The organism is Agarivorans sp. Z349TD_8 (assembly GCF_050870825.2).
GTDB lineage: Bacteria > Pseudomonadota > Gammaproteobacteria > Enterobacterales > Celerinatantimonadaceae > Agarivorans.
Window position 1 is genome coordinate 346,029 of sequence record NZ_CP194037.2, and the last position, 115,343, is coordinate 461,371.

Sequence of the window (115,343 nt, forward strand, 5' to 3'; positions counted from 1 at the left end):
CGGTTAAAACAGTCTTAGAGTATGAAGGATTGTATGAACCAAGCGAAATTCATAATTTACCTACCAGTAGTTTGGCTGAAATGTTCGGCGCCGATACCATTCTCTATGTCACAATAGAAAAATGGGATACGACCTTTGTTCTACTCTCTAGTACCACTGTTGTTGATTTTTCTTATCAATTTAAAAATCCAACTGGAGATATTATTTGGGAGGCTCATAAGCACATAGAGTATACACCTCAAAGTTCTTCTACAGGGAATTTGCTGGGCGATTTAATTGGGGCTGTTGTGACCGCGGCTATTAATAGAGCTGCGCCAGATTATATGCCTTTGACTCGAGTCGCTAATTATCAGGTGTTTTATACAGACCCTTCAACTTTCTTGCCGAATGGTCCGTATGCGCCACTTGCAGTTAAATAACTCTTTACTGGTGCTTGTGGGATAAGCGTAGAATGACATTCAAGGCGCAGATTTGCGCCTTGAATGTGTTTGGGTAAATCTTTAGCGGGGTCTCACTGCCCATAGATGCAATAGCTCTAGGCCGATAGTGGCTGCAGCAAGTGCGGTTACATCACTTTGATCGTAGGCGGGCGCAACTTCCACCACATCCATTCCAACCAGATTGATGCCTTGCAAGCCCCTTAGTATTTGCAAGATCCGATTACTGCTTAAACCGCCGCAGACTGGGGTACCAGTGCCGGGGGCGTAAGCCGGGTCAAGACAGTCGATGTCGAAACTGATGTAGACGGGGTGGTCGGCCACTCGTTGGCGAATTTGTTGAATCATTAGCTCAAGACTTAAGTTATTAGCTTGATCGGCATCAATCACCATGAAGGGATGGTTATCCCGTTCGTAATCGGTACGAATACCTAATTGTAAGGAATGCTCTGGGTCAATGAGCCCTTCCTTCGGTGCATGATAGAACATAGTGCCATGGTCGTAGTGACTGCCCTGGCTATAGGTATCGGTGTGTGCGTCAAAATGCAGTAAGGCGAGTTTACCGTGGTGTTTGGCGTGGGCTCGTAATAGCGGTAGGGTCACAAAGTGATCGCCGCCCAGACTTAACATGGTTTTTCCTGCTTCGAGTAGCTGCTTGGCATAACTTTCTAAGCGCTGGGTAAACTGTTGCTGTTCACCGCAATCAAATACGAGGTCACCAGCATCGATCATTGTTAATTGTTCGAATAATTTAAAATGCCACGGCCAACGGGTTTCTTCCCAAGCCAAGTTGACCGAGGCGCGACGCACTGCATCGGGACCAAGCCTGGCGCCGGGGCGACCCGTGGTGGCTAAATCGAAGGGCAGACCAGTGACCACCACATCGGCATTACTCTGAGCTGGTTTATGATCCAAAGCTTGGCGCAGAAACGTGCTGGCATTGGAATATAAGGAATAGTCGGGGTGGTCTGCGAGGGTACTCATGGCTTTCCTTAAAGGAATATATTATTCGCTGGTAATTTTCTATGAGCGCTAGGTGAACTACAAGTGTTTATATTGGATTGTTCCAAGGCGGGGTGCCCTTTGGCTATGTTACTTACAGCTTTGTTATGATTTATCACTTATTATAGCGAGCGATTACTCGGTAGAGGAGCGGTTTGCCGCTAGAATCAACAAACCGACTCTAGACAGTGAACCACAGTCTTTCTACACTGAGTAATGTATTTATCACTTTAGTCACACGGAACGTTACTATGCTTAGGTCGTTATTTTCATTAAATTTTTCAATTCTACCTTGGCTAGCCTTGTTGGCTGTGACAAGTGCCGTGACCTTGCCTGCATATGCGCAGGGTAGTGAATCCCTCCCCCAAGATGAACAACATGTCGCACCGGTGAAGTCGTTTCCCCCGCAGCGAGTTGAGCATTATGCGATTGAGCGGCGCTTTGTGGGGCAGGTGATCGCCAAGCAGCGTGCAGACCTCGGGTTTGAGCTCGCGGGTAAAATTTCGAAAATCTTTGTCGATGAAGGGGATCGGGTTGAGCAAGGTGCTATCTTGATGCAGCTCGATACTGAATTATTAGAGATTGAGTTCATCGATTTACAGGCTCAATTACAACAAGTCGCCGCCGATGCCGCCTTAGTCAAAGCCAATTTAAAACGAGTGAAGTCGCTCAAAAGTGATGGTTACGCCTCCGCTCAGAGTGTTGATGAATTGGTTGCACAACAAAAATCGCTCAAAGCCAATAAGGCAAGAATTGATGCTTCAATTAAAGCCAACCGAACTCGCATTGAAAAATCTACTTTAATCGCCCCCTATACTGGCATCGTTGATAGTCGAACCGTGTCCGAGGGCGCGGTGGTGGGCGCTTCTCAGCCAGTTTTAACGGTGTTACAGCTGGGCGGCAATGAAGTGATCGTTGGTGTACCGGTGCGCTTATTAGCGCAAGTAGATTTGGCTAAACCTAGTTCTGTCACTGTGGCTAAACATGATTATTCAGTGGAGTTAGTGGCTTCTGGTGGACAAGTTGATCCAGTTTCCCGCACCGTTCAATTGCGTTTTGCGCTCCCTGAAGATGATCGCTTGGTGAGTGGGCAATTAGCTTATTTGCATGTGGTTGAAAGCGTTGAACAGCCGGGCTATTGGGTGCCGGTCAGTGCGATTGTTGATGGTATCCGTGGCTTATGGAATGTGTATGCGATTGTTGAGCAAAGTAATGGTGAATTTGTATTAGAGCGGCGCGATGTAAGCGTTCACTATGCGACCCAAGAGCAAGCTTTTGTGACTGGCGCCTTACAACCCGGAGAGTCGATTGTAGCGACCGGGATGCATCGCTATGTCCCGGGGCAACGAGTTCTACCCAGCTCATTTGTTGATGAGGCTAAATAATCATGATTGCCGCCATTTATAACAACGGACGTTTAATTGCGCTGCTGATTGCGTTGATTGTGGTTTCGGGGATTGGTGCGATTAGCACTTTACCGCGCAGCGAAGATCCTAAAATTACTAGTCGTTTTGCTAGTATTATTACCCAGTACCCGGGGGCTTCGGCAGAGCGAGTGGAAGCCTTAGTGACCGAACTCATCGAAAATAAAATTAGAAAATTGCCAGAAATAAAACTAGTGCAATCTTCTTCTCGACCTGGTTTCTCGGTGCTACAGGTGGAATTGAAAGACCAAGTGATGGAAGTTGTACCTGTATGGGCGCGGGTTCGTGATTTGGTTAGTGAATTGGCACCACAGTTACCGCTTGGTAGTTCGACTCCGCTGGTGGATGAAGACCGAGGCTATGCTTTTACCACTTTAATTGCACTGCGCTGGCAGGGGAAAAGTGAATCTGATTTAGCAATATTGGGGCGTTATGCGAAAGAATTACAGAACCGTTTGCGTAATATTGCGGGGACCGATTTTGTCGATGTGCAGGGGAATGGTGAAGAAGAAATTCTGGTCGAAATAGACCCCTATCAAGCTAGCGCTATCGGACTGAGTACCGAGCAAGTGTCGCAAATGATTGCTGCCGCTGATGCGAAAGTGTCGGCTGGTGAATTGACCAATAACAATACCCTGATGCAACTTGAGCTGGAAGGTGAGCTCGATTCTTTAGAGCGGATCCGCAGCATCCCTGTCGGCGCGAGCGCGAATGGCTTTGTTTATCACTTAGGCGATTTGGCGGAGGTGAGTCGACAGCTGAAATCCCCGCCGGAGCAAATTGCTGTGGTGGAACGCCAAGATGCGGTGGTGATCGGTGTTCGGATGTTGTCTGAATATCGGGTGGATCGGTGGAGCTCTCGAGTCAATCTGGCCTTGGAGGAATTTCAGCAGATACTACCAAGCAATGTAAGCGCCGAGGTTATTTTTGAGCAAGATGGCTATACCTCGACTCGTTTAGGGGAGTTGGTGATTAATGTATTGATCGGTTTTGCTATTATTGTGGTGGTTCTTTTACTTACCCTCGGTTGGCGTTCGGCCCTTATTGTTGGTTTATCTTTACCGCTCACGGTGATGTTTACCCTTGCGTGCATGAAATTCTACGGCTTGCCAATTCATCAAATGTCAGTAACCGGTTTGGTGGTTGCTCTGGGGATCATGGTTGATAATGCCATTGTTATGGCCGATACCGTTGCGCAAAAGCGCCAGCAAGGTAAATCGGGTTTACAGGCGGTAAAAGAATCGCTTAACCATCTTTGGCTGCCTTTACTTGGTTCCACCTTAACCACCATTTTGGCCTTTTTGCCCATCGTATTAATGCCGGGACCCGCCGGAGAATTTGTGAGTGGCATTGCCTTAAGCGTGATCTTCTCACTAATTGGCTCTTATTTTATTTCTCACACTTTAGTGGCCAGCTTTTCCGGACATTTTCTACCTTCTCATCAAAGTGCTGACCATTGGTATAATAAAGGGGTTCAGTTTGCTTGGTTAAGTAGAGCCTTTCAGGCCCTTTTACATGGCTGTTTGCGTTTTCCTAAATTGACTTTATTACTGGTTTCAGCCTTGCCTATTTATGGCTTTTACAGCGCTGGCGGTTTGACTGAGCAATTCTTCCCACCGTCTGATCGCGATATGTTTCAGATAGAGGTGTACATGGCACCACAGTCCAGCATTTATGCCACCGAGCATTTAACCGAGCAGTTAACTGAACATATGTATGCCAAGGACGGGATCAAATCTGTGAGTTGGTTTGTGGGGAATAATGCACCGTCGTTTTACTACAACTTAATGCCGCGTCAATTAGGGGCAAAAAACTATGCCCAAGCAATGATTAAAACCGATGATTTTCGTGCGGCCAATCGTTTGATCCCGCTCTTACAGGAAGAGTTTGATGCACAGTACCCACAAGCGCAAATTTTGGTACGCAAGTTAGAACAGGGGCCTCCTTTTAATGCTCCGATTGAATTGCGTGTATTTGGTCCCAATTTAGACCAACTTAAAGAATTGGGTGATCACTATCGGCGGATCCTCTCCGAGGTGCCAAACGTGACTCATACGCGTGCAACGTTGCTGGCCGGAACACCTAAGGTATGGCTTAAAGTCGATGAAGAAGCCTCGCGTTTAAGTGGCATGACCTTAACCCAAATAGCCAGTCAGCTACAAGCTAGCTTGCAAGGACTAATTAATGGCAGTGTTTTGGAGGGCAGTGAGTCCTTACCGGTAAGAATTCGTTTAGCCGATGAGCAGCGTAAAGAATTAGAAAATCTAGGCGATATTACTTTAACTAGTGAGATGGCTGGCAATATCCCTTTAGCTTCCCTAGCTGAGCTGGAAATTCGCCCAACTCGGGGTGAAGTGCCTCGACGCGACGGACGGCGGGTGAATGTGGTAGAAGGTTATTTACGCACCGATGTACTGCCCGAGGAAGTATTAGAAGCATTTAAGGCGAGGTTAGCGCAGGAGCAGGTCTTATTGCCCGTTGGTTATAGCTTAGAGTTTGGTGGGGAAGGTGCTGAGCGTAACGAAGCGGTTAATAACTTGCTCGCAAGTGTAGGTATTATCGCGGTGTTGTTGGTGACGGTGGTGGTTTTGTCATTTAACTCTTTCAGGTTGAGTTTTTTGATTATGGTGACAGCGATTCAAGCCGCAGGTTTGGGGCTGTTAAGTGTGTTCTTGGGCGGTTATCCTTTTGGCTTTACGGTTATTATTGGTTTATTAGGACTGATCGGTTTGGCGATTAATGCTGCTATTGTGATTGTGGCGGAACTGAAATCGGATGCTAAGGCCTGTGATGGCGATGCTGAAGCAATTTGTTTCGGGGTTCTCAGTTGTACTCGACATATTAGCTCGACCACCATTACAACGGTTGGTGGCTTTCTTCCTTTGATTTTAGAAGGGGGAGGCTTTTGGCCACCCTTCGCGGTTGCGATTGCTGGCGGCACGGTACTGACTACCATGTTGTCATTCTTTTTTGTACCCGTGGTATTTTCTATGATCGCCAAGGGAAAACGTAAGATCCCTTCCGTGGGTGAACCAACTATTGCCCATTAGTCTTGATTTGGATTAGGCTGTGATTGCTTCGATTTAGCCCGCATGAGAAGGGCTTTTCACAAATAACAAAGCCGCTATATAGCGGCTTTGTTATGAGAGGGCTTCGGGTTAAAAAGTGGGTGGGGTGGCGGCACTAATCAGTTCACACACCTCTTTGCTTTTATTGCGAAAACGATGTGGTTTGCGGGTTTCAAAATAGTAGGAGTCACCAGCTTTGAGAACCTTAGATTTGCTACCCACGGTGATTTCGATTTCACCACGGATAATAATGCCACCTTCTTCCCCTTCGTGTTGAATAAACTCGGTGCCAGTATCTGCACCTGCTGGATAGATCTCGCGTAAAATCGCTAGTTGTCGGCCAGTGTGTTTGCTCCCGACCAGTAGCATTTTAACTTTCCCATCCCCCAGATCCGTGAGTTCTTCAGCACTATAAAAAATCTTATCTTCGCTTTCCATTTCTAAGGTAAAGAATTCACCCATTGAAATCGGAATAGCGTCGAGGATTTTTTTTAGCGAACCCACTGAAGGATTCACTTGGTTTTGCTCAATTTGTGAAATCATGCTGTTGGTGACACCGCTTAATTTGGCTAATTCCCGCTGGGAAATCCCACGCATTAAGCGGATGCTTTTCAATCGTTTTCCAACATCCATTATAGCTTGTTCCTTGGTTGGTACCGATTAAGCACTGTTGCTCGCTCTCAAGTCGAGCAAACGACGTTTCTCGGCTCTGGCCATAATCCACCAGGCAATAAGAGTAGCGACAGATACTACACCAATAATCAGGGTAGCAAGTGCATTAATTTTGGGACTTACCCCTAATCTTACACTAGAAAACACCACCATCGGTAAGGTGGTTGCACTCGGGCCCGACACAAAGCTGGCAATAACTAAGTCGTCGAGCGACAAGGTGAAGGCGAGTAACCAACCAGCCACAATCGCTGGAAAAATCGTTGGCAGAGTAATCAAAAAGAATACTTTCAACGGCGTTGCGCCTAAATCCATGGCAGCTTCTTCGATGCTTTGATCGAGCTCCCGTAGCCGAGAGCTTACCACCACCGACACATAGGCAGTACAGAAGGTGACGTGAGCAATCCAAATGGTGAGCATGCCACGGTGACTAAATAGGTCGAATACCTGACTCAAAGCAATGAACAGCAATAACAAACTTAAACCAGTAATCACCTCGGGCATTACTAAGGGGGCGGTAATCATAAATGCGAAGCTGGTTTCACCTTTAAAGTTACCGAAACGGGTCATCGCAAAAGCGGCCATGGTACCAAGCACCACTGCTGCGCTCGCGGATAACACGCCAATGGTTAAACTTAGACTGATGCCATGCATTAGCAAGTCATCTTGGAAGAGTGCGCCGTACCACTTGGTGGAAAAGCCACTCCAGACCGTAACCAAGCGGTTGGCGTTAAATGAGTAAATGATTAGGCTAAGAATTGGCAGGTAGAGAAAGGCTAAACCAACACTTAAAATGGCCCATTTCCACTTGCTTTTGTAAACCGGAATCGCGTTCATTAGCCGGCCTCCATTTCACGTTTCTGATAACGATAAAAGAATAATATTGGCACCATTAGCAACAGTAGCATCACCGATGCAACTGCCGAAGCGACTGGCCAATCTCGATTGTTAAAGAACTCTTGCCATAAAATTTTGCCGATCAAGATCGAATCTGGCCCACCGAGTAATTCTGGGATCACAAATTCACCAACTGCAGGGATGAACACTAACATTGAGCCGGCAACAATGCCCGACTTGGTCAATGGTAATAGGACTTTAAATAATACCGTGGCGGTCGAGGCACCTAAGTCTCTGGCGGCTTCGATGAGCGAGTAGTCGACTCGCATTAATGCGGTATAAAGTGGCAAAATCATAAACGGAAGATAGGTATAGACAATACCGATGTAGACCGCGGTATCGGTGTGCAATATGCGTAAGGGTTCATCGATTATACCGGTGTACAGCAGAATATTATTCAGGAAACCATTGTTTTTTAAAATCCCGATCCAAGCATAAACTCGGATCAGAAAGCTGGTCCATGAAGGTAAAATAATCAACATTAACAAGATATTGCGATTCGCTGGATTGGAGTGAACAATCGCCCACGCCATCGGAAAACCAATGATCAAACACAGCAGGGTGGAAATGCCTGCAATTTTTACAGATTGCAGATAGGAGCTTAAATAAAGGCCATCATTGACTAAATAGAAATAGTTACCGACATTGAGCAATATTTGGACCTGCTCATCGACCATCGTCACCAGTTGGCTATAAGGTGGGATCGCGATCATCGCCTCGGAAAAACTAATTTTAAAGACGATGAAAAATGGCAGTAAGAAAAATAGGAATAACCAAAAATAAGGCACGGCCAAGACCATGCAGCGACCTTTGGGAATCAATCGAGCGATACGTTGTCTGGTTTTGGAGGTGGCTAAAGTACTCATATTTTCAGTACCACGCAGCTGTCTGCCTGCCAACATAGATACACTGGGTCATTCCAAGTGGGCATATTGTTACGATGGCGACTGCTATTTGGCATCGCGGCGGTCACTCGTTTACCGCTAGCAAGACGCACATAATATATGGATTGGTTGCCGAGATAGGCGATGTCTTCGACCTTACCCTGACAAAGATTGTTGCTGCGCCCTTTGAGAGTCTTAAAAATACTTATTTTCTCGGGACGAACGGCAATCATGAAAGGCACGCCGGGCGCTGCCGATACCCCATGGTTGAGATGAATTGGGAAACCTAAGTCGGGACAATCGATCACCGCACTATCATTTTCGTTATTGCTGACCACGCCTTCAAAGATGTTTACCGAACCAATAAATTCGGCGCTGAAACGAGAATTTGGATACTCGTAAATTTCTTCCGGTTCACCGACCTGAATAAATTGTCCGCGGTTCATAATGGCGACGCGACTGGCCATGGTCATGGCTTCTTCTTGGTCGTGAGTCACCATCACACAGGTTGCGCCTACTTTTTCAAGAATATCAACTACTTCAAGTTGCATTTGGCCACGTAGTTTTTTATCTAGCGCACCCATCGGTTCGTCGAGTAATAACAGCTTGGGGCGTTTCGCCAGACTGCGGGCGAGCGCCACCCGTTGTCGCTGACCGCCGGAAAGTTGATGGGGTTTACGTTTGGCGTAAGCCGTCATATGCACCAGTTCTAGCATGTTGACGACAGTGTCTCTGATTTCAGTTTTCGAGAGCTTGTCTTGTTTGAGACCAAAGGCAATATTCTGTTCTACGCTCATGTGCGGAAATAAGGCATAGGACTGAAACATCATGTTGACAGGGCGTTGATGCGGCGGCACGTTAATTAATTCCTGGCCATCAAGAATAATCTTGCCTGCATTCGGCTGTTCAAAGCCGGCTAACATCCGAAGTAGCGTTGATTTACCACAGCCTGAAGCACCGAGTAGCGCGAAAATTTCACCTTTATTAATGGTTAGACTTACGTTATCGACGGCAATCGCGCCATCATAGTTTCTACTGATGTTTTCAATATGTAATAAGGGTTGTGGCGCCGGTGCATCTTTCACCGGCTCTACAGAAATATCTGGTACCGCCGCCATTGCGGATCCTCCATTAAGATATAAAAGCGCGCTTGCCACCCAACAGTGGCAAGCGTATTACTTAGTTTTGTAGAAATTTAGTCCAAGAGCGGGTCAGAGTTCGAGACACTTTCGCTGGCATAACTTTCGAGCCATAGAGCTTAGCTAAAGTCTCATCGCTTGGATAGATTCCTGGATGTGAAGTTATTTCTGGATCAACAAATTCTTTCGATGCAGGGGTTGGATTAGCGTACCAAACAAAGTTAGAGACCTCTGCAATCACCTTAGGCCGTAATAGATAGTTAATGAAGGCGTAGGCGTTCTCTTTGTGCGGTGCATCGGCTGGAATCGCCATTAGGTCAAACCAAGCCAAGGTACCTTCTTTGGGGATCTCATATTTTACATTGATGCCGTTGTCCGCTTCTGCTGCGCGATCCGAGGCTTGCAAGATATCACCCGACCAACCGATGGCCACACAAATATCACCATTGGCTAAATCGTTGATGAATTGCGAAGAGTGGAAATAAGTCACATAAGGACGTATTGATTTCAGTAGCTTATAGGCTTCCGAATTCTCTTTGTACTCTTTAATGTCGGTCGAATTTGGATCTTTACCGAGATAATGCAAGGCTGCACCATAAATTTCGGTGGGCGCATTGAGGAAAGCCACGCCACATTGTGACAGCTTCTCCATATACTCTGGTTTAAAGACTAAGTCCCAGCTGTTCACTGGGGCGTCATCACCTAATACCTGTTTTACTTTATCGACGTTATAACCAATACCAGTGGTTCCCCAAAGGTAAGGGACGGCATAGAGGTTTCCTGGGTCAGAAGTGTCACTCAACATGCTCATAATCTTCGGATCGAGGTTGCTGTAGTTACTGAGCTTGCTTTTATCCAATTTCATAAACGCACCAGCCTGTGCTTGGCGGGCGAGAAAGTCTGAAGAGGGAACCACAATATCAAAGCCGGTTGAACCAGATAGTATTTTTGCCTCTAATACTTCGTTTGAGTCAAATACATCGTAGACTACTTTAATGCCAGTTTCGGCCTCAAAATTAGCGATGGTATCTTCGGCAATATAGTCAGACCAGTTGTACACATTCAGGACTTTATCTTCTGCGGCCTGCACGTTTATGGCGGTGGCAGCTAAAATCGAAGCAAGCGTTAGCTTCACTGTTGCTTTGTTCATCATTGTTCTCCAATTCCTTGAGGTGATTCTCGTACTGCTTCCCGGATTAACTCAATGCTCGTAGAGTGTCATCCAAACTTTGTTTCGCCAGTGTGATTAACTGATCTATTTGTGATTTTGTTATTATGAGTGGCGGCGAAATGATCATCGTTTCGCCGCAAGCACGCATGATTAAACCATTGTTTATACAAAAGTCTCTACATACTGTGCCTGCATTTAAGTGTTTAGCAAAGCGTTGCTTGGTGGTTTTGTCGGCGACTAATTCTAAGGCGCCTACTAGGCCCTTACTGCGGGCTTCTCCAACAATTGGGTGCTCAGCTAATTCCTGCCAACGTTTGGCTAGATAGGGCGCGGTTTCTTCACGTACCGTCTGAATAATGTTCTCCTGTTGCAGGATGCGAATATTTTCCAGTGCGACCGCACAGGCGGCGGGATGGCCGGAGTAGGTGAAACCATGGGCAAACTCTTGGTCAGCTTCGGTTAGTATCTGGGCAACGTCATCAGACACCATCACCGCACCTAGCGGTAGATAGCCGGAGGTAATCCCTTTCGCCATACACATCAAATCCGGTTTAATATTAAAGGTTTGACTGGCAAACCATTCACCGGTGCGACCAAAGCCACATATCACTTCGTCAACGATCAATAAGATATCGTATTGATCGCAGATCCGTTGAATCTCGGGCCAATAGCTGTCGGGAGGAATAATCACCCCCCCCGCACCTTGGATTGGTTCGGCAATAAAGGCGGCGACTTTGTCTTCACCTAGTTCGAGAATCTTTTGCTCTAACTGACGCGCTCGCTCTAGGCCAAACTGCTCTGGGTCTTGGCCTTGGCCTTCGGTAAACCAATAAGGTTGGTCGATGTGGCAAATATTCGGTAGCGGCAGACCGCCTTGCGCATGCATAAAGTTCATCCCACCAAGGCTGGCACCAGCCATGGTACTACCGTGGTAAGCATTATTACGGCTAATAATTTCTAGCTTTTCGGGTTGACCTTTACTCGCCCAGTAATGACGAACCATTCGCACTACCGTGTCGTTACACTCAGAGCCAGAGCCTGTGAAAAAAGCGTGATTTAGCCCTTCCGGGGTGAGTTCGGCCAATACCGTTGCTAATTCGACCGCTGGTTTATGAGTGGTTTGAAAAAATAGATTGTAATAAGGAAGTTGCTGCATTTGTTTGGCGGCGGCATCGACCAGTTCTTGGCGACCGTAGCCCAAATTCACACACCACAAGCCAGCCATCGCATCGAGCAGTTTATTCCCTTCACTGTCGTATACATAAATTCCGTCACCACGCTCAATCACCTTTGCGCCTTTGGCATTTAGCTCTTTAAAATTAGTAAAAGGGTGCAAGCAATGCGCGCTGTCTTGTTGCTGGATTGTCAAAGTTGCTGTGTTCATTTGGCCTCCTGTGGCTGATTGAATGAATGGCTTAGACGTTGAGTAATAAAAACTCTCGTTCCCAAGAACTAATAACTTTGAAAAATGTTTGATATTCTTTGCGTTTTACCGCGACATAACAGCCAATAAAACGCTCACCCAAAATTTCTTTCAGTTCATCACATTGTTCCAGTTCGACCAAGGCAGCTTCTAAATTCCCTGGCAGAGTGTAGCGATCTTCACTGACGTCACCGACTTCTTGCGCCGAAGGTTTGAGTTTTTTCTTCATGCCGATATAACCACAAGCCAAAGTTAAGGCCATGGCTAAATAAGGGTTGGCATCGGCCCCTGCAAAGCGGTTTTCGACTCGGCGATTACGCGCTCCGGAGAGTGGCACTCGCAAGCCCACGGTGCGGTTGTCAATTCCCCACTGCAGGTTGATCGGTGCTGAATCGCCAAACATGAGTCGGCGATAACTGTTTACGTTGGGCGCATAGAAGGCAATGCTGGCAGGGGTGAACTGTTGTAAACCTGCGATATAACTTAAAAATAAATCGCTGTTGCTACCATCGCTGTTGGCAAATAAGTTATTGCCATCCATATCTTCCAAACTTTGGTGGATATGCATCGCACTGCCAGGTTCTTCTTCCATTGGCTTCGCCATGAAGGTGGCATAGGTATCGTGTTGCAATGCGGCTTCGCGCATGGTGCGTTTAAATAAAAATACTTGGTCACAGGCCAAAACGGGTTCGCCGTGATCGAAATTGATTTCCATTTGTGCGGCACCAGACTCGTGTACCAAGGTGTCCACTTCGATCCCTTGTGCTTCGCAATAGTCATACATATCTTCGAATAAGGGGTCAAATTCGTTTACGGCATCGATGCTAAAGGATTGGCGAGCTGTTTCAGGACGGCCATTACGACCGATTGGTGGTTCGAGAGGATAATCCCAATCGAGATTCTTTTTGACTAAGAAAAATTCTAGTTCGGGCGCTACAATTGGCTTCCAACCTTCTTTTTCATAGAGGGCTAGCACTTTTTTGAGAACCGAACGAGGTGCCATATCAACTAATTCGCCGTTGCTTTTGTAGCAATCATGAATTAACTGAGCGGTTGGCTCTTTAGCCCAAGGAACAAAACGCAGGCTATCGCAGTCCGGCTCTAAGCTCATGTCTTTTTCGGTCCAATCAAACAATTCTACATCGTCGTCAGGCCAGTCCCCGGTAACCGTTTGGTAAAAGATCGACTCTGGTAGTCGCATCCCTCCTTCTTTCAGGTATTTATTTGCGGGGATAATTTTCCCTCTCGCATTCCCCGTAATATCGGGAATTAGACACTCAACCTCGGTTATCCGGTTTTCTGCAAACCACTTCCTGACCTTATCCATAATCACCTGTCATCGTCTGTTTAGTAAAACGTGGCAAAAACACTTGCTGTTGGATTTTTGCTCCGTGCTAATAAGATTTGTCATGAAATGGGATGAATGTCAACCTAGTGTTAAATAAAAACTAAATTTATCGGTTTTTATTGCCGATCCAGCAAAAAAGTTTGCATTATAATTAACACTGTGGTGTAAATTTAAAAGATATAAGGGATGCTTTTATCAGGGGACTGTTAATTATGTTGAAACACCAACCGCAAACGCAGCGAATTACGCGGGTTGAACAAGTACAAAAATTTCTTGACGCTCACCCTCGTTTAGAAAGTATCGATTTGATGCTTTCAGATATGAATGGGGTGATCCGTGGTAAGCGTATTGAACCTGCTTCATTGCTGAAGATTGCCAACGAAGGTATGTGTTTACCCGCTTCGGTTTTTGCCTTGGATATTTGTGGGGAAACGGTTGAAGAAACTGGTTTGGGGTTTATGCAGGGAGATGGTGATCGAATATGCCAGTTGTTGCCGCATAGTTTAAGTTTGGTCCCCTGGAAGGAAAGTTCAGCACAGGCCTTATTGACGATGTATGAGGTGGATGGTCGTCCATTTTTTGCAGATCCTCGTCAGCTATTAAGTAAAACCTTAGCAGGATTACATCAGCAACAATGCTATCCCTGTGTTGCTATCGAATGGGAATTCTATCTACTCGACGCGCAAGCCGATACCGAACAGCCGCTACCCCCTCTGTTACCGTTGTCTCAACAACGGATGGAGCAAACTCAAGTATACTCATTGGATGAATTAGACGAATTCGCTGCGTTTATCAAAGATATTCAAGCCTACTGTCATACCCAAAATATCCCGAGTGATAACGTCATCGCCGAATATGCTCCCGGTCAATTTGAAGTCACTTTACAGCATCAGACTGATCCTTTGCTGGCTTGTGATCAAGCGATCCTCTTAAAGCGTGCCATTAAGGCGGTGGCCAAAGAGCATGGTTATGTGGCAACCTTCATGGCAAAACCCTACGCTGAGCATTCGGGCAATGGTTGCCATGTGCATATCAGTATGTTGGACGACGCAGGGAATAACCGCTTTGCAGAAGACCAAGTTTTGCTGGAGCAGGCTTTGGCCGGGCTATTAGAAACCATGCCACAGGCGATTGCCTTGCTGGCCCCTAATGCAAACTCTTATCGTCGCTTTCAACCCGACATGTTTGTTCCATTAAAGGCGACTTGGGGCTGGGATAACCGAACCGTGGCGCTACGCATCCCCTCGGGAACCAAAGCCAATACTCGGATTGAACATCGGGTTTCTGGCGCAGATTGTAATCCGTACATTGTGGTGGCCGCATTATTTGCGGGTATTCAGCACGGCATTGAACAGCAATTGGTTTGTCCTGCGGCAGTTACCGGTGATGCGACCTATGTAGACGCCTGCGAATTACCCACGTCTTGGGAGCAGGCCTTACAAGTATTTTATCAGTCGACTCTCTGGGACTTGCTGGGAGAAGATTTTAGCCACGTTTACCACGCCAATAAACTCAATGAATGGCAACGTTTTGAGGCACAGGTGACGCCGTTGGAGCAGCAATGGTATCAGCAAATGGTATAAATTCCAGATTCAAGCTGAGGCAAGGATAGCAACGCTTTCGTAATGACATCAAAGGTGAGTAAATGAAACAGCAACATGCTAATTCGTATTATGCGGCGAGTGCAAATTTGCAACTCGATTATCCGCAATTAGCGGGTGATCATCAGGCCGATATTTGCGTTGTCGGTGCCGGTATCACCGGCGCGACTACGGCCCTAGAGTTAGCCGAGAAAGGTTATAAGGTGATCTTACTTGAGGGCGAGCGCGTCGCTTGGGGCGCCTCTGGACGCAGTGGAGGGCAGGCGATTTTTGGATGGGCCGCCGAGCAATCCACCTTGGAAAAAATGATGGGTAAAGACGATGCCAAGAAGATGTGGGATCTGTCGGTCGAATCGCTTGCCGTGACTAAACAAAACATTGTCAAGTATAACATTGATTGTGACTGGCAAGATGGGCAAAGCCATGTCGCGATTAAGCCTCGCCATGTGAAAGAGCTGAAAGCTTGGCAGGCCCAGCTCAGTGATGATTATGGTTACCAGGGCTTGCAATATTGGGAGCAGGATCAGCTTAAAGAGCAACTGGCGAGTCCGCGCTACTTGGGGGCTTTATTCGATCCTAATAGTGGTCACTTACATCCGCTCAATTATACTCTTGGTTTGGTCAAAGCTGCCGAATTAGCGGGTGTATCAGTTTACGAGGCAAGTAAAGTCACTAAGATTGAACACGGGACTAAAGTGACTTTAAGTACCGCTCAGGGGAAAGTGACTTGTTCTCATGTGGTGCTTGCCTGCAACGCTTACATGGAAGGTCTGAATAGCAAGCTGGAAAGTAGAGTGATGCCAGTGGGTACTTATATTTGTGCCACTAAACCGCTTGGCGAGGAACGCATTCGTAGCTTGATTAAAAATAATATGGCGGTGTGTGATATTAATTTCGTGCTCGACTATTATCGCTGTTCGGCTGACCACCGGATGTTATTTGGTGGCCGAGTGAGTTATTCCGGAGTGCAGCCACGAGATTTAGCGAAAACCATGAAACAACGCATGGACTGGGTATTTCCGCAGTTGGCTAATGAGCCAGTGGAATTTGCCTGGGGCGGTAATGTCGGCATTACCATCAACCGTGCACCGCACTTTGGCAAGCTTGCGCCAAATGTGTATTTTGCTCAGGGTTTCTCTGGACATGGTATTGCGGCCACTGGCTTGGCTGGCAAACTGATGGCGGAGTCGATTATGGCAACTTCGGAACGTTTTGATATCTTCGATAAGATCCCGCATATGCCTTTCCCTGGTGGTCGTTTACTGCGCACTCCTGCACTGGTCATGGCGATGACCTACTATCGCTTACGCGATTTATTATAGTGAGCGCTTGAGCGCTGCAGCTTAGCCGCTTGCAGCGCTGACTTTCTCGGCACTCGCCGCGAATTCATGGCTGACACAAAAATCAAATCTTAGTCTTCAAATACAACAACTATCGCTATAATGAGGCCAATTATTACCCATTAGGATTTGGTTATGGCAGCATTAGCAATTCATCAATTCTTCCCTCAGGCGAGTCAATTAGTTTACGGTTGTATGGGTCTTGGCGGCGGCTGGGATGCTACGCCTTATGGCCCTGAACATCTGGCGCAGGCGCATGCGGCCGTTGATGCCGCCTTAGAAATTGGCATTAACTATTTCGATCATGCCGACATTTACACGCTGGGTAAGGCCGAGCAAGTATTTGGTCAGGTTCTGGCTGAGCGTCCGCAGTTGCGCCAGCAGATTATTTTGCAAACCAAATGTGCGATCCGTTTTGCCGATGAGCAATGGTGTGGGCGTTACGATTGGTCAGTGGATTATATTAGACAGAGCGTCGAAGCATCGCTCAAGCGCCTACAAACTGAATATATCGACGTGTTGATGCTACACCGCCCCGACCCTCTAGCGGAAATGGATGAAGTGGCCGCGACTCTGCAGCAGCTTAAAGAGAGCGGTAAGGTGCAGCAGTTTGCGGTATCGAATATGAGTGGTGCACAAATCGCTTACCTGCAAGCCGCGCTAGGCTTTCCTCTGGTGGCAAATCAGCTGGAGCTCAGTTTAACGAAGTTAGATTGGCTGAATCATAGTGTGGCAGTGAATGATGAGCAGGTCAGAGGCCATAGTTTTACTGCTGGCACCATAGAATACTGCGCTATCAACAAGCTGCAAGTGCAGGCCTGGGGCAGTTTATGTCGCGGTTTATTTAGTGGCGCCGATCTTTCGCAAGCCAGCCAGGCGCAGCGCGATACGGCAGCCTTAGTGCGCCAGTATGCCGAACAATATGGTTGCTCGCCCGAGGCCATGGTTCTTGCTTGGTTAATGCGTCATCCGGCAGCGATTCAGCCTGTGATTGGCAGTACCCATGTGGGTCGGATCCGCGCTTGTGCCGATGCGACTAAGGTTCAGCTGAGTCGTGAACAATGGTATCAACTGTTTGTAACTTCGCGAGGCCAAGCTCTGCCTTAGCCGATTTGCTTGGCTGATATCATTGAAGCAAGGCTGATGAGGCTGCCTGCTTGAGCCGGACTAATAATTGGTATAAGCCATAAGCGATCGGTAGGCTCAATAGCGCCGTGGAAAGCGGCATGATTAACCAAATCCCCGTCACCCCAAAGCTTGTGGGAAGCAATAGCATGAAGGGGAGTTGGATCACCATGTTGGCTAATGAGATCAGGTTGGCGCGATTTGCTTTATTGATGGCTTGATAAACCATGGCGGAGGTGAAAATTAGGCCGTCGAGAGGCATGGCCCACAAATGTAGGCGGATCCCAGCCACGGTGGCTTGGCGTAGCGCGGGGTCATCCTGGTTGAAAATCCCGACACTCAATTCGCTAAATAGATTCATCAACAACACCGCGAGTAAACCAGAACCAATGATAATGCTAAAGCCGAGCTGCATGATTTTGAGCATGTTGTGATAGCGTTGTGCACCATAGTTGTAGGAGAGCAGCGGCTGCATGCCATTGGCAAAACCTTCAGCGATAAAGTAATAGATGACACTGAGGTAAAGCACAATGGCATAGGCACCAGTCTCGGTGACTGTGCCATAACGTAGAAATAGCCAATTATGAACTACGGTAATAAAGGCAGTATATAGCGCGGTTAAGAAACTACTGAAGCCAAGGTTGGTAATACGTACCAGTTCACGAGGCTGTAATACAAATCCGCGCCATTGGAAGTGCAGTTCACTAAGATCCGACAGAAAATAGGCGAGAGCCAATGTGATTACCAACGCCTGTGCGCCAAGCGTGGCATAGGCGGCTCCCGCGAGCCCCCAATCAAAGCAAACAATCAACAGATAATCCAACAGGATGTTCGTCAAGGCGCCAAGTATCATCAGTAAGGTAGCCAAATTTGGCGAATGATCGTTGCGTATCAAAATGGGTAAGGCTGTACTGCCTAGTACAATTAACGAGCCTTGGCCCATAATGCTAAGGTAGTGCTCGCCCATCCGTGCAATTTCTGCCTCCGCCCCTTGCAGGGTAATAGGGCTGATCCCCAGCACCGCTAATACGCTGCATATGACAGCGGCAAGCAATAGCAGCATCAGCAGGGCATGGCTGAGTAACTGTTGAGCGCGTCGTTGTTCGCCTTGACCGCAGGCGATCGATATTAAACTCCCTGCTCCTACGCCCACCATTAAGCCAAATCCACTAACCACAAAAATGAGCGGCCAAACGAGATTAATAGCGGCTAAACCAGAGGCCCCCAGTACCTGACCAATAAACATGCCGTCTACGATTAGATAAATCCCGTTGACGACCATGGCGACGACCGAGGGGATCGAGTAGCGCCAGAACTGCTGGTGGATATTGGACTGAAGCATCAGTTGTTATACCGTGTAATCGTGACCGCCGGTGTGGACTTGGTGGTGTCCTCTTGGATGTTTATGCGACGTTCAAAGGTTTTAAAAGCGTACTCATTATCGGTGTTCAATTTGCGCAGGTATATGCTATTGCTTTTTAAGCTGATTTAGCTTGATTCTGCAACTAATTGTTGCTCCAGTTGCTGCGAATAAGCGTTGGCTTTTAAACCGTAAATAATTTGTAGGTTATTTTGATCGAGGATTACCACGCCGATGGCGCCTTGCATCTTTAATTTGTTTGAGTCCACTAAGCTCATATCTTTGATGCATAGGCGCAAGCGGGTGGTGCAAGCCATGGTCGAGATGATGTTGTTTAAGCCTCCAACGGCTTGAACTATTAATGCAAGTTCTTCATCCAGATTGGGATTGATACTGGTGAGGGTGGAAAGTAATGAACGTATTTTTTGCAACCGTGTTTTCATTCGCTAATCACTCGCTCCGAATTGATGCCTACCCATACAGCAGTTGGTGTGAAAGAAAGTGATCGTATCTTAGCCTATTTGATCATCAGGTCATATGTCTCGAGCTATAAAATCAAAGCTTATTCTCTGTCGTTTAGTGAGCATTTCTGCGGTGGTTACTGGTACGCATCGTCAGGTTTTTTAAAGGATTGGCTAAAAACTCTTCGATTGGCAGTTTTTTTATAAAATGTCTGGACAGAGGGCAGCGAACACCCTAACATACGCCTCCGCCAGCATTGAGCACCCGTAGCTCAGCTGGATAGAGCGTCGCCCTCCGGAGGCGAAGGTCACAGGTTCGACTCCTGTCGGGTGCGCCATTTCGAAGGAAGATGCTCTGGTACTCAGTGGTGGGTATAGCTCAGTTGGTAGAGCCCCGGATTGTGATTCCGGTTGTCGTGGGTTCAAACCCCATTACTCACCCCATTATTTAGGTGTAGCGAATTTCGTTGCGACCGAAACAGGCAAAGTTAAGCCTTGGGATAATTTTCTGAAATTAGCTAAAATAAATGATAGAAAAAGCGCAGCTTGGTAGCGCATCATCGCGAAGCTCATTAAGAGTGGGACCAGAGCTTTGGTTTCTGGTTAAATATCAAGCACAAAATTATCGGTGATTAGCGCAGCTTGGTAGCGCATCTGGTTTGGGACCAGAGGGTCGGGAGTTCGAATCTCTCATCACCGACCACCTTCATAAAAGCCCCGTCAGCAATGACGGGGCTTTTTTGCTAATTACGACAATGTATTCGCATACGGAGGCGAAATCCCTGAACTGTTAACTGAAAGCATGCGAGCTCGATGCTCATCTTATACCAATCTAACTCATTATCTGGTCATTCTTGCTCGCCTAAATCACCGCTAACTGATTGATGTATATTGTAATTAGATCCACTGGTTACTGCACTTTGCACTTCTTGCCTGATTATCGGCAGATTTATTCTGCGCAATAAGCTGCACATATAATTAATCAGATTGGTATTGCTCATTAGAATAGAGAATTATGTAGTTTGTTCCATTATCTATAAATATTTATGGCATCATTAGGTGACAAAAAAGTTATTAAGGTGCTTTGATAAGGCGATATGGCTCACAAAATGATGGCTAAATGATTGATGTTTTTAGAACTATGCTAGCTTTGTTGGTCAAATCCACTATCGTGTCATGATTAGGCGCCTCGGCTCTATTTGCTTCTACAAATAGCGCATCGTAAGTTTCGGGCTGCGTTCACGATTCATTTATTTTAAAAATCATTGAGGAGTTGTATATGTCTTCTAGTCAGAATTCTTTGGGGAAAACGTTTACCCTTAAGAATGCTCAAGGCAGTGTGGCTATCATACTGACATGGGGGGCAACCCTTGCCAGTTTAAAAATCAGGCTCAGTAGCGGTGAGTTAAGGGAGGTGGTGTTAGGTTGTGACAGCCTACAAAATTATCAGCAGCAAGGCGCTTATTTAGGCGCAACTGTGGGGCGCTATGCAAATCGAATTAAGCTGGCAAAAATCAATCATCAGGGGCAATCATATGCGTTAACGGCGAATCAAGGGCCGCATCAGTTACATGGGGCCAACGATTTGAGTCATCGTGATTGGCAGGGTGAGCAGTTGGCTGACAATAAGGCTCGTTTTAGTATTTTCTCGGCCGATGGAGAACAAGGCTACCCGGGTAACATGACCGCACAAGTGACCTACACCCTTGACGAAGAAAATCAGTTGCAACTAGATTACAGCGCTGAAGTCGACCAAGCCTGCCCTGTAAACCTTACTGATCATAGCTATTTTAATCTTAACGCTGAGCAAAGTAATATTTTGCAACATCATTTATTTATTGCCGCTGATTACTATCTTCCAGTGGATGCCGAAGGTATTCCTGTCGATGGCTTAAAAGAGGTGGCTGGTAGTGGTTTTGATTTTCGGCAAGCAAAGTCGATTGCCGCCGACTTGAATAAAGATCCAGATCAGCTGCTGGTTGGCGGCTATGACCATAGCTATTTATTGCAGTCTTCGGTGCTAAAAGAGGGAGGGGCTGTGGCTCGTTTAATTGCTGATGATGGCTCTTTGGCTTTGGAAGTCTATACTAATAAACCAGCAATCCAGTTATATACAGGAAATTTTTTAAGCGGTAACCCGGCACGTGATGGCAAGAGTTATGTTGCACATAGCGGGGTAGCTTTGGAAACTCAGTTTCTTCCTGATTCGCCTAACCGTTCCGATTGGCCGCATCAAAGCTGTTGGTTAAATGCAGGCGAAAAATATGCTTACCAAACTTGTTATCGACTATATCAACCCAGCTGAATAGCTGTGTGTTGAATAAAAATAAACAGGATGTCGATATACTAGAACATGGTGTATGCTGCTGATTGGTTCATTAGCTTAAAGGTGTTTCAACATGAAGAAGTGGTGGGTAATGTGTATCGGTATATTCGCGCTGAGTTTTCCAGCGATGGCGGATGATTACCAAGCAACTATTCAGGATTTTAAAAAATCCGATAGAACAACTTCATTTTTTAACAATGCCTATGGCTATGCGGTATTTCCAACCATTGGCAAGGGAGGCATTGGCATTGGTGGTGCTTATGGTGAAGGAAAAGTCTATCGCGGTGGTCAAACAACAGGCACCGTAAAAATGGGCCAAGTTACCATTGGATTTCAGCTCGGTGGTCAAGCGTTTAGCCAAATTGTGTTTTTGCAAGACAAGCGGGCGTACGACGAATTTACCAGCGGTAGTTTTGAGTTTGGCGCGCAAGCCAGTGCCGTCGCGCTAACCCTTGGCGCATCGGCGCAAGCAGGTACTTCTGGTACTGGCGCAGCAGCAGGTAGTGAACAAGCCAAGGCCAATTATGTGAGTGGCTATGCGGTGTTTACCTTGGCAAAAGGTGGCTTAATGTATGAAGCGGCTATCGGCGGACAGAAGTTTAGTTTTACGGCAAACTAAGCGCAGCTTATTTATTTGAACTAGCGGGCCCAAGGGCCCGTTTTTTATGGGTGTTGTCGGACGTTTTTGCTCAAATTTGAGTGACTTTTCGGCTTTCAGTGCTCAGAGCACGAAACCAAAACGATTATTCTCATGATGCTGTCTACGCAAATACAAACTTAAGCAGGTAGAAAGCCAATCCAAACATCATTAGGCCGATCAGGCAATTAATCAGCTGCTGGGCACGCGGTTTTGCAAGTATTGGTGCCAGCTTTGCCCCGAGTAAGGCGAGGCTGAAGAACCAAGCGAAAGAGGCACTGACCCCGCCAGCAACAAACATCGGGCGTTGCTCTGCGCTGATATTAGCGGCAAATCCACCCAAGATCACAATAGTATCGATGTAGACGTGGGGGTTTAAAAAGGTGAAGGCGCAGCAGGCGAGAATGATTGCCTTTAACTCATGTTTTGCTTCGCCCTGATTTAAGCTATCTTCGGCTTGGTAGGCGCTGCGTAAACACTGGTAGCCGTAGACTAGCATGAATACCGCGCCCAAAATGCTAATGCTATAAAGCAGCCAAGGGTAAGCGTTAAAGAGTTGAGCACCGCCCCAAACCCCAAGGCTCATAAAAAAAATGTCGGCAAACGAGCACATAGTGGCCACCAAGATATGATGGCGTCGGCGGATCCCTTGATTTAATACGAAGGCATTTTGCATGCCGATAGGCATGATCAGGCTGGCCATGAGGGTGAGTCCGGTAAAGTAAGTGCTGAACATGTATTGCCTTGCGTTATTAAAATATTACAGGACTATAACCAGCGCATCTGCTTTAATATAGCTAATAATTTTAATGGATAATTAAAATATCTAATGAGAGTAAATGGCTTCTACTGATTTTGATTACAAGCTGCTAAAAGCTTTGGATGCGGTCGTCCTGGAGCAGAGTTTTGAGCGGGCTGCGCAGCGTCTACACCTCACTCAGTCGGCGGTTTCGCAGCGGATTAAGTTATTGGAAAGTCAGCTGGGGCAACCGTTGTTGATCCGTGCTCAACCCTTACAACCCACGGCTTTAGGTCAACAACTATTAGGCCACTATCAACGAGTATTACAGCTTGAAACCGAATTAAGCCAACAGCTCAAGGTGGACGAGCAGGTTTTTCAGGCTATGCCTTTAGCGGTGAATGCCGATAGCCTGGCCAGTTGGTTAATTCCCGCCTTAAGACCTTTGTTGCAACGTACCCAAATCGAGCTAAATTTATATGTAGAAGATGAATCGCGCACTTGGCAAAGGATGCGTAGTGGCGAAGCGCTCGCCTGTATTACCAGCAAGGCGCAAGCAATCGCTGGAAGTGAAAGCCACTTTTTAGGGTATATGGAATATCTATGTGTGGCGACCCCCGATTTTATTCAACGTTATTTTTCCGATGGGGTTGATCAGCGTAGTCTTAGTCAGGCTCCAGCCATGTCTTTTGATCAACATGACGATATGCATATTCAGTTTTTGTTAGAGCTCTTTGCTTTGCATCCAGGACAATATCCTTGCCATACGGTGCGTTCGTCGGAAGCGTTTATCGAGCTAGCACTGGCTGGTGGAGCCTATAGTTTGAATCCGCGCTTGCAGATGGAGCAACACCTTGCGGCCGGGCGTTTAGTCAACATTTTGCCCGACTTTCAGCTTAGGGTGCCGCTATACTGGCATCATTGGCAATTAGCGGGTAAGTTAATGAGACAGCTAAGTGAACAGATCCGTGCCTACACTCAGACTTGTTTACCACAATAGGGTTAGAGACTGGGTTTGAGCATTAATTTGTAACTGAACAAGGAAAGCCGATGAAGATAGTAATTGCGCCTGATTCGTTTAAAGAAAGCCTGAGTGCCATGGAAGCGGCAGAGCTGATTGAGCAAGGTTTTAAAGAGATTTTCCCTAATGCCGACTATCTGAAAGTGCCGCTTGCCGATGGTGGCGAAGGCACCGTGCAGGCGATGGTTGATGCCACAGGCGGACAAATCATGCCTGTTTTGGTGTCGGGTCCGCGTGGCAATCCGGTTGAGGCTTTCTTTGGCGTATTGGGTGATAAGCAGACCGCGGTGATTGAGATGGCTGCAGCCTCGGGTCTGCATCTGGTGGATCATGCGCTGCGTGACCCACGTAAGACTTCCAGCTATGGTACTGGAGAGCTGATTAGCGCCGCCCTCGATGCTGGTGCTACCAAGTTGATTATTGGTTTGGGTGGTAGTGCCACAAACGACGCTGGGGTGGGCATGCTACAAGCTTTGGGCGCTAATTTTCGCGACCGTTTTAACAAACCCTTAAAGCGTGGTGGTGGTGAGCTGATTGATCTCGCCAGCATCGACATTTCTGGTCTCGATCCCCGTTTGGCTAAGGTTGAAATAGAGGTGGCCTGTGATGTCGATAATCCACTCTGTGGTGAACATGGCGCCAGTGCTATTTTTGGCCCGCAGAAAGGTGCAACGCCAGAGGTTGTCAAGCAGCTTGATGCCGCCTTAGGTCGTTTTGCGGCAGTGGTGTTTAGTGAGTTTGGCATCGATATTATGCACACCGCTGGTAGTGGCGCTGCAGGCGGTATGGGGGCGGGATTGTTGGCCTTTATGCAAGCTCAGCTGCGTCCAGGGGTACAAATCGTGACCGAAGCTGTGGACTTAGCCAGTGCCATGGAAGGTGCTGATTTATTGATTACCGGTGAGGGGCGGATCGACAGTCAAACCATCGCGGGTAAAACCCCCTATGGTGCGGCGCAAATTGCGATGCAGTACCAGGTGCCGGTGATCGCCTTGGCTGGCGCGATGCTGCCCGGCTACGAAGTGGTGCATGAACATGGTATTAATGCGGTATTTTCCATCGTTCCGGGTACTTGTAGTTTGCCGCAAGCACTTGCCGAGGCGGAATCCAACCTCTATGTATCTGCTCGTAACGTGGCTGCGACGCTGAGGCTGAGTCAACAAATGTTTGGCTAAGTGGCTGGTATTGGCTACAATAACTGTATAAACAAACAGGTGTTGTAGCCCTTGCGTCTCTATATTGCAGAAAAACCCAGCCTCGCCCGCGCGATTGCTGCGGTATTACCCAAGCCTCAGCAAAAGCTAAATGGTTATATTCAGCTCGCCAACGGCGATTGTGTGACTTGGTGTATTGGCCATTTGTTGGAACAGGCAGAACCGGAGCACTACGATGCTCGTTTTAAGCAATGGCGTTTGGAGCATTTACCAATCTTTCCCGAGCAGTGGCACTGGCAAGCGAAATCGAAAACGGCGGCGCAACTGCGAGTGATTAAGGGCTTGATTAAACAGGCTGGTGAGTTGGTGCATGCTGGTGACCCCGATCGCGAAGGTCAGTTGTTGGTGGATTTAGTCATTGAGCACTGTAAGGCGAAGGTGGCTCTGAAGAAGTCCTGCCAGCGTTTACTGTTAAGCGACTTAAACCCTGCTGCGGTGAGTCGTGCCTTGAAACAACTAAAATTAAATCAAGAATTTGCCGCGCTCTCGACCTCGGCCTTAGCCCGTTCACGCGCCGATTGGTTGTATGGCATTAACTTAACTCGTGCCTATACCTTAAAAGGGCAACAGCAGGGCTACGGCGGGGTGCTGTCGGTGGGTCGAGTGCAAACTCCAATTTTAGGTTTGGTGGTGAGGCGTGATCAGGACATTGCAAATTTTGTGAGTCGTCCTTTTTATCAAGTGGAGGCGAAGCTGCGCACCGAAAGCGGTGAGTTATTCAGCGCCTTTTGGCAGCCCAGCGAAGCCTGTAAACCCTATCAAGACGAAGAAGGACGTGTGCTTAGTCGTCCCCTTGCCGAGCACGTGGCGAAGCGGATCAGCGCTCAGGCTGCCTTCTTGCAAAGTTTAAAGCAGCAAGATAAACAACAAGCGCCGCCCTTGCCTTACAATCTTTCAAGCTTACAGATCGATGCCGCGAAGCGTTACGGCTATAGCGCTAAACAAGTTCTCGATATCTGTCAAAACTTATATGAACGGCATACGCTGATTACCTATCCTCGCTCCGATAGCCGCTATTTACCCAAGCAACATCATGCTGACGCACCCAAGGTACTGGCGGCGATTAAAAATAATAGCAGTGACTTGGCCGATGCGGTTGACGATGCGGTGCCTCGTCGTCAAAGTAAAGCCTGGAATGACGCCAAGGTGGATGCGCATCACGCCATCATTCCCACCGAAAAGCGCTATCTGGCGCAAAATCTTGGCGAGGCAGAGCGACGGGTATATCAATTGATTGCGCGTCAATATATTGCTCAGTTTTACCCTCACTATCGTTATGCCCATAGCGAAGCGCTGATTCAGATTGCTGATGGGATGTTTAAAGCCAGCGCCAATCAGCTGCTAGAGCTTGGTTGGAAGAGTCTCTTTCCCAAGAAAAAAAATACTGAAGATGAGCCGTTATTACCGCCCTTAACTCAGGGGCAAGCGTTGCACTGTATCGAGGGTGTGGTGCTCGATAAACAAACGCAGCCGCCTAAGGTTTACACTGATGCTAGCCTACTGGCGGCGATGACTGGAATTGCGCGGTATGTGCAAGACCCGGCCTTAAAAGCAGTGCTCAAAGAAACCGATGGTTTAGGTACTGAAGCGACTCGGGCGGGAATTATTGAACTGTTATTTAAGCGCGGTTTTTTACAGCGTCAGGCTAAACAAATTCATGCCAGCGACAGTGGCAAGGCTCTGGTTATGGCTTTGCCTGAGTTATGTACCTGGCCGGATATGACTGCTCATTGGGAAATGCAGCTCAATGGTATTAGCCAACGTAGTCAAAGTTATCAGGGCTTTATGCAAGGTATGCAAGCGCAGTTAAGTGATTTGGTTAAGCACAGTGCCAACATTAATGCGCAAGCCTTTGTCGGCTTAGTCAAACCCGCAGCTAAAGGAGCGGCTAGAAGGGGAAAGCGAAGCCATTACCGGAAGAAGGTGGCGGCAAAATGAGTTTACAATTGAGCTCTTGTTACACTGATGGTGATGTGAAAACTAGCTCTTTCGTGGAGGACGTTAGCTTGTGGGAGCTTTGTTTGGCAAATAAAATGGCCAATACTGATGGTTGGCCATTTTATTCTCTTACACCATAAATTAAGACTTGAGTTTAAATTGCTGAATTAGATTATTCAGTTCTCGAGATTCGCTAGAGAGTTCGTTGGATGCATTGGCACAACTCTCCGAATTATTGCTATTTTGATGGGTTACCTCGTCGATTTGATTAATCCCCAGACTGACTTGCTCGGCGCCTGAGGCCTGCTCGTTGGCCGCTTGGGCAATTTCATTCACCAATACCGCCACTTCGCCAGCATCTTTTACAATTGCATCTAAGGCGCTGCCAGTTTGATGAGACAGTTCAATCCCGCGCTGGGTGTGTTTGGCTGAAGTATCGATTAATATCGCGGTTTGCTGTACCGCTTCGGCACTACGTGCGGCCAGCTTACGCACTTCGTCTGCGACCACCGCAAATCCTCGTCCCTGCTCGCCCGCTCGCGCAGCTTCAATGGCCGCATTTAAGGCCAGCAAATTGGTTTGTTCTGCAATTGACTCGATGGTGTCGATGATGTTGTTGATCTCATTGCCTGAGTTTTCGATGTCTTTCATGGCACCTTGTAGCTCGGTCATCAGTTGGTTGCCAGAGCTGGCTGAGTTAACCGATTGCACTGACAGTTGATTGGCTCGGTCCGCGTTGCCTGAACTTTGACGGATTTGAGCAGCAATTTCGGTGATTGTGGCGCTAATTTCGGTGACCGCAGAGGCGGATTGTGTAGCGCCACTGGCTAAATCATGACTCAGATCTGAAACTTTACCGGCATTGTCGCCAATGACTTCAGAACGTTGTCGGATCTGACCTACCAGTTGGTTCAGGTCACCGACCATTTGCACTAAAGCCTTACCTAATTGGTCTTGCTCAGAAGCGAGTGTGACCTCGAGATCTAAGTCACCTTTGGCAATTCGCTCAGCGATTACCACCTGGTGTTGCAAACTATCGGCCATGTTATCGAGGGCCATCGACAGCTGGCCAGTTTCATCGGCACTGTTAAAATTTAAGCGCTGCTTAAAGTTACCTTTGGCAATCGACTGAGCCATTTCAACGGCTTTTAAGATCGGTTGAGTCAATTTTTTCGCCATAGCAATCAGGACGAAGATGGCAAGTAGTGAAATGATTAAACCCGCGCCGACTTGCCAATTTATATCGCTGAGGTTGTTATCGGAAAGCGTTTTGGATAGCGCATGAACCTCGGCCAACACCAAGTCTTTGTCGATGGTGATTACGATAGCCCATTGAACGCCAGTTTGGCCTAAGGTAATCGGCGCATAGACTTGTAAGCTATTATCCGCTTCGATTGTATTAATGGTTAACTTACCGGATTGGATGGTTGAGATAACTTGTTGGCTATTCAGGCCTGAAACATTGGAGATCGATTGACCAACGTACTTTGGCTGACGACTGTTGGCAATAAATAAGCCCTGTGCGGAAATAATCGAAACCTTGGAATTTCCTTGATAAATCTGTTTGGAGACTTGTTCGCTAAGCTGTTGCACAAAGCTCAAGTCGTAGTCTGCGCCAACTACGCCAAGAAATTGGCCATTAGCGCTGATTGGTACCGACAGCGTCGCGAGCCAGATATTTTTGCCCTGTACGATGTAAGGTAATGGTGCGGTGACCGTTTCATGGCGTTGATTTTTGGGCACCTGATACCAAGCGCCTTTGACGACGCCATTAGGATGTTGGGCTAGCGAATCGTATTCAACCAAGGATTGAATCTCAGTTTTGCCAGAATGATCACGGGTCCAATAAGGGGTGAAGCGTCCAGTTTGAGCGTTGTTACCGTCTTTCCCATTTTTAAATAACTGATCGTTTCCATCAAATGCATTGGGCTCCCAGCAACTATAAGTACCATTTAAGTCGGGGTTACTTTTTAAGACTTCCAATAATATGTCGTTAAATACGGGGCGATCTATGGTGGTGGTGTGATGAGACATATCATCGGATTTAGCGGCAGAGGCGGCGTTCGCTAAAGCCCTAGCTGCGCTTAATCCTTCTTCTAAGCGGCGGCTGACTGATTCCGCATAGTTTGATGCCGTTGCGCCGAGCTGCTTTAGGGCGGCATCTTCCACTAAGGCTGAGACTTTTTTTGATACCAATTGCTGAGATGAAGATGCTGAATAGACACTCAGTGCGACTAAGATCCCTGCCGAGATTAATAAGCAGGAACCAGCAACGAGTGCAATTTTTGATTGAATCGATTGTAATTTCATAAAAAAATAGCCTATATCCATGATCAATAATAAACCGAATATGCGTGCGGTTTAATCCATTTAATTAAAGCTGTGGGCTTTAAGCCTATTGGTCTTTCGTGATCCATTTTTGTTCGAGATAAGAGCGATTTCATCACTCAGATGAGTATGCCTAGAGTTCAGTCAGTATTGCTCAAGCCTTTCTTTATAAGAAAGGTGTAACGCAACTTCTTGTCGAACTTTAGCTAGTGTTTATCGTTACTTTAGAAGGCTTTACAGAGCTTACTGGATGGCCTAACTATGCCTTTAACAACGCAACAATTTACAAAGATAAATAGACCTAGTCATAAGCTTCGTTTGGTGTACTTTGCTTAGCCGAATGAGTAAATTAACGTCAGGTTTACTTCAGGTAGTCGAACTCCTGTTCGCTTATTTATTGAGCCCAGAATATCTATGATTGATAGGCCCTCCTTATTTTTGATTAATGTCCATATTTATTTAAGTAAATATACTTTTAGTCGGCGGCTACAAAATAAATTAAATTTTTTATATCTTTTTGTGGATGAATTTATTGTATTTATCTCGCCTTGTAATCAAATCACCTAATATTTCGAATATTCCCTATGAACGATGATAATAATTTTTGGCTTATATATTTGGGTGAATCGGTTCATCATTTGGTAATGAACGTTTTATAGCTTGATAAATGTAGAAGCTAAGTATCTTAACAAAAACCAAAATATTAATGATTTTAACTATATCTATATTTTTTTAACTCGCCAACCCCCCTCTTCGTTTCTAAGTACGCCTATCTTTGCTTTTCATCAGCGGCCTTAACTTATTTGTATAGAAAACACATAATTAATGACGATTTTGTTTTTATAATGAAGTGGATAATAGGCATCAAGCAAGTTAAATCAGGCTTGATTTATAATTATTGAGTCAAGTTAATTTTAATCTAATTCATTGTTTTTGTTTGATTTTTTATTTATTTGTAATTGATTTTTTTAATCGTTACATTAATTTATTCGCGTGGAAGTATTCTTTCACTTGTATGCTGCACTTAGTTTATATAAATATATAATGTAAACTTATCGATACAGGTGAGTTGCTAGTTAATTGTTTTTACTAGTTCTTGTGAGTGCTCGAATGATTTTTTATTTGCTGTTTGTTTTATTTTTAGTTCGGTTTATAGGTTTTTAATTTCTTACTGGTTGGTATTTAATTGTTGGATCTAATTTCGCTATTGAATCTAAATTGACTGCGTTGTTTCCTAAAATAATTTATCACTATCAGATGCATCTAAATGACGCTGAATCCTCACTCTCATTGGCCACTTCAGTGGCGTTGTTGGTCAACTCCCAGCTTAAGGCGCAGCCATCCTAGGCTGTTCCGCTATTTAGCCAGTTACCTGACGAACAGGCATATCTAGACTCGTCATTCTGTTTACCGCCCCTACACTTGCCATCATTTCTCCCACTTGCGTATTGTAATGACACAAGCTCTGTTTTCCACTTAGCAGCCGTGTGTAACGGTGCATCGCCGTCTCGGATAATGAGCGCTCATAGTAGCCCGATTGGTTTTTCCACTCTTCAGCATTTCATTCTTTAGCGCTTTAAGCTCTTGACTACAAGGGGGGGCTTTCTTCCCTGCAACTGGCGTTTTTGCTTGCGGGATGGCAGGAATAACGCCTTTGCGTTTCAATCGCGTATAACAGTGCTTGGTCGCATCGACACCATCTGCTGAGACTTGGATTATTTTACGACGAAGCGGATTTGAGAGTGTCGATAAACGTTGCCATCATGCTCTGAATTGAGCGAAGCCACCATGCTCACCACTTCATGTGTATCTGCATCGACAGCAAGATGAACTTTACGCCATATTCGGCGCTTTTCCTTTCCATGCTTGCGAACCCTCGATTCGCCTTCAGCAAACACTTTTAGGTCCATTGAATCAATCACGAGGAGGTTAATTGGGCCTCTATTGCGTCAGCGATAGCTCACATTCACGGTTTTCGTTGGTTTACGAATACAGCTGTAGTCAGGTGATTGAAGGTCGACATTCATCAGTAGGAATAGAGAGTTGATAAGGCCTACCAAGGTGCCAAGCGGAAGCTTAAACATAGTTTCTATCATCAGTGCAGTGCATGCCATGCCGTGCCGATGGCGGTATTACTATCGGTGTCGCCGCGATCTCGACGACCAGTTGCGTGTTGACTCATTCAGCCAACAGTAATTAAACCTCACTAGGTTAAGGCCATGTTGTATTGCTTCCCGTTAATGATGTTGCTTTTTACTTTGTCTATGGCACGACCTAAATGTAGCGGTTTAACGATCAGATCGCGGAAAGCCCGAAAGGTTCATTCTAATTTAGGCAACAACGCCGTTTGTCATCTCTGGCTAGGATTTGACTGGTCGATCGATATTAGGCTGGTTGATTTTGAAGAATTATCAGTTGAGACCGTCTTTGATGTAGGGAGCATAAACCGTCACAGGCGTGATATGAAACCTGCTGAACGGCAGTGTATGCGTCGTCTGGTTTTGGCCTCCGTTTACGTTATCCATCAGTTAAAAGTGATGGGCATTTCTCTTCGGCTACCGATAAAAATACCCGGTAAACCGGGTATTGATGAGTCGTGGACGACAGCTTGGTTCACTAATCCATGGTTGGCATTACAAACGTGCTGCTATGTTGCTCTAAACGGACGCTAGTTGGCCAACGACTGGTAACTGTTTTCATACGGGTATAAAAGCGCACTCCGTCGTTGCCGTGGACATTGAGCGGCCCAAAAATAGAGCGCTTCCAGCCCCCGAAACTGTGGAAGGCCATCGGTACTGGAATGGGCACATTCACGCCGATCATCCCGACTTGAACATCTTCACTAAACTGACGGGCGGTCTCACCATCACGGGTAAAGATAGCGGTGCCATTGCCGTACTCATGACGATTGATTAGGGCCAGAGCAGTGTCGTAATCGCTGACACGCACAATTGCCAGTACCGGACCAAAAATTTCTTCTTGATAGAGGGTCATCTCCGGGGTGACCTGATCGATCAGAGTTGGGCCCACAAAATAACCAGCCTCGTGACCAGCTACGCTGAAGTTTCGACCGTCTACCACAATGCTTGCCCCTTGGCTTTCCCCTGAGCTGATATATTGATAGATCTTCTGCTTATGTGGTTCGGAAATCACCGGCCCCATGTCGTTTTCTGGTCCATCGACAATGCCCGGACCAACTCGCATCTGGGCGATTTTATGTTGCAGGTTTTCAAGCAAGGCATCCCCAATTTCATCGCCAACTACAACCGCCACTGACAGGGCCATGCAGCGCTCACCTGCGGCGCCAAAAGCGGCTCCCATGATGGCACTCGCTGCCATTTCCAGATCGGCATCGGGCATCAAGATACAGTGATTTTTGGCGCCGCCTAAGGCCTGACAACGTTTACCATGGGCAGATGCGGTAGCGTAAATATATTCGGCTATCGGGGTGGAACCAACAAAGCTGACCGCTTGCACGCGAGGGTCGCTTAATAGCACATCGACCGCTTGTTTATCGCCGTTGACTACATTAAACACGCCATCGGGGAGTCCCGCCTCTTTGAGCAGTTCTGCCATGATCAGGCTGAGTGAGGGATCTTTTTCCGAAGGCTTTAGTACAAAGCTATTACCGGTTGCCAGTGCGATCGGGAACATCCACATCGGCACCATTGCGGGGAAGTTGAATGGTGTAATCCCGACGCAAACTCCCAGCGGCTGCATTAAGGAATGACTATCCACACCCGTTCCGACATTGGCAGAGTGTTCGCCTTTTTGTAAATGTGGAATACCACAAGCAAATTCAACCACCTCTAAACCCCGAGTGACTTCGCCGACGGCATCGGAGTATATTTTACCGTGTTCATTGGAGATCACGCGAGCTAGGCGATCGATGTTTTGTTCCAGTAAGCCTTTAAATTTGAACATCACTCGAGAGCGTTTTAAAGGCGAAGTTTTGGCCCACGCAGGAAAGGCATTTTCGGCAGCGGCAATCGCTTCTCTAGTTTCTTCCGCACTGCTTAAGGCGACTTGTTTAGTCTGCTCGCCAGTCGCGGGATTGTAGATAGCAGCCAAGCGCTGACTGCGAGTTTCACGGATTTGACCGTGGATAAAATTCTGAACGGTTTCCATTATTAATCCTTAGTTGGCCCTAGTGATTGAATAAGCCAGCATCAGCGGCCATTTGATTGAGATTTTTGTAACCCAACTTGGCGTAGGTGAGGGGATGCGCAATGGCAGGATCTTGTTCTGCTTCGACCACCAGCCAGCCTTGATATTGATGTGCAGCCAAGACTTGCAGAATCGGCGGATAGTCCACACCACCGTCTCCGGGAACGGTAAAAACACCATCTAGGACCGCGTCAAGAAAGCTGGTTTTACGGTTTTTAACATCAGCGAGGATATCCAGACGAATGTCTTTGGTATGGACATGATTGATCCGATGGGCCCATTTTTTAGCGACTTTCAGCGGGTCGTCACCAGCAAACACAAGATGACCAGTATCCAGTAATAAGCCGACTTCATCCCCGGTGTGTTGCATTAGTTGGTCGATATCTGCGGCTGATTCAATCACCGTTCCCATATGATGGTGATAGGCAACCTGAACCCCCTGGCTTCGGGTGTAGCGTGCAAATTCGGTGAGCTTCTTACCATAGTCCTGCCATTGCTCGGCTGGGAATTGCGGACGAAGGTGGACTGGGGTGTCCTGTTTACCGTGGATACAGTGGGTGACCTCGGCAAATACCATCACCTTGGCCCCGAGTTCGCGAAGTAAGGTGAGATGGTCTTGAACTGCCTCAATTTCTTGCTCCACGCTACGGCTTAGCAGCTCTCCCGAATACCACCCCGAGACTAATTGAAGCTGGTGTTGAGCAAGAATGGGGCCTAACACACTAGCTTCACGAGGGAATTTATTTCCCAACTCAAATCCACTGAAACCAGCTAATACACCTTCTGAGAGGCAAGTTTCTAAGGGGGTTTCGGCACCTAAAGACGGTAGATCATCATTGGTCCAGGTGAGTGGGTTAATTCCAATTTGTACGGTCATTATTGCTGCCCTCCTATTAAATTATTTGACGTTGTTTTGCTGCTTCATAGCGTTGACGTGCGGCGCGAACGGGTTCGCGAACCGAGACTTCCGGTATCGCCACTTCCCACCAGGAACCGCCCGATTCCGTGGTGCTAAGTGGATCGGTGTCCAAGCTAATCACATAGCTGATGGGAGAAGCCTTCGCGCGCAGTAAAGCTTGTTCAAGCGCTGAAATGTTGGTCACTTGCTCAGCCTGTGCACCTAACGAACGGGCATGCGCCGCAAAATCGGTTTTTGGGGCACCCTGTTCGACGCTATTACAATCTTGCAGTAGATTATTAAACCCGGCGCCGCCACAAGCTTGTTGTAAACGGTTGATACAGCCATAACCGCGATTATCAAGAACCACAATAATCAGCTTCAGCCCCAGCATCACCGAAGTGGCAATTTCAGAATTAAGCATTAGGTAAGAGCCGTCGCCGACCATCACAAAGATTTCCGATTCTGGTTTTGCCATTTTAACCCCAAGACCCCCGGCAATTTCGTAGCCCATACAAGAGAAGCCATATTCGAGGTGATAACCTTTGTCGTAGCGGGTACGCCATAGCTTATGCAGTTCACCGGGTAAGCCACCGGCGGCACATACCACGATATCTTGCTCGCCAGCGCTGCGGTTCACCGCCCCAATCACTTCTGCATCGGTAGGCAGAGAGCTGTGGCGATCGGTCATGGCAATCGATACGGTTTGATTCCATTGCTGACGGTACTGTTCGGCTTGGTCGCGCCAGTCGGCAGTGCTGCTCCAACCGTCTAATGCCGTTTGTAGCAGCGGTAGAACCCGTTTAGCATCTGCAACCAAGGCTTGGCTGTAATGTTTGCTGGCGTCGAAGCCGTTGATATTAATGGATATGATGCGAGCATCGGCCTTGAACAAGGCCCGCGAACTAGAGGTAAAGTCTTGCAAACGGGTGCCAACAGCAATCACCACGTCGGCTTCTTTGGCCAGGTGGTTGACGGCTTCGGAACCAGTGACGCCAATCGCCCCCAGATTGCAGACGTGATCCCAAGGTAAAGCACCCTTACCTGCCTGGGTTTCACCAACTGGCAGCTGATAAGCTTCGACAAAGGCTTTAAATTCGGCGGTGGCTTCGGAGTAGTGAATCCCTCCTCCTGCGATCACCAGTGGTTGCTTGGCCTGTTGTAGCAACGCCACTGCTTGGGCTAGTTCAAATTCGTCGGCTCCCATGCGGCGAACATGATGAATTTTCTCGGCAAAGAAATGGTCGGGGTAGTCAAAGGCCATGGTTTGCACATCTTGTGGTAGCGCCAAGGTGACTGGTCCACATTCGACCGGATCGGTGAGTACTCGCATCGCTTGCGGTAAGCTGTTGAGCAATTGTTCTGGCCGGGTGATGCGATCGAAAAAACGACTGACCGGTTTGAAGCAATCGTTGGGCGTGATGGTGGCATCGCTCCAGTTTTCGATTTGCTGTAATACCGGATCGGGTTCGCGAGTGGCAAAGGTATCACCCGGTAACAGTAAAATCGGCAGCCGATTTACATGGGCGAGAGCGGCTGCGGTGACCATATTCAGAGCCCCTGGACCGACCGAACTGGTTGCGGCCATCATGCGTCGGCGATTATTCGCTTTAGCAAAAGCGATGGCACTGTGGGCCATCGCTTGTTCATTATGGGCTCGATAAGTTGGTAAGCTGTCGTTGACGTGATACAGGGCTTCGCCTAGTCCGGCGACATTACCGTGGCCAAAAATGGCAAATACCCCGTGGAAAATCGCTTGAATTTCACCGTCAATCTCAACTTTCTGTGCCTGCATAAACTTCACCAAGGCTTGAGCCATGGTTAAACGCACGGTTTTTGCTGTTGTCATCTGAATTTCCTCTTAGCCGCGTTCACGCCACATGCGTATTAGGCTATGGTAATTGCGTTTGATCTGTTGGTTCAGTTGTTGGGCGCCAATTTCCCCCGCCAGCCAAGCTTGTGCAGGCTTGCCAAAAATGGTGCGCCCCACCGCAAAGCCTTTAACTAGTTTGCTGGGTGCGGCTTGATTAAAGCCTGCTCGTAATTCTTCTTCGGGTGCATCTAGACCAAGTAGGACCACCCCGTGACAGTGGGGATCGCGTTCTGCGACGAGCGTTTCAATTTGTTGCCAGCTGTCGCTTTGCATGGGTGGAAGTTTCCACCAATCTGGTTTCACCCCCAAGTTATAGAAGCGCTGCATGGCGCGCAGGTACAGCGAGTCATTACGAGCCATATCGGCGGGTAGAATGACTTCTAACAGCATTTCATGGCCCGATTGACAACAGGCGGCGTACACCTCTTGGATCTGCTTCTCCTGTGCGAGGCGCAGTGGGTGGGCATCTTCTGGATGAAAGAACACTAAACATTTTACGATGTGCTCCAGCGGCCATTCGATGAGTTGTGAACCAATATTGCCGTGTTCCATCGCCAGTGGTCGTGAACCTGGAAGCTCTACCGGTCTGGCAATCCACCAGTCGCTTCCGGTGACTTCATTTAATACCCTTTGACCAAAGCGGCTATCACATAGAATGCCCGCTTTTCCTTGTAGCTCTGCTTCTGCGGTAACTTCTTGGCAAGCTTTAAAAATCAATTGCTTTAGGGGAGCAATAAGGCTGAGGTCGGCACCTGCTTCACGCGCCATTTCGACAAACTGGATCCGGTGATCAAAGGCCAATATGCATAACTCTCCCCAGCTTCTATCGCGGGTAGTGACGCGGTGGAGATGGTTTAAGTGTGGATCTAAATCTGGACGTGGCACTGCTGCGGCACGCGACAGATAATCATCGAGCTCTTCTTTACTAGGCATCGCTGGCGCGCAACCGTGGCGTGACACCACTAAGGCGCCGCAGGCATTGGCGTAAGCGCCCGCTTGTTGCCAGCTTTCATCATTTAGGTAACCGCGTAATAAGCCGGACATAAAGGCATCGCCAGCGCCAAGTACGTTTAATACATCCACTTGTACGCCTAAGGCGTTAATACCTGCATCTAGATTGTTGGGGATAGCTTCGGTAAATATTGAGCACCCCAAGGTTCCGCGTTTGCAAACAAGCGTTGCATTGGATACTTCACGGACGCTTGTTAACGCGCTAAGGGTGTCGGTTGACCCTCCGGCAATATGGATCTCTTCCTCTGTCCCGACAATCAGGTCGAATAAACCTAATACCTCTTGTAATTGGCGGGTAACTTCCGTTGATTCGATAAAGCGTGTCTCTCCATCACCCAGTGATGTAAGGCCCCAAAGCACCGGTCGATAATCAATATCCAGTGCGGTTTTTACGCCGTGTTTACGCGCATATTTGAGAGCGGTTATTACGGCTTCGCGTGTGTTTGGGTGAGACAGGTGAGTCCCGGTAATTGCTAAGCATCGGGCGGAGGCAATATAGCCTTCGTCGACATCATCTGCACGAATCGCCATATCAGCGCAGTTGTCACGATAGAAAATGAGCGGGAAGGTGTCTTCATCTTTAATACCCAAAATAACTAGTGCTGTGAGGCGTTCTTTATCGGTGATAAGGTGACTGGTATCAACGCCCACACGCTGTAGTTCTTCACGTAAGAAACGTCCCATGTGTTCATCACCAACCCGTGCGAACATTGAAGACTTCAGTCCTTGGCGGGCGGTCCCATAGGCGACATTCCCGGAAGATCCGCCTAAGTATTTGGAAAAAGAGCCCATATCTTCCAAACGTGCGCCTATTTGTTGACCATAGAAGTCAACCGCCACTCGCCCCATACAAATCAGATCAAGCTTCTTATCAAGAGCCTTCATTGTTTCGTCACTCCTTAAAAACGTGTTGGTTTCTCACCTAGGATACTTAGCTAGCATCCGCTTTATCTTACACCCTATATGAAATATATGTTTCGAATCAAAATTAACTCGAAATATTTAATCTGAAGTGTGATCGGTGATCTGTTTTTCGTTCATTAGCATAAAATCGAAGGGCAAATGATTTCATTTTTGACTCGCAATTATCGCCTAAAACGAGACTTTAATAAGTGGAATGAAAATTCCACAAAGATTTGTTGGTAACAATAATAAATCCCCGTAATTACTATTTACCACTTTAAAAGAATGAAAATCAATTGGTTAGATGTTATTTCCAAAATGGAATATAAATTTCAATGAGACCAGCTTAACACTTTTAACAATTAAGAAACATTGGGGCTGGTTATATTTACGACATCATTTTATAGTTCAATACCAAGGGCAAATAATTACTATTCAAGACTTTCGGCAAGGCTTTTACTAGGTTATACGCCATAAGAATTGAAATTTTTGTATGAAATACAGGACGTTCTATCGTTCAATCTGAAATGAAAATTTCATTTTGAGTCCTGATGGTTGATCAATAACAAAGGAGATATTCATGCCATCATTTAAACAATACCTCACCCGGGGGCTTAGTCCCGTGAGACAACTCATGACAATGAGCTTCTCTATGCTTAAAGGTGTTTTGGTTGTCGCAGGCTTTTTGCTGCTGACGGCTTGTGGTCAAGAAGAGGCGAAAAGTGATGTCACCCGGATCGGTGTGGCGATCCCTAATTTTGACGATACCTTCATGGTGTATATGAAAGATGCCATGGACAAATATGCAAAGCAGCAAAATGGAAAAGTTGAACTGTTGTTTGTTGATGCGAAGGAAGACACCGCCAAACAATTGGGTCAGGTTGAAAACTTTATTGTTCAGAAAATGGATGCGATTGTCTTAGTGCCAGTGAACACCGAAGCAACGCAGCCGATGACTGACAGCATCGTGAAGGCGGGTATTAAACTGGTTTATTTGAATCGTCGTCCTTCTTACCTCCCGCAAGGCGTGTCTTATGTGGGATCCGAAGAGTTGAAGTTTGGTGAAACTCAAGCAGCCTATGCCGCGAAAGCTAAAGAAGGTGGCAATGTTGGGATCTTAATGGGGATGTTGACTCAAGAAGCGGCGATTATGCGAACCAAGGGTGTCGAAGATTATTTCGCCGATAAACCTAAGTTTAAGGTGGTACGTAAACAAACCGGTTTATGGCAGCGTACCCAAGGGATGTCGGTCATGGAAAACTGGCTGAATTCTGGCGATAAGCTCGACATCATTTTAGCCAACAATGATGACATGGCTTTGGGTGCCATTCAGGCCTTGCAAGCCGCCGGTAAACTTGATGACACACTAGTGGTTGGTGTTGATGCAACACCCGATGGTTTGACGGCGGTTAAAAGTGGTGCGTTGAATGCCACGGTATTCCAAGACGGTTCGGGTCAAGCCCGTGCGGCGATTGATACTGCGGTTGATGCTGTAAAAGGGAAACCGCATGAGCAGATTACTTGGATCCCAGCAGAACTCGTCACCAAAGATAATTTGGCTGCCTTTGAAGCCAAACATAAAAGCTAAATTGTGCGTCGCAAACGCTCACGTGATACCAATCTAGACAAGCCAATGTTTAAAGCGCGCAGCGGCTTGTTTAGCTTGGTCACACGCTAGTCATTTATGTTGTGGCTCTATCCCATGTTTCTATAGTTGCTGTGGTGGAGCCCTTTGGGGAGTATTCAATATGAGTCAAGTTTTACTCGAAATGCGTGGTATCACCAAGAGTTTTCCGGGTGTCAAAGCATTAGACAATGTTCGGTTAACCTTAAGAGAAGGTCGCGTTATGGCCTTGATGGGAGAAAATGGCGCTGGTAAATCCACACTGATGAAGGTGATGTTTGGTATTTATCAACGCGATAGTGGCAACATTTTTTATCGAGGAAAAGCGGTTGAATTTTCTGGGGCTAAAGATGCCTTAGAAGCTGGGGTTTCGATGATTCATCAGGAGTTATCGCCGATCCTCCACCGTAGTATTGCTGAAAACATATGGTTAGGACGGGAGCCGTTAAAAGGCCCGTTAAAACTGATTGACCATCCAAAAATGTATCGTGATACAGAAGCCTTGTTGGAAAAACTCGATCTTCATTTAGATCCAAGAACGCCGATGGTCGATCTGACGGTGGCCACCATACAAATGGTGGAGATTGCCAAGGCCATTTCCTACAACTCAGAGATTATCATTATGGATGAACCGACTTCGGCGCTGACCGATAAAGAAGTCGCTCACCTATTTAAGATCATCGATATGCTGAAGTCTCGAGGTTGTGCGGTGGTTTATATTAGCCACAAAATGGATGAGATTTTTCGTATTTGCGATGATATCACGGTGTTTCGTGACGGGTGCTTTATCGGTGAACGCGAGGCCAAAGACACGAATAATGACGAATTGGTGCAAATGATGGTGGGGCGAGATCTGGGGGATGTTTTTCCACCACCAACCGCTAAACCGGGCAAAACTCGCTTAGAAGTGCGTGATCTGACGGTTAAAGGTTCATTTGAGAATGTTAGCTTTGATCTTCGTGAGGGAGAGATCCTCGGGATCGCAGGATTAGTTGGCGCGGGACGAACCGAGCTAATTGAAACCTTGTTTGGGGTGCGTCAAAAAGATGCGGGCTTGATTCGTATCAATGGCAACGAGGTGGATATTAAAACACCGCAAGATGCGATTCGCCATAAAATGGCATTTTTGACCGAAGATCGACGCCAATCGGGCTTGTACCTGATGCTGGATATCTTTGCCAATACCTCGATTGCCCACCTCGATGCCTACCGTAACAAAGTAGTGAATGTCTTAGATGTTCGGAAAATGCGTACCGATAGTGCCGAGCACTGTAAGAAGCTCAAGGTTAAAACCCCTGATATGCATGAAACCATCGATAACCTCAGTGGTGGAAATCAACAAAAAGTATTGCTGGCGCGTTGGATGCTGACCAAGCCGGACATTTTGTTTCTTGATGAACCGACTCGCGGTATCGATGTTGGTGCGAAATCAGAAATTTACAAATTAATGCGCTTACTAACGGGAATGGGGAAGAGTCTGGTGATGATCTCATCCGAACTGCCAGAAGTGATGGGGATGAGTGATCATATTCTGGTGATGCATGAAGGTCAGCTTAAAGGTGCCGTCGCAGGATCTGATGCCTCCCAACAAAAAATTATGACGATGGCGCTGAGCTAGCTTTCAGAGTGTGAAAAGAAAGCTAAGTAGCTAGAAAAACTATTTAAGGAATAGAGTGATGATTGCGAAACTGCTTAAGGCGAGCCCCAGTGTTGAGGCGTCGAACAACAATATGAAACGTTTTGTTTCTAAGTACGCGATTTATGTCGTCTTTGTCGCCATGTGTATCGTGATGTCGATTTTATCACCGGTGTTTCTTTCGGTTGCTAATTTATTGAACGTTGCGACTCAGATGGCCAGTGTTGGTCTGTTGGCCTTGGGTGTGACAATTATTATTATCACCCGCGGCATCGACCTTTCTTCGGGATCTGTTTTGGCGGTGGCTGCGGTGGTGTCTGCCAGTATGGCGCAAACTATCGATTGGGGGATGCGGATGTATCCTAATATGCCGGAACTGCCGATTATTGTTCCAATTCTAGCGGCATTAGCGGTCGGCGCAGTGTGTGGTTACATTAATGGTGCCTTGATTGCCTATACCAGGCTCCCGCCCTTTATTGCGACTTTGGGGATGATGATCGTTGCTCGTGGCGCTGCGCTGTTGTATTCCGATGGCCGCCCGATTAGCAGCCTGACAAGTTCCTACCAATGGATTGGCCAGGGGAATATTCTAGGGATCCCGGTACCGATCCTGATTTTCATTGCACTTGCAGTGTTATCCTACATTTTGTTGAACTATACCCGATTTGGTAAGTACGCTTACGCGATTGGTGGCAACGAGACTGCCGCTTATGTATCGGGTATTAATGTCACAAAGTACAAGATTTTGGTGTATACCTATGCCGGCACGCTGGCAGGGATTGCGGCTTTGATCCTCTCTGCTCGCATTAACTCGGGTCAACCGGGTTTAGGGGTGATGTACGAGCTAGACGCGATTGCGGCTGCGACGGTTGGTGGTGTTTCTCATGCCGGTGGTATTGGTACTATTCAGGGAACTATTATCGGAACCATGATAATGGGGGTTTTACAAAACGGTCTCGACTTGCTGAATATCTCCGCATATTGGCAGCAAATTGTTAAAGGCTTGGTGATCATTGGTGCCGTTATGTTTGATATGAAACGTCACCGTAAGGGACACTAAGTTCTGTCGGTATCTAAGTGAGATGATGTAGGATCAGTTTGATGGCAATGATCCTACATTCGTTCCGATAATCGATAATTGAGCTGCTATTCTATTCCGTCTCATCGCTCTCTTTGTTGTTTCAATCCATTCCTTATATCAAACACATTTCGAAACAAAAATTTCATTTACTTTTGGTATACGGTATATTTACGGAAAATGTATTTCAATTTTTAGTTCAGGAGAGTCTAATGAAAGCTGCCGATTCGCTGAGTGAACTGCAGGAACATATTCGTCATAATTACGCGGATCTGAGTAAACGTCTCCAGCAAGTTGCTAAGTATATCCTTGATAATTCGAATAGTGTTGCCTTTGATACGGTGGCTGTCATTGCGCAGCAAGCGGAAGTGCCGCCATCTACACTGATTCGGTTTGCCAATGCCTTTGGTTTTAGTGGTTTTAACGATATGAAACAGTTGTTTCGTCGTAATTTAGTTGAAGAGACAACCAGTTATACCGATCGGGCGCGTTTATATAAACAGCTGGAAAGTGACCCGTTACCACCGGAAACGCCGAAGGGGATTTTGGAAGAATTCGTCCGGGCAAACTGTCAGGCGATGAATCACTTAGTGTCGCAAATTTCCGAAGAAAACCTGCAGCAGGCGGTTGATATCTTACAGCGTGCGGAAAATATCTATCTGATTGGTCTACGTCGTTCGTTTAACGTGGCTTCTTATTTGACTTATGCTTTCCGGCATCTCAATAAACGGGCATTTTTAATCGATGGCTTGGGGGGGATGTTTAAAGAACAATTGAGTATGATTGGCCCAAAAGACGCCGTGGTGGCGATTAGTTTTAGTCCTTACGCTCAAGAAACGGTGATGCTGAGTGAAGTTGCATCTAAAGCGGGGGCACAGCAAATTGTGATTACCGATAGTCAGATCAGCCCTTTGGCCTCATTTAGTGATGTCTGTTTTGTGGTGAAAGAAGCTAAAGTTGACGCGTTTCGTTCTCAATCTGCATCGCTTTGTTTGGCGCAAACGCTGGCGGTTTCAATGGCCTTTGAAGAGCGAGAGTAAAGTGATTGAGAGAACAAGCAAAGCCGTGTACGCGGCTTTGCTTGTTTTTATCGACAGAAAAAATTGTTTGAATCTCAAGCCTTGTCTGGTAGGAGGCGCTTATAGGGCCACAGTCATACCTGACTTGAGCGATAGTAAAGCGGCATCTGCCATTTTTAGTGCCAATTCCCCATCATCGCCTGAACATTCTGGGCTTGCGCCATTCAGCACATCCACAAAGTGTTGCCACTCTGCAATGTAAGCGTCCTTATAGCGTTCAAGAAAGAAAAGCATCGGTTTTGCTGCATGTTGCCCGGTATGTGTCCACTGGCTCACCAGACTTTCTCGTTGGTTTTCGGCTTGAAGCATCCCGAGTTCGCCATGTAACTCGAGTCGCTGATCGTAGCCATAGCCTGAGCGACGGCTATTTTGGATGACCGCCATGGCTCCCGAGGGGAAGTTGAGGATCAGTACCGCAGTATCGATATCACCCGCTTCACCAATCGCAGGATCGACTTTACAACTGCCATGCGCTGAAATTGACAGCGGGTCTTCCCCGAGAATAAAACGGGCCATATCCAAATCATGAATCGTCATGTCTCGGAAGATGCCGCCAGACACTTGACTATATTCGGCTGGTGGTGGCTCAGGATCCCGCGAGGTAATCGTGAGGGTGGCTGGTGCGCCAATCGCGCCTTGGTCCAACTGCTGTTTTAATGCCCGAAATTGAGGATCGTAGCGGCGGTTAAAGCCTACTAGGATCGGTACTTGATGGGTTTTCACTACGGCCAGGCAATCGCGGACACGGCTGATATCTAAGTCAATCGGTTTCTCACAGAAGATCGCTTTCCCTGCTTTGGCGGCAAGTTCTATTAAATCGGCGTGGGTGTCTGTTGCTGAACAAATACATACGCCATGGATCTGCTCATCTTGCATGGCTAGTTCAAGAGTCTGACGTTGCGCGCCATACTGCTGGCAGAGTTGCTCGGCATTCACATCATAGGGGTCGATCACCGAATACAAGCGTGTTTGTGGATGATTGGCAATATTGACAGCATGGACTTGTCCAATCCGTCCTGCACCGAACAGTGCGATATTAAACATGTTGTGCTCCTTACGGGTGTGACAGAAGAAAACCCACCGTTGAACATAATTGAGCGGGTTTACGTTTGGGTAATGGGGGCCTTACATAAATTAATTGAAGCTTCATTGTTACCTCGAGTTATGCGCTGACATAGCTTGCAGAGTTAATCCAAGCGTGATCTTTTTCCCATGCAAATAACCATTTTCGAGTGGGTCCTGCCATTACATTTAAGTAGTAACTGTTATAGCCAGCAATTGTCGCTACCGGATGATAACCCTTGGGCACCATCACCACGTCTTTGTCATAGACTGCCATAGATTCATCGAGCTCACGATCATCGGTGTAAACTCGTTGCATGCAAAAGCCTTGCGGTGGATTGAGGCGGTGATAGTAGGTTTCTTCCAAATAGGTTTCGTTAGGCTCGGCATCTTGATCGTGCTTATGGCTGGGATACGAACTGGTACAACCTTCTTCGGTGTAAACTTCTACCACTAGCAGGCTATCGGCTTCTTTGCTATCGGGGAGAATATTGTGAACATAACGTTGATTTCTGCCTTGGCCTCGATGCTCTGCATCAATATGCGCTGGTGTGATCAGTCGTGTTGGATAATTTCCTTTTCCGGGTGCTTCGCAGACAGCCAACTCAAGCTTGCTATTCGCAACAATGGTCACCGCTTCGTTGATAGCGACATAGACAGCATAGGGTTTTTTCTTTTCAAAGGGACTCATACGGTCGCCAATATTAGCGAAGGTTTGTTGTGGGGTTTTGATGGTTGCCCGCCCAGAGACCAACACCAAACATTTTTCATTGTCGCTTGCGTCTAGGGTAAACGATTCACCCCGTTGCCGTTCATAGACTTTAAAACCAACATATTGCCAACCTGCCGATTGGGGGGTGATCTCTTGGACTAATCCTTGATTGTTGTGGGGTTGATATTTAGATAACAAGCGAGGCATAAGTGAATACTCCATCGATTAAGATAAAATGTATTTTTCATTACTCTAGCTATATGGAATTAAAATTTCATTGTTAATTTTGTATTTGATGATTTTTTGTGGGCTATTTAACAAGTTTTAAACAAAACCACCACATTTGTTAGCGCCGATTTGATTGGCGATTGCTTGAAGCGCATCTATCGATGGTTGGTGTAAACAACGAAGGATGGGCTAGCGGCATAGTGCTGTTTAAGGTGCGGTATAAATTGGCGGCTTTGACCATCGATTAAATTCAGGGGATTGACAGGAGAATATTAAACCATGGACAGGAAGTTACATTGAGGCTGAGCAAGCCACCTTGTATAACAGCTGGCTTGTTGCGTATTCGTTTCGTTGTTTAGCGCTTTAATTTAAATTGGCGAAGCAGATTATTTAGCTCTTGAGATTCCTTTGAAAGCTCAGTGGCTTTAAACAGCTTGCAGTTGATGTCTCGGGCGAAGAGCTGAGTTGCTTCAATCTTTATAGCTACATCGGTGAAGTGATAGGACTACAAGGAAAAATCCGTTGTAGCCCTATCCTAGGAAAGGAGCCTCATTTAAGATTATGTTTCCGCTGAAGGCGCTGCCTTAATGCCTTAGTCGGGATATAGATTTCGTATCGACACAAATTCATCAATGTTCTCTAGAAAAAGATCAATCAAGTTTGGGTCAAATTGTGCACCTTTACTTTGTTCGAAATACTCGATGACTTGTTCGAGAGGCCAGGCATCTTTATAGCAACGTTGGCTTTTTAATGCGTCGAATACATCAGCAATCGCCGTAATTCTGGAGTAAATATGGATCTTTTCTCCTGACTTTTTATGTGGATAACCGTTGCCATTCCAATGTTCGTGATGTTCTAGCGCGACAATGGCCGCCAACGCAATGATATCGCCATCGTCATTATGTAGCAGTTGGTAGCCAATTTGGGTATGGGTCTCCATTAATGATCTTTCTTCAGCGCTGAGCCGCCCAGGTTTATTTAAAATCGCTTCTGGAATACCAATTTTTCCTACATCGTGCATCGGGCTAATAATTTCTAATACTTCGCAATCTCTGGCCGAAAGCCCTATCAGTTTACCGAGGTGAGCCGAAAGTTTGGCCACTCGCTTCACATGGTTGCCTGTTTCCCCCGAGCGGGTTTCAATCGAGTTACCTAGCACATGAATTAATTTCTTTTGGATCTGCAGTGTTTGGCTTTGTAGGTTAACGATCTGCTTATCTTTTTTACTCATTTCTTGGCGACGTTTAAGCAGATAACTGAGTAGCACAATCACTAAAACGAGAGCAAAGATAATGCTACCCGCGATAAAAAACAGCAGGTGATTGCGTTCCCAAAATGAAATCGGTCGACCGATTACCTTTGAGTTTGTTGGCAATAATGATTCGTCGATTTGGTATTTTTTTAAGGCGTGGTATTGAAATACTGGCGCTTGATCGGAGTTTACTTCGATGGGGGTCTTAACTGGTTTTGGCAATTGTCGCCCCAAAATATCCAGCATTTGCACGCCTTGCTTGTAGGAGCCGTTGACGTAGCCTCCTAATACATCTCCTTTGAGGTAAAAGTTCCAAAGTACAAATATAGGGGCTTTGCTAGCTGCGGATAGTTCTAGTGCGGTCTTGGTATAGCCATGATAAATGTTGTTGCTCACTTCGGTATTAAAGTGAGTTAATAACACTGCATCATCAGGGGATATCTGAGCGAGAATATTGCTGGTTTGTTGCAGCGTTTTATCCCTTATTTCGACTAATTTTAAGTTGGGTAAGCCTTTTAAGGCAGTCATAATGCGCGTTCTTAATAGCTCAGAGGAAACCCCGGAATCAGCCAGATAATAAAGTTGTTTCAACTTAGGCCTGAGTCTAATAATGAGTGCTAAATTTTCTTGAATATTGTCGAGTTCAAAAAGGACGGTACCTTTGTTTGTGGTCGGGTTGAGAGTGGCTTCGAAATCACCAATGCCTGCCGCAACGGTGGGTAGATTTTTCAGATTGGGAATATCTAAACGCTTGAAAAAGCGAAGGGCGTTATCGTCGGTAAGCAGTACTCCGTCAAAATGATAATTTTGGTACTTTATTGCCAGATATTCTTTTAGTTTCTGATAGTAGGCTTGGGAGTATAAACGTTTACTATCGATATACTCGACGGATAGCTTAAGTGGGTGGGTTGCAGCATCGGCTGCGTCTCTAATGCCTCGTTGAAATTCTCGGGTCCATTCATAATCTGAGTCATAAGAATGTAATACCAGAATGTGCTGCTTTCCTTCTGCGGCGTAGCTGGTTGGGCAGGCAAGACAGAGAGTCAGTAGCAAACAATAGCGCAGAAGCTCCTTCACTTAAGTTGTCTCCTTATAACTTAGTGTGGTCAATGAAAGGCACATAGGTGCTGATTCAGCAGTGCATATGACTAATGCCTCACTCAGCGAATCAATATCCCTGAAAATGGGAGCTTTGTCTCTAGTTAACGGTTTACTGATTAAAATCGACGGTTTTCATGCGTGAACAAGACTGACGATTTGTATTATCAATTTAATATCTCAGTATAAATCGACTTGAGCAAGCTATTTTTAACTGAAGAATAAAAGCTATATCAAAGTCTTACAATTTTTGCAGTCATTTGTTATTTATGACTGAAAATTAGTTCTCTTCTCAGCGTGAAGGTTACAATTTTATTCAAATGGATGATACATTCGGGGTAATCGTTTTCCTTTTTGTTGGCTTTATGCCGGATTGAAACGTCTATTTAGACTTATTACTTTTGTTTTTCAAAAAACTATCACGCCAAATAAATTGAAAACCGACGATCACTGATTTACTCACGCACCGCCCTTCGAACCGTTCAAGCAGCAGTGATACTGCCGTTTCTCCCATATCGTGGGGGTAGAGTCGTAAGGTGGATAAACTGGGATGTAGATGTTCTGCACTTGGGATGTCATTAATGCTAATCACTTGAATATCTTCAGGAATCCTTATTCCATGTTGATGAATCGCCTTAATCGCGCCCATTGCGACAATATCGGTTGCAGCAAATAGTATATCGGGCGCCGTACAATTTCTTAACATTTTGTTCATACCATCAAAACCAGAGTCGATACAAAAGCGTTCACTGACGATGCAGCGTGCGGCATCGTAGAGCCCTTGTTGTTGGGTTAAAGCTCTAAAAACTTGGAGTCGCTCATCTTGATTACCAATAAAGGCTGGCCGTTGCGTGCCATTTTTCAGCATGGTGTTGACCACGAATTCAGCAGCTTTGGTTCGATCACATAAGACCGTATCGACATTTAATGCGTTGGGGGAATAATCAACGCAGACCAACTGGGCATTAAGCGACAATATATAGTCGATCTCTGCATCGGTGAAATTACCGACACAAATCACGCCATTTGACTGGCTCAATTCCCGTTCATGCTTCGATAAGTCTTTTTTAAATACTCGTTTAAGCGTGATGTCATGCATTTGGCATTTGTGTTCTAGACCAAGGCGAATATAGGTGAAATAGGGGTCATCTAACTCTTGCTCGGCGGAATGATGATAAACCACGCACAGTTGAATTGGGCTTTGGTGGCCGCGTTGGTAATTGGCCCGAGCAATAATACGTTGCTGCTCGGGTTGGTTTTGTCTACGCTGCCTAGGTGAAAGGTAAGCTAGGCTGGCGGCTACCTCTAATATTTTTTCACGTTTGTCATGACTAATCGATAAGGTTGGATCTTGATTAATGACGCGCGACACCGTTGACGGTGAAACTCCGGTCATTTTCGAGATATCGCTGAGTTTTGCCATATTTTAATCTCTTAGAATACTTCAGATATCTAGCGGATTGCTCTAGAGGTAGCAGTATACGATTAAACTAGTGGTGGGTTCCAAGTTGATTCCCCCTCGCCAAATAAATTATCTTATTTCGAGTGATAGAACAGCATGTTTGTTGGTTATTTGTTGGCATTTTGTTGTATTTCTCAGCTGGAGGTAAAATTTAGTAAATTTTTACCTGTGAATTGCTGTCCTTGTTTTATATTTCGCATAAAAACTACAAAAGATGTGATGCCACGCGCTTTTAGGCCGAAATGAAATTTGCTAGATGTTGTAAGCACTCATCGTAAGCTTAATAATGTAAACGTTACCACCATTGTCATTCAGTATGGAGATTGGAGAGATGAATCGTTTGCAACTATTAAGTATTGCAGCTTTAGCTAGCTGTAGTGTTCAAGCCACTGAAATTACGGCATGGGCTTGGGATCCTAATTTTAACGTTGCAGCATTGAAGGAAGCGGCAAGCGTTTATCAAAAAGATCATCCTGATTTTACCTTAAATGTGATTGCTTCAGGTAAAGAAGATGTGGAGCAAAAATTACACACCATGCTAGCCTCGGGCGTGACGTCTGCCCTACCTGATATTGTATTGATCGAAGATTACAACGCTCAAAAATATTTGAATGCCTACCCCGGTTCGTTTCAAGCTATGCAGTCGGTGGTTGACTATCGTCAATTTGCACCTTACAAAGTCGAAGTGATGACTGTTGGTAAAGACGTGTATGGCTTGCCTTTTGATTCAGGGGTTGCGGGGTTGTTTTATCGCCGTGACTTGTTGAAGCAGGCGGGAATCAGTGCCGATGATTTGCAAAGTATCAGTTGGGATGAGTACATCGATATCGGTAAGAAAGTGAAGCAAACCACAGGCAAATATATGATGGGGTTTGATATTCAAGACACCGTGTTTATCCATATTTTGATGCAGTCGGGTGGCGAGTGGTTCTTTAATCATGATGGTAGTTTGAACATTTTGCATAACAAGGCTTTAAAAGAAGCATTGAAAACAGTGAAAGCGATCCATGATGCAAAAATTGTTCGTCCGGTATCGGGCTGGTCTGATTTTGTGGGTAGCTTCAACAGCGGCAAGGTTGCTTCGGTGACTTCTGGCGTGTGGATGATTGGCTCAGTGAAAAGTGAAGCCAGCCAATCTGGTCAATGGGGGGTCGCACCGATCCCTAAATTGAATCTGGCCAATTCCGTTCATGCTTCTAACCAAGGTGGTTCTAGCTGGTACGTATTGAGTGCGGGTAAACAGCCTCAATTAGCCATCGACTTTTTGGATAAAACCTTTGGTGGCGATGTTGATATGTACCAGAAATTGTTAGTTGAGCGGGGGGCTTTAAGTACTTATCTGCCAGCTAAAACGGGTAAAGCCTACCAAGTCGATGATGCCTTCTTTGGCGGACAAAAAGTCTATGGCGACTTTTCCAAGTGGGTCGCTCAGATCCCGAAAGTACCTTACGGTATGTATACCCAAGAAGTGGACAATGCTTTGTCGGCTCTGATCCCATCATTACTTTCTGGTACGCCAGTAGATGAGATATTGGAAAGCTTAAATAATAATCTCAAGTACCAAATTCAATAAGTAAGGCGGTTAAAAGGTCACTTTCGTGGCCTTCGCATTCAACTTTTAAGTCGCTTTTTTCTGGAAGGTGTTTCGATGTCTAGAACACAAGCCAAGCTCCATCGTATGTACGATATTAATGGCTGGCTATTTGTAAGTATTGCCGTGGGTTTAGTGGCATTGATGACTTTGTACCCCATCGTAAGCTCGTTATGGTTATCTCTCCATTCGGGTAAGGGGGTGGTGACTAAGTTTGTCGGGTTCGGTAATGTTATTCGATTATTTTATGACCCAGTATTTAAGCAAGCTTTATGTAATACCTTAATCTTCTTAGTGGTGCAGGTGCCGATCATGATCCTGTTATCGCTAGCTTTATCATCTTGTTTAAACGCTCCTCAATTGAAATTTCGTAGTTGGTTTCGACTCGCGATATTTTTACCCTGTGTGACATCATTAGTAGCCTATTCCATTTTGTTTAAGAGCATGTTTGGTTTTGATGGTGTACTGAATGTCGCTCTGTTATGGACTGGGATTATTGCCGACCCAATTCCGTGGTTATCGGATCCGTTTTGGGCAAAAGTGACCATTATTATCGCGATTACTTGGCGCTGGACGGGTTACAACATGATCTTCTATTTGGCGGCGATGCAAAATATCGATAAGTCCATTTATGAAGCGGCAAGAATTGACGGGGTTAACCCTATTAAACAGTTTTTCTTTATTACTATCCCCTTATTAAAACCTGTGATTTTGTTTACCAGTATTACCTCGACCATAGGGACTCTGCAACTCTTTGATGAGGTGGTTAACATCACCAGTGGCGGGCCTGCAAATTCGACGATGACCTTGTCGATGTACATCTATAACTTATCGTTTAAGTTTGTACCTAACTTTGGTTATGCAGCAACCGTATCTTACGTGATTGTTACTTTTGCTGCTGTGCTTGCATTGATCCAATTTAAAGTCGCTAAGGATAAATAATTTGATTAAATTTCGATTTGGTCGTATCGCAATGTATGGCTTTTTAATTGTGATGACCTTTGTTTCTTTGTTTCCTTTCTATTGGATGCTGGTGTCTAGTACTAACAGTAGCTCACAGATCAATAGTGGTAAATTGAGCTTTGGCGACCAGCTGATGGTCAATTTCAACAACTTAACGGATCAGATTGATGTTGCTCGGGTTTTTTGGAACACCAGCAAAATCGCCATTCTTAGCACTATCTTTACTTTACTGATTTGTTCGTTGGCGGGTTATGCCTTCGAAGTTTTTAAAAGTAAGGCTCGAGATCGCGTTTATGTCGCGTTGTTGGCAACCATGATGATCCCTTTTGCCGCATTAATGATCCCCTTGTTCACTATGTTTGCTAAGGCTGGGTTATTGAATACCCATTTTGCGGTAATTTTACCAACGGTATCCGGTGCTTTTATCATCTTCTACTTTCGTCAGTGCACTAAAGTTTTCCCCCGAGAATTGATTGATGCGGCTAGGGTCGATGGTGTGAAGGAATGGAAGATCTTTACCTTTGTGTATATGCCAATCATGAAGTCTAGTTATGCCGCAGCCTTCATTATTGTGTTTATGGCTTCGTGGAATGCCTTTTTGTGGCCGCTGATTGTGTTGCAATCGAGCGAGTTGAAAACAATTAATTTGGTGTTGTCTGGTTTTATTTCTGCTTATACCCCAGATTTCGGTTTGATCATGATAGCAACGGTTATCTCTACCTTACCGAGTTTATTTATTTTCTTTGCCATGCAGAAACAGTTTGTGGCGAGTATGACTGGGGCTGTTAAGTAGGCTGTGTACTCCAAGCATTTAGGATTAAAAGATAGGATTTATTATGGCTGATATACAGTTAAAAAAAGTCATCAAACGTTTTGGTAAGCTTGAAACTATTCATGGCATAGATTTACAGGTTGAGGATGGTGAGTTTGTGGTCTTTGTTGGACCATCGGGCTGTGGTAAATCGACGCTGCTGCGATTGATTGCCGGCTTGGAATCGATCAGCGATGGAGATATCTATATTGGTCAGGACTTGGTCAACCAAAAGGATCCCTCTGAGCGCGGTGTGGCAATGGTGTTTCAGTCTTATGCTCTTTACCCTCATCTCAGCGTTGAGCAAAACATGGGATTTGGCCTACGGATGAATGGGCATCCTAAAGATAAGGTCAATAAATTGGTTGCTGAGGCTGCTGAAGTTTTGCAAATCAGTCATTTACTGGAACGTAAGCCGAAAGAATTATCTGGAGGGCAGCGTCAGCGAGTCGCGATTGGCCGGGCTATAGTGCGCGACCCTAAGGTATTTTTATTTGATGAGCCGCTTTCTAACCTTGATGCAGAATTGCGAGTGGATATGCGGATCGAAATATCCAAGCTACATAAAAAACTAAAAACCACCATGATCTACGTGACTCATGATCAGGTGGAAGCGATGACATTGGCCGACAAAATTGTGGTTTTAAAAGATGGCAATATCGAACAAGTTGGAACACCAATGGATTTATACCATCGTCCGTCGAATCAATTTGTTGCAGGGTTTATCGGTTCACCTAAGATGAATTTTATTCCGGCTCGTGTTGAACAAGTGAATGGTCATCATGTCACTTTAAGTACTTTGGATAAGCAGCAATTACTTATCGACACAAATGTTGCGAATGTTCATCCGGGTCAAGGTGTTAAATTAGGGATCCGTCCAGAGCATTTAGAAGTCGAAGGAGAAGGGGATGTTCGTTTTCGTTTTCAGTGTGATTTAGTTGAGAGGTTGGGTAATAGTACTTATATGTTTGGTCAAGCTTGTGGTGTTGAACATTTTAAAGTGCACTTACCTCGTGACCGAGAATTATCTGAAGAGAATGATAATTTCAATTTGACATTTAGTAGTAATGAATGTCATTTGTTTGATAAAGATGGTGTTCGAATATAAATAGCCCCTTTGCTAATATGCCTTAAGTCTCGTATTTTATATTCTATTGGCTTAATTATTTTTGTCTTTGGCCCTTCACTTATAATGTAGGGTCTTTTTTTATTTCAAGTTCATGGAGCGTCTAATCCTCTAATATTAAAAAAGACGTTTCGAAAGTCATCTGATTGATTTTAAATGCTAATTTGTAAAGCGTACGCTTCGTTCCTTCTACAGTTTCTTGTTTGTTCTTGAAACAGTGTTTCTTAAAATATGAATTTTAAAGTAGAGCGCTACTTAATAATATCGGTAAATTTTTACCATCTATTTTATATAACTTTGCTAGAGCTTGTGTTTTGAGTTTTTATATTTTTAATGGTGTTATGTTTTGTTTTTATTGAGGTAATATTTAATCGATTCTTTAATTGGGTGTACATGACTAATAGTGTCTAATTTTATTCATTAGATGCGATTTTATTTAGATGGTGTACGTGTATTTAAATTTAAATGGACAGCTATAGTTATCTGAATCTTAGATGTTGGATTCAACCGAGACTGTATGCTGATGCTTGGGATGAAGTATGCAAATAGGAAAACAGTTTTATTGGCTTGTCGTAGTGCTAGCCAGCTTATTTTTGGTTGCTTGTGGGTCGAGTTCGACTGAGGAGGCCGCAAGGTGTGAGGTGGACTTTGGGGAACTCTCTATTCCGGTGCCTAGTCTGCACTCCGGATTTATCAAAGGGGCTGATGTTTCTTATGTTCCTTCGGTGGAAGCGCATGGAGGCAAATACTTTGACAATTGTGTGCAAACCGATCCTTTAGCGATTATGCAACAACATGGATTAAACGCGATTCGAATGCGTGTTTGGGTCGATCCTTTCAATCAAGATGGAGAAGCATACGGTGGCGGTACCAGCACTTTGGCCCAGGCTATCGACATGGGAAAAAGAGCCCATGCTTTAGGGATGCAATATCTGTTGGATATTCACTACAGCGACTTTTGGGCGGATCCTGGTCATCAGACGATGCCAAAAGCTTGGAAAGATCTCGATTATTCTCAGCTGGTTGCCAAAGTGGGTTCTTATACGACGGAAGTGATGGCTGCTCACCGTGCTGCTGGCGTGATGCCGGATATGGTGCAGGTCGGTAACGAAACCAATAGCGGTATGTTATGGCCTTATGGTTATATTTGGAAAGCTGGCTGGGATCAAACCTTATCATTATTTGATGCCGGCGCTAACGCTGTGCGGGCCGCTTATCAGCAAGACGAAACTGTGAAGATCATCTTGCATATTGCCAATCCTCAAAATCAGATCGATTGGTGGTTTAAAGAGGCTGTCGCTTATGGCATCGACTTTGACATTATGGGGGTGTCTTATTATCCCTATTGGCATGGTTCGCTCAGTAACTTAAAGTCAGTTTTAGAAGCGGGGATTTCGGAAACGGGTAAGCCAGTGATGGTGGTTGAAACGGCTTACGCATTTACTTTAGATAATGGTGATGACTTAGAGAATACCTTTACTGCAAGTAATTTGGTAGACGGTTATGAGGCTTCCATTGAAGGCCAAGCTAAGTTTTTAGCCGATCTAATGAATATGCTTGACACTTTGGACAAGCAACAAGGTTTGGGTATGTTCTATTGGGAACCTGCGGTGTTGCCAGTGAAGGGCGTAACTTGGGCTACTGCTGCCGGCATGGAATATAATAATGATGTTTGGTATGAAGGAAATAACTGGGACAACCAAAATATGTTCGACTTTGAAGGTAACGTATTGCCTTCCATAGACGTATTTAGTGGTCAATAAAATCTAGTTACGCGAGTTACATGCCTCTGAATATAAAAGGCGGCCCAATGCATAGGGTCGCCTTTGTTATATCTAAAGTTTGAGAGCTACAGGCCGTAGCTGTAGCTTGCTTGTAAGCCCAGTGGTAAACCCAGTCCCCAGTAGATGAGTAAAAATGCTGTCCATACCACCAGCATCACCAGACTGTAAGGCAGCATCAGTGACATCAGCGTTCCGATGCCGGTGCCTTTCACATAACGCTGGCAGTACACGACCACTAGTGGGAAGTAAGGCATTAAGGGAGTAATGATATTGGATGACGAGTCTCCGACCCGGTAAGCCGCCTGGGCTAAGTCGGGCGAGATATTCAGTTGCATTAACATCGGAACCAGAATTGGCCCAATCAGCGCCCATTTCGCCGAAGAAGAACCCACAAACAAGTTCACAAAAGCGACTAAGAGGATCATTCCCACCACGGTCACAGCGCTAGGCAAGGCCAGCTGTTTGAGCGTATCGGCACCCTTCAGAGCCATCAGAGCACCAATGTTAGATTGACTGAAGGCGGCGATAAAGAGCGCGCAGAAGAAGGCCATCACAATGTAGTAAGACATGCCATTCATCGATTTACTCATGGCCTGGATCACGTCTCGTGAGTCTTTAAAGCTCCCCACGATAAAACCGAATACGGTGCCGGGAATAATGAACAGTAAGAAAATCAGCGGTACGATTGACTGCATTAATGGCGCCGAGAATTCGGCCAGCGAGCCGCTGGCTGAGCGTAGAGGGGAGCTTTCAGGAGCCGAGACTGCCCATAAGCCTGCTAGGCCTGCGAACATCACCGCCGAAGAAACTTTAAAGGCAAAGCGTTCTTTTTGGGTGATTTCATCGAAACGAGGAATATCTTCCGGGTTGCCATCCACGGGGGTATCTTTGAGGCGTGGCTCGATAACTTTATCGGTCAAATACCAGCCAATTAAAATGATCAGCAGACTGGAGGCCGAGGAGAAAAACCAGTTGTTGAGCGGGTTGATTTGAATCGCTGGATCCAAAACCTGCGCCGCACTTTGAGTAAAGCTTTGCAGTAACGGGTCGATCGCCGATGGAATAAAGTTTGCGGAGAAGCCACCACTCACGCCTGCAAATGCGGCGGCGATGCCGGCCAGCGGATGCCGTCCAGCGGCATAGAAGATCACCCCGGCCAGCGGGATCACCAGTACATAACCGGCATCGGTTGCGGTATGGCTGATGATTGCGACTAATACGATGGAAGGCGTCAGCAGTTGTTTCGGCGTGACCTTGAGCATCATTTTTAAACCGGCACTAATATAGCCAGAATGCTCGGCAACCCCCACGCCTAACATGGCAACGAGTACCACCCCCAGTGGAGCAAAACTGGTAAAGGTGGTTACCATGCCAGACAAGAAGCCGGCAAGCGCCTCTCCGGTTAATAAGTTATTGACAAAAATGGCTTCGCCAGTGCGTGGATCAATTTCAGCAAATTGGACATTGGCGAGCAGTGCAGACACCACCCACACCAAAAATAGGGCGCCTAAAAATAATACCGCGGGATCCGGTAGTTTATTGCCAACGCGTTCTACAGTGTCAAGCATGCGGGCGACGCCACCCTTGGCAGTGGGTGTGGCAGTTGTTGAACTCATATTTACCTCTAGGTTATATTCTAAACTCTTTGGTTCAGTTGATTTTGTTGTGATTGAACCCTATTGACTGGGCATAAAGAAAACTATCGCCGGTAAATTAGTTTAATTCACTGTATTCTTCTTTGATTTGAGTTAATAAAACCACGCGTGGTTTGGTTGGTGGTTTAATATGTTTTGTTTGGTTGTTTTTATAATATGCTAAGGCGGTAATACCAATGCAACATTGGATGTTTGCTCTTTCGACCACCGGTCCGATTATTTTAATGCTGTGTTTGGGGTGGTTTTTGCGCCGTCGTGAAGTGTTGAATGAGAATTTCATCAAACAAGGCAATAGTCTGGTGTTTAACATCAGCTTGCCGAGTTTGCTATTTTTGAGCACCGCCTCTAATCCCCTGAGCCACTCTTTAGATTTCTCTCTGGTGATATTGGGGGTGCTATTTACCCTGACTAGTGTGCTGCTGCTGTTTGTTGTCAGTCGACCCTGGCTGCGCGGTGGACGCCAAGGTGTGTTTATTCAGGGGGCTTTTCGCGGCAATATGGGGATTATTGGCATTGCCATGGTGCTCAATGCCTATGGCATGGATGTATTACCCAAAGCAGCGTTATTCCTGGCTTTCATGACGATGACCTTTAATGTGGTGTCGGTTGCACTATTGGGTGCCAAGCGTAGCCGTATCATCAGTAGCTTGCTTAAGAATCCACTGATCATTGCTATTTTGGCGGGTCTGCTATGCTCGGCGTTGGGGCTGCAACTGCCAGATGTTGTAGCAAAAACGTGTCAGTATCTTGCCAACATGACCTTACCTTTGGCTTTGATCTGCATCGGTGCCAGTCTGCAATGGCAGAGTTTTAAAAGTAATTTGTCGCCAGTGCTCTGGGCCAGTGCCTGTAAGCTGATTATTATTCCATTGTTGGCGGTGACCCTTGCACTGTATATGCAGTTTAGTGGCAGTGATATTGGCCTGCTGTTCTTAATGATGGGCACCCCTACTGCGGCGGCTAGTTATGTGATGGCCAGCAAGATGACTGAACATGGCCAAATGGCCGGCGAAATTGTGGCCTTTACCACGATGTTTAGTGCACTCAGTGTGAGCGTAGGTTTGGTGACTCTGGCCTCTTTACAGTTGATTTAAGCGTTCTCTCGGGTGGGCGGGTTCCACTCACCCGAGACCATGGCATGCGGTTTCTCATGTTGCTGTTTTGCACAGCCAAGGTGCCGCTGCCGGGCTTCAGATCTGGCGCTGTGTTATTGCTCAGTCGCAGCAATAAATTGTTGAATGCTGCCGAGCATTTGCTGGAAATAAGGGTTGTAACTCAGCCGTTGCAATTTGGGGTTATGGCTTAAGTTCTGTTCGCTTATTTCGCCCTTCACCACGTCATTGTCTTGCTTGCACTGCGCGTAGCGCTTTAGGTTTTTGAGGTAGTGGCTACAGTTTCGATAGTCGCCGTTTTCCCCATAATGGGCATTGCTCGGCGCATTAATGGTTGCGGTATGGGCAATCCCTTGAATTGCTTCGCAAGAGGCGGTGGCACAACGCGGCGTGCTGATGCTTAAGTCCTTGGCCAGAGTGGCTGGAATGCTTGCCGGATCGCCATAATAAATCAGCATGTCCTGAGCGGTGGCACTGCGTTTGGCGGGCTGATGCCATTGCTCTAGAATGGCCAGGGTCGCGCGGGTATCGATGGTTTGATCCTGCTCGCTGGCAACCACTAAAAGCGGCACATTGGGTAAGTGTTTACTGTTACGAAACTGCTTGTTTAGATGGTTCATCAAGTCGTTCACCTGCGCCCCGGCGTTATAGGCAAAGGATTCGTATTTGGCGAAGTCTACATCGCCTTCTTTATCCAGCCAGCGACTAAACCAACTCACATATTTTGCCAGCCAGGCAAGGCCGCTGTGTGCTTTGGATGCAGGAGACCATAACATGACCCCCTGAACCTGTGCCGCGTGTTGTGGGTTGGCCAATAGGTGGCTAAGAATTAAGGCTCCACCGGTAGAGAAACCGCCGAGGTAGACCTGGGAGTAGTCTTTGAGACTGCGCTCGATGGCGTAGTCTGCCGCTTGTTGCCACTGTTGATAAGTGACCTTTAGCAAATCGGACGGAGCGGTCGCGTGACCGGGCAATAGCAGCGTTCTTACATCAAAACCCTGCTGGTAAAACTGCCAGGCTAAGTCATGAAAATGAAAGGGCGAGTCGGTTAAGCCGTGGATCAATAACACCAGCTTTTGCTTATTGGGGTGAGTCAGCTGAAATGGTGCCAATAACTGCTGTACGTTGGCTTTACCTTGCCACTGTTGTTGTTTGGCCAACCAACGATAGGTCGTGGTGCTAAGGGGGCATTGCATGTTGGCGCGTGGATTTCTCTCGGCGATAACCTGACGCGCATAATCCAGGTATTGTGGATAGCTTTGTTGCAGCTGGTAGCTAAAGTGAGCGCTGCCACCTTCTCGTGCCTGACGATAGGGTGCCTGCTCAATGTATTGCTCAATCAGCGCTTGCCGTTGATTAATATTAACGCAGTTTTCTGGCTCACTTTGAGCCAGACTAAGGCCTGAGAGCAACAGTGTGCTACTTAAAAAAAGTTTGCCGAGCCAAATTTGAACATGCTTCATGCTGATCCTTCGCGAATGGGAGCGCTGATAGATAGTTAATAGCGCTCTATTGTAATGATAAAAAATTCAGTAGCCTAGTCGCAGTTGATTTTTTTGTAATCGGTGAGTTTGCAACTAAAGTCATTGAATCGCTAAGAGTTATGAAGCGCCCATCCCCCTTAGCTTTTGTCGTCGCAACTTATTGGTGGTGGCAGGACAGGGAGTCGATGACTTGTTGGCTGCTTGCCGCTGGCAGTCCGGCGACCCGGTCTCTAATCAGCGCCATTGTGGAAACAATTTCACTTTGATCCGGCGTACATTGCGCAACCAGCGCGACGATTTTTCGTTCAAGCCGCTGCTGTTCTAATGAATTCAGCTGATATCTTGATTCATTGTGGTTAGCCAGATCAAGCGAGAACCAGAGATTAAGAAAGCTGGCCAGTGCTGCATTATTACTATCAAGGGTATTGTCAGCAGAGCTTAATATTTCTAATTCACTGATAATTTGCTCTGATGTTCGAAGCTCAGATACGCCCTGAACTAAATTGCTCAGCAATGTCTCTGGTAAATCAGTACGGTAAAGTTCGGCCGAAGTGCTCGCCAGATTGCTGACTAAATCCTTATAAACCATTTGCTGAGTATCATTCTTGAGAGAGGAGCTTGCTTTATTAACTTCTATAACAATATAGGTGTTGTCAGTATAAAAACATTCAGCAGGCGATTCTTTGCTTGGGTCATTACAATCGATGCTGATGATTTTATTGTCGGCGTCTTTTTTCTCTATGGTTTTATAGACGATTCGGCCATTTTTGGGGTTGATGCTTAGCTCTGCCCAATTTGTAATATTGTGCCGATCATCTTCTCTTATGAAGGCATAATTTCCGGTTAACAAGATACCGGTTTCTAAGTTTGGATCTCCGCCGACTGGTTTCAGCTCGTAAGTGTAATGAAAAACGCGATCTTCTTGTTGGTCGGTCACCAAACTTCCAGCTAACTGAGATAGTGCTCCAGATAAGGGGGATGCTGGTGGATAGAAAGTCGAACCTAACTCACTTAAGTTTTTAATGAGTTGCTTTAATTGTTCGCCAGGCTTATCAAATTCGACGATGTAAAGATCAATGACAAAATTATTACCGTTATATTTCAGTGGCCCGTAGATGGTGCTTAGGTTTGAAAAGTTAAGCGTTTGCCCCTCTCTTACATCATCGGAAAAGAAAACGACTCGCGCATTCTCCAATCCCTTGGAGCCAAAGTTTAAGCTTTCAGTGCCTTGTTCAAAGGCATTCACTACGATCGCTATCTCGCCATTCGTAGGTTCTCCACGGAGCACACTGAGTGGCGAACGCCATTCGGTAAACTCTTGAATATACATTTGTTTGATTGAAACAACTAAGCCATCCCCGATGGCGAGCTGCGAGTTCTTGACATCTTTGGGTTTGATGTATTTTCCGGCAGTATTGTCGGTGGGGTTATAATACCGGTAGTCGGTGGCACCTTCATTAGAGATTGCACAACCAGACATTAGTGCCGCAAGCAAACATAGTTTGATTAGCTTCAGAATACTCATTATTTTCCGTCCTTGTGTATGACTTATTGAGCTCAGCTCAAAACCGTTGGCTAGATGTGTTTCACATCGCTTTGTCAGCTTCGATTGACAAACTTGGCGGCCAAGTTTGTGGTGAAGCTCGACAGCTCTTAAGCGAGCATGCCTTCCTTCCATCCATGGAATTGCTTGCGGATAGCACTCATGGGCTTGACCGCTCAATTGATGAGCCTAGCCAGCATATATAAATAAACCTATCAAATAAAATGAAGGCTTGGCTAGCCATTGTTATATGCTTTGTGAAGCGGCGCTTGCTTGTGTTGCCTGGTTCCCCCTTTGGTTAATATGCCAGCTAAAACTGTTGCTGAGAAAGGGCATTTTGGCAGGCATCGCGCGAGCGTCGGTGAGGCCGATTCGACCGGATCTTTGGTTCGGGACCAAATCGCAGCCATGAGGGCACTCGACACAAGCATCGTTGTTGTGGAGCGATTATTTATGACTTCCTCTCCAGTTGATCAAATATCGAGATTTCCCAAGGGCGCATCGCCAGTAGCAGTCCGGTATGGCGTCGTTTATCTAAAGGCAGGCTGGCATCCTGTTGATTGAGCGCCGCCGCTTCCTTGGTGAGTTGATTGAGTTTACGGCGAATGATTTCTATTGAGCTTGGTGAATAGTGACCGCGCAGGTAGAAACGAAAGCTATCATCATCTTCAAACCGAGAATTCATAAATTCGTTCAGCACTTGCTGTTCCATGAAACGCTCCAACGGACCGTTACTGATCCATCTAAAGTCCTGAGCGATTAGCAGTTTATAGGCATTGTTCGGCAGCAGTTGGATCATCTTTAACTTGTCGAGTCGGGCCATCAGGCGAATACATTGGTGTTGGTCGATCTGATAGCGGCTGATGATTTCGTCAAAGCTCCAACCATCGCGGACACACACCGCCACCAGCAATAATTTGTGGTCATCCATCAACTCTTGTTCTTGCTCTCTGGTGAGCTGACTTAGCTTATCTTTTTCTTGATCGGCCAATAGAAACAAATCGATCAGGTTGAGATCAACGATATGACACATCGCTTCCAGGCGCTCCAGAGAAAAACTATTGGTAGAAAACATGCGTTTAATATTGGCTTCGCTCATATGCAAACGCTGGGCGACATCTTTATAGGTGAACCCTTGCTGCTTAAATACTTGCTTGAGGGTATCGCGGATCTGCTGTAATTGGCTCATGGTATATAAATACTATACTAAATGGTCACTCATACTAAACATATTACGCCGAGGTTTACAGTAAATAGACTAATCCCTATTGTTAATTCGAACTTAACCAAGAGGGAAACATCATGAAATTATGGAAATCACTGCTCATCACCGGTATCGCTTTAAGTAGTTTCAATCTTGCCGCTGCCGACTCAGGACAGCACTTCACTCAATCGGCGAAACACTCCGCCCTTGCCGCTTCAAATGGTTTACAGGGCAGCGGGCAAGTGGTTGCCAGCGTAGTGGCAACCCCGATTGTAGTGGTGGGGGCTTCAACAGTGGTGGCTGGTAGCGCGGTACTGGCATCCGGTATGGCTTTAGCCGAGTCGGCGGATAGCTCGGTGCCTTTGGAGATTGGTGACGCCATCGTCGTGGGTTGTAACTAGTCTGCCGCTCTCAATAACAAGGATGCTCAAAATGAAAGTATTAAAACAGTTCGTCATCGTCTCAATGTTGTTCTTTACCGGTTATTGTTTGGCCGGCAGTGCGCCGGCCGATGAAGCGAAGTTTGAACCGGCAGCTATTGCTCAATTCTCCAAGCAGGTCGAGAAATACGCTGCCGCCCATCATGCCAATGTGTTCATCATTGGTCGGGTTGGGCGGCCGCAAAAAGATTTGCCCAAGGGGATCCAGTTTACTCATACCGCTTTGGCCGTTTATTCACAGTTGAAGCTCACTTCGGGAGAAACCACCAAGGGTTATGCTATCTATAATCTCTACCAGAATCAGGGAGACTTGGGTCATAGCAGTTTAGTGACCGACTATCCGGTGGATTTTTTCTGGGGAGTGGATAGTTTAAAAGCTGGCATTGTGATCCCAAAGCCTGAAGTACAAGCGGGCTTGCTGGCCTTAATTGCCAATAATCGCTATCAAACTTTGCATAATCCCAACTACTCGGTACTGGCTAACCCTTATAATGCTCAGTTTCAAAATTGTACTGAATATACTTTGGATATGCTCAACGCGGCAATTTTTGATACCACCAACCGCCAGCAACTGAAAGCACACGCTCAAGCCGAATTTAAACCGCAGGTGCTTAAAATCAATCGCTTTAAGTTGTTGATGGGCGGTTTGTTTCTCGATGAGGTCACGACTAAAGATCATACTGGTAAGTTAAAGACCGCAACCTTTACTTCGATCGCTCGCTACTTACAGCAGAAAGATTTAATTCAGGATGCGGTGGTGCTCTACCCGCACGATGCTTATCAGCCTTTACTTTAGATATATTGATTAAATCTACAATTCGTATAATTTAGGGGACGTTATGACTCAATTCATCAACAGTGAACCGCAAATTCATCAGCCAGAGAGCAACCATGTTCCGGGCCCATTTAATTTCAGGAAGAAAAGCGACATGAAACATCATTACTTGCCAAAACCCAGCGCTGCTTTTATTGCAGCCTCTTGGGCCGCCTTATTACTTGGTGCTGCGGCTTACCTACTTGGCCTATGGAATGCCGAGATGCAGCTCAACGAAAAGGGTTATTACTTTACCCTCTTGTTATTCGGATTATTTTCTTCGGTATCTTTGCAAAAGTCGGTGCGTGATAAGTTAGAGGGTATCAAGGTCACTGCAATTTATTTCTCGCTCAGCTGGTTTTCCTTGGCTGCGGCTATCGCTCTATTGGCCATAGGCTTGTTTAATGCGTCTTTAGCGCTGAGTGAGAAAGGTTTTTATGGCATGGCCTTTTGTTTGAGTTTATTTGCTGCGGTATCGGTGCAAAAAAACACCCGCGACTTAGCTTATTTTAATCAAGAGGATGAGGGCAGCAGCTCAGAGTCGCAGCCTGATGAAGTTGCGTAGTGTGGAGAATTAAACTAGCCAAAGCGGGTGATGTCTGGTTAGCTTAGCAGCTAAGCTCAGATCCGAAGGGGAAGTTTCGGCTTGCCCCTTTGCTTTAAATGAAGGAATGAACATGGCAGTGCAAGTGATCATGGCAGATTTGGCGCAGCTTGAAGCGGTTGCCGAATTGTTTGACCAGTATCGAGTTTTCTATAAACAAAACAGTGATTTAAACTTGGCTCGCGATTTTATCGCCGAACGGATGCGGCTGCAGCAATCGGTGATTTTTGTAGCTTTATCCGCTGAGGGGCGAGCCTTGGGGTTTACTCAGCTCTATCCTAGCTTTTCGTCGACTAACGCGGCGCGGATCTGGATCCTCAATGATTTGTTTGTCACCCCTGCGGCGCGTGGTCAGGGGATTGCGCCACAATTGATGAATGCGGCAAAACAGCATGCTTTAGCCACCCAGGCGGTGGCACTTGAATTAGCCACTGCCACCGATAACCATCGAGCACAGGCGCTGTATCAATCTTTAGCTTATCAGGTCGATCGTGAGTTTATTCACTACCACTTACCTCTGGAGCCAGTTCAGTGAAGGGCGAATTGTGATGCAGCAGGCCTTTGTTTTAATGGCGAACTACAATCGGCAGCTGAATCGGCAGTGTTATGCTTGCGCTGCTCAATTGAGCCAACACGACGTAAAGCAAGAGCGTGGTGCCTACTTTGGTTCGATCTTTGCCACGCTCAATCATATTTTGGTCGGGGACATCCTGTGGTTGCAGCGCTTTGCCCGACATCCTAGTGCTTTTCGTGCCTTGCAGCCAGTGTTGAGTCTGCCTGTGCCGACCGGTTTGCAGCAAATTCTGTATTCGAATTTGGGGGAATTGCAGCAGGCCCGAGAGTTGATGGATGAACTGATTATTGATTTTATCGGGCAAATTCGCCAGTCGAATTTGCAGCATCATCTGCTTTATCACAATAGCAAAGGACTGCCTTACAAAAAGAATTTTGCCAGTTTGCTCCTGCATTTTTTTAATCATCAAACCCATCATCGTGGTCAAATTAGCACCCTCTTGTCGCAATTTGGTATTGATGTGGGAGTGACCGATCTGCTGAGCTTGATTGTCAATGAAGACTAATGTTGGGAGCGCTGCAGCTCGCTTTCATCGAGTCTTAATATATCTTGCTGCCATTGTTCGGCAACAAAATCGATAAATTGTCGAACCAGTGGAGATTGATAGCTGCGCGACAAATACACCGCCCATAAGGCGTGCTGTGGCAGGTGGTACTCATTGAGTATCGGCTGCAACTTTCCAGCCCTGATCAAGGGATTCGCCTGATCGCAGGGCAGTAAAATTATCCCTCGACCTTTTAGCGCTGCATTCAGGAGCAGGCCCATTTCGTTGGCTTGCAGGGTACCGGAAACCTCCACTTTATAGCTTTGCTGGTGGCGAATAAACTCCCATTGCTTATGTCCGAGGTGGAGCAAACAATTATGCTGTTTCAAGGCATTTAAGTCGCTGGGGCGACCAAACTGTTTCAGATAGGCGGGGGCGGCACAAATGACCGAGTCCACTCGCATCAGGCGGCGCGCGATCAACTGTTCATCGGGGGCTTGGGTATAACGAAAAGCTATGTCTACCCGCTCATCCACCAGTTGGGTGAAGCGATCCGAAGCGACGATGTCGATATTGACTTCAGGGTGGCGCTGGCAGAACTGGGTGACTACATCCAGCAATATATTTTGTGAGAAGGCCACTGGGGCGGTGAGCCGAATGCTGCCCATCAAGCGGCCAATTTGTTGCTGAGCTTGTAGTTGCATCGCCACCGTTTGAGCGATGATCTGCTCACAGTGGCGCAGCGCTGTTTCACCAGCCGAGCTCAGGCTGACCTTGCGGGTGGTGCGGTGTAATAGCCGTTGTTTTAACCAGGCCTCTATCTCCTGCACGTGTCGTGAGACTTGTAAGCGGCTTAAGTTAAGCTGCTCTGCGGCCTTAGTGAAGCTTTGGGTATTGGCCACTTCAATGAAGCTGCGCATGGCATCGAGTTTGTCCATTAGCTTATTAGTGCTCTATTTGGATACAATATGCATCATTATTGGCTATTTATCACGAAAAACCTAGATATTAAACTGCAGCAGTTGTTAATCATTTAGAACAAAACAGAATAGGATTGATTGATATGAAAGTAGCAGTATTAGGTGCAAGTGGTTGGATCGGGAGTCATATTGCAGCAGAAGCCAAGCAGCGTGGTCATCAAGTGCTCGCCTTAGTGCGTGAGCCAGGTAAAATTACTGACCCGGCTTATGAAGTGCGTCAGTTTGACATTCAGCAGTCAGCAGATCAATTGAGCGAGCAGCTTGAAGGGGTGGATGTATTGCTGGCCTCAATTAGTGGCCGAGCCGCTGGCAACCATGAAATTGTTGCCGCTACCGCAGAGCAATTGTTGGCACAGTTACTAAACAGCAGCGTTGAGCGCTTGCTGTGGGTTGGCGGTGCTGGCAGTTTAGAAGTGGCTCCCGGCGTCACTCTCGCTTCGGTCCCTGAGTTTCCCGCCGAATATAAAGCAGAATCCACTGCGCAGGCCGAAGCGCTGCAAGTATTTAAACAAACCACCAGCTCCGTTAACTGGACCTACATCAGCCCTGCGGCTGAAATTTTTCCCGGCGATAAACAAGCGGACTATCGTATCGGTGGCGAGCAGCTGCTTAGTGATGAACAGGGCAATAGCCGGATTTCGGTGAGTGATTATGCGGTTGCAGTGATCGACGAGTTAGAAAGTGGCCGTCATCCCAAACAACGGATTGGTGTGGCTTACTAGACTAGAACTAAGTCTGAGCGCCAGCCAATGCTGGGCGCTCAGGATTGGCTTCAAGAATTAGTCAATGGCCAGTTGGTAAACCGTGGTGGTGCCGGAAACTTCGTTCCCTACCGCGATATAGTGCTGGCCGATCCGTGAGAAGTAAGTGATAGACTCCGGCCCTAAATCTCCCGCCTTCGGATTATAAGTGGCGTTGGCACAATCACCATCCTGATCAACTTGGCTACAAACTGGCTGGTTAAAGTCGCGATTATTCACAAAATCCAACAGCACTGGTGCCGCAGGTTTGGAAATGTCGTAAGCGGCGACGCCCCCTTGACGCTCTAGACCGATAAAGGCAATGGTTGCGCCGTTGATCTTGGCAACGGTGATGGCTTCGGGCTCAACGCCCTTGTCATCCGAGCGGTCATCGTTGCTTTGATTGTCATTGCTGGCGTTCCAGTGCTGTGGACTGTTGGCTAAGTCTGATAATTGGTTGCCACTATCGAAGATCCGGTTTGCGGCTAAGTCAAAAATCGAAAAAGAGCGGGCACCAAAGGTATAGATCAAGTCGTTCGGTCCGATGTTTTTATTGTCGGCGACCACCTTGATTCGACCAATGGATTTTTTGTTGGCGATGGTGCCTTTTTTGCCATATCTTGCCTGATCCATTAGCGGGTGCTTGGGATCGACGTTCAGTTTGTAGCCACGAGTTTCGTCGCTATAGGAAATACAATCATCGATATGATGCTGGTATTGCTCGGCATTCTGATGTTTGCCACCCTCTTTATAGTCATCGCCATCCCATTGGTGTCCCGCTTGTTCACATTGTTGCTGGGTGGTGGGGTAAATATACTCTCGGCCATCGCCTTCGTTGGCGGTAATCAGGTAATCCTGACCATCGATGTTAAAGCTGGCAATGGAGTCTGGCATATAATAGCCCACCAACTGCGGGTAGCTGGCTTGGCTAAATTGTTGGTCTTTGTTGCTGAGATCGAGTTTTGCGCCATCGCCCCCCGCTGCAACACTGGCCCAGCTTTTTACCCCTAGCCCCTTAATCGACTCGATCTGCGCACTGGCGATATCGATGATGGCAATGGCATTGTTCTCCTGCAAGGCCACAAGCGCTTTCCCATGTTCTGTTAAAGCGATGTATTCCGGCTCAAGATCTTGCGCGACACTGGCACCAAAGGGACTCGGCAAGCGGACATCTTTGAGTTCGCCATGCCGTGCCTGACCTTGGTTAAATGCGCTAAAGCGTACTTGATGGATTTGCGCTTGTTGGTCGCCAAACCCGTTCGCCAGATCAACGATGGTTACCGAACCTTCAGGATCTTGAGAATAATCTCCATTGGGCTCGCCTTCGTTGGCGCTAAGCAGATAACGGCTATCGGCTGTCATGGTGACCATGTCTGGCAGAGCGCCAGCGGGGTAAGTGTTTATCAGGCTTAAATCATCGGAGCGATAGAGCGCGATAATGCCGTTTTGCTGCTTGTTTTGGTTTTGAATGGCGACCGCCACAATGCCGTTTTTTGCCACCACGCTATTGGCATCGCCGATGGCGATCCCGGCTTTTTGGGCGGCGGCTTGTAAGTTAATTTTACCGTCTTTACTGGGCGCACTTTGTTCCGCAGATAAGCGCAATACATCAATACTCTGATCTTTGGCATTCACTACATAGAGCTTATCGCGACAGCTGTCATAGGAGACGATTTCTGCCGACGAGCTGGCAAACTCACTGCCGGAAAAGTGACTGCCGACGCGCTTCATTTTTAAGCTGTTTAGACCTTGTTTTTGGCTCAGAGCTGCTTCTGTGAGGCAGTTTATGTTTAGGTCTTGGATGCTTTGAATGGCACTTGCCTGAGCGGTTTGAATAGAAAAACTTGCACCGACCAGCAAGGCTAAGCTGCTGTAAATCCGTATCGTGTGGTTTGCTTCCATGTTGATCTCGAGTATTTATGAAAACCCTTAGCATAGGACAGCAATGTGGCAGTTTTGTGTCTCTGGCTCAGTGATGATACGGATACCGCTTTAAGCGGAACTCTGGGATCATCAATTTGACGGGCGTCGTGCGGGCTGGCCAGCCAAGGCAGACTCGTTGGCGATGAACTTAGCCACCGAGCGTCCCAGAGTTTGCGGATAGTAAGGCGATGGCATGGGCGTTAACTGGCCTTGAAGGTCGCTGCTATACCCGCGTTAACTTACTGAGATGGTGTTGTGATGCATCCTTCCTTGCTTGAATTACTTGACGCGGGTAATGCTGATTGAATGCTGTTGACAAAACACTTGCAGTATCGCGCCCGGCCTTAGTTGTTCGATTTGAGATTGATGCACAGCATCAAAACCGCGCTGTTGCCAGCTACGTTGCTTCAGTTCGGCTTCGCCCAGTGGATAAATATCTTGCTGGCTGAGGCTATCATGTCGCGAAATGATCCAGACACGTTGTTGCTCCACCATGACACTGGTGAAGGCTTGTTTGAGTTTCCAGCCAAGGCGTTTGAGCATTTGAGGCTCCTTAAAAATGAACGTCAGTTATACCATAGCCGGATCTTGAAAAACCAATGCCTTCTTTGAGTGCGGGTGCGAGCTCTTAGATCGAACACTCACTCGAGGATTGCCTCCACACCTCCGACCAGATACAATTGTTTTTAACAAAATATTAACAAGGCGTATGGTATGCATATTGATAGACTCTTGGCCGAAATTGCCGAGCGAGTCCCGCAGGGCAAGACACTGACGATATCGAGTTGCTGGACTCAAGGGCGAACCGTATTTGGTGGGCTTTCCGCCGCACTATTGTCTGATGCGATGCAAACTCTCGTGAGTGATTCGCAACGACTATTACGCTCTCTCAGCACCAGTTTTGTTGGCCCCTTATTGGCTGATATGCCTTTTTCGATAGAACTTGAATTACTTCGTACAGGAAACAACGCTAGCCACATCAATGCCAGAATCGTTCAAGCAGGGCAGGTGGCGGTGACTCAACAAGCTAGTTTCGCTCTGCCTCGCAACTCTCGACTGGTGGTAAACTCTCAAATGGGTCACCAGTTGTCGTTGCCTGAGCGTTTAGCGATTTTACCAGATGTAGAGGGGCTGAGCCCTCGTTATATGCAGCATATTGATTTGGCGCTTGCCGCGGGTGGCTTACCTTATAGCGCCAGTCAGGATTCCCATTTACATGGTTGGATGCGCTTTAAACAGCCGCCTCGAGCCTTCAGTGACGCCCATCTGATTTGTTTAGTGGATGCCTGGCCACCAGCCGTGATTCAGATGATGAAACAACGCGCTCCCGCCAGTTCCATGACTTGGAATCTGGAGTTTGTTCATCCACAGCGCACGGTTGCCGCAAGTGATTGGTTAGCTTATCAGGCCCAGACTCGCCAAGCTGCCGATGGGTATGCGCATTGTGAAGCCAATATTTGGGATCGAGATGGCGAACTGCTCGCCATTAGCCGCCAAATGGTGACGGTATTTGATTAGTCGACAGGGGCTGCAGGCTACCTCCGGCTACCCAACTATATTTATGCATGAAGGGCGTAAATGGCATGATCAACGATTCGCCCATTTAGATTTTCTGCATTAGAAATAACCCCTTCTAGTTTCAGACCTAAACGTTCACAGACGGCTCTACTCGCCAAATTCTCTGTAGCGGCGGATATTTCAACTTTATGCATTTGTAATTCATCAAATGCAATGTCTATCAGTTTTTTACAAACACGAGTCATAATTCCATTGCCTTGAGCGGATTCTATAAGCCAATAACCAATGTCGACTTTTTTTAATTCGTGATTAATCGTGTTGAAGGAGACATTACCAACGAGTATTTCATTGTAAAATACGCCACAGACCATTGATTTCCCATCGGCGTAATCATGAAGAGATTTTTGGATAAACGAAGCAAAGTCCTGCTCCGTTTTACAGTGTGGAGGCCACACTAACCACTGCTCAAGATAGGGTAAATTTTCTTGGGCCAATTGAGCGTATATTGGAGCAAAAGACTTTTGAACCAATGACAACTTAATATCATTATCTACTTTTAAACTGAACAAGAGTCACTCCTTAAATATCAGAGACGGCCTTTTTGATGCGCTAGTGTATGTCCCGCAGCGGCATGAATGCAGTGAAAAACCTTTGCAGGAGGCTCACCGTGTAATGATTAAACGCGAAGGACTCGCGAATGGCAAGGGCATTACCGTGAGGGAATGCCTGAAGAAAGCCAAAGGTTTTTTTATCTAAAGAGAGGGCGAGCTAATGAAAAACATCATATGCGGCATAGGCTGGAGGCGAGTTGGCACAAGACAACGAAGCCAAGCTATCTAACGGTCACCGTAAATGATGCAGCAGTGTGCGAGAAAAGAGAAAGTGCATGTTCTACTTCTTATAAACAAAGAGTGGGGAGGTCTGCTTAACCAGCGAACGTTTAACTCACTCGTTCTATATCCGACCGGACTTAGGAACGGTGGCGCCAAAACAGAAGCCATCACTGGGGTACAAAGGGGCTAATCGACCGTTGTATCTTAAACACTTTCAGGAAACGCCCTGTGCGGGGCCGCATACGGGGGCTTGAGGTTACCGGCTACCCGATGAGGCCTTTTTAAAACATTGACCATGCATCTAGGCCAAGACTCTCGATACAGGGAACAAGTACATCAGCTAAGAACTCTTTCTCTTCAGTATCTAAGTCATCCCAAGGTAAATCATCTACCAGATCGTTTACATCCGAAAACCTTTGCTCTGCATCTTCAACTAAAATGCCAACTGATTTCAACTTATCAAGGAAACAGATAGTAGTTTCATTTAATAGCTTAACGACTTCAGGAACTGAAATGTTTAACCCTCGTGATTCCCATGCTTCAAGGGAATAATTGTCAGTCGCTTTAGCTTTAGTAATAATTTGTTCAAAATTGCTCATTAAACACTCCCTTTAGAGCGCCTATACTTGTTAGCACTAAACTCTTTTCAGAGGCAAGTGCGGTGGTTCTGGGAGTTCAACAGTAATTTGGTCTTCAAGTTTGACTATCCCACCTTTTATCACTGTAGCCATAATGCCGGCTTTCCTTATCAAGTTTCCCTCAGCATCTTTATCCAAAACTGCTTTAGTTAATCCTTTTTGATAGTTATCGAGTTGTGCACAAGGGTTTCTTAAACCAGTGACTCGAAGAACAACATTTTCACCTAGCTTGAGTACTGTGTTTGTTGGGAGAGAAAGGAGTTCTAGGCCTTCGGTTAGAACATTTTCACCAATGGTACCAGCTTCAATTTCAAAACCTTTATCTCTTAGTTCTACAAAAAGTTCAGAATGGAGCAAGTGAACTTGACGAAGGTTTGGTTGTGATGGGTCAGCTTTGACACGCGACCTATGTTTAACAGTCTTGCCGCAATGAGCATCCCCTTCTATTCCCATCCCTTTAAGAAAGCATAATGATTCATATGTTTTCTTGGAGAAATTATGTCCTTCATCTTTTGATAGTGATACGACTTTCATAACATCATCCTTTTGCTGGCACGTATTGTTAGAATTTTGATTACACAAATTTGCACATTCCCAAACCAAGTCGGTTACCATTCTTTACTGAATAAGCATATTTTGCATAGAACTCTTCTTTACCTTTTGCTGACAGCAAACCTATTGTTGCCCCGACTCACATGCTAAATTCAAGTATTTTTCTATGAGGCACATTATTTCAGATCCAAGGCCTTGTCTCCGGTATTCTGGTTGTACGGTAACATCCTAAATATAAAAGTACATTTCTCCATCATCAACAACACGACCTGTAGTTATGAGTTCACCTGAACTATAAATGATTGCCCAAAATAATGAGTTATTAATACTATTGAAAATGACTTTTTCTGAAGGAGTCGCCCACCCAATTTATTCCCGTATTTTCAGAAATTCTTGAGCTGTAGGAGCACTTTTTTTCTTCATATAAATTCCAATATGCCACCAAAATAGGTCTGTGAATTTCAATGGATTATTAATTTTTGAGATTTTTTATTGATAAGCTTTATTTTTTCTAGTTTAATGGATTTTATTTTTAATAAGGTGGAATTTATGAGCATAGACTCTCTAATCTCAACCAAACTCAAAAGGTTACGTAAGAGACAAAACTTAACGCTAGACTCCTTAGCGGAGCGAAGTGGCATTAGTCGATCAATGATTTCGTTGATTGAACGTGGTCAATCAAGTCCAACCGCAACGGTACTAAACAAATTGGCTGATGCCTTGGGGATCTCTCTTCCAGAACTGTTTTCTGATGACTCAGAAAAGGCCAGCAATGACTCTCTATCGGTGTCTAATTTGGAGACGCAAAAAACCTGGCGAGATCCAGAGTCTGGTTACATTCGCCGTCAACTTACGCCGAAAAATTCCTCTTCACCAGTTGAATTAACCGAAATTATTTTTCCTCCAAAGCAAAGCGTTACTTTCGAAAACATGCTCAGACATATCGAAATACATCAGCAGGTATGGGTGATCTCGGGCGAGATTGAAATATATGATGATGATTCAACATGGCATCTCAAAGAAGGCGATTGTTTAGCATTTCAACAAAAGGAACACACCACATACTTTAACCCTAATAACACAGAAGCCAGGTATTTAATTACACTTACCAGCCTCCCGCTTTCAAGGAGAACAAATGATGGAATATAAGGTTATAACCTGTACATATGAAAAGCATGCACGAAGCATCCTAGATATATTTAATGATGCTATTGAAACATCTACAGCTTTGTACGAGTACGAAAAACTCTCAATGGAAAGTATGATTGGATGGTTTGAAACCAAAATAAACGGTGCATATCCAGTCTTTGGATTGGAATCTCTAAATGGTGAATTGATGGCATTTGCTAGCTACGGTTCTTTTAGAATGCGGCCTGCTTATAAATACTCGATTGAACATTCTATTTATGTTCATAAGGATTTCCGCGGCAATGGCCTAGGCCGAATTCTACTTGAATTGCTCATCAAATCAGCAAAAGAAAATAATTATCACGCCATCATTGGCGGTATAGATGCTGATAACCTCGGCAGTATCGCTTTACATAAAAAACATGGGTTTCAGCATGTAGGAACTCTACCTGAAGTCGGATTCAAGTTTGGCCGTTGGCTGAATTTAGTTTTTTATCAACTCGTATTAGATACCCCAACATCACCAACTGAAAAATAGAGAGTAACTATTACATAGGAGATGCTCCATGCAATCTTATACCACTTTATTTATCTTGATCGCAGCAGGTATCTCTTTGGTGATTCAAAATATCATTATGGTTAGAATTACTGATAAGGTATCTACAGTAACCATTACGTTATTACTGAATTCAATCAGTGGTCTATTTATATTGCTGATTATTCTGTGTATAAAAAATGGAATGGCAGGTATTTATGAAGCAGTACGGCATATCAGCCCAATGTCTTTACTTCCTGGGGTTTTAGGCTCATTTTTCGTATTTTCAAGCATCTTTGGCTACAAACATGTCGGTGTGGCAACAACAATAGCAGTATTAGTTGGCAGTCAATTAATATTCGGCATCATCGCCGATAGCTTCTATACTTCTTTGCCATCAAAGCACAATATAAGCACTATTGTTGGTGCGCTGTTACTTATAGCTGGCGTAGTTTTGATTGTTCAATCCAAAAAATAATCCGCATATAAATTTAGATATATGCGCAATGAATAAAGCCAGCCACCGTAAAACCTTACTAACGGTTAGGCGGCTATTTTGATGCGCTGTGTACGCCCTGCATGGGCGTCAACGAGCTGAAAGTTACCTATAGGAAGTTTAGCGTTTTGTTATTAAACGCTAAGGGCTCGCGAATGACAGGCGCATTATCGAATGCTTACCTAGCATCTCAATGTGCTTCGAGATGGATGGATTAAGTTTTGCTACTCGAAGTGAAGTGCATACAAACGGACGCGGATTCTGTATTTCAGCTAAGCGGACCTTAAGCTGACTATCAAAATCCAGAAGTTTCATAATTTCTCCTTGCTCCTGAGGCATATCAACGCCCAATTAAGGTGTGACCACGCTATAACATCAAACTAAACCATTGTACTGTAGAAAATTCAAATTGGAGTGAAATCGCCACGCGTTGCGAGTCACTCTCAAATCTTTACAAATATGAATGGCTTCGACATGTGCTGGCTTGTCAGCGAGCACATATTGCGGCGTTTATTAGCCTGAAAGGCAAGCCTTCGAGCTTGCTTGTCTTTATAATGCTGAGCTTGATACATAGATAAGGCCGATTTGCTTGATGCGAGATAACAAGAAAGCTCATCCAAGGGTGAAAAGCCTGCTTCATCCGCGCAATCAACACCGCCAGCGTTATGATTTTGTCGCATTAATTAAAACTTGCCCAGAGCTCAAGGCCTTTGTTGCGCGAAATGCCTACCAAGATCTGTCCATCGATTTCTTTAATCCTCAAGCGGTACGCTGTTTAAACAAGGCCTTGTTAAAGCATTTCTACCATATTGAGGGCTGGCAAATTCCCAAGCACAACCTTTGTCCGCCAATTCCCGGACGCGTTGATTATATCCATTATCTTGCTGATCTGCTCGGGCAGAGTCAGGGGGGAGATATTCCGCGAGGTGCCGGTGTGCGCTGTTTAGATGTTGGCGTGGGGGCGAATTGTGTTTACCCCTTGGTAGGTAGTGCGGAATATGGCTGGTCGTTTGTGGGGAGTGATATCGAAGCCGCCTCATTGCAATCGGCGCGGTTGATTGTGGATGCAAACCCGCATTTAGTGGCGCAAATAGAATTACGTTTGCAGCGCCAACCTGCTGCTATTTTTAAGGGGATGATTCAAGCCGATGAGCGTTTTGCTTTGACCTTATGTAACCCGCCTTTTCATCGTTCGGCGGCAGAGGCTCGCAGTGGTAGCCAGCGTAAGCAAAGCAACCTGAAAGCGCGTGGTAAATATCAACAAAGTTTGAATTTTGGTGGTCAAAGTAACGAGCTTTGGTGTGATGGCGGGGAGCTGAAATTTATCCAAAACATGCTGGTAGAGAGCCAACTTTTTGCAGAGCAATGCTTGTGGTTTACCAGCCTAGTCTCTAAAGAGTCCAACCTAAAAGGCATTTATCAAACGTTAGAACGATTAAAGCCGGCGCAAGTGAAGACCATCAAGATGGGTCAAGGTAATAAAATTAGTCGTTTTGTGGCTTGGAGCTTTATTTCACCCGCACAACACCGTCACTGGTTGAGTAACCCGCGCTGAGTCGATTATTTACTAGCGTAAAATGGTATGGATATTCCATCCTTCGACGAACTAAGGTATAAGGGCGCTATGAAAATACCCAAACGAATACAGCCTTTAGTTGATGATGGTCTGGTCGACGAAGTGCAAAGTCAGTTAATGAGCGGCAAAGAGGCCTCGGTGTACGTAGTACGCTGTGGGAATGAGATCCGCTGTGCCAAAGTTTATAAAGAAGCCAGCCAACGCAGCTTTAAGCAAGCGGTCGCTTATCGTGAAGGGCGTAAGGTGCGCAATAGTCGACGTGCCCGGGCGATGGAAAAAGGCTCAGGATTTGGTCGTGAGCAGCAAGAAAAAGTCTGGCAAAGCGCCGAAGTGGATGCGCTTTACAAGCTTGCTGCGGCGGACGTTCGGGTGCCTGAACCCTATGGCTGCTTTGACGGGGTATTGCTGATGGAGTTGGTGACCGATGACGAGGGCTATGTTGCGCCGCGTTTGAATGATGTGATGATGTCGGCGGAGCAAGCCGTAGAAGATCACGAAATGATGATGCGCTATGTGGTGCGCATGTTATGTGTGGGTTTGATCCATGGTGATTTGTCGGAGTTTAATGTGCTGGTGGATCAGTATGGTCCGGTGATTATCGATCTCCCTCAAGCGGTGGATGCCGCCGCCAATAATAATGCAGAGTGGATGCTGGCGCGGGATATCAACAATATGCGTGATTATTATGGTCAATATGCGCCAGAGCTATTAAAGACCGAGTACGCGAAAGAAATCTGGGCACTTTTTGAAAAAGGTGAATTAGCTGCTGAAACCGAGTTGACTGGTCAGTTTACCCAAGAGGATACGGTGGCCGACCTTGCCGCAATTATGCAAGAAATTGACTCGGCTCGAGAAGAAGAGCTGCGTCGCCGCGAACGGATTAACGAAGCCAAAAATGGTGTAGACGAGAGTAAATATAACTGGGCCGACGACGATTAAAGAAGTGGTAGAGCGTCATTTTTTTAATTGCTTAGGTACTTTTGTGTTAGCTGAGAATGACGCGTCTCGATTCAAGGTTAATCGGTGCGAAGCTAAATGCTCGTAGTGGTGGAGGCCAGAGGCTAAATACCTCAGGTTACCTGATTACACGGCATTAGATATGTGGTTATGATGTTGGCTGGTTTTGTTGTTGCCGTTGCCATTCCAATGCGACTTCACCCATTGTTTTAGGTGCTCCACGCTAAAAGCGTTGCCTTTACTTTCGGTTTATACAGCGAGTAAAGCGGCGATAAATGCCTTTACTGAGTCCTTAGCTATTGAATTAGAGCCCTTTAATATTCGAATGAATTTGGTGATACCGGGCCAGGCTCCCGCTACACGGTTTGGCGCGAATGCAAAAGCTCGCATGGAAAATGCTTTCCCAGAACCCTAGCTGGATTTAGCCAATAAAATGTTTCTGAAGAGGCCAAAACAAGCAAAAGTGACCCATTCACAAGATGTTGCTGAAGCAATCTGGCAAGCTGCCACCGTGTTGCTGGTGACGATGCGAAAGCAATGCTATTTAGCGACTAATACGTATTTTTCTACATGGGTTTGCAAGGCATTTAGCTTAGTCACGTTATTCCTTTTAAATACGAATGGCTGAAGTGAGCATTGGCGCGGCTACTCGGGTGGGTGCTTATATCTTTGATGCTATTGGGCTTGGCTGGCGGTCTAGTTCTCTTAAACGTTTTCGCACATTTATCGATTAGGCGACTTAAGTCAGCTAAAAAGCAGACTTAAGTTTTGTCATCGCGACCTAGCAATGTGAACACTGCGTTTTATTTATATAGCCCCAACTTTGATTATGAATTGGGGATATTTTTCATCTATAAACCATCGGGTTTATTAATCATCACTGAAACATAAATTTATAAGGCTGGTAATTTTTGATGCGTAGTTGATTCTTCAAACGCAGCCGCCATACCTAAAAGTTTCCCATCCTTGAAACGCTTACCAAGGAAGCTTAAGCCAACAGGGAAATTATTTGAAAATCCGGCTGGTATACTTATCACGGGTCTTCCGGTAAAGTTCGCCCAACCACAATGAGTACCTAGCTGATTAGGGTCAATTAAAGTTTCTGGATCTTCAACTTCAGCAGGTGGCAAAGAGACGGTAGGGTAAATAAGCGCATCTAGACCATATTCTTTGTAAATTTTATCAACACCTTTCGAAAATTTCACTCGACTCTCGACAGCTTCATTAAAGGTTTTAGGATCAAGCGGTTTGTTATCACTGTAGCTTAACCAGTCTTTAGTAATCGCATTCATTTTCGGGCTTTTCGCAATAAGGTCACCGTAGTTCAATACGTCAAAAGGTTCTGTTTGCTCTTTAAGTCCTTTTGGTATTTTAGCTTCGGTTCTTACGAAATAATCTTCTTTGCCGGTGGCATCCCAGTAAGAACCGGAACCGTATTCTGTCCACCAATCAGATGAAATATGAATTGGTTGTATAATAGCGCCTCGAGCACGAAGTTCATCAAGTGCTTTCTGCATTGTCGCAGAGATCTCGGGTGTGATAGCTATCTCTGCTGTCCATCCACCGAAAGGAGCAACAACATAGCCGAGTACTTTCCCTTTCAAAGATTTATTATCGTTTAGACTATGTACCAAAGTCTCTGTCAACGCATGACCGTGAGTTAGGGCATCTTTTTGATCTTCACCAGCCATAACATCAACAACAGTTGCAGCATCAATTACGTTTTTCGCTAGCGGGCCTATGGTATCGCCAAGAGTGTTATAGTCCATTCCTGTGGTAGGAACTATACCGGGAGATGGGCGATATCCAACGAGCGAAGTGAATGATGCTACATCTGTAATCGACCCACACGACTCAGTACCAAGAGCCACTGGTGCATAACCGGCAACAACCGAAGCAGCAGAACCACCGCTTGAACCATTAATATTTTTTGTACGATCTTGAGGATTATATGTTCTTCCGCCCGCACTCGATAAGGTATCCCAAAACATAGCAAATTCAGCCATATTTGTTTTACCCATTATCAATGCACCTGCTTTGATAAGCCTATCAACCGCCACCGCGTTATGGGCAGGCTGATACTCTTTTAATGCTTCATTACCATGACTGGTTGGCATGTTAGATGTATTAATATTGTCTTTAACAAAAATTGGGACTCCAGCAAGTGAAAGACTCGATTTATCGTTTAGTTTATCTAGCGCCTTTGCTTCTGCAATCACATCGGGGTTTTGTGTGAGAATAGCATTGAAGCCTTTCTTGGAGCTTTCAATGTTGTCGATCCGAGCCATGTATGCTTGTACTAATTCAACAGCAGTAACTTTTTTATGTTTGATGTCATTAATGATTTCTGTCACTGTGTAGTTTTCTACATTTTCGACGGCATAAACATTTCCTCCAAATAGAATTGCAGCTATCGCTATGCCAAGTGCTTGCTTCCTCATGTTCATTACTCCTTAAAATTAAATTGACAAGCTTTAAAGGCATCTTCTATGCCATACAAGACATTAGGATCAAAACAGATTAAATAGCATCCTAAATGATTGTGTTTTATGCAATCATTTGATCTTATTGGTGCGTGCGGCCCTTTTTTAGTGCACTGAAAATATTTAATTGATCGATTTCTCATTATTTTTAAGGGCGTGAATAATTGGTGTTATTAAACAATTGGATTGCTGGAATACTATTAAAAATTGAGAGAATAAAATATACGTCAACCTGATAAAGGCCATGTATACATATTCGATTAATTAAGTATAAGAGTGACTTTGGGAATGATTAAAAGTGAATATTATAAATTACTTCGAAGCATGTCCATATTGGCTCAGCGACGCGAATACGCCATTGTCTAATGCAATACAGATAAACCCTACAAATTTAATGGGCCCAAATAAAAGATCATATTTTAATATGCTTACTATCAGAATATTGCAGAAATAGATTCTTCATTACTGATGTGTCGAATCGCTTCAGCGAGTATTGGCTGGGTCACTCAGGTGGCGCTTAATAATAACGGCAAATAATATTTGGACGAGTGAATCGATTTGGGCGGAAAAGGATTTAGCTCAAATCTAAGCTGCCAAAACACCCTAGAAATTGGGAAACTGTCAGCTCAGCTCAGCTCAGCTCTGAGCAACTACACCCTAGTTTTGAGCCGAATATAGGGCTATTTTAGTGAGCCAATTGCTTGAATTACAGCCCCAATCCCATGGTGATTAATCCCCTCATTTACCACTCGATCAAGAGCTTCAAGGTGGCGAAATGAAAACTTAGGTAATTCTTTTATTAACGTTTCTTTTGAAATCATCATTGAAGCTACAGGAGGCCCCCCCGTTTTATATACTAGCTGCTCAGGTCTATAACCCTCTAGCAAAAAAACACCAGAAGGTTTAATTGCTAATTCAATTCGACTATATAAATCTTGCCTGAGTGTTGGTGGTAGGTGACAGTATATAGAGACAATACCGTCCCATTTACTTTCTCCAAGATCAAATGTTGCTAAATCGGCACAAATAGTTTCAATCACTACGTTATTTTCTTTAGCTAGCCTTTCTAATTTTTGGATGGCCACATTAGATATGTCTACCGCTGTTACCGAATACCCTAATTTGGCAAGAAAAACCGCATTTCTTCCTTCACCTTCAGCAAGTAATAACACTTTTCCTTCGGGGATTGCATCGTAATGACTTTTAAGAAAGTCATTCGGCAATTTCCCATAAACATATTCTTCTGTATCGTATATTTGATCCCACATATTAAATTCTCTATTTATGAAGCAAGTTTCGTTTACTTATATACTAACAACTTCTCATAAGGAAAATTAAGCTTGTTAGAACAAGATAATCTCACCCCTTTGTCCCATTGATTGTTCAACACCATATCACTCCTTTTTAGCAATTTCAGCACCATAGAACACAACTTGATAATCGAGTCATAAACGAAGGATGCGATGGCTGGTGACAACAAGGAATGCCATGAACACAGTCTGCAATGACCGCTTTTTAAGCCTTAAGCGATGGACAAACCAGGGGATGAGTCCTGTTATTCGGCGCACTTTTGGATTTGTTTGATTAACCATTGCAGGCTGTCTTGGCTGTCATACAGTTGGTGAGTGAAGATGCTCAGCGATAAATTGGGTAGGTCGGCGGGCAGTTGCACGATTCGAACTGGCAGCATTGTGGCAAGCTCCTGGGCGATTTGCAACGGCACACACATTAGGTAATGGGTGTTGGCAATCACCTTGGCGCCGGCGGCGTAACTTTGGATGGTGGTGGCAATCTGACGAGCCTGATGTTGTTTGAGTAACCAACGGTCGATGGGATCGGCACCGGAATTGATTAAGGGCAGGTGAACCTGAGGTGTTTGCACAAAAGTCTTTAGATTGAACTGTTCGGGGAAGCGACTCTGCTGCGCCACCAAGCCAACATAGGGGTCGCTCAGCCAGGGATAACGGCGATAATAACGCGGCATATCTTGCAGCTCGTCGACGCCTAAGATGAGATCGATACGGCCCTGCTCAATGCGTTCCATCTGGGTGTTTTCCGAAAGAATATCAATCGCGATCCGGATGTTCGGTGCATTGCTCTCCAGCATTTGAGTGAGTCGTGGTAGCGCAAAAAATTCGAAGTAATCAATGGCGCTGATATAAAAAGTTTTGGCATCCCGTTGCGGATCAAATGGCTTCATTTGATCGAAGGCCGTATCAATCGCCCTCAAGCCTTTTTGGATATTGGGCATCAGTGATAAGGCGAGTGGGGTGGGCTCCATGCCGCTTTGGGTTTTAATAAACAGTGGGTTGTTAAAGCGCTTACGTAATTTTGCCAGCACGTGACTGGCGGCCGATTGGCTCATATACAGTTTCTGGGCGGCTTTGGATAAGTTACGTTCTCGGTGTAGTACCACCAATAGGCGAAGTTGATTAATGTCGATATCCATCGTTATCGAACTCTCTCATATAGAAATGAAAAAAATGCATTTTTATTATAACCAAATCAAGTAGACAATGTGTCTCTGTTTTAAGCACTGAGGTTGGATAGTTGATGAGAAAGGTAAGCGTCGCCGCAACACAAATGTCTTGTTCCTGGCAAGTGAACGATAATATGGATAAAGCCGAGCGTTTAGTTCGCCAGGCCGCCGCGCAGGGCGCACAAATTATCTTGTTACAAGAGCTGTTTGAAACCCCTTATTTTTGTATCGAGATCCAAGAATCACATTTGGGTCTGGCCTCCGAGCTTGAAGATAATCTGGCCTTTCAGCGTTTAACCGCGCTCGCTAAAGAGTTACAGGTGGTATTGCCTTTTAGTTGGTTTGAAAGCGCCGGCAACGTGCGTTTTAACTCGGTGGCCATGATCGATGCCGACGGCAGTTTGCTTGGTATTTATCGCAAAACCCATATTCCAGACAGTGATGGATATTTGGAAAAGTACTATTTTAGCCCGGGAGATACAGGCTTTAAGGTCTGGCACACTCGCTACGCAAAAATCGGGGTGGGGATTTGCTGGGATCAGTGGTTTCCAGAAACCGCGAGAAGTTTAGCGCTGCAAGGGGCTGAATTACTCTTATTTCCTACCGCAATTGGCAGTGAACCCAGCCAACCAGAGATGGATTCGCAAAGCCATTGGCAACGGGTGATGCAGGGCCACGCTGCGGCCAACCAAGTTCCGGTGATTGCATCGAATCGAATTGGTCGCGAGCAAGCGACATCACGCGATTTAGCACTGACTTTCTATGGCTCTTCGTTTATTGCCGACGAGACTGGCGAAATTGTCGTTAAGGCCGATCGTGAAACTGAAACGGTGTTGGTGCATCAGTTTGATCTGGATGCTATTGCATTTCAGCGCAGCGCCTGGGGCTTGTTTAGAGATCGTCGTCCCGAGCAGTATCCACATCTACTTACCCTTGATGGTCGCTTAAAGAAATAATTTTAAATGGTGATGCTCCCTTGCTTGGCTGTTGGTCAATCTGTGGGGAGATGGCAAGCCAAACAATGAGGGAGCTATATATGAGTCAACAGCGAAAAACGCTGCCAGCGGAAGATGGTTTTAGCATGCCCGGTGAACACCAGCCACATAGTGAGGTGTGGATGTCATGGCCGATGCGACCAGACAATTGGCGGATGGGCGCAAAGTATGCGCAGCAAGCTTTTGTTGCGGTGGCCAGCGCTATCGCCCGGCGAACGCCAGTGGTGATGTTGGTGAATCATGCCCAATATGCCAATGCGAGAATGCAACTACCAGCGCAGATTAAAGTGGTTGAAATGTCTTATAACGATTGCTGGATGCGTGACATGGGGGCAACCTATTTACTCAATCAAGCGCAGCAGCGTCGCGGAGTGAGTTGGCAATTTAATGCTTGGGGCGGCTTAGTCGATGGGCTGTACTTCCCTTGGGATCTCGACAATGCTGTGGCTGAGAAAATGTTGAACCTCACTGAGGATGATATCTATTGCGCACCTTTTATTTTGGAAGGTGGTTCGATCCACAGTGATGGCGAGGGCACCTTATATACGACCGAAGAGTGCCTACTTCATCCCAGCCGTAATCCGGGATTGTCTAAGCGACAAATCGAAACTCACTTACAGAATTATCTTGGGATTGACAAGGTGATTTGGCTGCCACAAGGTTTATATGACGATGAGACGAATGGCCATGTGGATAACATTATGCATGTGGTTAAGCCGGGAGAAGTGGTGCTTACCTGCTGTGATGACCCCAGTGACCCGCAATATGCCATCAGCAAGAAGGCCTATCAGGTTTTAAGCAGCCAAAGCGATGCCAAGGGACGAGCGATTAAGGTACATCAGCTGCCGATGCCCGGTCCCCTTTATATGAGTGAGCAAGAAGCTGAAGGGATCGAGCCAAGTGCCGGGATGAAACGTCAGGCGGGAGAGCGCTTGGGGGCGTCTTATGCAAACTTTCTGATTAGTAATGGTCAGGTGATCTTTCCGCTGTTGGATGAACGCACCGATCAGCAGGCTCGGGATGTATTGCAACAGGCCTTCCCTGAACATCAGCTGATTGGCGTCGAGGCCCGCGAAATAGTGTTGGGCGGCGGTAATATTCACTGCATTACTCAACAAATTCCGCGCTCAAAGTCGCTTGCAGGGTGAGCGCTTTGCCAGGCCACTGTGCTAAGGCAGTGGCTCACGACTCTAACCTCTAGTTTTGCGCTAAAAAGAATTGATAGGCGGCATTGTCGGTTTCATCTTTGTAGTCAAAACCGAGTTGTGCCAGATGCTGGGTAAAGGCTGCGGTATCGCGGTCTTGTAATTCGAAGCCGGCCAATACCCGTCCGTAAGCGGAGCCGTGATTACGGTAGTGGAACAGGGTAATGTTCCAATGGTTGCCCAGCGTTTGTAAAAACTTGAGCAAGGCACCGGGTTGTTCGGGAAACTCAAAGCTAAATAGCCGCTCGTTTAATACCTTGCCGGGTTTGCCTCCCACCATATAACGCACATGCTGTTTAGCAAGTTCATCGTCGCTGAGATTGGTCACCGCATAGCCGCTGGCACTCAGGCTATCGAGCAGTGCCGGCAATTCCTGTTCGCTATTACTAACCCGAATACCAACAAAAATGCTGGCTTGTTGCTCATTGGCATAGCGGTAGTTAAATTCGGTAATAGCTCGGCCCCCGAGGTGCTCCACAAACTCGAGGTAAGCGCCCTGGCGTTCGGGAATATTCACCGCCATTACCGCTTCTTTTTTCTCACCCAGCTCGGTGCGCTCCGAGACATAACGCAGGTTATGAAAATTAACGTTTGCCCCAGATAAAATCGTCGCCAAGCGCTGGCCTTGTAAATTGTGTTGCTGGGCATAGGCTTTTAAACCCGCCAGCGCCAGTGCGCCGGAAGGTTCTGAAATGGCCCGGGTATCTTCAAAGATGTCTTTGACTGCCGCACAAATTTCATCGGAATTGACGGTGATCACTTCATCCAGATAGCGCTGGCAGAGCCGGAAGGTTTCTGTGCCAATCAGCTTGACCGCGACCCCATCGGCAAATAGTCCCACGCGTTCCAGCGGGGTCGGTTTGCCTGCGGCCAGTGCGGCGCTTAAACAGGCCGAGTCTTGCGCTTCTACCCCAATAATCTTGATCTGTGGCATCAGCTGTTTGATATATACCGCCACCCCCGCGGCGATGCCGCCGCCGCCTACTGGCACAAATATCGCGTTGAGGTGCATGTCTTGTTCCAGTAGCTCTTTGCCAATAGTGCCTTGTCCGGCGATTACATCCACATCATCGAAGGGCGGGATCAGGGTATAGCCGCGTTCCGCGGCGAGCTGTTTACTGTAGTGGCTGGCTTCGTCGAAACTGTCCCCGATCAAACGTACATCGGCACCCATGGCGCGCACCGAGTCTATTTTGATTTCTGGGGTGGTGGTGGGCATCACGATGATCGCATTAATATTGAGCCGTTGCGCCGACATTGCTACGCCCTGAGCATGGTTACCGGCCGAGGCGGCAATCACCCCGCGCTGGCGCTGAGCCTCGCTTAATTGGGCGATTTTATTGTAGGCGCCGCGTAACTTAAAAGAGTGCACCGATTGGCGGTCTTCGCGTTTCAACAGAATTTGGTTGCCCAGTCGCTTGGATAATTTGGGGAGTTCTTGTAAGGGCGTTACCTGAGCGATTTCATAAACTGGGGAGAGTAAGATCCGGCGAAGGTAATCGTTGGCACTGGGTAAGGTTTGAGACATGGTGTAACCTACAACTTGCATTAAATTAGCCCGGCGAACCGGGCTGAATATGATATCGAGAAAGGGCTTAGCCGAGTTTGCTCTTATCGCGTACTGCACCCTTGTCGGCGCTGGTGGCGAAGTGAGCGTACATCTTCAGTGAAGTGCTCACTTCACGCTCCCGTCCCACTGGGCGCCAGGCGTCACTGCCTTTGGCTTGCATTGCGGCGCGGCGTGTGGCCAATTGCTCTTCGCTCACTTCCAGTACAATGCTGCGCTCAGGAATGTTGATATCGATGATATCACCCTGTTCAACTAAACCAACCACGCCACCACTGGCGGCTTCTGGCGAAATGTGGCCAATTGACAGACCCGAGGTACCACCAGAGAAGCGACCGTCGGTTAGCAGGGCACATTTTTTACCTAAGCCCATGGATTTAAGGTAAGAGGTTGGGTAAAGCATTTCTTGCATGCCGGGGCCACCTTTTGGGCCTTCGTAGCGAATTAACACCACGTCACCCGCTTTGACCGTACCATCCAAGATCCCGGCAACTGCATCATCCTGGCTTTCAAAAATACAAGCCGGGCCGCGGAATACCAAGTTGTCGTCATCGACGCCAGCAGTTTTCACAATACAGCCGTCCAGGGCAACGTTTCCTTTTAAGACTGCCAGGCCACCTTCCAGGCTGAAGGCATTCTCCAAGCTACGAATACAGCCTTCGGCACGGTCGGTATCGAGTTCATCCCAGCGGCAATCCTGGCTAAAGGCTTGGGTGGTGCGAATACCTGCAGGACCCGCGCGATAAAAATCTTTCACGGCCTGATCCTGAGTTTGCATTACATCCCATTTAGCCAGCGTTTCAGCGAGGGTTTCGCCCATGATGTTGGGCACCTCACGGTGAATGAGACCGGCGCGATCCAGTTCACCGAGGATGCCCATAATACCGCCGGCGCGATGCACGTCTTCCATATGGTATTTATTGGTTGAGGGAGCCACTTTACACAGTTGAGGTACTTTACGGGACAATTCGTCCATGTGCTGCATGGTGTAATCCACGCCAGCTTCCTGAGCAATCGCGAGCAGGTGCAATACAGTATTGGTGGAACCACCCATGGCCACATCAAGGGTCATGGCATTTTCGAAGGACTCGAAGGTTGCAATAGAACGGGGTAATACGCTGGCATCATCTTGTTGGTAGTAGCGAGTGCACAAGTCAACGATGCGTTTACCGGCATTTAAGAACAGTTGCTTGCGATCGGCGTGGGTGGCAAGCATTGAGCCGTTGCCCGGCTGGGCTAAACCGAGTGCTTCCGCCAGGCAGTTCATCGAGTTTGCGGTGAACATGCCAGAACAAGAACCACAGGTAGGGCAGGCGCTGCGTTCCACTGCTTCGCTGTCACTATCGGAAACATTTTTGTCGGCACCCATCACCATGGCGTCCACCAAATCGAGTTTAATGATTTGGTCGCTCAGTTTGGTTTTACCGGCTTCCATTGGTCCGCCCGAGACAAAAATCACCGGAATGTTGATCCGCATTGCGGCCATTAACATCCCCGGTGTGATTTTGTCACAGTTAGAAATACAGACCATGGCATCGGCGCAATGCGCATTCACCATGTATTCAACCGAGTCAGCAATCAGATCGCGCGAGGGTAAGCTGTATAACATGCCGCCGTGGCCCATGGCGATGCCATCATCCACCGCGATGGTATTAAACTCTTTGGCAACGCCGCCTGCTTCTTCAATTGCGCCAGCCACCATTTGACCAAGATCTTTTAGGTGAACGTGACCCGGGACAAACTGGGTGAATGAATTCACCACTGCGATAATCGGCTTACCGAAATCTTCTTCTTTGGTTCCCGTTGCACGCCATAGGGCACGGGCTCCGGCCATGTTACGGCCTTCGGTTGTGGTGGCACTTCGCAGTTTAGGCATTGCTGTTTACTCCGTTAATCTGGTTTGCGTTTGCATATTTGGGTTTAGGCCATGACCACTTTGGCAGCGGGCATCACCTGTAATTGTTGTATGGTGACTTGCTCAACGTCGAATAATTTAATCAATTGATTATACAGCTGAGCGACCGGACGCTCACTGCTTACTGTGAGTTCAATTGAGTAAATTTTCGCGTTGAGTTCAATATTCATCGATTGTACTAAAAAACCGCGGTGACGTGTCACCCGTAATACACGTTCCAGTACATCGGCTTGGTTACGGGTTTCGATTGTGAGTGCATGTTCCATTAGCATTCCTCCATCATTTTGTCGTTGGCGACCCCAGGTGGTACTAGCGGCCATACATTCTCTTCGGCATCGATTAAAACGTGCAGTAGGTAGGGCCCTTGACTGTTGAGCATTCTATCTAAGGCAGCTGGGATCTCTATTTTATTGCAAATGGTTTCACCGGGAATATCGAAGGCGGAAGCCAATTTTACAAAATCAGGGTTGTCATCGAGGATGGTTTCACTGAAGCGACCATTAAAAAACAAGTTTTGCCACTGGCGTACCATACCCAAACGATTGTTGTCGATAAGCAGCATCTTGACCGGTAACTGAGCACGTTTAATGGTGGTCAGCTCTTGTACGTTCATCATGAACGAACCATCACCGGAGACATTAATTACGGTATCGTTGGGGCGGGCAAACTGAGCGCCAATGGCTGCTGGCAGGCCAAAGCCCATGGTCCCCAAACCGGCGCTAGACAGGTGGTTTTCGGGGCCGTTAAATTGCATGTGCTGGGCGACCCACATCTGGTGCTGACCCACATCGCAGGCAACCACGGTGTCTTGGTCGATCATTTGGCTGAGTTGATGCAGCATGCTGGGCGCGAAGATATGCTCGCCCGGATGGTCATAGCGCCAGGCAAAATCATGTTTACGTTGGGTGACAAGCTCGCGCCATGGCTGAATATCACACAAGCAGTGCAGTGCCGGCAAGGTGAGTTTTAAGTCGCTGCTTAAGGCTACATCGGGTTCTCGGCGTTTACCAAACTCACTAGCATCAATATCGAGGTGGATCACTTTGGCGTGAGGGGCAAATTCATCGAGTTTACCAGTGACCCGATCGTCGAAGCGAGCCCCAATGACTAATAAGACATCGCCTTCCTGAACGCTGAGGTTGGCGGCTTTGGTGCCGTGCATGCCTAACATGCCGAGGTAACAAGCTTGCTGCTCGGTGATGGCTCCAATGCCTTTGAGGGTGCTGACACTCGGGATCTGAGTGTAATCTAAAAACGCGCGTAATTCGCTAACCGCGTTCGCCATGCCGACGCCGCCGCCGACATAGACGATGGGCTGTTTGGCTTGACTGAGTAGGCGTTTCGCCTGCTTAAGTGCATCCGTTTCTGGAGGATTGGTCTGCAGGGCTGGGGCGAGGTAGGGCAGGCTCTCTTCAATTTCGGCTAACTGAATGTCTTTAGGCACATCGATTAACACCGGACCCGGGCGACCACTGGTGGCGATGACAAAAGCTTGTTCAATGGTGCGTTTGAGCTCGCTGATGTCGGTAACCATGAAGCTATGTTTGGTCACGGCCAGGGACATGCCTAAAACGTCGACCTCTTGAAAGGCGTCGGTGCCGATCACTGGCTGGGCAACCTGTCCAGTAATGGCCACCAGCGGAATTGAATCGAGCTGAGCTTCGGCAAGGCCGGTGACCAGGTTGGTTGCGCCGGGGCCAGAAGTGGCTATACATACCCCGACTTTGATGCCGCGGTTAGCGCCCGCTCTGGCGTAGCCCACCGCCGCCATTGCTGCGCCCTGCTCATGGCGGGTCAGCATATGTTTAATGCCTCCGTCGTAGAGCGCATCGTAGAGCGGCATAATTGCGCCCCCCGGATAACCAAAGACTTGTTCTACGCCCTGTTCTTTTAGAGCCGCTACAATTTGTTGAGCACCATTCATTCCCATTTCCTTTCCGCCGTTAACAAAAAACCCCCGAGCTTTGCAGCGCGGGGGTTTGGTGTTGTTTGCTTATTTCAGTTACAACAGCGCATCCCCGCGCGGTGATAAAATAATCACCACAAGGACGACGCTAATGACTAGAGCAACTGAAAAAGACATATTTAATAATTTTCCTCGAACAATAGGCTACAAGTATCACAGGATAAAATATGATTCAAGCTTGCTTTTCTTCCGCAAAGTTCCGCTGGCTGTTGGATAAATAAACGAATTGTAGTTTGATTTGCTAATTAAGTGTGATTCATCAGTTCTATATTCCAATTTGTTGTTTTTTACTGGTTATTTATATTGCATTTACAGCATAAAATTAAGTCGATTTTTCTTGGTATTAATTCATTTTTTAGTGGGAGGGGTGGCTGCTGGGGCAATCAGTGACGGTTTTGGGCATCGCTGATAAACATGCTAATGTGAGACATATCTGTATTGTATTTAAGGATATGCCATGACCGAAAAAGAAAAGATGTTAGCTGGTAAGCTGTATTTGGCCTTTGATGGCGAATTGGTTGAGGAGCGACACGAGGCGAAGTCTTTATGTTACGAGTTAAATCTACTGCATCCAGAAGAAGACCTGCGGTCGGAAGTGCTGGCAGAACTGCTGCCAAACAGCCTTGACCCATGGATTGAGCCCACATTTTTTTGTGATTATGGTTATAACATTACTACCGGAAAGAATTTCTACGCGAATCATGGTTGTGTGATCCTCGATGGCGCTCCGGTAACCATCGGTGATGACGTGATGTTTGCCCCAGCAGTACATATCTCTACGGCGACACATCCCTTAAATAGCCAACAACGCTTAGCGGGATTAGAGCGTGCTTTGCCAGTCATCATTGGAGACCGGGTATGGGTAGGCATGGGAGCGAATATTTTACCGGGGGTGAACATTGGCGACGATGCCGTGATCGCCGCCGGGGCGCTGGTAAATAAAGATGTTGCTGCCAGAACGGTGGTGGCTGGCGTACCTGCTCGGTACGTACGAGACGTTCCCGAGCAAGCAGAAGATTAGCTCGGTGTAAGTAGAGCCTTAGGACTCGCTTTGTTTCACCACATTAAAGTTGTTCCAGGCCTGCGAGCAAGGCATCACTTCTAAGCTGTTAATGTTGATATGGGCGGGTTGGCTGACGATCCAATAAATGATGTTGGCGATATCTTGCGGTTGCAGTGCATTGCTGTTGCCATACAGCTGGTCATATTTTTGTTGGTCGCCAGCAAACCGTACCAAGCTGAATTCACTTTCCGACAGACCCGGCTCGAGGCTGGTGACTCGCACGCCGGTGCCCACCAGATCGCAGCGTAAATTCCGCGAAAACTGCGCCACAAAAGCCTTCGACGCGCCGTAAACATGGCTGCCGGGATAGGGCCAGTTAGCAGCAATCGAGGCCAAGTTAATCACTGAGGCGACTGGTTGCTGGCTTAAGCTTGGCAGTAAGGCGTGAGTCACATTCACCAGCCCGGTGACGTTGGTATCGATCATGGTGTGCCAGTCGCTTAATTTGGCCTGTTGGCTTGGGTCGGTGCCCAGAGCTAAACCTGCATTGTTGATTAGCACACTTACTTGCTTGAAGTTTTCTGGTAAGTCGGCGACTAAATCGGCCACTTGCTGGCTGTCGCGTACATCCAGGCTGGCGTAGTGAACCGGGCATTGCGAGCCCAACTCATCGGCTAGCTGGGCTAAGCGCTCCAGGCGTCGTCCGGTGAGGATCAGCGGCCAGCCATGCTGAGCAAATAACTTGGCGCAGGCCAGACCAAAGCCCGAAGTTGCACCGGTAATGAAGACGCAGTTGTTCATAGTTAATTCCTTGTTTTCATGCTGAGCTGCAGAGGGTCGCCCTCGTCTCGCTAAAGGGCTTATTTGATGAAGCTCAGCTTAACGAAGTTAGTTCTGCTCGTTATAGAGCCAAAAGCTTGAACCGAAGGGACCAAGGCATTGACCGCATCGTGAGTGAGAAAAAGCTTGAAGATGTCGTACTTTCGCACTGCCAAGGGCGCTTCGCGTTACACATTTACATCCCAGGATTCGGTGGGGCAATGGTGCGACGTTAAGCCCAGGGCTATGGCGTTTTGAATCCAGATTGGCAGAGGGGGCGATTCCCTTAGGTTAAACATTACCGAAGTAGACTATTTGGCTGCAGGGGCTCGCGTGTATTTTTACTTTATGCTTCGGATATCTTGGGCTTATCAAAATGCTGCAACACAAAATCTACGAGTAGTCTCACCCGGAGTGGTAAGTTATTTCGGTCACGATATAACATTGATAGGGTACGGGCTTGGCTGCGCCATTCTGGGAGCACTTGCTTTATTTCTCCTCGTTCAATCATCGGCAAAGCAAAATAATCTGGAATATAACCAATACCTAATCCAGCTTTCACGGCATTTGTCATTAGCAATATTTCATTCACCTCTAGGCGCACTGATTGAATCGGATGGTGATTAAACTCTTCTCCACTGGCCTTGTGAACGAGTTGCCAAGGAATCATAGGACGGCAGATCACCGTTGAATGGGCGCATAGTTGCTGGGGCTGGGTAATGTTGTAGCTTGGGTGCTCTGGATGACAGCATAAGATAAAGTGTATCTGTTTTAGGGGGCGGATGATCCAATGTTCAAGGGCCGGATTACCGACCCGAAAAGCCACGTCTACCGCTGCCGCTTCAATATCCGTTAAGGCATTTGAAAAACTTAAATCTAATTTGATATCAGGGTATTGCAATAAGAAATCATAGAAGATGGTTTGTAAAAATTGTGCGCCAGCATTGATGGGTGCGGTGATTCTAATTTTGCCCTTAGGTTGATGCTTTTCTTGATGTAGATCTTCATCGATATCACTCAGTTCCTCAAATAAAGAGCTTGAACGTTGAAAATACTGCTCGCCAGTATGAGTTAAGGAGACACGATGTGCATCTCTATTCAATAGTCTTAATTGGAGATTTTGTTCCAATTGACTAATTCTTCGGCTTAAGGTCGATAGGGGCATCCCTAAGTGGTTTGCGGCTTGTTTGAAGCTGCCAAGTTGAGCTACGGCACAAAAACAACGTAAATCGTCAAGAGAATAAGTAGGTTTCATAAATGGAATTTACCGTCTTGATTTTGCTTCTTTATCCAGATAATAAAATCAATACACTATGTTTTATGTTTTGACAAGTCGCTAGGAGTGACCATGACTTTTTCTTCCACCACCAAAGCAGTTGTGTTGCTTGTTTTCTGTACCTTTTTTTGGGGGAGTTGCTTTCCTATTGGTAAACATGCATTAAATGAAGTGCATGCCTTAAGCTTGGTTTTTTGGCGGTTTGTAATTGCAGCAGGGTGTTTACTTATTTATTTGCTGTGGGCTGACATGCAGAAACTGAGTCTATCTTTAAACCAGTGGCTATGGGTGGTTACGGTCAGTGTAATCGGTGTCGGTGGGCTTAACTTAGGTTTATTTACTGGACTAACTTATACCAATGCAGCCAATGGCTCACTGATTATGGCTTTAAGCCCATTAATGACCTCGCTGATTGCTTGTATTGTGTTACGTAAATTACCATCTTTTGCGCAATGCCTTAGCTTGTTGGTTAGCTTATCGGGAGTCTTGTTGGTGGTCACCAATGGGCATCTTGAAACGCTCGTATCAATGAAAATTAACCATGGCGATAAACTGATATTTTTAGGGATGCTGGCTTGGAGCCTGTATACCTACTGTAGCCAAGGGATCAGCCGTTGGATGCCGGTTATTCCATATACCTTGCTTGGGATGCTGAGTGGTGCTTCTGTGATCGGTCTGATGTGCTTGCTTACTCCCAATGTTCATCCGCTCACTGAAGTGCTTGAAGGCTCTTTGCTGAGTGTTCTGGATCTAGTATATATTGGTGTTTTTGGCACCGTTGCCGGGTACTTGCTGTGGCTGAATGGGGTTCGTCATCTCGGTGCATCGAATGCCTCGCTGTTTTTCAACCTGGTTCCGATATTTGCTGTTTTCACTTCGTTCCTGATGGGGCAGGCGGTCACTCAGCTTCAATTACTAGGTATTTTAATTGTGATTGCAGGACTGTTGCTCCCACGCCTGATGTTGTTAAAACGAGCACCTGTCCAGCTATAATGCCGAATCACAAAAGGTGCTATAAAGATAGTTGGTGGGGGCTCAACAAAGAGACGTGAATTTTGGATGATTTTTGCAAGCCCCCTTGCTTGGCTAAGCGTGCTTGGCGAGCTTGCTGTGCTGTAATTGTTTGAGCACATTGCCGAGTTGCGCCAGGCCAGTTTCGATCTTGCTGTTTTCAATTGCTGAAAATCCTAAACGAATATAATTTTTGGGCGCATGCTCTTCGGCAAATAGGCTATCGCCAGATTCCACTAAAATCCCCTGTTTTGCTGCTTCGATGACCAGTTCTGTACTTGCGACATTGCTTGGTAATGCCAACCAAAAGCAGAAACTGCCTGGGGTGGCGTGCAGTTCGCATTGACCCAGGTGCTGTTGTAAGCCCTGATACATAAATTGCCATTTCTGTTCATAAACATGGCGCATCCGGCGCACATGACTATCGTAATAGCCTTGACCAATAAATAGCGCGGCGGTGCGCTGGTTATTGGCGGGCGGGTGGCGGTACATCAGCCGGCGCAGTGCACGCAATTCAGCGACCAGTTGTTTATTGGCAACAAGGTAGCCAAGCCGTAAGCCCGGAGAGAGTGATTTAGATAGGCTACCGATGTAGATGACACGACCATGTTGGTCGATACTTTTGAGCGCTGGTAGAGGTTGTGCCTTAAAGTTTACTTCACTCTCATAATCATCTTCAATTAGTACAAAATCGTCCGCATTGGCCTGTGCTAAAAGCGCCTTACGTCGTTCAATCGGCATGGTGACTGTTGTTGGGTATTGATGGCTGGGCGTAATACAGACATAGTCACACTGACTTAGTTGTGGACCTAATTGCAGGCCTTGTTCATCGAGAGTTAATGGGATGGGGCGCGAACCACACTGATTAAAAATATGTCGTTGATCGGCATACCCAGGGTTCTCGACCCCCACCTTAACGTCCTCTGTGACTAATAATGAGGCGAGCAGGTACAGTGAGTTTTGAGTGCCAAGGGTGATCAGAACTTCTTCGTTGCTGGCGGTAATGCCACGCTTGGATAAGATCTGTTGGCGTATTTGGGTGACTAATTCTTTATCGTCGACGTCGATGTAATCTTCGACCCAGTCTTGTACGCAATTACGGTTTTGCGCGATCCGCGAACATTCACGCCATTGATAGATTGGAAAGTGGCTTGGTTCTATTTGTCCATAAATGAAGGGATAGGGGTAGCGCAGCCAATTTTTATCTTTATTTAAGGTGCTAAAAGATGCTGGGGTGCTGCGTAGCCTTTGTTGCCAATTTACCTGAGTCTGGTCCAATGCTGGGCGAGATTGCACCAATTTGAGAGCGGGTTGTTGCGCTAATTCGGGGTTGACATAAAAGCCGCTCCGCTCATGTGCGATTAAGTAACCTTCATCCACCATGCTCTCGTACACCAAGACTACGGTGTTGCGCGATACCTTGAGTAGCTGAGCGAGCTTACGGCTTGAAGGAAGCGCCTTGGCGCCAAAGTAGTCATGTTGAATTAGCTCGACTAATCGCTCTCTGATTTGCTGTTGTAAACTTCTACCTGGGCGAAGTTCAATGTTCATCATCAAGTCATTCATGCCATACATCCTATGAAACTCGCTAGAGATATTATCGTTCTCTGCGCTTTATAGGTGATTGTCTGCAATTTATTGGCCAAATTGACGGATTATCGTTTGTGATTTCTTGGACCTGCAATTGAAAAAAATTGGCCCTATAGCTGGTTTTTTACAGGCAGTAACTTAAAACAACACGCATCGTGTCAGGTTCAACAAGGAGTTAACAATGAAACAGCTAAAGATAAACACGGCGATAGCGGCTTTGGCCACTTTGATGCTGGCATCGACGGCAAGCGCTAAAGACGTCACCATTGGTTATCAGGGGATGTTTAATCCATGGAAACACGCGATTAACGAAAAATTGGTGGAAAAAGAGACTGGCTATACCATCAAATGGCGTCGCTTTGACTCGGGCGCGAAAGCAATGACGGCAATGGCTTCGGGTGCTTTGGATATTGCATCCGCGGGCTCAAGCCCCATCGCCAGTGCCGTGAGCCGAGGCGTTGATATAGAACTGATTTGGATTTTAGAAAATATCGCAGATGCGGAAGCCTTAGTGGTTCGCGATGGAGCGGGAATTAATGCACCTTCAGATCTAAAAGGTAAACGGATTGCAGTGCCATTTGTATCTACGACTCACTTCCATGCCTTGTTTGCTCTAGAGCAATTTGGCTTAAGCGAGAAAGATGTTCGGCTGATTAATATGCAACCCAACTCGATTGCCGCAGCTTGGCAGCGAGGTGATATTGATGGTGCCTTTATTTGGGATCCAGCTCTGGGGAAAATTAAACAAAGCGGTAAGGTGTTGATTACTTCTGCAACTTTAAGCGCTTGGGGAAAACCGACCTTCGACGGCCTCGTGGCAAATAAAGAGTTCGCCGCGGCAAACCCTGATTTTGTCAGCAAAATGATTAAGGTTGTTGCAGATTTAGATGCCGATTATCGAGAGCATAAAACCAGCTTTGACGCCTCCAACCCAATCGCACAATCGATCGCTAAAATCAGTGGTGGCGATGTGAACACGGTGGCCGAAGTATTAGACCTATACGAGTTTCCAGACATGAAAACCCAGCTTTCTTGCAGTTGGTTAGGTTGTGGTGCCGAGGGTGGTGCCAGTAAGTCGCTCAAATCAACTTCTGAGTTTTTGAAAGAGCAAAAGAAAATTAATGACCTCATGCCAGACTATAGCAAGTTTGTGAATCCCTCATTTGCCGCTGCTGCCGCAAAAATGTAAGTCGAACAGGTGAGTGATACAGGAGGCTTAAAATGAATACGCTGGAAATTCACGATGTATCGGTCGTCTATCCTGCAGCCCAAGGCGGTGATCCGGTTACCGCCTTATCTGAGGTGAACTTAAACATTGAGCAAGGTGATTTTGTGGTTGCGCTGGGTGCATCGGGGTGCGGCAAAACCACCTTACTCAATTTGATCGCTGGTTTTATTTCGCCGACAAAGGGCTACTTAACGCTGGGAGACAGTGTGATAGAGGGCTATCCCAGGGTGGCCTGTGGTTTGGATATTGGGGATGAAATTGTCGGGCCTGGGGCTGACCGCGGTGTGGTTTTTCAAAAACACGCACTGTTGCCGTGGTTGAATGTGATTGAAAACACCGAGTTTGGCTTAAAACTGCAAGGTGTAGACAAACAACAGCGCCGCGAGCGCGCTGCCAGCTATTTAAAATTGGTGGGCCTGGAAGATTTTCATCAGCACAAGGTTTATCAGCTTTCCGGCGGGATGCAGCAACGGGTGGGGATCGCCCGAGCGCTGACCAATAACCCAGAAATGCTGTTACTCGATGAGCCCTTAGGTGCCTTGGACGCCTTAACGCGAGAGTCTTTGCAAGAACTGTTGTTAGACGTATGGCGCGAAACCAACAAAATGATGTTTTTTATTACCCATAGCGTAGATGAGGCCTTGCTGTTGGCGACGCGTTTAATTGTGATGTCGCCTCGTCCCGGGCGAATTACCCATGAGTTTAAAATCGATTTCAATCAACAATTTTTAGCTTGTCGGGATGCCCGCAAGGTGAAATCGAGCGCCGCCTTTATTGCCATGCGAGAACAGGTACTAGCGATTATTCATGGCGATGAAGCAGCCGTTGCCTAAGGAACAAATTATGACCACAAATACCATTGACGCCAGCCATCTGAACCAATCTGAGTCGGAACGCCCGTCGGCGGACTATATTGCGGTGCCTGCTCACCAGAAGCAGCTTACCCCGCTGGCCCAAAAAGTACTAAATACCACACAGCAAATCGGAGCCAGCAAAGCGGTCCCGAGTGGTGAGTACTTTGGCACCCCTGGTGCTGGAGACAGTAAGCTCATCGCGCTGTGTTCTACTTTATTCTGTCTTGGCTTGTGGGCCTTGGTCACCGAAGCTGGCATGATCAAACCGATGTTTTTACCTTCCCCTTTCGACGTATTAGCGCGCTTATGGGATGTGTTAATTGACGGCTTTGCAGGGGCTACGCTGGCAGAGCATTTAGGGGCGAGCTTAAGTCGGATCTTCGGCGCGTTTTTGTTAGCCAGTTTGATTGGGATCCCACTTGGGGTGGCCATTGGCTGTAGTCGAGTGATTCGTGGCATGTTTGATCCCTTGATTGAGTTTTATCGACCGCTGCCTCCTTTAGCTTACTTACCACTGGTGATCATTTGGTTGGGGATTGATGAAGCGAGTAAAGTCACGCTGATCTTTCTGGCGATGTTGGCACCAATCGTTCTGAGTGCTCGTTCAGGGGTGAGTTCGGTGCGAATCGAACAAATTCAAGTGGCTTATTCAATGGGGGCAAGCCGCTGGCAGGTGGTGACGCAAGTGATCGCCAAAGGCGCACTGCCAGATATTATGACCGGTATGCGGATCGCGATTGGTTTTGGATGGACGACGCTGGTGGCTGCAGAAATGGTTGCCGCCGAGCGAGGTATCGGCTTTATGGTGCTGAACGCATCTGAGTTTTTAGTGACCGACGTGGTGATTGCTGGCATCGTGGTGATTGGGATCATTGCCTATTGTTTTGATCTGATGATGCGCTTCCTCGAAAGTAAATTGATCCCATGGAAGGGTTATAACTAAATACTGATGTAGCGTAAAGATTTAGCTTTGACATGTTGTTTGCCCGGTTCGCCGGGCTTTTTTATATCAGGGGCTAATATAAGGGCAAGTATTATCAGCCCCAACCAGAGGCTTTTTAGGCGTGATATATCGATTGAGCTGTGAGCGAAAGGCGGTTACTTGATAAAATGTTCTTGAGTGGGTATTTGAAGTTTGACCATGGGCGTTGGGCGTTGCATCGTAATAAAGTTATATCCGGTTGGTGCTGCGGTGTTTATTCTGAACTCAAGTTAATTTTACAGTTTCATATTAACGACACATTTGTGAGTTAGTGCTCTGTTTTTCAACGAAAAGGTGCATACTGTGCAGCTTGAAAATAAATTGAAGAGGTTAAACATCGTCATGTCTATCGACTCGACAGTTCTGGGCTATTTCGCTGCATTTTGTACCACCTGTGCTTTCATTCCACAGGTGATCCATACTTGGAAGACCAGAGATACCAGTTCGATATCGCTCGGTATGTATGCGCTGTTCGTATTAGGCGTTTTTTTATGGTTGGTTTATGGCATTTTACTCGAAGATTTACCGATTATTATTGCTAATATCATCACTTTCACCCTCGCATCGGCAATTTTGTTGTTGAAAGTGAAAGATTCTTTCGGCAAATAAATCGCAAGTATTGCAGGAAGACCTTGGTTGTCGATTATTTCCAGCTAAATTCGCCATTAAGTGTATTGCATTCCAGCAACGAGTTCTCGGCATCGTCGATATATATTTGTTGCTCAGAGGAAACTGGGTAGCTTAAATAGGCCGAGCATTCGGCACTTTGGCCGTTACCGACCACCACTTTTGTCTGCGGCTTTAAAGTGCAGCGAACCAATTTGTCGAGCGGGGACCATTGGTAACAGATCTCATAGTCGGCGCGGTATTTTGCGATTTCCCCAGAGGGTTGCTGAAACGCCCACCATTGGCCAAATTGGCTATTGGGGTTGGTGCTATTCCATGCTCGATAAACGGTGACTTGAGTGGCAAGCTTACTTCGATAAACTTGTCCCTGACACAGTTTCCCTTGGTTTGGCTTGCCTAAAGCTTGATTTAACAGTTGCTGATCATCAATCACTTCGAATTGGTCTTGCATATCTGCGGGTAGCGCTACACTACCGAGGCATTCGGGCTCTGCTTTGGCGAGGCTTGGTGATTTAATGGTTGTGCTGCTGCAGGCAAATAGCAAGCTGATTAGCAGACTAGAGAATAGGTTTTTCATAAGTGCTTCTGATAGAAAACATAACTTACAATGATTGTAGACCTTTAGTGAATATATTCTAAATATCTAAGTTGAATGCTTGAGACAGGCCACACAAGCTTCGCTTTGTCCGCGCACTAAGCGAAATATACAGGCGAAGGCTTAGATTTTTGAGGACGGATTAACCGCCGTTTTAAGTTATTAATTTCAATTAATTACTAAACCAATCAAAAACGGCTGGAAAAATGAAGTGAGAAGGTTTTAACTGGCGATAATGATCCTAGACAATAAACTAGAAGGAAGCACGATGGCAGAGCAGTATACCCCTCCAACAGTTTGGACGATGGACAATGAAAATGGTGGTAAGTGGGCGAGTGTGAATCGACCGGATTCGGGAGCCCGGCATCAACAGGACCTACCGGTAGGGGAGCATCCCTTGCAGTTGTATTCGATGGGAACGCCAAATGGGCAAAAAGTGACCATTATGCTCGAAGAACTATTGGCGCTGGGCGTGACGGAAGCTGAGTATGACGCTTACTTGATTAACATTGGTGAGGGCGATCAGTTCTCATCAGGTTTTGTCGAGGTGAATCCTAATTCGAAGATCCCGGCCTTGGTGGATCGCTCCGGTGAGACCCCCATTTCAGTATTTGAATCGGGCGCCATCTTACTTTATTTAGCCGAAAAATTTGGCTGCTTGCTGCCCAAACAGCCAGCGGCTAAAGCGGAAGTTTTAAACTGGTTATTCTGGCTGCAAGGTAGCGCACCGTATCTAGGTGGTGGATTTGGACACTTTTATGCATATGCGCCAGAGAAGTTTGAATACCCGATCAATCGCTTCTCGATGGAAGCGAAACGTCAGTTAGATGTGCTGGATAAGCGTTTGGCTCACAATAAATTTATAGCGGGTGAAGAATACACTATCGCAGATATCGCGATTTGGACTTGGTACGGCAACTTGGCACTGGGCAAACTTTATGATGCTGCTGAATTTTTAGATGTAGGCTCTTATCCCCATGTTGTTGCTTGGGCGCAAACCATCGCCGCTCGTGAAGCCGTTCAACGTGGACGTATTGTGAATCGTTCGTCTGGTGAAGCTGGTGAATTCCTTGCCGAGCGCCATAGTGCGGCAGACATCGATCAAGCCTTAAGCAAGCGCTAAATAGACGTTGCTGCTCCCTATTGAGGGGGCAGCCGTTGCCGTTTGTTTCGCGACACTTAAGCGACGGCGCGTTCCGGCCTTAATATATCTTCTCTACTGAAGCACCCATGCCGAGTAAGGCGACTAGCACCATCACCGGTAGGGCGATATGTTTAAAGCTGCGTGGCGGCCAACGATTAAACGCCGTTTGGCCGATCTTTACGGCCAGCATGGTCGGTAATAGCAATATGCCTATGTGGCTAAGTACCTGCCAATTAAACACTCCGCTCACGATTAAGCCCAGCACCGATAACAGCTCGCTCACGATAAAAAACAAAATCATGGTGGCGCGTTGTGTTTGTGGTTTGAGTGGACTCGACAGCATATAACACACCACCATTGGTCCCCCGACCGAAGCGCTGGCGGTGCCTGCACCGGATAGAAAACCAAATAGGACTGCAGTTAAGGGTTTATCCATGTGGGGGAAGCGAATGTTGCAGGCAAGGAATAACGAAAATAGCAAAATGAATACACAAATTGACAGTTTGAGCAATTCTGCTGGCAGTAAAATCAGTAGACCTAAGCCCAGCGGGATCCCCAGTAAAGAGCCGAACATTAGTTTTTTTAAACTCGAATAATCCGCCTGTCGTCGCGCCTGAGACCACAGGCTCAAACTGCACAATAAATCCAGCGACAAAATCACAGGTACACTCTGCTGAGGGGTAAAAAACAGATTCATACCAATGATGGCGATCGCAGCAAAACCAAACCCAGTGAAGCCTCGAACGAAGGCTGCCAGCATGACCACCGGTACCATTAAGCCAATACTGTCCATGCTCACTCCCTAGAGCAAAAGCTTGAGTTTGCCTGCTTTGAAGTTCTTACTATAGGGCCAATGAAACTAAGTGTTAGGCCAGTGTGCTCCCAATAATTTGTTCTTTTTGTCTGGCTCCATGGATTCGAATTGCTGGTCCTAAGCATTGCTGTGTTGCCGAGTTAAGGTCTGTTCATGTTTTATGTCAGTCATTCGTCTCAGGGAGTAGCGATATGTCATTAGTTAATGCCGCGGCCATCGAGCAAGATCGTCAACATGTTTGGCATCACCTTAGCCAGCACAGCGTGTTAGCAACTCAAGATCCAATGGTCATGGTGAAGGGGCAAGGTTCGCGCGTATGGGACGCCAAAGGGAATAGCTACTTAGATGCTTCTGCGGGGGGCGTATGGTGCGTGAACGTAGGTTATGGACGTAGTTCCATCGCTGAGGCGATTAGTCAACAGCTCACCCAACTTAATTTTTTTGCCAGCACCGCAGGCACGATCCCAGCAGCTGAATTTGCCGAAAAACTGTTAGCTAAAATGCCCGGTATGAGCCGCGTTTATTACGCCAGTTCAGGTTCTGAGGCTAACGAAAAAGCCTTTAAGATCGTGCGCCAGATAGCCCATCGAAAATATGGCGGTAAGAAGCATAAGATCCTTTATCGTGAACGCGATTACCATGGGTCAACCATTGCAACCTTAAGTGCCACCGGTCAGGAAGAGCGGCGCATGCAATATGGCCCCTTTGTACCTGGTTTTGTCGAATTTCCGCATTGCTGTGAATATCGGAGTCAGTTTGGCGAGGTGAAAGACTACGGGGTGTTGGCCGCCAAAGAGCTTGAAAAAGTTATACTGCGGGAGGGACCGGATACCGTGGGCGCGGTGATTTTAGAGCCGATTACTGCTGGTGGTGGGGTGATTACTCCGCCCGAAGGTTATTGGCCAAGCATCATGGAAATTTGTAAAAAATATGATGTATTACTGCACATTGATGAAGTGGTTTGCGGTTTAGGTCGTACTGGCGAGTGGTTTGGTTATCAGCATTATGGCATCAAACCTGACATCGTTACTCTGGCGAAGGGGGTTGCCTCGAGTTATGCCGCAATTTCCTGCACCGTGACTACCGAACAAGTTTTCAATGAGTTTATTGCCGACAGCAGCGATCGTGATGCTTATTTTCGCGATATTAGTACCTTTGCCGGTTGTACCGCAGGCCCTGCCGCGGCATTAGAAAATATGCGCATTCTTGAGCAAGAAGAATTGGTGCATAACAGTAAGGTGATGGGCGACTATTTGCTGGCTCAACTCAAGCACTTGCAGAGCAAACATGGGATCATTGGCGATGTGCGGGGTAAGGGTTTATTACTGGGTATTGAACTGGTCAGTGATCGCGATTCGAAAACTCCGGTCGACGAGAGCGTGGCGGTAAAAATTGCGGCGATGTGCATGGCAAAAGGTCTGATCATTGGTCGCACCAACCGTAGCTTCACAAGTTTTAATAATACCCTGTGTTTGTGTCCGGTGCTCACTTTGAGCCAACAAGAAGCAGACTTCATCGTGTCGACTCTCGATCAAGTGTTCGCTGAAATTGCCCGATAATTGGGTCGCAAGAACATTTTTGGCCAGAAACCTGTGACTTGATGGAGCCAAAGCACGCTGCTGTTTTATCAGCAGGGTGCTAGTTTGCTTTGTTTATCGCAGTGTGACTGCTCTTTACGCGAAAAACTTGTTTCGATCGCGGCTCTCATATCCTTGAACGACAAACGTTTAATTGCCTCGCACCTATCAATCTAATAGGTATTAGCCATTTCACAGCCTCCTCCCTGCCAACTATAGTTAGAACTAATCGGTCATTTAAATGGCCAAACAAGGAGGTCTTATGCAAAACCTAACTATTAAAAATTATATGAAAACTCAATTCTTGAGTTTAAAGCTGAAACAAAGCATTAGTGACGTGAGTGAAAAACTGATTGTGTCACAACAAATCGGTGCCCCAGTGGTAGATGAACAAAATCATTTATTGGGTTGGGTTTCCGAGCAGGATTGTGTGGCGCAAATGCTGCAAGCAGGCTACTACTGTGAGCAGAGTGCGTTGGTCGAAGACATCATGAATCGAGATGTGTTGAGCGTGAGCCCTGCTGAAAGTGTTTTAGATCTGGCCAAGCAAATGCTGGAGAACAAACCCAAAAATTATCCGGTGGTGGAAGCTGGCAAGTTAATTGGTTTAATCGATCGCAAAGCAGTGTTAGTGGCGCTGCAGCATCACCAACAGCAATGTTTTGTTGATCGGAAATAGTAGACGTGAATGTTATGTGGACATTGGTAAACTCGTTTTTAGCGCTGATTTGAATTGTCTAAACGAATGATTGAATGGCGATGATTGTTATCTATCTGCATGATAAATAGGTATAAAAATCATATAACAGCGAACTGAATAATCACCTTTATGTGGTATTTAGAGGATTGAATTTTACGGTTTGAACCGTGATTTTTGTGAACTTTTTCCGAAATAAAATTTGGATACACGGAGGTTTGAGTTCACTGAAAATTTTAGTTTCAGTGAATAAACAAGTTCAATAAATTGCACTCAAATACAAATGATAATTGATCTCATTTGTATTTGAGTGCAGAATACGGCCACTATTTATGGTTTGCCGTGATTTTGTTGTATGAAATGGATGTCTGTATTTTTGCTTTTGCTCGGTGTCGTAGTGGAGCACTCTAGTTATGCTGCTGATGATTTTTCCTGGTTAAAAGCTGAACCTCATAATGAAGCTTCGGTTAGAGCCTACCTTGAACAACAAAATCGCTCCGCTCAACTAACGCTAAACCCCTTAAAACCTTTGCAGCAATCCTTGATCGCGCAGTGGCAGAATGCTGCATCAGCTAAAGCTGAAAGTCCTTGGTTAATTCGAGGTGATGACGAACTCAATCAAATTTGGTTGAATGGTGAGCGGGTGATTGCTCGGCGTAAGCGAAACAGCCAGTCTCAAAGCATATTATTGAATATCGAACAGCGGGCTGCAAAACATGATTATTATCGCTTAGCCAATTGGTCACTCAGCCCCGATGGAAAACACCTTGCCTTGGCTGAAGACGTCGTGGGCGATGAAAACTACCGTATCGTTGTGATTAATCTAGCTCAATCGACGGCTCTGCAAGTGGCAATCAAGAGTGAAACCGCTTTGTTATGGGGACGCGATAGTCGTCGCTTATATACGATTGAACACCTGAGTACAGAGCCTGCTGGAGTGGCTCTCTACGAGCACTTTCTTGATACTGGACGGTCTCAACTAAAGTTGATGGAGTCCGATCCTCAGTGGATCTTGTCAGCCTATGTGGCAAGTGATCCGGAATATGCGGTCATCCAGCTAAATAATGAGGTGATGTCGGAGCAGCGACTACTCAACCTCGTTACAGGAGCGCTGTTAGAGCCTATTCGGCCACGCCAAAATGGTATTGAGTATTACGCTAATGTGGTGCATGGCAAGCTCTATATTAACAGCAACCATACCGGCAATTTTGGTTTATACCAAAGTGCCTTAGGTGCATCACAATGGCAAGTCGTATATATCCCCAAATCGTCAGCAGAACTGAAGCATTTCTATCTCTTTGCCGCAGGCATCCTGATCCACGAACACGAGCAGGGGCGGGATCAGTTAGTCATTATTGGCTATGACAAAGCGGAGCCTCTGCACTTAGCGATGGCTCCGGAGGGGGCCGTTGGTTGGATTAGTCGCATCGGTGATTTTAACAGCAATATTGTCCATATTCGAAGTATGTCAATGATTCAGCCCGCGAAGTGGGAGCGTCTTCATATTGGTAATGCTCAACGTTCGTTGATTAGTGAAGATGCCTATCCGGGGTTTCAGCAATCAGCCTACCGAACGGAGCAAATTAGTATTCAGTCGGGCTCGGTGCGCGTCCCAGTTACGCTGGCTTACAAAAGCAGCATGCTACATCGGCAATCACCGGTTTTGTTATATGGCTATGGTGCTTATGGTTTTACGATGCGGCCGTATTTTATGTCGCAAATCATCTCGTTATTGGATAAAGGCTTTATTTACGCGATTGCTCACGTACGGGGCGGTGGCTATTACGGAGAGGCATGGCATTCCGCAGGTAAAGGGGTCAATAAACCTGCTGGTATCGCCGACTTTGTTGCGGCGGCTAAGACTTTGCAGAGTTTTAAACAAGGACAACGGAAAATAGCAGCAATGGGATCCAGTGCCGGCGGAACGCTGATCGCGGCGGCAGTTAATCAACATCCTGAGTACTTTTCAGCGGTAAGCCTCAATGTGCCTTTTGTGGATGTGGTGGCGAGTATGTCTGACGCTTCACAGCCTTTGACGGCACAGCAATATCATGAATGGGGTAATCCCAGTCAGGCTAATGAACTGGCGGTTATGGCTGATTATGATCCGGTGAATAACGTTGGGGCGTTGGATTATCCTGCCACGATGGTGCGAGTGGGCTGGCATGACAGCCGAGTACCGTATTGGGAGGGGGCTAAATACCTTTCTTTGTTAGCTGCGCGCAGCCAAGGCCGCGGCCCCTATTTATTATTAACCGACTTTCAAAGCGGACATGCTATGGACCGGCGCCAGGCGTTGGCCCAGCAGGCCATGGACTACGCATTTTTGATCCACTACTTACTACCATCTGAGCAAACGGAGTTGTAAATGAAACCGTCTCGACTAAGCATGATTGTGTTAAGCGCAATTGTTGCTGGCTTTGTGCACGCCGAATCTGACATCGCCCCCTTAGAAACCATCGTTGTGGTTGCCAACAAGTACGAAGAAGATCTTTCGAAAACGGCTGGCAGCGTGGCGGTGATTAACAATGATGATATGCGTAAGGCGGGGGCGACAGAATTATATGATGTGCTAAATCAGGAGCCGGGGATTAGCGTCACGGGAGGCGCTGGTCGGCCCCAGAACATTGCTATCCGAGGCATGGTGGGGAATCGAGTTGCGATTGTGAAAGATGGTATTGCTACATCAGATGGATTTGGGGCAGATGACTTAAATGACAGCGCTGGACGAAATTCTTTCGATGTCGCCACGCTAAAACAAATTCAAGTGGTAAAAGGGGCGAGCTCAACCAGCTATGGTTCCGGTGCAATCGGAGGGGTGGTTATTCTCAAATCTTACAGTCCGGAAGACTATTTAGGAGATGAGGACTTTTATACTGATATAGCAACAACTTATAGCGGGATTAGTCATAAATATCGAGTGGCTTCTAATTTGGCTTTTCGGGTCGGTGATACCAGTAGTCTGATTTCGGGCGCTTATTGGACCGGTGAAGAAACACGAAACTATCAACAAGACTTATATCAGCGAGATCTTGAAGGCGTTAGTTTTGAATATAGCGTGCATCATGATGTAAGCGACCAGTTGTTGTTGAAAGCGAAAGCTGAGATTTACCGTGAGCAAATGAATACCCGCGAGGGCACTGCATCGGTGCAGGCCGATGGGGCTTGGGACATTGTTGATTATACCGAGCAAGATACTACGACCACTTATCTCGCATGGCTAGGTGCTGAATATCAAGCCTCCAAGGCGTGGATGGATGACCTAGAGACCAAGCTTTATTACCGGGTCAGCGAATTTGATGAAGATACAAATCGCCTGATGGACCGCAACAATAACGGGATTAGAGAACTACGTCGAGAGTTGGATCAACGTGAGTTTAACGACCAATTGTTGGGATGGTCCATTGATCTGAATAAAGAACTGTACAGCGGTAGTCTCAGCCATGTACTTGTCTACGGTGCCGTCGCAGAAACGGCGTATCATGATCGTCCTACTCATGATGCCCGTTCTGATTGGAATGGTTCGACTTCCACTGCATCGACTCCTTTTGCTCCTGCTCGTAGTTATTCTCTTGGTATGTACCTACAAGACTCTATCTCCTTGAATGCATGGACCAGCATGATTGGACTGCGTTTTGATGCGCATCAGTTGACGGCTGACGATAGTTCAGCGATCCAATTTGATGGCCTTCGAGATAATCGCAGTAGTGAGCTGTCGCCGAGTTTTTCGCTCGCCTATCAATTTACCCCTGAGTTAAATAGTTATATCAGTTATAAGCACGGTTATCGGGCGCCAGAATACGACAAAACCTACGGCTATATCAGTCATGAGTTCGTGCCGATTACACCTTTTGTTGTATTGCCTAACTTTGAGTTGAAAGCGGAAACCAGCGATAGCTTTGAACTTGGAAGTAAGTTCGACAATGGCGTATTACGTGTGTACGCGGCGGTGTTCTATAACCAATTCGAAAATTTCATCAGTGTTGTCGACGCAGGCTTTAATGCGTCTAGCGGATTGTTTGAGAAACGCTATGAAAACCTCAGTGGCGTGAATACATATGGTGCCGAGCTCTCTACTTTATATGCCTTGAATCAAGCTTGGAGCTTGTCAGGCGCAGTTGGATGGGTCAACGGGAAAAACGACGAGGGTGAATATGTTCGTGCCATTACCCCCCTGGAAGGAAATTTATCGCTGAGTTTTGAGCAGGGCATATTTGACGCTTACAGCCGGATTAACTGGGCTGACGCGATGGATCGGACTCCGAGCTGTTCCAATGCGTTCGGCCTCGTGAGCCAGTGTGCAGAAACAACGGCTTGGTATTCTTTGGATCTCGGGCTTGGGATCGCATTGAGTCAAGATCTATCGCTGAATCTAAATGTGATTAATTTACTCGATCGAGAATATACCCGTTATCAGGATGTTGCAGGTGTAGGCGTTTCGCAGACCAAATATTCCACTCAGCCTGGGCGCTATTTTACCGTCAATGCGCGCTATGTATTTTAAGGAGAGAGCATGAAACGGTTAATATTTCTGGTGTTATTTGGAACGCCTCTTGGTGCTTTGGGCGGCCAGTGGGATTATCCAGCAAGCAATAACGTGGTGCTTGATCAGCAAGAAGCGAAACGTTATGTAGAGTCCCATTATCCAACGATTGGTAAGCCTAGCCTCCGTTATCAGAGCGAAAGTCGCTTGGGCCATCAGTATAATTTTAACATTACGCTGGATGGGGAATATAAACCCCAGCGAACTATCGTGGTGCATAGCGATCATTCAGGCTTAGTCCAGAGAGTTTTTAAAAGCTTAGATGATACGATTTTGCGTGATGGCGTTGCCTCAGTGGCGGGCGAACTGGAGCACGCTCGGCGTTTGAAAGCCGATGCGCCACCGGCTCTGGATTCTGGCGTTATTGTTAAGGCTAATATTGAGGTTGTCGATCCGGATCTACGAACCATGGATCGCTTGCCTGCCCCAGAGCAGGTTTGGCAGCAGGTCTCTGATTACCCTCTGGCACCACATTTGGTCACTCGACAAGTTGAGCTATTAAATAGTGGTGGCAAATATTACTTGTCTAATAGTCGAGTCTCAGAGGTTGATGCCGAGTACTTAGAAGCGCAGGATCCACAAACTTTAGAGTGGTCTCAAAGCGATAGCGCTTCGTTTTCCGCAAAAGAAGAGATCAGCCAATTTTCACAACTCGCTGATATACAGACGCTGCAGTTTGCTAGCCCTCAATTCACCCAGTTGATGGCTTTTTATCAACTTGATCAATCCATACAGTATCTCGAATCCTTGGGTTATCACCTTTTCTCTGGGCCCATTCGTTTTGATGCCAGAGGCTTAGGCGATAACAACTCTAGTTATTTTATGGGGCCCAAAGCGGTGATGTTTGGACTGGGGGGTGGCTCACCAGATGCACTCGATGCTGATGTTGTGGTGCATGAATTGGGTCATGCAATCCATTATCACATTGTTCCAGATTGGGGTTATGGGCACAGTGGTGCGATGGCGGAAGGCTTTGCGGACTATTGGGCGGGTTCTAATAGTTATCGCAAGCTTTACCAGCAAGGAAGTGATTTTGAAATAGATACACTGTTTAACTGGGATGGCTACTTTGGAAATAAAATTTCAACCCGTAGTTTGTGGAATCAACGCGCGCGTTATTTTGAGCAAAGCGAGTACCGTGCTCACGAAAGTGTAGCTGGCGAATTGGGGGATGAACTTTGGTCAAGCCCTTTGTTTCAAACCTTAAAACAAGGGGTGGAACTTTATGGTGAGGTGGCCTTTGAAGAAGTCGACCGTTTAGTTCTGGAATCCATGTATGGCATGGGCCGTGGCATGAAGATGCATGATCTTGTGGAAAGCATGTTGTATGTGGCCAAGCAACTTTATCCAGAACGTGTTTACCACACGCTGCTACAAGATAACTTTGTAGCGCATGGTTTAGTCAAAGAGCCATTTCGCATAGAAATGGATAGTCGCTACGTCACGCCTGCTGCTCCTTTGGCGATACGTCTTTTTAGTCAGGGAAGAGAAGCAAGTGTCGCGGGTAGAATTGAAACGTCTACTGGGGTTTCTCAGCGGCTTCAATCAGATAAATTTACCCAACTTTCAACCGAGCTAAGTCTTACTGACTCCGCTACTTGTGGCGAGTCATTCAAACTTAACACTCAATTATCTTATCAGTATGACACGACGCTAAAATCACTTGATTGGTCTCACTCATCTGCTCTGGTTTTTGGGCTCCCCGAACTCAATCAGCCAACGAGGCTGCAACAATCATTGATTCCTGATGCAACGCTTTCTGACTCGGGTGCCTTGAATTACGGTTTTAAGAGTTTCAATTTCATCATTACCGATGACGACGCCTTGGCGGCTGATGAGCTGGGTATTTACCTTAAGTTGCAACACAGTCAGTTCTCTGACTTAGAAATTACACTGGTTGCACCTTCGGGGAAACGTCAAATTCTTATGCAGCCGACTCGTTACTCATCACCATCGCGAACTTTTTATTGGGTTGCGAAACACGATCCGATTATTCAGGCTTTTTCTGCAGAGCGCATGGCTGGCACTTGGCGCTTAGAGTTAACGGACTATGTGCCTGAAAATACAGGGTACTTGCTTGAGTGGGCCGTTGGACGTGTCAAACAATATAACTGTACCACCGAGACCGATTCAACAGGGGCTGGCGATAACGCGACGAATACTTCAAGTGCTGGGGGGGCCGTTTCATGGGGTTCTCTAGTGATTGGATTGGTTTTGCTGTGGCGTCGTCATTTTTTTCAATCTAAATCAAATAAAAGAACTTAAGTCTATGCAAACAAAATTATCTATAGCTGCTGCTGTTCTGCTCATAAGCGGATGTGGTGGCTCGGACGGAGGCTCCGATATCAGTGCTCCCACTTATCAGGTCTCAGGAACGATCACTGCGCTGGCTGCGCAGGGGGACGAAAAGGTCTGTGCCGATCTGAATGGCGATTTTCTTTGTGCCGCGAATGAACCCAGCGCAATCAGCAGTAATGGTAGCTTTTCCATTAGCAGTACTAATAAGGCCATTCTAGACGCGCCTTTGGTTGTTGAACTGGATACAGGGGTGACAGCAACATCACATTCGCTCAAGGTCAATGCACAAAGTGGTGGGGCAAATGCACTGCTGGTCGCGCCTGGACAAAGAAAAGCGAGTGGTAATCAGATTAATGCAATCACCACTCTCGTTGCTGCAAAGGTAGCGAGCGGAGCAGTCTTGTCTGATGCGATCGAGCATGTCAAGCAACAGCTTCATGCGATGGGACTCTCAGCAACGGATGAGTTGCTTAATGAAGGAAGTGATAGCGAGTATGCACAATTAGAGCAAAACTTATTGCTGGTGATTTCTGCCATGGATAAGTCGCAACCTGACACGCAGCTTGGGGTATTGAGTTCCAATTTGTCGGATTATCAAGCCCTGCTATTGGCGGGTGCTCCGTCAGATAATGCGGTATCTCAATTACTTGCAGAGTTGAGTTACGGCACCCGTCAGCAAGATCTTAATGATACCGGGCTGCAGACCTATTTCAGCGATGGTGGTGATACCACAAATGCTCCAGTTGATTATCCCGGTCAAGATGCTGATTTTGGTCATGATAGTCTCAATGACGGATTTCATTTTACTAAGTTAGATGAGAATGGTGCGGCTTTACCATCGACTGCAGTACATTGGTCTTGTGTGAGAGACGAACGCAGCGGCTTGATATGGGAGAACAAAACGGATGAGCCATCCTCACCTCAATTTAAGGATCGACTATTTGTTTACCAAGTGAGAGGTACCTTTGAACCTTACAGTGAAGATTTAGCGGCCATTAGCTGTGAGGATGGTATTTGCTCAACTGAAGATTATGTTGAGTATTTAAATGAGCAGAAGGTTTGTGGCTTAGAGCATTGGCGTTTACCCAAATTTGCTGAATTTTATGACTTAATTGATTTTGGCGAATCAGAGCAGGATGAATTGGGTGATGTTTATGGGCTGACGCGTGCTTACTTTCCGCGACAAAGTATTGCCAGTGACCTCGCTGCGGGGGAAGTTTGGACTTCTGATGAATTCTTTACCGAGTATGAAGATATCAAAATTCCGGGCAGTCGCTATATTTTAGCCGCAATGACTCGCGGTATTTATCGAGGAACGACCTATCCAGTTGCTATTTACAGTGATCAGACCGAACCCGATCTTTGGACGTCTTATCAATTACCTATTCGATTAGTATCAAAAGTGGAGTCAAACTAATGAGATGCTTGCAACTTGGTGTATTACTGCTGTTGGTGCCTATGCTTGGAATGGCGGCTCAAGAATGTTCTTCAACGATGTCGAAAACAGCGCCCAATGTCCGCTATCAATTTAATGCGAATGGAACTGTGAGTGATCGAAGTACCGGTTTAACTTGGATGCGCTGCCCGCTGGGAAAAACCTGGAGCAGCACCGAACAGCGCTGTGAGGGAGAAGGACAAGCAATGTTTTGGCAGGCTGCCTTGAATGATGTACAGGCGATTAATAACAGCCCAAATCATGCCCTATATCATTTCGCTGATAAAGCGAATTGGCGCATGCCCAATATTAAAGAATTGGTTACTTTGGCTGAACGTTCATGCCGGAACCCTGCTTTAAATGGAAAAGCCTTCGCCAACGCTTTTCCTTATTCAACCAATCAGGAAAGCTATGGTGCTGGTGATATTAGAGCCTATGTTTGGAGTAACACTCATGTTCAGCTTTCGAGTGAAATTTTCACATTTGATGTCCGTAATGCCGAGATTATTTCATTCGGCCCGACTGTGATTCAAGGCAGTGTATTGTTGGTGAGCGATAACTGATTTGATCAAGTGCGATGAATCAATCCTCGGCTTTTGCTGGGGATTTTTTATGTGGGAAAGCATATGGTAGCGGCTTTTATCCGCGGCGTATCGCTCCTTCTACGCCTTGTGACAATATCTTTCGAGGCTTAATCATTCAAAGTGGCTATGCCTGTTTTGAGGGCGCACTTTTATCAGGCCGACAACGTACCAAGATCTCCTTCGTTTTTTTAATTATGAGATGCCTCAGGATAGTCTTATCAGGCCGACAACGTACCAAGATCCCCTTCGTTTTTTTAATTATGAGATGCCTCAGGATAGTCTTATCAGGCCGACAACGTACCAAGATCTCCTTCGTTTTTTTAAATTATGAGATGCTTCAAGGACAGTCACCGATAAATACGTCTACTATGTAACTAGTTAATAGCGTTGGGATGTTTATGGGATTAGCGATTGTACGTACTTGTGCCTTATTGGGGATGGAGGCTCTAGATGTCACGGTAGAAGTGCATTTAGCCAACGGCTTACCGGCGTTTAATATTGTTGGTTTACCGGAAACTTCGGTCAAAGAAGCTAAAGATCGAGTGCGTAGTGCGATATTAAATAGCGGCTTTTCATTTCCTGCTAAGAGAATTACCGTTAACTTAGCGCCAGCCGATGTGCCGAAAAGTGGCGGTCGTTTCGACTTGCCGATTGCCATTGGTATTTTAGCCGCCGCGGCCGAAGTTCCTTTAGCCTGCCTCGACGAAATGGCCTTTTGTGGTGAGTTGGCGTTATCGGGGGCGATCCGCCCTGTGAGCGGAGCGATTGCCACCGCGCTATCGATGAGTGAGCAAGGGTTCACGTTGGTGACCGGAGAACAAGACGCGCAAGCGGCAGCGCGAGTGCCGGATTCCAAGGTACATGCCAGTGCCAGTTTGCAAGCCTTGAGTGCCACGCTGAATGGCCAACAGGCCTTTGTGCTGCAAATGGCCAGTCCTGAAGAACCGAGTCAAGCCAATAATTTATTAGACATGAGCGAGGTACAGGGTCAGCATCTGGCCAAGCGCGCACTCGAATTGGCCGCCGCGGGAGCACACAATTTGTTGATGCTGGGTCCCCCAGGGACCGGAAAAACCATGTTAGCCAATCGCTTGCCGGGTATTTTGCCTCGCTTAACTGAGCAGCAGGCGATTGAAGTGGCGGCGATTGCTTCGGTAAGCTCTCAGCAGCGCGAATTGGGGCAATGGTATGTTCCGCCGTTTCGCAGCCCTCATCATAGTGCCTCGATGGTCGCCTTGGTGGGTGGCGGTTCCAATCCTCGGCCCGGTGAGATCACCCTGGCGCACCAAGGCGTTTTATTTTTAGATGAACTACCGGAGTTTTCTCGGGCCACCCTCGATGCCCTGCGCCAGCCGCTGGAGTCCGGTGAAGTGCACATTTCGCGTGCTGCTTTGCAGGTGCGTTTTCCTGCTCAGTTTCAATTGATCGCAGCGATGAATCCCTCGCCCTGTGGTTATTATCAGGGACAGCAGTTGCGCAGTAACCCCGATCAGATCTTGAAATACCTTGGTAAGTTGTCGGGGCCATTTTTAGATCGTTTTGATTTGAGTGTGGAAGTCACGGCACTACCGCAGGGCACCCTTTCCAAACATGCAACTGGCGAGTCCAGTGAGCAGATCAAACAGCGGGTGAGTAGGGCAAGGCAGCTGCAAATGTGTCGAGCGGGTAAACTCAACAGCCAACTAAGCGGTAAAGAGCTGCATCGTGATGCTGAGTTAAATCCAGCCAATAGCGAGTTTTTGGAACAGAGCATTAGCCAACTAGGCTTGTCGGCACGGGCCTTCCATCGAGTATGGCGTTTAGCCAGAACCATTGCTGATCTGAAACAGCAAGCTGATATTCAGCGTCAAGATTTAGTAGAGGCCTTGAGTTATCGGGCCATGGATCGTTTGCTGCATCGTTTGTCTAACTAAGCGGATTTTGCTTTGAGCCAAGTGCGGCCTAACTCTCATTTTT

The 115,343-nt window shown here is 46.5% G+C and carries 95 protein-coding genes and 3 tRNA genes (1 of these 98 only partly in view); 54 read left to right on the forward strand and 44 right to left on the reverse strand.

Annotated elements, in window-relative coordinates; translation table 11 throughout:
* Window positions 1-419, forward strand: partial view of a DUF799 domain-containing protein gene (locus ACRRS1_RS01505; protein ID WP_432460682.1) — the 3' portion only. It extends 223 nt beyond the left edge of the window; only the last 419 of its 642 coding nucleotides appear in the window; its start codon lies off the left edge, out of view; it ends in the stop codon at window positions 417-419.
* Between the two features lie 81 nt (window positions 420-500).
* Here ACRRS1_RS01505 and speB read toward each other — a convergent pair whose 3' ends face one another.
* Window positions 501-1,421, reverse strand: a complete 921-nt coding sequence (speB, locus tag ACRRS1_RS01510) for an agmatinase (RefSeq protein WP_432460683.1) — start codon at window positions 1,419-1,421, stop codon at window positions 501-503.
* 269 nt (window positions 1,422-1,690) lie between these two features.
* Here speB and ACRRS1_RS01515 point away from each other — a divergent pair, with 269 nt between their 5' ends.
* A complete protein-coding gene (locus tag ACRRS1_RS01515) occupies window positions 1,691-2,824 on the forward strand; it encodes an efflux RND transporter periplasmic adaptor subunit (protein ID WP_432460684.1) in 1,134 nt (377 codons plus the stop codon).
* 2 nt (window positions 2,825-2,826) lie between these two features.
* Window positions 2,827-5,913 carry an efflux RND transporter permease subunit gene (locus tag ACRRS1_RS01520; RefSeq protein WP_432460685.1) on the forward strand — a complete coding sequence of 1,029 codons (3,087 nt, stop codon included), beginning with the start codon at window positions 2,827-2,829 and terminating at the stop codon, window positions 5,911-5,913.
* A gap of 108 nt (window positions 5,914-6,021) precedes the next feature.
* Here ACRRS1_RS01520 and ACRRS1_RS01525 read toward each other — a convergent pair whose 3' ends face one another.
* The 7 genes from ACRRS1_RS01525 to ACRRS1_RS01555 all read right to left on the reverse strand — a co-directional run bounded on the left by ACRRS1_RS01525 (window position 6,022) and on the right by ACRRS1_RS01555 (window position 13,441).
* The gene (locus tag ACRRS1_RS01525) at window positions 6,022-6,564 is read right to left on the reverse strand and encodes a cupin domain-containing protein (protein WP_432454954.1); all 543 of its coding nucleotides are present in this window, start codon (window positions 6,562-6,564) and stop codon (window positions 6,022-6,024) included.
* 27 nt (window positions 6,565-6,591) lie between these two features.
* Window positions 6,592-7,437, reverse strand: coding sequence for an ABC transporter permease subunit (locus ACRRS1_RS01530; RefSeq protein ID WP_432454953.1), 846 nt, complete (start codon window positions 7,435-7,437; stop codon window positions 6,592-6,594).
* Complete coding sequence (gene potH, locus ACRRS1_RS01535) at window positions 7,437-8,363, reverse strand: putrescine ABC transporter permease PotH (RefSeq protein ID WP_432454952.1); 927 nt, start codon at window positions 8,361-8,363, stop codon at window positions 7,437-7,439. The genes ACRRS1_RS01530 and potH overlap by 1 nt, the downstream gene beginning before the upstream one ends.
* Entirely contained in the window at window positions 8,360-9,499 is a 1,140-nt protein-coding gene (potG, locus tag ACRRS1_RS01540) for a putrescine ABC transporter ATP-binding subunit PotG (protein ID WP_432454951.1), read from the reverse strand. Before potG ends, potH begins: the two co-directional genes overlap by 4 nt.
* 61 nt (window positions 9,500-9,560) lie before the next feature.
* Window positions 9,561-10,673, reverse strand: a complete 1,113-nt coding sequence (locus ACRRS1_RS01545; protein ID WP_432460686.1) for an extracellular solute-binding protein — start codon at window positions 10,671-10,673, stop codon at window positions 9,561-9,563.
* A gap of 43 nt (window positions 10,674-10,716) precedes the next feature.
* On the reverse strand, window positions 10,717-12,075 hold the full coding sequence (locus ACRRS1_RS01550) for an aspartate aminotransferase family protein (RefSeq protein WP_432464246.1): 1,359 nt from the start codon (window positions 12,073-12,075) through the stop codon (window positions 10,717-10,719).
* Between the two features lie 31 nt (window positions 12,076-12,106).
* Complete coding sequence (locus tag ACRRS1_RS01555; protein ID WP_432460688.1) at window positions 12,107-13,441, reverse strand: glutamine synthetase family protein; 1,335 nt, start codon at window positions 13,439-13,441, stop codon at window positions 12,107-12,109.
* A gap of 233 nt (window positions 13,442-13,674) precedes the next feature.
* Between ACRRS1_RS01555 and ACRRS1_RS01560 the strand changes: the two genes are divergently transcribed.
* The 3 genes from ACRRS1_RS01560 to ACRRS1_RS01570 all read left to right on the forward strand — a co-directional run bounded on the left by ACRRS1_RS01560 (window position 13,675) and on the right by ACRRS1_RS01570 (window position 17,510).
* A complete protein-coding gene (locus ACRRS1_RS01560; protein WP_432464247.1) occupies window positions 13,675-15,045 on the forward strand; it encodes a glutamine synthetase family protein in 1,371 nt (456 codons plus the stop codon).
* A gap of 62 nt (window positions 15,046-15,107) precedes the next feature.
* Window positions 15,108-16,385, forward strand: coding sequence for an NAD(P)/FAD-dependent oxidoreductase (locus tag ACRRS1_RS01565; RefSeq protein WP_432468539.1), 1,278 nt, complete (start codon window positions 15,108-15,110; stop codon window positions 16,383-16,385).
* Window positions 16,386-16,538: 153 nt separating this feature from the next.
* Window positions 16,539-17,510 (forward strand): aldo/keto reductase, encoded by a 972-nt coding sequence (locus ACRRS1_RS01570; protein WP_432468538.1) that lies wholly within the window; start codon window positions 16,539-16,541, stop codon window positions 17,508-17,510.
* Between the two features lie 19 nt (window positions 17,511-17,529).
* Here ACRRS1_RS01570 and ACRRS1_RS01575 read toward each other — a convergent pair whose 3' ends face one another.
* Window positions 17,530-18,870 (reverse strand): MATE family efflux transporter, encoded by a 1,341-nt coding sequence (locus ACRRS1_RS01575; protein WP_432468537.1) that lies wholly within the window; start codon window positions 18,868-18,870, stop codon window positions 17,530-17,532.
* A gap of 146 nt (window positions 18,871-19,016) precedes the next feature.
* Window positions 19,017-19,331, reverse strand: coding sequence for a glucose PTS transporter subunit EIIB (locus ACRRS1_RS01580; protein WP_432460693.1), 315 nt, complete (start codon window positions 19,329-19,331; stop codon window positions 19,017-19,019).
* A 279-nt stretch (window positions 19,332-19,610) separates the two neighbouring features.
* Between ACRRS1_RS01580 and ACRRS1_RS01585 the strand changes: the two genes are divergently transcribed.
* The 5 genes from ACRRS1_RS01585 to ACRRS1_RS01605 all read left to right on the forward strand — a co-directional run bounded on the left by ACRRS1_RS01585 (window position 19,611) and on the right by ACRRS1_RS01605 (window position 22,294).
* Window positions 19,611-19,687, forward strand: a tRNA-Arg gene (locus ACRRS1_RS01585).
* Window positions 19,688-19,717: 30 nt separating this feature from the next.
* Window positions 19,718-19,793, forward strand: a tRNA-His gene (locus tag ACRRS1_RS01590).
* Between the two features lie 182 nt (window positions 19,794-19,975).
* Window positions 19,976-20,052 (forward strand) — tRNA-Pro (locus tag ACRRS1_RS01595).
* Window positions 20,053-20,628: 576 nt separating this feature from the next.
* On the forward strand, window positions 20,629-21,654 hold the full coding sequence (galM, locus tag ACRRS1_RS01600) for a galactose-1-epimerase (protein WP_432460694.1): 1,026 nt from the start codon (window positions 20,629-20,631) through the stop codon (window positions 21,652-21,654).
* A 94-nt stretch (window positions 21,655-21,748) separates the two neighbouring features.
* Entirely contained in the window at window positions 21,749-22,294 is a 546-nt protein-coding gene (locus ACRRS1_RS01605; protein ID WP_432460695.1) for a YSC84-related protein, read from the forward strand.
* A gap of 142 nt (window positions 22,295-22,436) precedes the next feature.
* Here ACRRS1_RS01605 and ACRRS1_RS01610 read toward each other — a convergent pair whose 3' ends face one another.
* Window positions 22,437-23,048, reverse strand: a complete 612-nt coding sequence (locus ACRRS1_RS01610) for a LysE/ArgO family amino acid transporter (RefSeq protein WP_432460696.1) — start codon at window positions 23,046-23,048, stop codon at window positions 22,437-22,439.
* Window positions 23,049-23,151: 103 nt separating this feature from the next.
* On the opposite strand from ACRRS1_RS01610, the gene ACRRS1_RS01615 reads away from it, so the two are divergent.
* From ACRRS1_RS01615 to ACRRS1_RS01625, 3 genes are read left to right on the forward strand one after another with little or no spacing between them, the layout of a single operon-like run.
* Window positions 23,152-24,051: a LysR family transcriptional regulator ArgP gene (locus ACRRS1_RS01615; RefSeq protein ID WP_432468536.1), complete on the forward strand. Its 900-nt coding sequence runs from the start codon at window positions 23,152-23,154 to the stop codon at window positions 24,049-24,051.
* A 50-nt stretch (window positions 24,052-24,101) separates the two neighbouring features.
* Window positions 24,102-25,247 (forward strand): glycerate kinase, encoded by a 1,146-nt coding sequence (locus ACRRS1_RS01620; RefSeq protein ID WP_432454935.1) that lies wholly within the window; start codon window positions 24,102-24,104, stop codon window positions 25,245-25,247.
* A gap of 51 nt (window positions 25,248-25,298) precedes the next feature.
* The gene (locus ACRRS1_RS01625; protein ID WP_432468535.1) at window positions 25,299-27,224 is read left to right on the forward strand and encodes a DNA topoisomerase III; all 1,926 of its coding nucleotides are present in this window, start codon (window positions 25,299-25,301) and stop codon (window positions 27,222-27,224) included.
* 141 nt (window positions 27,225-27,365) lie between these two features.
* Here the strand turns inward: ACRRS1_RS01625 and ACRRS1_RS01630 are convergent, their stop codons facing one another.
* The 7 genes from ACRRS1_RS01630 to ACRRS1_RS01660 form a co-directional block, all read right to left on the reverse strand.
* Window positions 27,366-29,534 (reverse strand): methyl-accepting chemotaxis protein, encoded by a 2,169-nt coding sequence (locus tag ACRRS1_RS01630; protein WP_432460698.1) that lies wholly within the window; start codon window positions 29,532-29,534, stop codon window positions 27,366-27,368.
* 1,733 nt (window positions 29,535-31,267) lie between these two features.
* The gene (locus ACRRS1_RS01635; RefSeq protein ID WP_439036002.1) at window positions 31,268-31,462 is read right to left on the reverse strand and encodes a transposase; all 195 of its coding nucleotides are present in this window, start codon (window positions 31,460-31,462) and stop codon (window positions 31,268-31,270) included.
* Window positions 31,463-31,501: 39 nt separating this feature from the next.
* Window positions 31,502-31,666 carry a transposase gene (locus ACRRS1_RS01640; protein ID WP_439036003.1) on the reverse strand — a complete coding sequence of 55 codons (165 nt, stop codon included), beginning with the start codon at window positions 31,664-31,666 and terminating at the stop codon, window positions 31,502-31,504.
* 502 nt (window positions 31,667-32,168) lie between these two features.
* The gene (locus tag ACRRS1_RS01645) at window positions 32,169-33,680 is read right to left on the reverse strand and encodes a CoA-acylating methylmalonate-semialdehyde dehydrogenase (RefSeq protein ID WP_432454931.1); all 1,512 of its coding nucleotides are present in this window, start codon (window positions 33,678-33,680) and stop codon (window positions 32,169-32,171) included.
* Between the two features lie 19 nt (window positions 33,681-33,699).
* Window positions 33,700-34,596, reverse strand: a complete 897-nt coding sequence (gene iolE, locus ACRRS1_RS01650; RefSeq protein ID WP_432454930.1) for a myo-inosose-2 dehydratase — start codon at window positions 34,594-34,596, stop codon at window positions 33,700-33,702.
* A gap of 16 nt (window positions 34,597-34,612) precedes the next feature.
* On the reverse strand, window positions 34,613-36,466 hold the full coding sequence (gene iolD, locus ACRRS1_RS01655) for a 3D-(3,5/4)-trihydroxycyclohexane-1,2-dione acylhydrolase (decyclizing) (protein WP_432468533.1): 1,854 nt from the start codon (window positions 36,464-36,466) through the stop codon (window positions 34,613-34,615).
* Between the two features lie 12 nt (window positions 36,467-36,478).
* Complete coding sequence (locus tag ACRRS1_RS01660; RefSeq protein WP_432468532.1) at window positions 36,479-38,386, reverse strand: bifunctional 5-dehydro-2-deoxygluconokinase/5-dehydro-2-deoxyphosphogluconate aldolase; 1,908 nt, start codon at window positions 38,384-38,386, stop codon at window positions 36,479-36,481.
* Window positions 38,387-38,984: 598 nt separating this feature from the next.
* Between ACRRS1_RS01660 and ACRRS1_RS01665 the strand changes: the two genes are divergently transcribed.
* The 4 genes from ACRRS1_RS01665 (at window position 38,985) to ACRRS1_RS01680 (ending at window position 43,782) form a co-directional block, all read left to right on the forward strand.
* Window positions 38,985-39,992, forward strand: coding sequence for a sugar ABC transporter substrate-binding protein (locus ACRRS1_RS01665; RefSeq protein ID WP_432454927.1), 1,008 nt, complete (start codon window positions 38,985-38,987; stop codon window positions 39,990-39,992).
* A gap of 160 nt (window positions 39,993-40,152) precedes the next feature.
* Entirely contained in the window at window positions 40,153-41,646 is a 1,494-nt protein-coding gene (locus ACRRS1_RS01670; protein WP_432460702.1) for a sugar ABC transporter ATP-binding protein, read from the forward strand.
* A gap of 58 nt (window positions 41,647-41,704) precedes the next feature.
* Window positions 41,705-42,724, forward strand: a complete 1,020-nt coding sequence (locus ACRRS1_RS01675) for an ABC transporter permease (protein WP_432468531.1) — start codon at window positions 41,705-41,707, stop codon at window positions 42,722-42,724.
* Between the two features lie 230 nt (window positions 42,725-42,954).
* Entirely contained in the window at window positions 42,955-43,782 is an 828-nt protein-coding gene (locus tag ACRRS1_RS01680) for a MurR/RpiR family transcriptional regulator (RefSeq protein ID WP_432468530.1), read from the forward strand.
* 99 nt (window positions 43,783-43,881) lie between these two features.
* On the opposite strand, the gene iolG is transcribed toward ACRRS1_RS01680, so the two are convergent.
* From iolG to ACRRS1_RS01700, 4 genes are all read right to left on the reverse strand, one after another.
* On the reverse strand, window positions 43,882-44,865 hold the full coding sequence (iolG, locus tag ACRRS1_RS01685; RefSeq protein ID WP_432454923.1) for an inositol 2-dehydrogenase: 984 nt from the start codon (window positions 44,863-44,865) through the stop codon (window positions 43,882-43,884).
* A gap of 118 nt (window positions 44,866-44,983) precedes the next feature.
* Window positions 44,984-45,802 carry a 5-deoxy-glucuronate isomerase gene (gene iolB, locus ACRRS1_RS01690; RefSeq protein WP_432454922.1) on the reverse strand — a complete coding sequence of 273 codons (819 nt, stop codon included), beginning with the start codon at window positions 45,800-45,802 and terminating at the stop codon, window positions 44,984-44,986.
* A gap of 613 nt (window positions 45,803-46,415) precedes the next feature.
* The gene (locus ACRRS1_RS01695; protein WP_432468529.1) at window positions 46,416-48,152 is read right to left on the reverse strand and encodes an HD domain-containing phosphohydrolase; all 1,737 of its coding nucleotides are present in this window, start codon (window positions 48,150-48,152) and stop codon (window positions 46,416-46,418) included.
* Window positions 48,153-48,555: 403 nt separating this feature from the next.
* Window positions 48,556-49,596 (reverse strand): LacI family DNA-binding transcriptional regulator, encoded by a 1,041-nt coding sequence (locus ACRRS1_RS01700; RefSeq protein ID WP_432468528.1) that lies wholly within the window; start codon window positions 49,594-49,596, stop codon window positions 48,556-48,558.
* 370 nt (window positions 49,597-49,966) lie between these two features.
* Here ACRRS1_RS01700 and ACRRS1_RS01705 point away from each other — a divergent pair, with 370 nt between their 5' ends.
* The 5 genes from ACRRS1_RS01705 to ACRRS1_RS01725 all read left to right on the forward strand — a co-directional run bounded on the left by ACRRS1_RS01705 (window position 49,967) and on the right by ACRRS1_RS01725 (window position 55,889).
* Entirely contained in the window at window positions 49,967-51,208 is a 1,242-nt protein-coding gene (locus ACRRS1_RS01705) for an ABC transporter substrate-binding protein (protein ID WP_432464261.1), read from the forward strand.
* A gap of 75 nt (window positions 51,209-51,283) precedes the next feature.
* Window positions 51,284-52,168 carry a carbohydrate ABC transporter permease gene (locus ACRRS1_RS01710; RefSeq protein ID WP_432454917.1) on the forward strand — a complete coding sequence of 295 codons (885 nt, stop codon included), beginning with the start codon at window positions 51,284-51,286 and terminating at the stop codon, window positions 52,166-52,168.
* A gap of 1 nt (window position 52,169) precedes the next feature.
* Window positions 52,170-52,982, forward strand: a complete 813-nt coding sequence (locus ACRRS1_RS01715) for a carbohydrate ABC transporter permease (RefSeq protein ID WP_432454916.1) — start codon at window positions 52,170-52,172, stop codon at window positions 52,980-52,982.
* 43 nt (window positions 52,983-53,025) lie between these two features.
* Entirely contained in the window at window positions 53,026-54,108 is a 1,083-nt protein-coding gene (locus tag ACRRS1_RS01720) for an ABC transporter ATP-binding protein (RefSeq protein WP_432460705.1), read from the forward strand.
* Between the two features lie 557 nt (window positions 54,109-54,665).
* The gene (locus ACRRS1_RS01725; protein WP_432460706.1) at window positions 54,666-55,889 is read left to right on the forward strand and encodes a glycoside hydrolase family 53 protein; all 1,224 of its coding nucleotides are present in this window, start codon (window positions 54,666-54,668) and stop codon (window positions 55,887-55,889) included.
* Window positions 55,890-55,975: 86 nt separating this feature from the next.
* Here ACRRS1_RS01725 and ACRRS1_RS01730 read toward each other — a convergent pair whose 3' ends face one another.
* Entirely contained in the window at window positions 55,976-57,526 is a 1,551-nt protein-coding gene (locus ACRRS1_RS01730) for an AbgT family transporter (protein WP_432460707.1), read from the reverse strand.
* 215 nt (window positions 57,527-57,741) lie between these two features.
* Between ACRRS1_RS01730 and ACRRS1_RS01735 the strand changes: the two genes are divergently transcribed.
* Window positions 57,742-58,659 carry an AEC family transporter gene (locus ACRRS1_RS01735; protein ID WP_432460708.1) on the forward strand — a complete coding sequence of 306 codons (918 nt, stop codon included), beginning with the start codon at window positions 57,742-57,744 and terminating at the stop codon, window positions 58,657-58,659.
* Between the two features lie 113 nt (window positions 58,660-58,772).
* On the opposite strand, the gene ACRRS1_RS01740 is transcribed toward ACRRS1_RS01735, so the two are convergent.
* The 3 genes from ACRRS1_RS01740 to ACRRS1_RS01750 form a co-directional block, all read right to left on the reverse strand.
* The gene (locus ACRRS1_RS01740; RefSeq protein WP_432460709.1) at window positions 58,773-60,140 is read right to left on the reverse strand and encodes an alpha/beta hydrolase; all 1,368 of its coding nucleotides are present in this window, start codon (window positions 60,138-60,140) and stop codon (window positions 58,773-58,775) included.
* Between the two features lie 178 nt (window positions 60,141-60,318).
* Complete coding sequence (locus ACRRS1_RS01745) at window positions 60,319-61,686, reverse strand: hypothetical protein (protein ID WP_432460710.1); 1,368 nt, start codon at window positions 61,684-61,686, stop codon at window positions 60,319-60,321.
* Between the two features lie 469 nt (window positions 61,687-62,155).
* Window positions 62,156-62,893, reverse strand: a complete 738-nt coding sequence (locus tag ACRRS1_RS01750; RefSeq protein ID WP_432454909.1) for a helix-turn-helix domain-containing protein — start codon at window positions 62,891-62,893, stop codon at window positions 62,156-62,158.
* A 113-nt stretch (window positions 62,894-63,006) separates the two neighbouring features.
* Here ACRRS1_RS01750 and ACRRS1_RS01755 point away from each other — a divergent pair, with 113 nt between their 5' ends.
* From ACRRS1_RS01755 to ACRRS1_RS01775, 5 genes are all read left to right on the forward strand, one after another.
* Window positions 63,007-63,309 (forward strand): hypothetical protein, encoded by a 303-nt coding sequence (locus tag ACRRS1_RS01755; protein WP_432460712.1) that lies wholly within the window; start codon window positions 63,007-63,009, stop codon window positions 63,307-63,309.
* Window positions 63,310-63,340: 31 nt separating this feature from the next.
* Window positions 63,341-64,144 carry a DUF2145 domain-containing protein gene (locus tag ACRRS1_RS01760; protein ID WP_432460713.1) on the forward strand — a complete coding sequence of 268 codons (804 nt, stop codon included), beginning with the start codon at window positions 63,341-63,343 and terminating at the stop codon, window positions 64,142-64,144.
* A 133-nt stretch (window positions 64,145-64,277) separates the two neighbouring features.
* Window positions 64,278-64,727, forward strand: a complete 450-nt coding sequence (gene yiaA / locus ACRRS1_RS01765; protein ID WP_432468958.1) for an inner membrane protein YiaA — start codon at window positions 64,278-64,280, stop codon at window positions 64,725-64,727.
* Between the two features lie 112 nt (window positions 64,728-64,839).
* Window positions 64,840-65,301, forward strand: coding sequence for a GNAT family N-acetyltransferase (locus ACRRS1_RS01770; protein WP_432454906.1), 462 nt, complete (start codon window positions 64,840-64,842; stop codon window positions 65,299-65,301).
* Window positions 65,258-65,845, forward strand: coding sequence for a DinB family protein (locus ACRRS1_RS01775; protein ID WP_432468527.1), 588 nt, complete (start codon window positions 65,258-65,260; stop codon window positions 65,843-65,845). The genes ACRRS1_RS01770 and ACRRS1_RS01775 overlap by 44 nt, the downstream gene beginning before the upstream one ends.
* On the opposite strand, the gene ACRRS1_RS01780 is transcribed toward ACRRS1_RS01775, so the two are convergent.
* Complete coding sequence (locus ACRRS1_RS01780) at window positions 65,842-66,762, reverse strand: LysR family transcriptional regulator (RefSeq protein WP_432454904.1); 921 nt, start codon at window positions 66,760-66,762, stop codon at window positions 65,842-65,844. The genes ACRRS1_RS01775 and ACRRS1_RS01780 overlap by 4 nt on opposite strands.
* 125 nt (window positions 66,763-66,887) lie before the next feature.
* On the opposite strand from ACRRS1_RS01780, the gene ACRRS1_RS01785 reads away from it, so the two are divergent.
* Window positions 66,888-67,526, forward strand: coding sequence for an NAD(P)-dependent oxidoreductase (locus ACRRS1_RS01785; protein ID WP_432454903.1), 639 nt, complete (start codon window positions 66,888-66,890; stop codon window positions 67,524-67,526).
* Window positions 67,527-67,583: 57 nt separating this feature from the next.
* On the opposite strand, the gene ACRRS1_RS01790 is transcribed toward ACRRS1_RS01785, so the two are convergent.
* Together ACRRS1_RS01790 and ACRRS1_RS01795 are read right to left on the reverse strand one after the other, a co-directional pair.
* Complete coding sequence (locus tag ACRRS1_RS01790; RefSeq protein WP_432464266.1) at window positions 67,584-69,446, reverse strand: choice-of-anchor I family protein; 1,863 nt, start codon at window positions 69,444-69,446, stop codon at window positions 67,584-67,586.
* A 300-nt stretch (window positions 69,447-69,746) separates the two neighbouring features.
* Complete coding sequence (locus tag ACRRS1_RS01795; protein ID WP_432454900.1) at window positions 69,747-70,010, reverse strand: hypothetical protein; 264 nt, start codon at window positions 70,008-70,010, stop codon at window positions 69,747-69,749.
* Between the two features lie 171 nt (window positions 70,011-70,181).
* Between ACRRS1_RS01795 and ACRRS1_RS01800 the strand changes: the two genes are divergently transcribed.
* Complete coding sequence (locus ACRRS1_RS01800) at window positions 70,182-70,985, forward strand: acyl-CoA thioesterase (protein WP_432454899.1); 804 nt, start codon at window positions 70,182-70,184, stop codon at window positions 70,983-70,985.
* 41 nt (window positions 70,986-71,026) lie between these two features.
* Here ACRRS1_RS01800 and ACRRS1_RS01805 read toward each other — a convergent pair whose 3' ends face one another.
* From ACRRS1_RS01805 to ACRRS1_RS01815, 3 genes are all read right to left on the reverse strand, one after another.
* On the reverse strand, window positions 71,027-71,554 hold the full coding sequence (locus tag ACRRS1_RS01805; protein ID WP_432460718.1) for a GNAT family N-acetyltransferase: 528 nt from the start codon (window positions 71,552-71,554) through the stop codon (window positions 71,027-71,029).
* Window positions 71,555-72,099: 545 nt separating this feature from the next.
* Complete coding sequence (locus ACRRS1_RS01810) at window positions 72,100-72,417, reverse strand: hypothetical protein (RefSeq protein ID WP_432460720.1); 318 nt, start codon at window positions 72,415-72,417, stop codon at window positions 72,100-72,102.
* A gap of 36 nt (window positions 72,418-72,453) precedes the next feature.
* Window positions 72,454-72,990: an MOSC domain-containing protein gene (locus tag ACRRS1_RS01815; RefSeq protein WP_432454894.1), complete on the reverse strand. Its 537-nt coding sequence runs from the start codon at window positions 72,988-72,990 to the stop codon at window positions 72,454-72,456.
* 567 nt (window positions 72,991-73,557) lie between these two features.
* On the opposite strand from ACRRS1_RS01815, the gene ACRRS1_RS01820 reads away from it, so the two are divergent.
* The 6 genes from ACRRS1_RS01820 to ACRRS1_RS01845 all read left to right on the forward strand — a co-directional run bounded on the left by ACRRS1_RS01820 (window position 73,558) and on the right by ACRRS1_RS01845 (window position 78,115).
* The gene (locus ACRRS1_RS01820; RefSeq protein WP_432464267.1) at window positions 73,558-74,157 is read left to right on the forward strand and encodes a helix-turn-helix domain-containing protein; all 600 of its coding nucleotides are present in this window, start codon (window positions 73,558-73,560) and stop codon (window positions 74,155-74,157) included.
* On the forward strand, window positions 74,144-74,674 hold the full coding sequence (locus ACRRS1_RS01825) for a GNAT family N-acetyltransferase (protein WP_432454892.1): 531 nt from the start codon (window positions 74,144-74,146) through the stop codon (window positions 74,672-74,674). The genes ACRRS1_RS01820 and ACRRS1_RS01825 overlap by 14 nt, the downstream gene beginning before the upstream one ends.
* 28 nt (window positions 74,675-74,702) lie before the next feature.
* Window positions 74,703-75,149, forward strand: a complete 447-nt coding sequence (locus ACRRS1_RS01830) for a DMT family transporter (RefSeq protein ID WP_432454890.1) — start codon at window positions 74,703-74,705, stop codon at window positions 75,147-75,149.
* A gap of 610 nt (window positions 75,150-75,759) precedes the next feature.
* Complete coding sequence (gene rlmF / locus ACRRS1_RS01835; RefSeq protein ID WP_432464268.1) at window positions 75,760-76,722, forward strand: 23S rRNA (adenine(1618)-N(6))-methyltransferase RlmF; 963 nt, start codon at window positions 75,760-75,762, stop codon at window positions 76,720-76,722.
* Between the two features lie 69 nt (window positions 76,723-76,791).
* Window positions 76,792-77,682: a PA4780 family RIO1-like protein kinase gene (locus ACRRS1_RS01840; protein WP_432454886.1), complete on the forward strand. Its 891-nt coding sequence runs from the start codon at window positions 76,792-76,794 to the stop codon at window positions 77,680-77,682.
* 250 nt (window positions 77,683-77,932) lie between these two features.
* A complete protein-coding gene (locus ACRRS1_RS01845; protein WP_432464269.1) occupies window positions 77,933-78,115 on the forward strand; it encodes an SDR family NAD(P)-dependent oxidoreductase in 183 nt (60 codons plus the stop codon).
* 478 nt (window positions 78,116-78,593) lie between these two features.
* Here ACRRS1_RS01845 and ACRRS1_RS01850 read toward each other — a convergent pair whose 3' ends face one another.
* From ACRRS1_RS01850 to ACRRS1_RS01860, 3 genes are all read right to left on the reverse strand, one after another.
* Window positions 78,594-80,141 carry an amidase gene (locus tag ACRRS1_RS01850; RefSeq protein WP_432468525.1) on the reverse strand — a complete coding sequence of 516 codons (1,548 nt, stop codon included), beginning with the start codon at window positions 80,139-80,141 and terminating at the stop codon, window positions 78,594-78,596.
* A 722-nt stretch (window positions 80,142-80,863) separates the two neighbouring features.
* Window positions 80,864-81,451: a class I SAM-dependent methyltransferase gene (locus ACRRS1_RS01855; RefSeq protein ID WP_432468524.1), complete on the reverse strand. Its 588-nt coding sequence runs from the start codon at window positions 81,449-81,451 to the stop codon at window positions 80,864-80,866.
* Between the two features lie 287 nt (window positions 81,452-81,738).
* Window positions 81,739-82,632 (reverse strand): LysR family transcriptional regulator, encoded by an 894-nt coding sequence (locus ACRRS1_RS01860; RefSeq protein WP_432460727.1) that lies wholly within the window; start codon window positions 82,630-82,632, stop codon window positions 81,739-81,741.
* Between the two features lie 104 nt (window positions 82,633-82,736).
* Between ACRRS1_RS01860 and aguB the strand changes: the two genes are divergently transcribed.
* The gene (gene aguB, locus ACRRS1_RS01865; protein ID WP_432468523.1) at window positions 82,737-83,618 is read left to right on the forward strand and encodes an N-carbamoylputrescine amidase; all 882 of its coding nucleotides are present in this window, start codon (window positions 82,737-82,739) and stop codon (window positions 83,616-83,618) included.
* Window positions 83,619-83,698: 80 nt separating this feature from the next.
* Window positions 83,699-84,805, forward strand: a complete 1,107-nt coding sequence (gene aguA / locus ACRRS1_RS01870) for an agmatine deiminase (protein ID WP_432460729.1) — start codon at window positions 83,699-83,701, stop codon at window positions 84,803-84,805.
* 49 nt (window positions 84,806-84,854) lie between these two features.
* Here the strand turns inward: aguA and ilvA are convergent, their stop codons facing one another.
* From ilvA to ilvG, 4 genes are all read right to left on the reverse strand, one after another.
* Entirely contained in the window at window positions 84,855-86,390 is a 1,536-nt protein-coding gene (gene ilvA, locus ACRRS1_RS01875; RefSeq protein ID WP_432468522.1) for a threonine ammonia-lyase, biosynthetic, read from the reverse strand.
* Between the two features lie 67 nt (window positions 86,391-86,457).
* The gene (ilvD, locus tag ACRRS1_RS01880; protein ID WP_432460731.1) at window positions 86,458-88,305 is read right to left on the reverse strand and encodes a dihydroxy-acid dehydratase; all 1,848 of its coding nucleotides are present in this window, start codon (window positions 88,303-88,305) and stop codon (window positions 86,458-86,460) included.
* 44 nt (window positions 88,306-88,349) lie between these two features.
* The gene (gene ilvM / locus ACRRS1_RS01885) at window positions 88,350-88,610 is read right to left on the reverse strand and encodes an acetolactate synthase 2 small subunit (RefSeq protein WP_432454872.1); all 261 of its coding nucleotides are present in this window, start codon (window positions 88,608-88,610) and stop codon (window positions 88,350-88,352) included.
* Window positions 88,610-90,268, reverse strand: coding sequence for an acetolactate synthase 2 catalytic subunit (ilvG, locus tag ACRRS1_RS01890; RefSeq protein WP_432468521.1), 1,659 nt, complete (start codon window positions 90,266-90,268; stop codon window positions 88,610-88,612). The genes ilvM and ilvG overlap by 1 nt, the downstream gene beginning before the upstream one ends.
* A gap of 499 nt (window positions 90,269-90,767) precedes the next feature.
* Here ilvG and ACRRS1_RS01895 point away from each other — a divergent pair, with 499 nt between their 5' ends.
* Entirely contained in the window at window positions 90,768-91,331 is a 564-nt protein-coding gene (locus ACRRS1_RS01895) for a sugar O-acetyltransferase (protein ID WP_432460733.1), read from the forward strand.
* Window positions 91,332-91,349: 18 nt separating this feature from the next.
* On the opposite strand, the gene ACRRS1_RS01900 is transcribed toward ACRRS1_RS01895, so the two are convergent.
* Both ACRRS1_RS01900 and ACRRS1_RS01905 read right to left on the reverse strand, forming a co-directional pair.
* Window positions 91,350-92,114 (reverse strand): SDR family oxidoreductase, encoded by a 765-nt coding sequence (locus ACRRS1_RS01900; RefSeq protein ID WP_432468520.1) that lies wholly within the window; start codon window positions 92,112-92,114, stop codon window positions 91,350-91,352.
* Between the two features lie 364 nt (window positions 92,115-92,478).
* The gene (locus ACRRS1_RS01905) at window positions 92,479-93,387 is read right to left on the reverse strand and encodes a LysR family transcriptional regulator (RefSeq protein WP_432468519.1); all 909 of its coding nucleotides are present in this window, start codon (window positions 93,385-93,387) and stop codon (window positions 92,479-92,481) included.
* Between the two features lie 93 nt (window positions 93,388-93,480).
* Between ACRRS1_RS01905 and ACRRS1_RS01910 the strand changes: the two genes are divergently transcribed.
* Window positions 93,481-94,401 (forward strand): DMT family transporter, encoded by a 921-nt coding sequence (locus ACRRS1_RS01910; RefSeq protein WP_432468518.1) that lies wholly within the window; start codon window positions 93,481-93,483, stop codon window positions 94,399-94,401.
* Between the two features lie 93 nt (window positions 94,402-94,494).
* Here ACRRS1_RS01910 and ACRRS1_RS01915 read toward each other — a convergent pair whose 3' ends face one another.
* The gene (locus tag ACRRS1_RS01915; protein ID WP_432460735.1) at window positions 94,495-95,985 is read right to left on the reverse strand and encodes a PLP-dependent aminotransferase family protein; all 1,491 of its coding nucleotides are present in this window, start codon (window positions 95,983-95,985) and stop codon (window positions 94,495-94,497) included.
* A 205-nt stretch (window positions 95,986-96,190) separates the two neighbouring features.
* Here ACRRS1_RS01915 and tauA point away from each other — a divergent pair, with 205 nt between their 5' ends.
* The 4 genes from tauA to ACRRS1_RS01935 all read left to right on the forward strand — a co-directional run bounded on the left by tauA (window position 96,191) and on the right by ACRRS1_RS01935 (window position 99,682).
* Entirely contained in the window at window positions 96,191-97,198 is a 1,008-nt protein-coding gene (tauA, locus tag ACRRS1_RS01920) for a taurine ABC transporter substrate-binding protein (RefSeq protein ID WP_432468517.1), read from the forward strand.
* Between the two features lie 32 nt (window positions 97,199-97,230).
* Window positions 97,231-98,070 (forward strand): taurine ABC transporter ATP-binding protein, encoded by an 840-nt coding sequence (locus ACRRS1_RS01925; protein WP_432460737.1) that lies wholly within the window; start codon window positions 97,231-97,233, stop codon window positions 98,068-98,070.
* Window positions 98,071-98,080: 10 nt separating this feature from the next.
* Entirely contained in the window at window positions 98,081-99,034 is a 954-nt protein-coding gene (locus tag ACRRS1_RS01930; RefSeq protein ID WP_432468516.1) for an ABC transporter permease subunit, read from the forward strand.
* Between the two features lie 381 nt (window positions 99,035-99,415).
* On the forward strand, window positions 99,416-99,682 hold the full coding sequence (locus ACRRS1_RS01935; RefSeq protein WP_432468515.1) for a SemiSWEET transporter: 267 nt from the start codon (window positions 99,416-99,418) through the stop codon (window positions 99,680-99,682).
* 34 nt (window positions 99,683-99,716) lie between these two features.
* Here the strand turns inward: ACRRS1_RS01935 and ACRRS1_RS01940 are convergent, their stop codons facing one another.
* Window positions 99,717-100,277 carry a hypothetical protein gene (locus ACRRS1_RS01940; protein WP_432468514.1) on the reverse strand — a complete coding sequence of 187 codons (561 nt, stop codon included), beginning with the start codon at window positions 100,275-100,277 and terminating at the stop codon, window positions 99,717-99,719.
* 286 nt (window positions 100,278-100,563) lie between these two features.
* On the opposite strand from ACRRS1_RS01940, the gene yghU reads away from it, so the two are divergent.
* Complete coding sequence (yghU, locus tag ACRRS1_RS01945) at window positions 100,564-101,418, forward strand: glutathione-dependent disulfide-bond oxidoreductase (protein WP_432454860.1); 855 nt, start codon at window positions 100,564-100,566, stop codon at window positions 101,416-101,418.
* 79 nt (window positions 101,419-101,497) lie between these two features.
* Here yghU and ACRRS1_RS01950 read toward each other — a convergent pair whose 3' ends face one another.
* Window positions 101,498-102,232, reverse strand: a complete 735-nt coding sequence (locus ACRRS1_RS01950) for a sulfite exporter TauE/SafE family protein (RefSeq protein ID WP_432454859.1) — start codon at window positions 102,230-102,232, stop codon at window positions 101,498-101,500.
* Window positions 102,233-102,444: 212 nt separating this feature from the next.
* On the opposite strand from ACRRS1_RS01950, the gene ACRRS1_RS01955 reads away from it, so the two are divergent.
* From ACRRS1_RS01955 to ACRRS1_RS01990, 8 genes are all read left to right on the forward strand, one after another.
* Window positions 102,445-103,812 carry an aspartate aminotransferase family protein gene (locus tag ACRRS1_RS01955; RefSeq protein ID WP_432454858.1) on the forward strand — a complete coding sequence of 456 codons (1,368 nt, stop codon included), beginning with the start codon at window positions 102,445-102,447 and terminating at the stop codon, window positions 103,810-103,812.
* A 280-nt stretch (window positions 103,813-104,092) separates the two neighbouring features.
* Entirely contained in the window at window positions 104,093-104,509 is a 417-nt protein-coding gene (locus ACRRS1_RS01960; RefSeq protein ID WP_432454857.1) for a CBS domain-containing protein, read from the forward strand.
* Window positions 104,510-104,891: 382 nt separating this feature from the next.
* A complete protein-coding gene (locus ACRRS1_RS01965; protein WP_432468513.1) occupies window positions 104,892-106,895 on the forward strand; it encodes a prolyl oligopeptidase family serine peptidase in 2,004 nt (667 codons plus the stop codon).
* Entirely contained in the window at window positions 106,896-109,031 is a 2,136-nt protein-coding gene (locus tag ACRRS1_RS01970; protein ID WP_432454855.1) for a TonB-dependent hemoglobin/transferrin/lactoferrin family receptor, read from the forward strand.
* 9 nt (window positions 109,032-109,040) lie between these two features.
* Complete coding sequence (locus ACRRS1_RS01975; RefSeq protein ID WP_432468512.1) at window positions 109,041-111,335, forward strand: proprotein convertase P-domain-containing protein; 2,295 nt, start codon at window positions 109,041-109,043, stop codon at window positions 111,333-111,335.
* A gap of 4 nt (window positions 111,336-111,339) precedes the next feature.
* Window positions 111,340-112,785 (forward strand): Lcl domain-containing protein, encoded by a 1,446-nt coding sequence (locus ACRRS1_RS01980; RefSeq protein ID WP_432454853.1) that lies wholly within the window; start codon window positions 111,340-111,342, stop codon window positions 112,783-112,785.
* Window positions 112,785-113,366 carry a DUF1566 domain-containing protein gene (locus ACRRS1_RS01985; RefSeq protein ID WP_432454852.1) on the forward strand — a complete coding sequence of 194 codons (582 nt, stop codon included), beginning with the start codon at window positions 112,785-112,787 and terminating at the stop codon, window positions 113,364-113,366. Before ACRRS1_RS01980 ends, ACRRS1_RS01985 begins: the two co-directional genes overlap by 1 nt.
* Before the next feature lie 419 nt (window positions 113,367-113,785).
* Window positions 113,786-115,300, forward strand: coding sequence for a YifB family Mg chelatase-like AAA ATPase (locus tag ACRRS1_RS01990; protein WP_432468511.1), 1,515 nt, complete (start codon window positions 113,786-113,788; stop codon window positions 115,298-115,300).
* Window positions 115,301-115,343: the final 43 nt, after the last annotated feature.

Excerpts from the sequence above, each read along its gene's own strand:
- speB (WP_432460683.1), bottom strand. The coding sequence starts at position 1,421 with ATGAGTACCCTCGCAGACCACCCCGACTATTCCTTATATTCCAATGCC.
- ACRRS1_RS01515 (WP_432460684.1), top strand. The coding sequence starts at position 1,691 with ATGCTTAGGTCGTTATTTTCATTAAATTTTTCAATTCTACCTTGGCTA.
- ACRRS1_RS01520 (WP_432460685.1), top strand. The coding sequence starts at position 2,827 with ATGATTGCCGCCATTTATAACAACGGACGTTTAATTGCGCTGCTGATT.
- ACRRS1_RS01525 (WP_432454954.1), bottom strand. The coding sequence starts at position 6,564 with ATGGATGTTGGAAAACGATTGAAAAGCATCCGCTTAATGCGTGGGATT.
- ACRRS1_RS01530 (WP_432454953.1), bottom strand. The coding sequence starts at position 7,437 with ATGAACGCGATTCCGGTTTACAAAAGCAAGTGGAAATGGGCCATTTTA.
- potH (WP_432454952.1), bottom strand. The coding sequence starts at position 8,363 with ATGAGTACTTTAGCCACCTCCAAAACCAGACAACGTATCGCTCGATTG.
- potG (WP_432454951.1), bottom strand. The coding sequence starts at position 9,499 with ATGGCGGCGGTACCAGATATTTCTGTAGAGCCGGTGAAAGATGCACCG.
- ACRRS1_RS01545 (WP_432460686.1), bottom strand. The coding sequence starts at position 10,673 with ATGATGAACAAAGCAACAGTGAAGCTAACGCTTGCTTCGATTTTAGCT.
- ACRRS1_RS01550 (WP_432464246.1), bottom strand. The coding sequence starts at position 12,075 with ATGAACACAGCAACTTTGACAATCCAGCAACAAGACAGCGCGCATTGC.
- ACRRS1_RS01555 (WP_432460688.1), bottom strand. The coding sequence starts at position 13,441 with ATGGATAAGGTCAGGAAGTGGTTTGCAGAAAACCGGATAACCGAGGTT.
- ACRRS1_RS01560 (WP_432464247.1), top strand. The coding sequence starts at position 13,675 with ATGTTGAAACACCAACCGCAAACGCAGCGAATTACGCGGGTTGAACAA.
- ACRRS1_RS01565 (WP_432468539.1), top strand. The coding sequence starts at position 15,108 with ATGAAACAGCAACATGCTAATTCGTATTATGCGGCGAGTGCAAATTTG.
- ACRRS1_RS01570 (WP_432468538.1), top strand. The coding sequence starts at position 16,539 with ATGGCAGCATTAGCAATTCATCAATTCTTCCCTCAGGCGAGTCAATTA.
- ACRRS1_RS01575 (WP_432468537.1), bottom strand. The coding sequence starts at position 18,870 with ATGCTTCAGTCCAATATCCACCAGCAGTTCTGGCGCTACTCGATCCCC.
- ACRRS1_RS01580 (WP_432460693.1), bottom strand. The coding sequence starts at position 19,331 with ATGAAAACACGGTTGCAAAAAATACGTTCATTACTTTCCACCCTCACC.
- galM (WP_432460694.1), top strand. The coding sequence starts at position 20,629 with ATGTCTTCTAGTCAGAATTCTTTGGGGAAAACGTTTACCCTTAAGAAT.
- ACRRS1_RS01605 (WP_432460695.1), top strand. The coding sequence starts at position 21,749 with ATGAAGAAGTGGTGGGTAATGTGTATCGGTATATTCGCGCTGAGTTTT.
- ACRRS1_RS01610 (WP_432460696.1), bottom strand. The coding sequence starts at position 23,048 with ATGTTCAGCACTTACTTTACCGGACTCACCCTCATGGCCAGCCTGATC.
- ACRRS1_RS01615 (WP_432468536.1), top strand. The coding sequence starts at position 23,152 with ATGGCTTCTACTGATTTTGATTACAAGCTGCTAAAAGCTTTGGATGCG.
- ACRRS1_RS01620 (WP_432454935.1), top strand. The coding sequence starts at position 24,102 with ATGAAGATAGTAATTGCGCCTGATTCGTTTAAAGAAAGCCTGAGTGCC.
- ACRRS1_RS01630 (WP_432460698.1), bottom strand. The coding sequence starts at position 29,534 with ATGAAATTACAATCGATTCAATCAAAAATTGCACTCGTTGCTGGTTCC.
- ACRRS1_RS01635 (WP_439036002.1), bottom strand. The coding sequence starts at position 31,462 with ATGGACCTAAAAGTGTTTGCTGAAGGCGAATCGAGGGTTCGCAAGCAT.
- ACRRS1_RS01640 (WP_439036003.1), bottom strand. The coding sequence starts at position 31,666 with ATGGCATGCACTGCACTGATGATAGAAACTATGTTTAAGCTTCCGCTT.
- ACRRS1_RS01645 (WP_432454931.1), bottom strand. The coding sequence starts at position 33,680 with ATGGAAACCGTTCAGAATTTTATCCACGGTCAAATCCGTGAAACTCGC.
- iolE (WP_432454930.1), bottom strand. The coding sequence starts at position 34,596 with ATGACCGTACAAATTGGAATTAACCCACTCACCTGGACCAATGATGAT.
- iolD (WP_432468533.1), bottom strand. The coding sequence starts at position 36,466 with ATGACAACAGCAAAAACCGTGCGTTTAACCATGGCTCAAGCCTTGGTG.
- ACRRS1_RS01660 (WP_432468532.1), bottom strand. The coding sequence starts at position 38,386 with ATGAAGGCTCTTGATAAGAAGCTTGATCTGATTTGTATGGGGCGAGTG.
- ACRRS1_RS01665 (WP_432454927.1), top strand. The coding sequence starts at position 38,985 with ATGCCATCATTTAAACAATACCTCACCCGGGGGCTTAGTCCCGTGAGA.
- ACRRS1_RS01670 (WP_432460702.1), top strand. The coding sequence starts at position 40,153 with ATGAGTCAAGTTTTACTCGAAATGCGTGGTATCACCAAGAGTTTTCCG.
- ACRRS1_RS01675 (WP_432468531.1), top strand. The coding sequence starts at position 41,705 with ATGATTGCGAAACTGCTTAAGGCGAGCCCCAGTGTTGAGGCGTCGAAC.
- ACRRS1_RS01680 (WP_432468530.1), top strand. The coding sequence starts at position 42,955 with ATGAAAGCTGCCGATTCGCTGAGTGAACTGCAGGAACATATTCGTCAT.
- iolG (WP_432454923.1), bottom strand. The coding sequence starts at position 44,865 with ATGTTTAATATCGCACTGTTCGGTGCAGGACGGATTGGACAAGTCCAT.
- iolB (WP_432454922.1), bottom strand. The coding sequence starts at position 45,802 with ATGCCTCGCTTGTTATCTAAATATCAACCCCACAACAATCAAGGATTA.
- ACRRS1_RS01700 (WP_432468528.1), bottom strand. The coding sequence starts at position 49,596 with ATGGCAAAACTCAGCGATATCTCGAAAATGACCGGAGTTTCACCGTCA.
- ACRRS1_RS01705 (WP_432464261.1), top strand. The coding sequence starts at position 49,967 with ATGAATCGTTTGCAACTATTAAGTATTGCAGCTTTAGCTAGCTGTAGT.
- ACRRS1_RS01710 (WP_432454917.1), top strand. The coding sequence starts at position 51,284 with ATGTCTAGAACACAAGCCAAGCTCCATCGTATGTACGATATTAATGGC.
- ACRRS1_RS01720 (WP_432460705.1), top strand. The coding sequence starts at position 53,026 with ATGGCTGATATACAGTTAAAAAAAGTCATCAAACGTTTTGGTAAGCTT.
- ACRRS1_RS01725 (WP_432460706.1), top strand. The coding sequence starts at position 54,666 with ATGCAAATAGGAAAACAGTTTTATTGGCTTGTCGTAGTGCTAGCCAGC.
- ACRRS1_RS01730 (WP_432460707.1), bottom strand. The coding sequence starts at position 57,526 with ATGAGTTCAACAACTGCCACACCCACTGCCAAGGGTGGCGTCGCCCGC.
- ACRRS1_RS01735 (WP_432460708.1), top strand. The coding sequence starts at position 57,742 with ATGCAACATTGGATGTTTGCTCTTTCGACCACCGGTCCGATTATTTTA.
- ACRRS1_RS01740 (WP_432460709.1), bottom strand. The coding sequence starts at position 60,140 with ATGAAGCATGTTCAAATTTGGCTCGGCAAACTTTTTTTAAGTAGCACA.
- ACRRS1_RS01745 (WP_432460710.1), bottom strand. The coding sequence starts at position 61,686 with ATGAGTATTCTGAAGCTAATCAAACTATGTTTGCTTGCGGCACTAATG.
- ACRRS1_RS01750 (WP_432454909.1), bottom strand. The coding sequence starts at position 62,893 with ATGAGCCAATTACAGCAGATCCGCGATACCCTCAAGCAAGTATTTAAG.
- ACRRS1_RS01755 (WP_432460712.1), top strand. The coding sequence starts at position 63,007 with ATGAAATTATGGAAATCACTGCTCATCACCGGTATCGCTTTAAGTAGT.
- ACRRS1_RS01760 (WP_432460713.1), top strand. The coding sequence starts at position 63,341 with ATGAAAGTATTAAAACAGTTCGTCATCGTCTCAATGTTGTTCTTTACC.
- yiaA (WP_432468958.1), top strand. The coding sequence starts at position 64,278 with ATGAAACATCATTACTTGCCAAAACCCAGCGCTGCTTTTATTGCAGCC.
- ACRRS1_RS01770 (WP_432454906.1), top strand. The coding sequence starts at position 64,840 with ATGGCAGTGCAAGTGATCATGGCAGATTTGGCGCAGCTTGAAGCGGTT.
- ACRRS1_RS01780 (WP_432454904.1), bottom strand. The coding sequence starts at position 66,762 with ATGGACAAACTCGATGCCATGCGCAGCTTCATTGAAGTGGCCAATACC.
- ACRRS1_RS01785 (WP_432454903.1), top strand. The coding sequence starts at position 66,888 with ATGAAAGTAGCAGTATTAGGTGCAAGTGGTTGGATCGGGAGTCATATT.
- ACRRS1_RS01790 (WP_432464266.1), bottom strand. The coding sequence starts at position 69,446 with ATGGAAGCAAACCACACGATACGGATTTACAGCAGCTTAGCCTTGCTG.
- ACRRS1_RS01795 (WP_432454900.1), bottom strand. The coding sequence starts at position 70,010 with ATGCTCAAACGCCTTGGCTGGAAACTCAAACAAGCCTTCACCAGTGTC.
- ACRRS1_RS01800 (WP_432454899.1), top strand. The coding sequence starts at position 70,182 with ATGCATATTGATAGACTCTTGGCCGAAATTGCCGAGCGAGTCCCGCAG.
- ACRRS1_RS01810 (WP_432460720.1), bottom strand. The coding sequence starts at position 72,417 with ATGAGCAATTTTGAACAAATTATTACTAAAGCTAAAGCGACTGACAAT.
- ACRRS1_RS01815 (WP_432454894.1), bottom strand. The coding sequence starts at position 72,990 with ATGAAAGTCGTATCACTATCAAAAGATGAAGGACATAATTTCTCCAAG.
- ACRRS1_RS01820 (WP_432464267.1), top strand. The coding sequence starts at position 73,558 with ATGAGCATAGACTCTCTAATCTCAACCAAACTCAAAAGGTTACGTAAG.
- ACRRS1_RS01825 (WP_432454892.1), top strand. The coding sequence starts at position 74,144 with ATGATGGAATATAAGGTTATAACCTGTACATATGAAAAGCATGCACGA.
- ACRRS1_RS01830 (WP_432454890.1), top strand. The coding sequence starts at position 74,703 with ATGCAATCTTATACCACTTTATTTATCTTGATCGCAGCAGGTATCTCT.
- rlmF (WP_432464268.1), top strand. The coding sequence starts at position 75,760 with ATGCGAGATAACAAGAAAGCTCATCCAAGGGTGAAAAGCCTGCTTCAT.
- ACRRS1_RS01840 (WP_432454886.1), top strand. The coding sequence starts at position 76,792 with ATGAAAATACCCAAACGAATACAGCCTTTAGTTGATGATGGTCTGGTC.
- ACRRS1_RS01850 (WP_432468525.1), bottom strand. The coding sequence starts at position 80,141 with ATGAGGAAGCAAGCACTTGGCATAGCGATAGCTGCAATTCTATTTGGA.
- ACRRS1_RS01855 (WP_432468524.1), bottom strand. The coding sequence starts at position 81,451 with ATGTGGGATCAAATATACGATACAGAAGAATATGTTTATGGGAAATTG.
- ACRRS1_RS01860 (WP_432460727.1), bottom strand. The coding sequence starts at position 82,632 with ATGGATATCGACATTAATCAACTTCGCCTATTGGTGGTACTACACCGA.
- aguB (WP_432468523.1), top strand. The coding sequence starts at position 82,737 with ATGAGAAAGGTAAGCGTCGCCGCAACACAAATGTCTTGTTCCTGGCAA.
- aguA (WP_432460729.1), top strand. The coding sequence starts at position 83,699 with ATGAGTCAACAGCGAAAAACGCTGCCAGCGGAAGATGGTTTTAGCATG.
- ilvA (WP_432468522.1), bottom strand. The coding sequence starts at position 86,390 with ATGTCTCAAACCTTACCCAGTGCCAACGATTACCTTCGCCGGATCTTA.
- ilvD (WP_432460731.1), bottom strand. The coding sequence starts at position 88,305 with ATGCCTAAACTGCGAAGTGCCACCACAACCGAAGGCCGTAACATGGCC.
- ilvM (WP_432454872.1), bottom strand. The coding sequence starts at position 88,610 with ATGGAACATGCACTCACAATCGAAACCCGTAACCAAGCCGATGTACTG.
- ilvG (WP_432468521.1), bottom strand. The coding sequence starts at position 90,268 with ATGAATGGTGCTCAACAAATTGTAGCGGCTCTAAAAGAACAGGGCGTA.
- ACRRS1_RS01895 (WP_432460733.1), top strand. The coding sequence starts at position 90,768 with ATGACCGAAAAAGAAAAGATGTTAGCTGGTAAGCTGTATTTGGCCTTT.
- ACRRS1_RS01900 (WP_432468520.1), bottom strand. The coding sequence starts at position 92,114 with ATGAACAACTGCGTCTTCATTACCGGTGCAACTTCGGGCTTTGGTCTG.
- ACRRS1_RS01905 (WP_432468519.1), bottom strand. The coding sequence starts at position 93,387 with ATGAAACCTACTTATTCTCTTGACGATTTACGTTGTTTTTGTGCCGTA.
- ACRRS1_RS01910 (WP_432468518.1), top strand. The coding sequence starts at position 93,481 with ATGACTTTTTCTTCCACCACCAAAGCAGTTGTGTTGCTTGTTTTCTGT.
- ACRRS1_RS01915 (WP_432460735.1), bottom strand. The coding sequence starts at position 95,985 with ATGAATGACTTGATGATGAACATTGAACTTCGCCCAGGTAGAAGTTTA.
- tauA (WP_432468517.1), top strand. The coding sequence starts at position 96,191 with ATGAAACAGCTAAAGATAAACACGGCGATAGCGGCTTTGGCCACTTTG.
- ACRRS1_RS01925 (WP_432460737.1), top strand. The coding sequence starts at position 97,231 with ATGAATACGCTGGAAATTCACGATGTATCGGTCGTCTATCCTGCAGCC.
- ACRRS1_RS01930 (WP_432468516.1), top strand. The coding sequence starts at position 98,081 with ATGACCACAAATACCATTGACGCCAGCCATCTGAACCAATCTGAGTCG.
- ACRRS1_RS01935 (WP_432468515.1), top strand. The coding sequence starts at position 99,416 with ATGTCTATCGACTCGACAGTTCTGGGCTATTTCGCTGCATTTTGTACC.
- ACRRS1_RS01940 (WP_432468514.1), bottom strand. The coding sequence starts at position 100,277 with ATGAAAAACCTATTCTCTAGTCTGCTAATCAGCTTGCTATTTGCCTGC.
- yghU (WP_432454860.1), top strand. The coding sequence starts at position 100,564 with ATGGCAGAGCAGTATACCCCTCCAACAGTTTGGACGATGGACAATGAA.
- ACRRS1_RS01950 (WP_432454859.1), bottom strand. The coding sequence starts at position 102,232 with ATGGACAGTATTGGCTTAATGGTACCGGTGGTCATGCTGGCAGCCTTC.
- ACRRS1_RS01955 (WP_432454858.1), top strand. The coding sequence starts at position 102,445 with ATGTCATTAGTTAATGCCGCGGCCATCGAGCAAGATCGTCAACATGTT.
- ACRRS1_RS01960 (WP_432454857.1), top strand. The coding sequence starts at position 104,093 with ATGCAAAACCTAACTATTAAAAATTATATGAAAACTCAATTCTTGAGT.
- ACRRS1_RS01965 (WP_432468513.1), top strand. The coding sequence starts at position 104,892 with ATGTCTGTATTTTTGCTTTTGCTCGGTGTCGTAGTGGAGCACTCTAGT.
- ACRRS1_RS01970 (WP_432454855.1), top strand. The coding sequence starts at position 106,896 with ATGAAACCGTCTCGACTAAGCATGATTGTGTTAAGCGCAATTGTTGCT.
- ACRRS1_RS01975 (WP_432468512.1), top strand. The coding sequence starts at position 109,041 with ATGAAACGGTTAATATTTCTGGTGTTATTTGGAACGCCTCTTGGTGCT.
- ACRRS1_RS01980 (WP_432454853.1), top strand. The coding sequence starts at position 111,340 with ATGCAAACAAAATTATCTATAGCTGCTGCTGTTCTGCTCATAAGCGGA.
- ACRRS1_RS01985 (WP_432454852.1), top strand. The coding sequence starts at position 112,785 with ATGAGATGCTTGCAACTTGGTGTATTACTGCTGTTGGTGCCTATGCTT.
- ACRRS1_RS01990 (WP_432468511.1), top strand. The coding sequence starts at position 113,786 with ATGGGATTAGCGATTGTACGTACTTGTGCCTTATTGGGGATGGAGGCT.